This is a genomic window from Pyrococcus sp. ST04, assembly GCF_000263735.1.
GTDB lineage: Archaea > Methanobacteriota_B > Thermococci > Thermococcales > Thermococcaceae > Pyrococcus.
Genome location: NC_017946.1, coordinates 1,641,246 through 1,736,885 on the forward strand (window position 1 = coordinate 1,641,246; position 95,640 = coordinate 1,736,885).

Consider the following 95,640-nt stretch of genomic DNA (forward strand, 5'->3'; position numbering starts at 1 on the left):
ATCAAACCGTCCCTCAGCTAGAGTGTTGGGAAAATATTTAAAACAGTTTTTCCTAACATTCAGTTAGGAAAGGTTAAAATATATGTGAGAGGTGAGAGAGATGGGTGAGGAGTTAGGGAAACTCCTTGACGTTCTTGGAAATGAAACTAGACGTAAGATACTGTTCCTACTAACTAAAAGACCCTATTTTGTTAGTGAGCTAAGCCAAGAATTAGGAGTCGGACAAAAGGCTGTACTTGAACATTTGAGGTTGTTAGAGGAGGCGGGATTAGTTGAGAGTAGGATAGAAAAGATACCAAGAGGGAGGCCAAGAAAGTACTATATGATAAAGAAAGGGCTCAGGCTTGAAATACTATTAACGCCAACTTTGTTTGGTTCAGAGATGTATGAACCCAAGGACATAAGAAAAAGTCCAGAATATGAACAGGCAAGGGAGTTAATCAAGTCTCAGGAACCAATAAATGTGAAAATGAGAGAGCTTGCAGAGTTTTTACATGAGCTCGACGAAAGAATTAAAGAGATAATTGAAGAAAAAAGAGAGCTAGAAGAAGTTAGAATGCTCATTGAGACGTATATAGAAAATGTTATGAAAAGAATATCCGAAGAAAATAGAGCAATGATGGAAGAAATATTCAAAGAAATAGAGAGAATACTACCACCAGCATACGCCAAAAGAATTAGAGAAAAGTTCATGGAAAATCTTTAAATCATGATGAAAATGAATCCCGGATGGGACAGGACATGAAGAGGCTTGGAAAGGTTTCTCACTATGCCAAGCAGGGGCTACTTATTGTTAGAACTAACTGGGTTCCCTCACTAAATGATCCAGTCGTTGACAAAAAGTTAAATTTCATTGGGATAGTTAAGGACGTATTCGGGCCAGTCAAGATGCCCTACGTTGCTATAAAACCTAAAGTCAAAGACCCCGAAAAATACGTTGGAGAGGTTCTCTATGTAGATGAAAGGAGAAAAAGAAAGAAGGAAAGAAATGAAAGAGATAAGAAAAAGAAGGGTGGTAAAAAACAGATGAGGAGAAAGTTTAAAAGCTGAAGGATGATGAAAGGGGACCTCTCCGATGTTAGTTGGGATTCTAAGTGATACCCATTTTCCAAAAGCCTACTTTCCTACTAAAGTTGCCGAATTCTTAAAGGACAGGAACGTTAGCTACATAATTCATGCAGGTGATGTAACTGAAAAGCCTCTTCTTGAAATGTTAGAGGACATAGCTCCAGTAATAGCCGTAAAAGGGAATGCGGACAAGATTGACCTTCCAGAAGAGGAGACCCTTAACATACTTGGCCGAAAAATACTTGTCCTCCATGGGCATCAGTTCATCTCCCTTTCCTCCCAAACCCTTACATATAAGGCGTTAGAGGAAGAGGCAGACATTATTGTGTTTGGCCATGCGCACAGACCATACTACAATGAAGTAAAAACTATGGGAAGAAGGATAATCCTGATTAACCCTGGCTCACCTACCCTTCCAAGAATGAGCGAGCCAACTTTCGCAATTTTACAAGTTACAAAAGATACTATTGATGTAAAATTTTACAACGTTTGGATGCTTTAGATGTAGTTGGTAAGTGAATTTGAGAAGCATATATAATTGTAGGGACAGAATTTACAGTGTGGACCTTTTTTACCTGGAGGAAGCTCGTCTTCTTCAAGGTACAGTTTGATTTCATAGAAGAACTTTATTGTCTCCTTAAAGAGAGAGGGATCATATGGAATCTCGAACATCCTAAATCCCTTTCCGTTTATTATTGGGAAGTTATCAAAATTAAGGCCATTTATAATTCTCTCAGGAGAATCATGGAGCTTCACATAATAGAGATAGCCGTATTCAGATTCACTCCACCGAAGGTATATGTTAAGCTGAGCCAGATGGTACTCAATCGGAAATCTTGGGAGATATGACTTTCCCTTAATTTCTATAGGAAAGTTCTTATAGGCATCCATTCTTCCATGAATCTCCATTCCAAGTCTAGGGAACCTTAGCTTGATCTCTTTTTCAAGCTCAAATCCAAACCTCTCTCGGAGAACTTTACCGAGTACCTCATGAGTTCTAACGCCCTTCTCTAGCCTTGGCTTAGCAATCTCAGGCCATTTCTCAGGAAAGCCCTTTAGTCTGAACCAAACCCTTCTCGGACACATCAAGGCTTCACTGGCATAAAACTCTATCAATACTTCTCCCTCCAGGAAATACTTCGTATTGGGCGTCAGCTAATACCGACTTCATCACTGTTCAGGCTGGGCAAGGCTCGTCATCCGCCAATGCTATTATCGCAAGTGTTTTTAAGAACTTTATTTAATATACCTTCGCCGACAGCGAGGGTACAATCCCTCGCAAGGGCTCGGTCCACCCGCCCCCGCAAGGTGTCGGGTTCGATGAGCGGGGTGTGCTCACGCCGAGCCCACAGGGCCGGTGCATCCGCCCGCGGGATCAATGACCGACGGGTCTCTGTTGCCGGCCCACAGCAAAAATTTAATTACCAATTTCTTAATAAATAACTGGAGGCTCTTCAATGGTGATAATACCAAGGCCAATAGATCCCAGGGATATCAAGAAGATTAGAAAAGAGCTAGGAATAACTCAGGAGGAGCTAGCAAGGAAGGCTGGGGTAACCCAAGCATATATAGCAAAGCTCGAAGCGGGAAAAGTTGATCCAAGGCTTTCAACTTTCAACAGGATCCTAAGAGCCTTAATAGAGTGTCAAAAAACAAGAGTAACAGCAAAAAGCATAATGTCTTCGCCAATAATCTACGTAACACCAAAGGACAAGGTAGAGAAAGTCGTTAAGCTCATGAAAAAGCATAATATATCCCAAGTTCCTGTAATGGAAGGTGATAGAGTAATAGGCTCAATAACTGAGAGACTCTTGGTTAGAAAGAGCTTGGAAGATGAGGACATATATTCTAAAAAAGTCGAAGAGATAATGGAAGGTCCGTTTCCATTTGTCTCGGAAGATGAGGATCTCGAAGTTATCAAGTACTTACTCGAAGAGCATCCCGCCGTAATAGTCCAAGGAAAGAACGGAAAGCCTATTGGGATAATAACCCGGTCTGACATATTTAGGTTAGGCTAACCAAAGGTGCACAACCTTTCTATCAAAAAATTTTCATAAATTTTCTGGAAAATATTTTGTTCAGGTGAAACATAGTGAGAATACGAGATCATCCTATTCTGGAATTTAAACGCGGAAGAGAAGTGACAATATATTACAATGGAAAGCCAATAAAGGCATATGAAGGCGAAACAATAGCAGCAGCACTACATGCTGCAGGAATCAAAGTTCTGAATACTTCGAGAGTTAAGAAAAGACCAAGAGGATTGTTTTGTGCAATTGGAAAGTGTTCCTCATGCCTAATGACTGTAAATGGAATTCCAAACGTGAGAACCTGCATAACACTTGTCGAAGATGGAATGAGAATTGAGGAGAACAAACCAGTTCTACCAAAAAATGAAGGCAGTAATAATGGAAAACACGCCAGAAAAGTTGATGCAGACATCGTGATTATAGGGGGAGGGCCAGCAGGATTAATGGCCGCGATAAGCGCCCATGATGTGGGGGCTAAAGTTGTTCTAATAGACGAGAACCCAATACTGGGAGGACAACTTGTTAAGCAAACACACAAGTTCTTTGGAAAAAGGGAACAATTTGCGGGTGTAAGAGGGATTAAAATCGCAAGAATACTTGAAGAAGAAGTCAAAAAGAGGGGGATAGAAGTTTTTCTCGAAACGTCCGCGGTAGGAATATTTCAAGAGGGAGATAAAAAGCTTGTTGTAGGGGTTAGGAGAGAGAAGGAGCTAATAGAATTCTATGGAAAGGCTGTCATTGTAGCAACAGGAGCCATGGAGAAAGCAATTCCTTTTGAAAACAATGACCTACCTGGAATATACGGAGCAGGTGCTATTCAAACTCTCATGAACACTTACGGTATAAAGCCCGGAGAAAAAGCCCTAATAGTTGGAGCAGGCAATGTTGGATTAATTCTTGCATATCAGCTACTACAAGCAGGTGTTGATGTAAAAGCTATAGTGGAAGCAATGCCAAAAATCGGTGGGTATTTTGTCCATGCTGCAAAGGTGAGGAGATTAGGCGTCCCGATCCTAACCAGACACACTATTCTAAGAGCAGATGGAAAAGACAGAGTAGAGAAAGCTGTAGTTGTACAGATCGACGAAAAATGGCAACCAATTCCTGGAACAGAAAAAGAATACGATGTTGACCTAATTGCAATTGCCGTTGGCCTAAGGCCAAGTATAGAGCTTCTCCAACAGGCAGGATGTCAGATAAGATACATCAGGGAGCTAGGAGGGCACGTTGCTGTTAGAGACGAATGGATGGAAACCACGGTGAGAGGGATCTTTGTAGCAGGGGATACAGCCGGAATAGAAGAGGCAACCACTGCAATGCTAGAGGGAAAAATAGCGGGAATTGCTGCAGCACTAAGATTGGGAATTGGGGAAGATAGATGGGTGAAAGAGATAGAGAAGGCCCAAAGAGACTTAGAAGAGTTCCGTTCCGGACCATTTGGAAGGCATGTAAGTGAGGGTATTAAGAAGCTTCTGGAGGGATTATCATGAGCGAAATTCCAAATTATTTGAGATTCGGTTATATAACACCCGAAGAACTCTTCACAATAATCCCAAAACCCAGCGAGGAAAGATTAAGAAAAAGACCAGTTGCCGTTCCAGAATGCCCCCAACAAATTCCTTGTACTCCATGCAAGGAAATATGCCCAACAAATGCTGTAATTATGGAGCATCCAAATGATATACCCATTGTAGATTATGAAAAGTGCATTGGCTGTTCACTTTGTGTTCAGATATGTCCTGGGCTAGCATTTTTCATGATTCATTACATAGGAAATAAGGCCAGAATAACGATGCCATATGAACTTTTACCATTGCCGAAACCAGGAGAAGAAGTAATTCTCCTTAACAGGATTGGAGAAGAAGTTGGAAGAGGAAAAATTATCTCCGTCGTCCCTCGGGAGAAAGCGAAAGGAGATACACCAATAATTACAGTTGAGGTTCCCATCGAGCTTGCTTGGGATGTAAGAGCCATTAGGGTGGTGAGAGAATGAGAATAGTTTGTAGATGCAATGATGTTACCGTTGAAGATATTGAAAAACTCATTGATGAAGGAGTAACGGATCTAGAAGAGCTCAGAAGACTCCTGAGGATCGGAATGGGGCCTTGTCAGGGAAGAACATGTATTCCAATAGTTATCTCAATCCTGGCAAGAAAAACAGGCAAGAGGCCGGAGGACATTGCCCTACCAAATGCCAGATTCCCAGTAAGACCTGTAAAAATTGAAGCTCTGGTGGGGGGAGAGAAATGATAGGAATCATTGGGGGCGGAATCATTGGAGTAGCAACTGCTTATGAGCTCGCAAAACTTGGAGAGGATGTTATAGTTTTTGAAAAGAGATACCTCGGGTCGGGCTCAACGTTCAGGTGTGCGAGTGGTATCAGGGCCCAGTTCACAGATGAAGCTAACATAAAGCTAATGAAGTACTCAATTGAAAGATGGGGACAACTAAGCGAGGAGCTAAACCACGATATAATGTTCCAGCAAACAGGATACTTATTTTTAGCAACAAGTGAAGAGGAAGTTGAAGCCTTTAAAAGAAATATAAAACTTCAAAACAAATTCGGTGTTCCAACAAAACTAATAACTCCCGAGGAAGCAAAAGAAATAGTACCTCCATTGAACAAAGACGCATTTTTGGCAGCAGCCTGGAACCCAGAGGATGGAAAGGCGAGCCCCTTCCACACCCTTTATGCATATAAAAAGGCAGCAGAAAAGTTAGGGGCTAGGTTCCATGAATATACCAAGGTTACCATGATAGAGAAAGAGGATAAATGGAAAATTAAAACAACGAGGGGAGAATTCAAAGTAGACGTGGTTGTCAATGCAACTAACGCTTGGGCCAGGGAGATAAACTCAATGATCGGAAAGGACATAATCCCAATAAAGCCTTACAAGCACCAACTAGTAAAAACAGAACCTCTCGAGAGGGGACAAATTGAACCCCTTGTTTGCCCTCCAGCATGGAACGATAGTTACGTGATTCAGGATGGCGAAGACGGAGGAGTTATTTGCGGAACGGCGTTGGAATATGAAACTTCTCCAGATGATGTAACTCCAACTTATGACTTTGCTAAAGAAGTCCTTAAGTGGGCAGTAAAGATAATCCCAGCACTGAAACACGTTCATATTGTAAGACAATGGGCCGGACACTATGCAAGAACTCCGGACAACAACCCCGCTATAGGAGAGATAGAAGATAACTTTTATGTCGCTATAGGATTCTCGGGCCATGGATTTATGATGGCCCCAGCAGTTGCCCAAGCGCTTGCGGAAAGAATAGTGAAGGGTAGGACTAAAGTTCCCCTAGACTGGGAATGGTTTGACCCATTTAGATTCGAAAGAGGAGAATTAAGGAGCTCAGCCTTCCAAATAGGCTGAGCTCATGCCATATCCAATATTTTTCTCAACACTGAACCGACAACATAGCTCGTTAGGAAGTACCATCCAAAGTACCCAAGTTCGTCAGGTCTCAAAGCTGAGTGATACATCTTATGGAATATATCGAATAGGAAGAAATTGAACGGATACTTGACTATAGCAACCTCAAAGTACCATCTCCTCAGCCATCCCCAGAAGATTATGATTATTGGCCAGCTTATCAGCATTGGCTTAAAGAATGCATCTTTCATAATCTCATTTTGCATTTTTAAAAGCTCCAATTGCTTCTGCTGAACTTTTCTTAACTTCTTCTCGTCACCACTTTCCCTGGCCTTTTTAAACTCCTCTTGAATTTCCTTTGCCATCTTTTGCAGTCTCTTCATTTTTTCCTGATCAACAAAGATGTAATTAAGGAATACGAAGAATGCACCCAATATTATCCCGGCTACCGTAACTACCCACATTGGATGGGTTCCCCTAAGAAGAGGACCAAACATCTCATCCAAAGCTAGGTATATTCCCTCAAGCATACTCCTTCACCGCCAGATCAAGTATTTTTACGAGCTCGTTTACAGCCTCTTCAAGACCCTTATCCTCATGATTCTCAATTATCTTAATTAGTGCATTTGAGTGCATTGCATACGCTATAGCAGCGGCCCTATTTAAATCTTGATGTCTTTGGATTTGCTCCTCAGTCTCAACGTCCCTATCCCTTTTGAGATCTCTAAGCCTCCTTCCCAAAATCTCAGCTGGAGTAGCCTCGATTATCACTATGAAGTTAGGATTCAGGGTTCTTATAACATCGTAAGGAAGACCGAGAAGGTAGCCATGGGGAGTTTTTATTGTCGCGTGGGTGTCTATGAGAATTGGCTCACTTTTGGCCATTTCAACTATCTTTTCAGCAACTTTCTTTTGCAACTCCCTTTGAACTTCAAGTGGAAGCTTCCTCATCTCGTCCCTATGTTTTACAAGACCGATACGGAGGGCCTCTTCAAACATGAGATCTCCAAAATTTACGAGTTTAAACTTCGCCTTTGTCCTTTGTAAGGCCAATCGAGTGATCGTGCTTTTACCAACTCCAGGAATGCCGGTGATTATGACTACGAATGGCATTCCACACCCCCAACTTAGAAAGAAGAAAAGCGTTTAAAATTATTATGGAAGAGGGAGATGTCAAGAGGCAAAGAACTTCCTTAAGGCTGGGAACATTTCGCTTATCTGTTCTCTGGCTATCTCTTCATAGAATCTGTATATAATACCAACTGTCAACAGTATTCCTGTTCCAGTTCCTAGGGCTCCAAGGAAGTCAGCTAATACTGCAATCAATGCAACTGTTAATGATCCCCAGAACGTCACGTAGGGGATGTACTTCTGAAGTACTCTCTCAAGTGTCCTAGGATCTCTTCTGAATCCTGGAATTTGAAGGCCAGCTCTTTGCAGTTGCCTTGCTATTGACTTTGCATCAAGTCCAGTCAGCTCAACCCATAGGAATCCAAAGAGCAGGCTGAAAGCTATAGTCATTAGGAGGTAAACTATAGCCCTAACTGGATTGTCTATCACTGTAAAGATGTTCCTTGGCGGGATTACATAGAGAACAAAGCCACTTATAGGTGAACCCGTCCTTGGGTCGAATGTTCCGAGCCACGGATGACCGAACCTATCGAGGAGTCTGGCCCATAGCTGAATGTTAGCATAGAGTGCAAAAGTTAGGATTATTGGAATGTTGCTAACGTAAAGGAATCTTATTGGATACCTCCCCCTGATCGTGACACCTCTGTATCCAAGGGGTATCTCAACGCGCATGCTTTCGAAGTAAACGACCACAAGGAATACTATTATTGTTGCAACTACAGCTAGCATATCAGGGGCATTTCCACCCCTGTAAATGGCCCCCCAAAGATCTCCCTTGAGTATGTGCTGAATGAAGTATGGAATCGCACCTACTATTGCAGGTTCGCCGGTTAGGGGATCAACTATATTAGGATCGGTTAGCGGATTTAGGCTCCTAGTTAATATCCTCTGAGAAACTCCAGCAGCTATGAACAGGCTTATACCACTTCCTATGCCCCACTTACTCACAAGCTCATCTAAGATTATCAGGATCACTCCACCCATTGCAAGCTGGAGTATCATGAGGACCGCAATCGCATGGGTGACATCAACACCAACCCTACCAAAAGCCCCACCTAGTACCCAGATTGCAGCTTCAAAGAAGCACATGAATACTGAGAACACCCTCTGTAGTGCTTGATAAAATCTTCTATCTTCAGGATTTGCCAAGTCGAGCTTAATGATCTCAGAACCCACGAGAAGTTGTAGGATAATTCCAGCAGTTACTATAGGCCCTATACCAAGCGTTAAGAGGGAACCGTTTCTACCAGCAAGGACAACTCTCAGAAACTGGAAGTAATCCTGTATCTGCTTTGGTATTCCATAAACAGGAATTTCAGCAAGGACATAATATAGTATCAGAGCAAGACCTGTCCACATAAACTTTTCCTTTAGAGGAACGTGTTTCTTTGGTCTTTCAACTTCTGGAAACCACTTTTCTAAAGCATAAACTATGTCCCTAGCCCCCATAGTTCAACACCACTGTCCTTTTATGTAGGGAAGCAAAAAATAAAGGGTTCAAACAAGAACGGCCTCTCCCCCAGCTGCTTTAATCTTCTCCTCAGCCTTGGGGGAGAAGGCCCTAGCTTTAATGATGAGCGGTCTAGTGAGCTTGCCAGTCCCGAGAACTTTATCAGCAAACTGAGTTGTATCGACGATTATCTTGCCTTCCTCCTCGTATGCAATTCCCATTTGGATAAGCTCATCTAGGTGCTCGTCAATGAACTTGAGATTAACTATCCTGACCTCTCTCTGAACCTCGGGGGGTCTTGAGAATCCCCTCTTTCCTAGATGATCTGGAGCATACTTGATCGTCCATGTCCACTTGCTCTTGTTCCTCTTACCTGTTCCTGCCATACCTCTACCGCCTTTACTTCCTCCTCCCCTGTGCTTCTTCTTGCATCCCCAGCCATGAGTGTGGCTTCCTCTAAGCTTCCTGACCTTCTTCCTTCTCCTAATCATCTCACCCACCTCAGAGCATTCTCTCAATGAGATCGTTTATCTTCTCCCCTCTGTACCCAAGAGCTCCTCCTTCCTTGAAAGATCTCTTTTTGCTCCCTCTAAAGCCTCCCCTTGGAGGGTGAAGCCTGAATACTGGCTTAAGATTTGGTAGGTCTTTAAGGCTCATCTCTCCATTTACAACTTTCTCTGCAAATTCTTCAATTGTTATTCCAAGCTTCTCCTTGACGTACTCATCTGTAACTGGCTTGTTACCAATGAGCCTTCCTCTCTTCCTTATTAACTTCGCAAGGGTCTCTGCGTTTATTTCTCCCCAAGTTATGTAGTCTTTAGCCTTCTGGAGCATTCCAAGATAGCTTGGAGTATCATCCACTATAACACAGTGGTTAACCCTGTGGAGTCTGAGCATTGCGAGGGTGTCTCTTACGGGCCTCTTAACGTTAACCCTACCCCTGATCCTAATTACTGCGAGCTTTGCCATTTCTGCTCACCTCATTCAAGGGTAAAGCTTGCGGGCATTGCCCTTCCAACGACTATTCCGTATCTTTCAATCATCTCAGGTGTCACAACAACTCTGTTCGTATTGTAGAGAGCATTGAACACTGCTTTTGCAAAGTTTACTGTTGTTCTTGTTTCACCTAATGTTTGGGACCATACATCTTGAATTCCTGCCAACCTTAGTATCTTCTTACCAACGTCACCTATGACAAGACCAAGACCTCTTGGCCCTGGAATTAGCTTAACCCTAACGCTACCTTCTTTACCCTCGACTGTGAATGGAACTGAATGAGGCCTCCTGCACCTGCACTCCCAGGAACCACAACCTCTCTTTATCTCTATTATGTTAAGCTTAGCGTAGTTTATGGCCTTCCTTATTGCAATTCCAACTTCCCTTCCATGTCCAATTCCAAGTCCCACATAGCCATCCCTGTTACCAACCGCAGCCAGAACCCTGAACCTAACCCTTCTACCGCTATCCGTCATTCTAACCGTCAGCGTTATGTCCAGTATTTCCTGGTTCTCCCTAGCATTGACCTCTGGTAACAAGACGTCTATTATTTCTGGCTCTTTAATCTGGTAACCCTTTCTAAATATCTCATGAATGTCAGTTATCTGCCCCTCTTTAACTAGCATTCCAAGCTTTGTCCTTGGCTCCCATTCATCTAAAACCCTCTTTGCATACTCTTTCCATTCCTGACTCATTCTCTCGCCCCCTCACCCTCAAATTTCTCAATAATTCTCGCCTTAACCTCTTCAAAGTGTTCGGGAAGCTTTTCAGGATCAAGGCCCTTTTCGAGATATCCGCCAAATTGCCTTCTAAACTTCTCCTCATCTTGCTCCTTAAGCATCTTGGCATACTCAGCAATGTGTTCTCCTCTTATCCTGTAATCCTCGGGGAATATCTCTGGACTGTGGGGAACATTAAGACCTGCATCAACCGCACCCTTAAGTACGGCAAATACTGAACTCCCCCTGACAGGTGGATGTAGCCCTATGTCAAGTATTGCCTCCTCAATGCCAGCCTTCTTCGCCTTGTAACCTATTAGCAGACCGAGGAGATAGGCAGAGGGGGTATTGCCACAATGACCCTTCCATCCAAAGTCCCTTATCAGCTCTCTTGTATGTGCTGAGACCAATGTTCTGTCGCCCTTTGGATCGTAAACTATTATCTGAGCAATGTGATGATTGAGGCTCTTTCTAACTACAAGCCTTGGCTTTCCTGACTTGAGAAGCTTAAGTCTCTTCCTGTAGTTTGTCTTACCTTCTCTCCTCCTTCTGAACGGGACTCTATACCTAGGACCGTGAGCCATTTCTCTCACCTCACTTCCTCAAAAGACCATGTTCTTCGAGGAACAAATACAGCTGGTGCTTGCTCTTGAACTGTCCACCCTTGGCTCTAATGTAGAGCATTCTATAGGTCTTCCTATCGATTTTCTTTTGCTCCTTCAACTTCCTGAGCTCCCTTCTTAAAGCCCTAATTGTTTTAATCCAGAGCTCCTTCTTACCCATCCTTGCAGTCTTCTTACCTTTTCTGCTTCCTGGCCCCCTGTGTCTGCCCTTCTTTTTCTGTTCATGTCTTAGTTTTGCCCTGTACCTACTCTGTCCCTTGATTGGCTTCTTCTTAATGACGCCCTCCTTGATTAATCTCTTTATATCTTCCCTCGTTATTGCATCAGCAACTTCATCAACTCTCTCAGGATCAATCCAAATCCTATTCTCACCACACTTGAGCAGTTCAGCAGCAATTCTCTTCTGCATCTTTAAGGTCTTCATTCTCTCACCTCACAGTCTTGGGTTTAGCACCTTAATTCCTAGCTCTTCAGCCCTCTTGAGTATCTCAATCCTCTTCTTCCTACCAACAGTATGAGCTATTCTAGCAGCCTGCCTCTTTGGATCAAGCGCTTCAAGTTCCTTAACGTTATGAACTAGAACCTCCTCGTATCCGCTTGGATGAAGCCCTCTAACAAGCCTTGGAGAGCTCCAACCAATGCTTGGTGATCTTGGCTTGCCTTTAAGCTTAAGCCTCATCTTGCTGTCTATTCCCTTGGGCCTTCTCCATTTAGGATCGTTCTTGAACTTTGGATACCTCCACCATTCCTGCCTAAGGAACCTTGGCTTTTTCCTCTTGAGTCTCGCCCTCACGCGAAGGAGCCTCTTAAACTCTTTCTCGTCCATATATCCCACCTCAGAACGTTATAGGCTTGCCAGCTTTCTCAACAATGTAGATACCATCCTGGAAAACTCTCCTATCCCACTTGGTTATTCTAGTTGCCTGCTCAATATTTGCAGCGGTTTGCCCAACTGCCTCCTTGTCTATTCCTTCAACAATTATCTCCTGGCCTCTAACTTTTACAGTAACACCTGGGAGAATCTTGGCCTTTCTCGGAGCCTTCTCACCAAGGAAGTTTTCAATTATAACCTCATCACCCTGAACCTTAACGGTAATTGGGAAGTGGCTGTAAACTACCTTAAGCTTGTAAGTGAAACCCTCTGTTACTCCCTTGATCATGTTCTTGATGTGTGCCTTGAATGTTCTTGCTATTGCCACATCCTTCCTTCTTGGGAAATCCTTGTAAATGACAACTTTCCCATCCTCGACGAAAATCTTCACTCCTGGCCAAAAGAGCTCCCTTTCGACCTCTCCCTTTGGACCCTTAACCTTGACCTTATAGCCCTCAACTGCAACTTCAACCCCCTCTGGGATCTCAACTTCCTCACGAACCCATGCATCGACTGGCATTTCTCTCACCTCAGTACACGTAGGCTATCAGTCTTCCACCAATTCCTTTCTCTATTGCCTCTTTGTGACTCATAACGCCTTGAGATGTTGAAACTATCAATATTCCAAACTCGAATGCTGGAAGGAATCTCTTCTCCCACTTTTCAAATTCTGAAACTTTAACTGGGAATCTAGGCTTTATTGCTCCTGCCCTGTTTATCCTGCCAAGTAGCTGAACTCTGTAAACTCCTGCCCTCCCGTCGTCTATGAACTCAAACTCACCGATGTAACCATACTTCTGCATAACCCTGAGGACTTCGCCGATCAGCTTTGATGCCGGCTTTATGTACACTTCTCTCTTTCCGACCCTCTCACTATTGGTTATATGGGAGAGAGCGTTAGCAAGTGGATCAAGTAGCGTCATCTCTTCTCACCTCACTCATATTTCCTAAAGCCAAGCTTTGGAGCTACCTCTCTAAAGCAGTGCCTACATAGCATTAGGCCGTGAATTCTAATTATTGGGCCATATTGCCCACATCTAATACATCTTCTCGCTCCTTTTCCAAACTTTCTTGGCTTCCTCTTATTATAATCAGCCTTCGCCATCCATCATCCCTCCACGATCTCAACTCCAAACTCTTCCATCATATATAGCATTCCTTCCTCCTTTGTTAGCTTGTGTCTTGTGGGTATCTTTGCCCTCTTCCTTTTCCTCCTCGCAACCCTAAACCCTGGCCTCTCTAGGGTGACACACACGTCCATTCCAAATATTCCTATCTCTGGATCATATTCAACTCCTGGTATGTTTATGTGCTCCTCAATACCAAAGCACACATTTCCATGTTCGTCAAAGCTTGATGCCTTAAGCTTGTTATCAACGGCTGCAAGTAGCCTTCTAAGCATTTCATAAGCTTTTGGGCCTCTTAAAGTCACTTTGACTGCTATAGGTTCTCCTCTTCTAATTCCAAAGTCTCTGTTTGTCTTCTTTGCCTTCCTCCTAATGGGTTTTTGACCAACTAGTTGCTCGAGCATCCTTTCAGCCTTGGTAAGTCTCTCACCGCTCTCTCCGACTCCAATGTTTATGGTAACCTTAGCCACTCTTGGCCTTCTCATCGGGTGAGCTTCCCAATCAGCAAGTATTTCCTCCCTGTTCGGTATTGCTACTGCCATTTGAACTCACCTCATGGGAGTGAAATCTTGGGCTTGTCTCTGCCCACAACAAATGCATACTCTTTTAAAGTGTCGAAGAGCTCTCCTTCTTCATCTTCAATGGTGACTACATCTGGCCAACCCATTGGGAACCTCTTTATGTCGACGATTCTACCCTTTCTTGCAACGTTCTTACCCTGGGTAACGAAAACGTATGCTCCTTTCTCGAATGGAAGGACTTCAAGAATTTCCCTATCTGGAACTTTCATGAGAACCGTGTATGAGGTGAAGTAGTTGTCCTTCTCACTTAGTGGTATTAGATGGTTTGTTCCATCGTGGAAGTTCAACTGGATCTTTGCCCCTTTAACCATTCTCTTGTTCCTAATTCTGAGTGGCTTTATATTGGCCTCCTCTTCACTTATTGGGTGGAGGATCAGCTTTCCAATGCTGTTTGGAAGAACTCTATAGTGCTCACCAGTTTCGGGTATCGAAACAACATCCATTATACCAACTGGGAACTTGTAGTCTTTTCTAACCTTACCATCTACAAGGAACTTACCCTCATTGAGAATCTTCCTGGCCTCTCTAGCGGTTTTGGCATAGCCGAGGTAGTCTCTAACTATGTAAAGGAGCGGTATTGAAGTCTTCATGTTGTGTGGTCCAGGCCTTGGCCTAACGGCCCACTTGTATGCCTTCCTCTCAATATACCATGATGGTGGAGCAGCAAGTCTCTTAAGGTGCCTCTTAGGACCTTTTCTCGCCATTATCCAGCCCTCCTCTCAATTATTTTCTTTCTTTTCTCGTCATCGAGATTAAGCTCAATTATCATAACGTTTGAGGGATGAATTGGATAGAATACCTCAGTGCCGTTTGTCTTTCTGATGGTGGCACCTTCGACGAAGATTCTATACCTCTTAAGATCTACCTCAACGACTTTCCCTTCGTGTCCCTTGAAGTCACCCCTCATTATCCTAACCTTATCTCCAACCCTAACCGGGAGGTTTCTAACCTTGTACTTCTCCCTAAGCTCCTTGCTTAGGGGAGCTGACATCATCTTTTGCCTGAGATGAAGGGGAGCATTATAAAGGAACTTTCTCTGCTTTCTTGGTTGTTTTGAGTTTAGCTTCATACCATTCACCTCACACAATTATACTCGCTATACTTCCAATTCTAACCCATCTCTCAGCTGCTTCTCTCGCAACTGGACCTCTAATTTCTGTCCCCCTTGGAACTCCTTCGGGTGTAACTATTACTGCTGCATTGTCTTCAAACTTGACTCTCATGCCATCAAGTCTCCTGTACTCCTTTCTCTGCCTAATTATAACAGCTCTAACAACTTGGTGCCTCATATCAGGTCTTCCCTTCTTTACAGTTGCAACGACCATGTCGCCAACGCCTGCTGACGCGAGCCTCCTTCTCGTTCCGTGGTATTCAACTACACCTATTATCTGAATGACTTTTGCACCACTGTTATCTGCAACAGTTAGGTAAGCCCCTATGGGAAGAGCCCTAGTTGGCCTTACGGGGCTGACACCTCTCGTAGCACCTGCTCCCTTCTTTGCCATTTAGCTCACCTCCTCTCTTCCGCCCTCTCAAGGACAGCAACAACAACAAAGTGCTTGGTCTTGCTCAAGGGTCTTGTTTCTGCAATCAGTACTCTATCTCCAACCTTCGCGTTTATGCATGGTGGGTTGTGAGCATGTATTCTGCTCCTCCTGAGCTCATATCTCTCATATTTCTTGAGATAGTGATAGTACTGCCTCTCGACTGTGACAGTCTTCCTTGGCTTGTCGCTGACTACGATTCCCTCGAACACTCTACCATGGATTTTAAGGTGCCCATGCCAGGGACATTTTGGATCGTCACACTTTTCAGCAGGAGGTTGAACCCTCAAACCTATGTCTCTCATCATTTTCTCCACCTCTTCTTCAATCTCATCTCAGGTCTGCCCACCAATCTTTCACCAGATATTTTAATTTTTGTGCCATCCTCGGTCTCAAACTCAAAGATGCAAACATCCTTAGGAACTCTCCAAACCTTCTCCCCTACTATCACCAAGGTATTTCTGGTCTCATCGACGACATATCCCTCAATTCCTATAAACCCAGGATGCATAGAGCCAACTACCCTAGCCTTCAGTCCAATGAGCTCGTGCCAGATAATGTTTTTCCTGTTTACTCTACCTCTATGAGCTCCTCTGAAAATCCAAGTTCTGCCAACAATTTCTTGATACGGTCTCTGTGATCTCCCTGAAGCTCTATTCTTCCGTTCTTTGCTGTTCCTCCGCATGCTAACTTCGCCTTCAGTTTCTTTGCGATCTCTTCGAGGTCAAACTCCTTTTCATCTATGCCCTCAATTATCGTCTTTATTTTTCCGTACCTTGCCCTTTCTGTGTAAACTCGGATTCTCTGCTGCTCCTTAAGGACCTCCTTAAAGAGCATTTCATCAAGGGGGTTTACTATCCTCGGCACCAAACACCACCTTCACTTTTTGCGCATTTCTCTAAGCTTCTCCTTTTTTATTGTTAAGAGGCGGGCAATATCCCTTCTCAAATTCCTAATAACCATCGGATTCTCTAAGGAAGTTCCCATCGTAAGCATTCCTCTCTCTTTAGCGAGTTGAAGCCTGAGCTCTCTAATTTTAGCATCGATCTCCTCAATACTCATCTCCCTGATTTCACTCGGCCTCATTTGGTGCCACCTCCTCTTCTACTGGCTTTTCAATGATTTCTATTTCATCGGGGAGCCTTGCATCTGGAGGCATTATGGCAACTTTAACTCCAATGACTCCAAGCTTTAGAAGGGCCTGTGCATAGCCCTTGCTTACGAGGGTCTCCGCTGGGTTTCCAACCTTTGCCAAGTATCCCTGGTAGAACCTTATGCTCTTAGCTCTCTCACCAGTCAGCTTACCGCTTAGCCTTATCTCAACACCTCTTGCTCCGTTGTTCATTATTGCCCTCATAGCTGCGTAAGCTGCCCTCCTGAAGTGAATTCCCCTCTCAAGAGCCTGAGCCAATCTTACAGCCTGAACCTTGGCGTTAAGGTAAGGGTTCTTAATTTCTTCAACCTCAATCTGGGGGTTCTCAAGCCCAAATTGGCTCTCTAGGATTCTAGTTAACTGCCTTATCCTCCTACCACCCCTGCCTATGACGTAACCAGGATTTGCGGCAAATATTATAACCTTAGTTCCAAGGGGGGTCTTTTTAATATCAAGGCCCCCATATCCTGCTCTTCTTAGCTCCTTTTCGAGGAATTCATCGATGAGCATCTCCCTAACTGCCTCGCGGATGAAGTACCTCTCAATTGCCATGAACTCACCTCCTAATCTCCTCAACTACTACCTCAATGTGGGTGGTCTGCTCGTTAAAGGGGGTAGCCCTACCAAATGCCCTCGGATACCATCCCCTAAGGACGGGACCTCTGTGGGCAGCGATATGGATTATCTTCAGCTTATCGGGGTCGAGACCTTTTTGCTGGGCATTATTCTTAACGTTAAGGAGGATCTTCTTAATTGCCTTTGCAACCTTAACTGGATACCTTCCTGGGCCAAATCCCTTTCCTGGCTTGTGTCCTTGACTATCGTTATACCTTCTCAGTGGAACAGGCCTCTTAAGAGCAATAACATCGTCAAGATACTTTATTGCATCGTTGAGCATCATTCCCCTAAGTTCTCTGCATACCTCTACTGCGAGCTTTGGTGAAATTCTTAGGTCTCTTCCACTAGCCCTAGCCATTCTCTCTGGATCAAAATTTTGGAAAGAGTAGCCAAAGCGCTTGCCCATCCCAACCACCTCACTTTACTGCAACGAACATTGAAGACCTTGTAGCACCGATACCAGGAGCTCCGTGCTGAACTCTCTTCCTCGTTGGGGCAAACTCTCCAAGGTAGTGCCCAATCATTTCTGGCTTTATCTCAACCGGAACGAACTCCTTTCCGTTGTGAACATAAATTGTAAGACCGACCATTTCTGGAAGTACTATCATATCCCTGCAGTGGGTCCTTATTGGCTTCTTATACTTACCCTTCTTTGCCAGCCTTATTTTCCTGAGGAGCTTTTTCTGCTCTGGAGTTAGACCTCTCTTCAAGCTTCTCCTTTGTCTTGCTGGTAGCAATTTAGCCAATTCCTCAAGGGACATATTTAGGAGCTGCTCAAGCGTATAACCGCGATATCTAAACTCTTTCCTCGCCATTTACACCACCTCACTTCCTTCTACCAGTTCTTCTCGCAGCGATATGACCAACCTTCCTTCCTGGAGGAGCCCTTCTGGATGTTGTAGTTGGCTTACCTGGGTGGTGCTCCTTACCACCGAATGGGTGGTTAACAGCGTTCATCTTAACACCTCTTGGAGTTGGCCAGAACTTGTTCCTTGCCTTGTACTTGTAATAAGCCTTACCAGCTTTAACCAGGGGCTTCTCTAACCTACCTCCACCAGCAACAACTCCAATCGTTGCCCTACAGTTTGGATTGAAGGCCTTAAGCTCACCGCTTGGAAGCTGAACGATAACCTTATCCTTCTCCCTGCTAACAACGAGAGCGTAAGTTCCTCCAGCCCTAACGTACTTCCCACCATCTCCCGGGATGCCTTCAATGTTGTAGACGTAGGTACCTTCCGGAATCTTTGCAAGTGGTAGTGTATTTCCAATTGCTATAGGAGCATCGGGTCCTATATAGATCTCCTGACCAACAAGTAAACCTTCGGGGGCTATTATAAGCTTCTCCATTCCATTTTCAAACTTGACTCTTGCAACGGGAGCAGTTCTACCTGGGTCGTGCATTATCTCTTCAACTACACCCCTAATAGTCTTATCTTGGGTGTAGTTGAGTGGAATATACTTCACAGCACCTCTAAACCTATGGGAGGGTGACTTGAATGTTGGGCTTCCTTTACCTCTCCTTTGTTGAATCAAACTCTTACCCATACCTCACCACCTCAGAATAATCCCAACCTTGCGGCAACTTCACTCGCACTATACTCAGGCTTGAGCTTTACGTATGCCTTCTTCTCCCCTTTCGGGGTAATTAGAGTGTTTACCTTTTCTACCTTAACATTGAAGATCTCTTCAACTGCTCTCTTTATGTCCTGCTTGGTAGCCCTTCTGTCCACTATGAACGTGAGCTTGTTTTCCTTTTCTATTAGTGAGATCGCTTTTTCAGTAACGACAGGTCTAATTATCACCTTATATGGATCCATACTCCATCACCCGTATATCTCCCTAAGCCTCTCTATAGCACTAACGGTCCAGACAGTTAATCTACCTGGGTGGGTACCGGGGGCTAAGTGCTCAACGCCAAGATTATCGACAATTACAACATCAACTCCTGGATGATTCCTTGCCCCAAGTACAATTCCCTCGTTCTTACCTACTACAATCAATGGCCCCTTAGCCTTCTTGTACCTTCTACCTCTCATCTTACCCTTTCCTGCTCTAACTCCAGTCTTCTCCTTGGCCCTTTCGATGTCATCCCAAATGCCAAGCTTCTTGAATATCTCCCTTGTTTCTCTGGTCTTTTGAACTTTCTGAAGGTCATCAACAACTATCAGTGGGAGCTGAGGAACGTTATCAACAACATGGCCTCTGGCTTTAACTATATCGTAATTTGCGGTTGCTGCAATTGCACTCATTATTGCAAGTCTTCTTTCTTTCTTGTTTATGTCTTCCCAGATTATCTTCTCGACCTTTGGTGGATGAGTTCTTCTTCCACCCCTTGCAAATGGAACAAAGGCAGCATACCTTGGTGGTGTTTTAAGTCTCTCTACTCTTGCCATTCCGTGACCCTTTCCGATATTCTCGGTAACTCTTCTCTTACCAGCCATTGGATCCCTACCTTGGGGCTGTATTCTATGTGTCCACGAGGCTATAACTGCTCTTCTTATGAGATCAGGCCTAAATGGAGTGAAAAATACCTTTGGCAACTCGATCTCATCGACAGGTTGACCGTTAAGATCGAAAACCTTAACCTTCATTTATCTCACCTCACTGCTTTGACTCAACACTAACGTAAGTTATTTGTGGCCTCTGAACAGGAGGCTTCTTCTTCGGAGGTCTAATTGCAGGCCTAACTCTAATTATCCTCTTGACCGGCCCAGGAACGCTACCAGCAATCATCATGAAGTCACTTCTTACGATTCCGTAGTGGGGGAACCCGCCCTTTGGAGTTATCTCAATTTCATTTCCGTTAAGCTCGAGTTTTCCGTTGTGGCCTATTGCTATTAACCTCTTGTTAAGCTCAGTCCTGTGGTGGAATCCCATTTGACCCGCCATTGGAACTGTCCACATAACCCTAGCCGGGTGCCATGGGCCTATTGAACCAACCTTCCTCCTACCTTTGCTATCCTTGTGAGCCCTAAGCTTAATTCCCCATCTCTTTACGGGCCCTTGGGTACCCTTACCCTTTGTCACGGCAATTACGTCTAGGAGCTCTCCCTCTTTGAGAACCTCATCAACCCTAAGTTCCTTCCCTAATCTCTCCTTAATGTAGTTGAACTTTTCTTCAACACTTGTTCCTCCAATCGCATACTCCATTACTTCAGGCTTCTTCTTGAGCTTGATTATCCAAGGTTGAGTGGACACTAAAGCTCTTACCTCAACGATCTCGCCCTCTTTTATCATGTCCTCAAGCTGACCAAGCTTCTGTTCAAACTGCTCTTGAGTGTAGTCCTTTGGCAGGGTTGCAATTCTTCTCCTGAGAAGCTTGTAGAAAGTCATTTCGACTTTCTTGTTTGGCTTAACTGGGTAGTTGTCAAGCTTGAAGTCTGGAACTATAACTTCAGTTGCTGTTTCTAGCCCGAGATAACCCTGTCTATATGCTCTGATTCCAAACACTCTAAGGGGTGGTGTCTCTATTATTGTCACAGGAACGAAAATCTCCTTTCCATTAGTCAATCCCGGCTCATCGTCGATCATTAGTATATGAGTCATCCCTGCTTTGTAACCTGCAAAGCCCAGCATTCTAACCTCTGTCTCTTTTGGCCAGCTCCTAATCCTAGGAACTATGCTCTTAGCCCTCTTCCTTGGGCTAAATCCTAGTGAACCTCTTCTTGGCCTGTGAATCTTACCCATTCTCAATCCCTCCTCATGAGATTAAATATAGCAAGTGTAGCCAACACGGCTTCTTCCGTTCTAACGGTCTTCGTTTTTTGACCAGGAATTGTGTTCACGATTAAATCGAACTCAAACTTCTCATTATACTTCTCAAGTATCTCCATTATCCCCATCCTAGGGGAGCCAAACACGATACCAACCTCGCCCTCAAGGGGCACTTCGGCATCTCTCACATCGACACCCCTACGGGATGTCGCGATGACCACGTCAAGTTCAGCCTTTTTAAGTGTTTTTGCTAAAGTTTTTCTACTCCAGTGAACCTTATAGCCCCAATAGTCAGGAGGATCAGACGGGACTACTCTCAAGGGCTTTACTGAAATTATCTTAAACGTCCCTCGACCTTCCTCGGCAATTCCCTTTATCAAAGCTGGCCTATCAAGGCCAATATCTGCAAAGAGCTTCTTGCCCTTTCTGAATGCGTACCCCTCTCGTATTTCTCCAATTCTTGGGGTAGTCTTTGGCTTATGACTCGGTATTTGGAGAGGTGGCATTACTCCCGCATACTTAAGCTCAGGCATTAAGGGAAACAATCTCTTCCTAAGGTACTGGGGAGTCTCTGCATATTCCAGGAGTGTTTTTATTAGCTTTCCATCTTTTCCTCCTGCCCTGTATATCCATATGTGCTCAACGCCGAATATTGCACAGGCCCTTGCAATCTGCCCTACCTTGTATGCCTTGAGCTTTGGATCATTCGTTTCCTCAAGGAGGGAATCTGGGATGAATACATGCCACGCCATTTCTGTCCTCCAAGGGTTTCTCTTATCTTGAAAGCTGTTGTGGTGTTTTAGTATTTAATTTAAAAGGCTTTCGAAGGTTTCCACCCTCAGGCAACAAATTTTTTTGAAAAATTTTTGCAAAAACTTTAAGAAAAGAGAGCTAACACTTTGACTTCACTAAAACCTTTATTAGGTCGAAATCTCTTATCAAACCCACTAATTCTCCTTCTCCTCTGATTACTGGCAACTGTTCAATATGGTACTTGGCCATCTTTTTGGCAACTTCATAGACGGTCATGTGAGGAGTTGCTATGATAACATCTCTTGTCATTATCTCTTCGACCGGCTTGTTGGGCAACTGTAGCTCAAACTTCTCAAACAGAAGTGTAGGATGACTCTCAAGTATCCAATCTTCCTCGCTAGATGCAGCAAGCTCAGTGGACTTCATTATCCTCACAATCTCACTATCCCTTAGAAGGTCTGTTTCGTCGACTATTCCAATAAGCTCACCATTGTCATCAACCACAGGGAGGGCCATTGCATTTGATAAGAGAAGAGCCTTCAACGCTGCTTTTAGAGGAGTTCCCTTCCAGACTATACTAACATGCCTCTGGTAATAAGGTTCTATCTCCACTTCCTTATATTTTTCAGATTTTGCCAAGTACCTCCTAATTATGTCTCCTACGGTCAGAATACCAACGGGTCTTCCTTCGTCATCAACAACAATAACCCTCCTATAATCATACTCAAGCATTTGCTTTGCTGCCTTCTTAAGGTCGTCATTGGCCTTAACTGTTGGGACATCTCTCTTAACAAGCATTGCTAACTGCTCCTCATCTGGATTCGTTAGTACTCTCTTTATGCTAATGATTCCCACTAGCTTTCCATCCTTATTAACAACAGGAAAGCTCCTAACTTTGTGTTTCTTGAATAATTCGATTGCATAGTTCCTTGTTGCAGGCAATGTTATTGTCACTGGATCCTTAGTCATTATTGTTTTCACTTTCACGTAACACCACCAAATACCCCAGCTCTACCAATCATATTTAAATCTTATGAAAAGGGAGAGAGAACTACTCCTTCATTATTTTTATGTCTGGAGGAGTTATCAGAATCTTTGGAGTCTCCCTGCAAAGGCTTGCTATTCCCCATCCGAAGGTATTTGCACTCATTTGCAACTGTTCTGCCACTTTGGCTAGGATTTCTTGCTTTGACTCTAAAGGACTTAAATCAACGACTACTATATTCCCAGCACTCACCTCTTCTGAAACCCTCTTGAGGTCATTATAAGTGGACACAACGATTTTCTTGACATATATAACCTTTGGCTTAATGATCTCCTTAACTATAGTATCCTCTTCAACAGGAACTAAATCAACATCAGCACTCTTCGTTTCAACTACTTTATCCTTTACAGAAACTGGAAGCTTTGGCTTCTTCTTCTGAGATTCAGTTTTTTTAAGCACATCAAAGAGACCCACTTTCATCACCCCTATCCTCGTGATAAATTACCAACACATCTTTTCCTAACATGTTTATTAATGTTTTCTCAAGAGTTTCTCCTCCTCCATAGATTAAAGGGGATCATGCAAATATAACGTCTCTCCACACCTTCCTAATCCTCTCGACATATTCAGATGGAGACGCTATAAGCAATATCCATCTAGGAGTTTGCCTCCTTTTAATTGCAGATGCAAGGGGAGTAACCTTCGCAATTGGTTCTATTTTGCCATTTTCCAATAGAACGTTAACCTCCACTTGTTTTAATCTTGGTTCGCTCAATATTAATTCTGGGATTGAGAGTTCTACAATAACTTCTCCTTCCCTAGCCCCAACCAACTCCGAAAGCTCAGTTTCAATAGCCCTTCTTTTTCTGGCACTCCTATAAAGATATGCTAGAGATCTCCTCTCATCTCCCGATAGCGAGTCGGGACTCAAAATTACCGCCGCCTTAAAAAGCTTTCTCTGCCTTATCCTCTTTACTATCTCATGGGGATAACCTCTAAGATCTTCAAGCTCTACCAATAGTCTGTCATCAGTCATTTTCCAAAAATCTTTTAATTCTCCTTCATCCAAAGCGTATTCAACAGCTCGAACTAACATTCCTTCAGCTATTTTTACTGTCCTGTGAAAATAAACCCTAGAATACATTAAGGATCTCGCAACTAGCATTCCTTCTACGGCTTCAATCCCCTTTTCATCAATAACAAGCTCACCATTGAAAGTTCTCATAACTGTCAAGAGTCTCTCAAGATCTATTATTCCATGAGCAACCCCAGTATAGTGAGCATCTCTCGTTAGATAGTCTAACTGGTCTACGTCTATATCTCCATGAATTACCATTCTAAGATACTTCTTCTCATGAGTTCCAGTAATAAGCTTTCCAACCTCTGCAGGCTTATACCCCAGATCGGATATTATATCAGGAATTTCATTAACATCTTCACAAACTTCAACTTTACCTTCAACTATTTCCCTACTAATCTCCATGTGATCTTGAAGTTTTAACCTCTCCCTATATATCCTTTCGAATGTGTGACTAAAAGGACCATGACCTATATCGTGCAACAAAGCTGCCAGTTGAACTAATAGAGCCTCTTCTTCTGGAAGCTTTAGCTCCATAGAGAGCTTTCTAGCAAGGTACCATGTTCCTAGAGAGTGCTCAAACCTAGTATGGTTCGCTCCAGGGTATACTAAATTAGCCAATCCAAGTTGCTTAACTCCCCTTAACCTCTGGAACTCCGGAGTCTCAACAATCTTCATAATTTCCTCAGGAACTTTCATGCTTCCATGGACGGGGTCGTGAATTATTTTACCATCTTTCAAACCCATCCCCAAGGAAAGGTTATCAACTAGCTAATTAAGCTTTATTCCGGGGAATGCCCAGTGGTAAAATTAGGAGAAATAATTGAGCTAAACACAGGTCTCATAATTATGACCGGAAATCCAAGATGGTTACTTAAAATTCTCGTCGATAAGTGGAGCGAAAAAGAAATTGTAGCAATGGAAAAACCAATAATAGTTCCCAAAAATCCAAATAGCATTATTTTCGGGGATCCCTCAAAGCTAGATTCCAGATACAGAATATTTACCAACATAATCGGAATGCACCGGAGAGATGTTATTCAAAAGATAGGATTCCTTCTAGAGAAAGCTGTCATAGTTGACTACGAGGAGAAATATTTCCTGACCAAAGCAATAAATTCAAAACTTGGAAAAATAGCAGATTATCTCATAGCCTATAAGATGGAAACTCTTGGATTTGAGAAATTAGACATTATCAAGATAGAAAATGGAAAAATAACAGACAAAACATCTTACGTAAGAAAAAAGTAATTAAAGAACATATCAATATTGTAATTAACTCGAGTGGCCATGCAACAAATAAGGCCAATGAGAGAACGCTATTGCACGAGTTCATTAATTATAATATGCTAACTATTGCAACAAATTATGAGAAGGCTCCAAATCCGAAAAGTTTATATATTTCTATTTTCAAAAAACAAAATGCAAATCCCCCACAATTTAAGAAAATAGGAGGTGTGGATGATGGGAGAGTTACCAATTGCCCCAGTTGACAGGCTTATAAGGAAGGCAGGTGCCGAGAGAGTCAGCGAGGAAGCTGCAAAGATCCTCGCCGAGTACCTTGAGGAGTACGCAATTGAGGTTTCAAAGAAGGCCGTTGAGTTTGCAAGGCACGCTGGCAGAAAGACCGTCAAGGCTGAGGACATAAAGCTCGCAATTAAGAGCTGAACTTCTTTTCTGACTTCTTTAATTTTAACCATTATATTTTAAAATAGCCCTTCTTTTCTGGCTCTTGGTGAGGGAAGTTGTATATTGAAACCCAAGAAGAAGAGCCCGAAATAAAGATACCCCTCCCCCGCGTTGGCATAACAAACCTCAAAACAATAGCAAAAATAAACTGGAAAGGAAGAGTGTATACATTCATTCCAACCTTTGAAGTTACAATAGATCTAGCAGAAGAAAAGAAAGGAATTCACATGAGCAGATTAGTAGAAAGCATAACAGAAGCAATGAGTGAAGCAGTCGAAGAAGAGGTAAAGAGAATACACACATCACTAGAAGAGCTTGCCCTCTCAATCATTCAAAGGATCGAAAAGAAACATCCACACAGAAGAGCCGAAGTATGGATAAAGACGACACTAATCTTAGAAAGAGAAACTCCATCAAGTAAAAAGATTAGCTACGAACCTTATGACGTTGAGGTTGGGGTTATAAAGGAAAAAAACTCCATAAAGAAGGTTTTGAAGGTTAGAGTTATAGGGAACACAGCGTGTCCTCACGCAATGGTAAATAACCAAGGAAAAACACATATTCAAAGGGCGATTGCAGAACTTGAAATAATTACAAATTTTGAGGAAGATATTGCACTTGAGGATATGATAGATGTAGTTGAGTCCTCATTTTCCTCTCCAACGTATACCCTCCTCAAAACCTCCGACGAAAATGCAGTAGTGAGAAGAATGTACGAGAACCCCAAATTCGTGGAAGATGTTGCGAGGGAAATTTTCGCTAAAGCAATTGAAAAATTCAGAGGAAAAGTACACGTCAAGGTCATAAGCAATGAGAGCATACACAAACACGATGTTATAGCAGAAGCCTGGAACTAAAATTCAAGCTTGATATTTGCCCTCAGCTTTTTTAGGCATTCATTACAGTACGTGGGTGCCCTCCTGTCCCAATCCTCTATATTTTCCGGAGGATTCATCACACAATCACGTTTGCAGTGTGAGAGTCCATACAAGTGACCAAGCTCATGAAGAACACCCTTAAATACCCTTTCAACGAATATTTCTCGATTTTCAGAGTAAAAAGGCCTTATTGAGAGTGCCAGAACATGATAATTTCCTATAGAGACTTGAAGACCCAAGTATTTCTTGTATATATCGAAGTACTCCTTTCTCGAACCTATGGGATACGTAGTTATTCCAAAAATCTTTGTGACAGTTTCATCATGAATATTATTCCTCATCTCAATTAGCCTTCCATAGAGAGCCTCAACAACAGCTTCAAAAGAATACATATTAACAATTCCACTTTCTGTACTAACCCTGACCAAAGTTCCAGGAGGAAGCCTAATTCTGCCTGCATAAAGTGGGTATATAGGAAGTCCCACATCCCTCAGATACTCCTTCACTCTTTCATACACTTCGAAAAAGAGCCACTCAAATTCATTACCACCCATGTAAACGAATGCAACTAACTCTCTATCTGACATCGAATTTGAAATTCAAAAATTAATATATAAGTATTGTTTTCCACAACCCAAAAGGGAGCACAATGAAGATAGTCAAAAGATTCCTTCCAATATTGACTGCAATTTATTTCATAATTGGCCTCATCATAGTTATCCATAAGAACCCTTGGTTTTCGTTCATGAGAAACGCTCTAAGCGATATGGGCTCTCTGAAAAACCCAAATGGCTGGATGTTCAACAGTTATATAATTGGGCTCGGTTTTCTAGGCCTTATAACAGCTAAAGTACTAAATAGGAAAATTCTCCAGATTGCAATGCTTTTTCTAATCCTTGTAGGGGTATTCCCAGAAGAGAAGCCTCTCCACACCCCTTCGGCAGTTTTAACTTACCTCCTCTCCTTCCTCGACATGGCCCTTTACGGAATTAAATGGATAGCACTGGGGACATTTCTGGTAATGATAGGCCTTATAAAGGTTGGAGTAGGATTAGCCGTGCCAGAGATATTTGGAGCAGTCATCATCTTAGCATACATGATTTACCTAGGGTGGAAACAATGAAGGTTGTCGCGTTGTTAAGTTCAGGAATAGATTCCCCAGTTGCAATCCATCTGATGGCCAGCAGAGGGGCAGAGGTTTATCCCCTCCACTTTAGGCAAGACGAAATTAAAGAGGATAAAGTGAGGAGGATAGTTGATAAGTTGAGGGAAATTCATGGAGACAGAGTTAAGGATCCCTATATCGTTGATGCATATGAAGTCCAGGGGCCGGTATTTGAGAAACTCAAAGAGATAGGAAAGGCAAAATGGACGTGTGTGTTCTGTAAGTATACAATGTATATAGTAGCAACAGAGTATGCAAAAAAGATTGGAGCAAAGGCCATAATTACGGGAGATTCCCTAGGTCAAGTAGCTTCTCAGACTCTTGATAACTTAATGGTGATAAGCACTGCAACTGACCTTCCAGTAATAAGACCGTTGATAGCCCTGGACAAAGAGGAAATTGTGAAGATAGCAAAGGAAATTGGAACGTTTGAGATAAGCATAGAAGAAGAACCCCCCTGCCCCTTCGTACCAAAGTTTCCCGTAGTTAGGGCTGGACTTGGTCAGTTCAAAAATATACTTGAAAAAGTTAAAGACAAGCTCCCAAGGGAGGTAATATGAAGCCCCTAAAGCTAGCTGGATATCTTCTGGCCCTTAATGCCATACTATTGTTGATTTACTCCAAACGCTCAAATTTATATCTTGGCTTTTCAGTATTCAGTCTTCTTTTAGCCATTGGTGTTATGAGAGAAGTAAAAATAGCGATAAAAGTGGCCCTCATATATGCAGGGATTGAATTTCTTTTCGCCCTTCTCTTCCTTATTGTGGGGAATCTCCTTTCGGCGGTAGATGCCGGCATAAGCCTACTTATAATCCATGACATAATCGGTTACATCCAGGAAAAATATAAAGAAGGTTAGGCACACCTTTCCTCTCTGTACTCTCCTTCAGGCTTCTTTTCCTCCCCTGACTTTAGAATTATCCTTGCGTCCACTATAACCGCTCCTTCACCTTTGTTGTACACAAAGACGGGGTTCAAATCCATCTCCTTTATGTAATCCCTGAGATCATCAACGAGCTTGGAAACCTTGAGAAGCATGTCAACGATGGCATCTATATCTGCAGGTTCCTCACCTCTTGCACCGGCCAAGATTGGATATGCTTTAATCTCTGTAATCATCTTCCTTGCATCCTTCTCTGTAATTGGGACAAGTCTAAAGGTTACGTCTTTAAGAATCTCAACAAAGATTCCACCAAGACCAAACATTATTGCATGACCAAACTGTGGGTCCTCTGTAACTCCAATTATGACTTCCCTGCCCGGCTTCAACATTGGGGCTATTAGCACTCCAAGAATTTCTGCGTTGGGGTTGTATTTTTTAGCATTTTCATGAATCTCCTCCCACTTCTTTTTGAGCTCTTCCTCATCCTTTATGTTGAGCATCACAACTCTAGCATCGCTCTTATGGAGTATCTGGGGGGACATAAGTTTCATTGCCACTGGGTAGCCAATTTCCTTAGCATAAACAAGGGCTTCATCCAGTGTTTTCGCAAGCTTCTCCTCGGGAACTGGAAGACCATAAGCCTTTAAAACCTGCTTTGCTTCGTACTCTACCATGGCAGTCCTGCCCTGCTTCAAGACCTCTTCAATAACCTTAACGGCCTCCTCCCTCATTCTCCATTCCCCCTCAAATATTGAGCATATCTAACCAAACCAGCTAAAGCTCTAACTCCCCTCTCAGGGGTTGGATAAACAGGAACTCCCTTTTCTTCAAGCATCCTGGCGTATTTGTCCGTCTTATATCCTCCCATTGCTACGGCAACTATCGGCTTCTCACTCTTCTTTGCGTAGTCTGCTATAATATTTATGACTTCCTCTTCATCTAACAATGGAACCTGGAACAGGACAATTACGAGTATTGCATCAACGTTAGGATCTTTAGTGAACGCTTCAAGTGCAAGTCTGTACCTCTCTGCATCTGTATCACCAACAACATCCGTTGGATTACCAACGACTGCATGGGGTGGAAATCTCTCCCTGAGGAACTTTATCGTGTCCTCGCTCAATTCAGCAAGCTTCAGACCAAACTTTGCCACAGCATCGCTAGCCATTACTCCAGCTCCACCGCCATCGGTAATTATCCCTATCCTATCCCCCTTAGGAAGTTTGCACTTTGCAAATGCCTTAGCTAAATCGAACATATGCTCAAAGTCTTCAGCCCTTATTATTCCCGTCTGCTTAAAGACAGCGTCATAGATTACGTCCTGACCAGCTAGGCTACCCGTGTGAGAGGATGCAGCCCTCGCACCATACTCTGTCCTTCCGCTCTTTAGTGCGATTATCGGTTTTATCTTGGTAACTCTCTTGGCAACTTCCATGAACCTCCTTCCGTCTTTAACACCTTCTATGTAAAAGGTCATGACTTTGATCTCGTCATCTTGGGCAAAGTACTCCATTAGATCTGCATCGTCTACATCAATCTTGTTTCCATAACTGACCATCTTTCCTATTCCAATCCCCGCCATTGTAGCCCAGTCAAGCATTGCGGCAGCAAATGCTCCACTCTGGCTTATGAAAGCAATTGGCCCACTTTTTGGTCTGTCCATTTTTTCCTCAGGAAGGAAAACCGTATCTACTCCAGTATCGGGAGCGTAAACACCGACACAGTTTGGCCCAATAACCCTTATCCCGTGTGCCTTAGCTATCTCAAGAATCTCTCTTTCCATCCTCTTGCCCTCTTCTCCAAGCTCTCCAAAACCGCCAGTAATTATTATGACAGCCTTGATTCCCTTCTCTGCTATTTTTCTCATTGTTTCTGGTACCGCCGGCGCGGGAATTGCAATGACGGCTAGATCCGTATCCTCGGGAAGTTCAGATACGTCATGGTAAACCTTGTACCCATCTATTTCGTCGAGCTTTGGATTAACGGGATATATATTGCCTTTGAATATTCCCTTCTCCTTGTTCCTCTTGAAGTTCTCAAAAATGACATTTCCAACTTTTCCCTTCTTGTTAGTTGCTCCAATTATTGCAACAGCCCTAGGCTCGAAAAAAGGCTTCAACTGCTCCTTAATATTTGCCTCGTTCATCTCTATCACCCGCAAAAAAGCTTTTTCTTTGAATTTCCGCTAGTATTTTGGAAACCCACACTTAAAAGTTTTATGAGAATAAAATTATCGAAAGAACGAAAGGTTTTAAATGAGGCATACTAGCCCTCAACTATGACGAAGTTTATCTTCGTAACTGGAGGAGTTGTTAGCGGGCTTGGTAAAGGGATCACCAGTGCCTCAATTGGACTTCTCATGAAAGCAAGAGGGTATAAAACAACAAATATCAAAATAGATCCATACCTGAACTATGATGCTGGGACAATGAATCCTTACCAGCATGGAGAAGTATTTGTTCTTGAAGATGGAGGGGAAGTTGATCTAGACCTGGGAAACTATGAGAGATTTCTCGACACAAATTTAACCTTCGATCACAACATAACCACGGGCAAAGTGTACTCCACGGTCATAGAGAAAGAGAGAAAGGGAGAATACCTTGGAGCTACAGTTCAAGTGATCCCACACATAACTGACGAGATTAAAAGGAGAATAAGAGAGATCGCAAAGGATTACGATATTGTTGTCGTGGAGATCGGGGGAACCGTAGGGGACATAGAGAGCATGCCCTTCCTTGAGGCAGCAAGGCAGATGCAACTCGAAGAGGGTCGAGAGAACGTTGCGTTTGTCCACGTAACATACGTACCAAAGCTTAGGGTTGTTGGTGAACAGAAAACAAAGCCAACCCAACACAGCGTTAAAGAACTGAGAAGCCTTGGAATACAGCCAGATGCCATAGTGGCAAGAAGCGAAGATCCTCTGGAGGAGGGAGCCAGAAAAAAGATAAGTCTGTTTACAAACGTTCCAGAAGAGGCTGTAATAAGCGCATATGACGTTGAGGATACATACGAAGTCCCACTACTGCTGGAAAGAGAGGGTCTAGGGAGGTACCTCGTCAAGAGACTAGGGCTAGAAGATAGACAGCCAGACCTTAGGGAATGGGAAAAGATGGTTGCCAAGTATAAGGCACTCCAGGAGACCGTTGAAATAGCAATAGTAGGGAAATATGTAAAGTTGACGGATTCATACCTTAGCATTAAAGAAGCATTAAAGCACGCTAGCGTCAGCAATGAAGTAAAGGTAAAGATAAGATGGGTCGAAGCCGAGGACATAGAAGAGCATGGAACAAAGCTCCTGGATGGTGTTGACGGGATAATAGTCCCTGGAGGATTTGGAGCGAGGGGATCTGAAGGCAAGATAATGACAATAAAATATGCAAGGGAAAATGATATACCATTCCTGGGAATATGCTTTGGCTTTCAGTTGACAGTTGTCGAATTCGCTAGGAACGTTCTGGGAATGAAAGGAGCGCACTCAACAGAGATAGATCCTCAGACTCCCTACCCAGTAGTCGATCTAATGCCAGAGCAGAGAAACCTAGATAAGCTAGGAGGAACTATGAGACTTGGAGCATATCCTGTAAAGATAAAGAAGGGAACACTTGCTTACGAACTTTATAAGAAGGAGATTGCATATGAAAGGCACAGACACAGGTGGGAAGTCAACCCAGACTACATAGAAGCACTTGAAAGGGCAGGCTTGGTGTTCAGCGGAATAGCTGGAGACGATGAGAGGAGAATGGAAATCTTGGAGCTTCCAGACAAGAGATACTTCATAGCAACTCAATTCCACCCAGAGTTTAAATCAAGGCCAATGAAGCCAGCCCCTGTCTTCCACGGACTTGTTAAAGCAGCAAAGGAGTACAAGCAGGAGAAAAATGCTACTAACTAAGCACGCAAAGGAGAGAATAATAAAAAGGCTAAGCAAGAAAAGGGATATAAGATCGGTCTATTCTGCCCTATTTTCTTTCCTTTCAAATTGTGTAAGAATAAACGTTGAGGATACAATCCTATTCACGGACGGAAGAAAAACAGCTGTAGCAACAAGGCTTGAATGCAAAAAACTGTCTATTGAAGAAATTAAGAAGATCGTGAAGGAAATAAACGCGGTATATGAGTGCATTTTCCTAGATGAGAAGACCGTCAGAATAACAAGACCAAGCAAGTTTTTAGAGGGGATTCCTCAGGGAGAATACTGTTTCTACATAAACAAAGAAAAGAAGGTTATGTATATAGGGTCAGAAGAGCCCTTACTCATCCTAACCCTTAGACCAGCGAAGAAATGGGAGAGAGCACTCTTCTACTTTAGCTAACTTCAAGAGGGACAACTAGTATCTCTCCAAAGGGTTCCTCCTGAATCATTTCCACCCTTCCCATGTTCTCTAGAAAGAGAAGATAAAGGAATGTCCTTGCTATTATTTTCGGATCCGTGTCAAACACAAGGTCCCAGAACCTTATGGGCCTCTTAGTTTCGCTATACAGCTTTTTGACTATTTCATAAAGCCTATTAACGTGTTTCTCGATATCTACTCTGAAATCATCAACTACAAAGATCTCCTCTTCGATCTCTACCTTCTTTTTCTTTTTTGGCTTTCTCTTCTCGGCCTCCTCTAGGGCATCCATAAGCGCTTCTATCAGGTCATCAAGGGTGTAGTACCTCTCAACCCTACGGAGAGGAGGAACTAGGGGATCAACCTCAACCTTTATTCTCTCCTCCTCCTTTTCCTCGTCTTTCTCTTCATCCTCTTTCAAAAGTGCCTCACTTTTCATCCTTACGAGAATTGCAGCAGCAAGAATAGCCCTCGCGGAGATCCTGAGATCAAGCTCCTGCATTTCCCTCAACATCTTTATGTACTTCTCAGTCAAATCAACGATATCTATATTCCATGGATCAACCTTTCCCATTTTCACCAGCTGAAGGAGAATATCCACGGGAGTAACTTCTGGCTCAAACCTCGACTCCATTCCTTCTCACCTGCACCATTAGTGAGGCAACTCCCCCTGCCTCCTTCTTATATCTTCCAATATCCTCATTGCCTTCTCAAGGCTTAAGGAAACAACCTTACTAACACCATCTCTCATGCTTACTCCTATTATTTTGTCCGCATTGGCCATCATCACGTCCCTAAGTGTTATCACTATGAACTGGCTCTCTTTTGATGACTCCTTTATAAGATCAGCAACCCTTTTAACGTTTGCATCGTCCAGATGGGCATCTATCTCATCAAAGAGGTAGAAGGGAGCAGGTTTGAACTTCTGAATCGCAAATACAAAAGCTAAAGCAGTTAACGCTTTTTCTCCTCCACTCATAGCCTCTATCCTCTTCACATCCTTTCCAGCGGGCTTTGCTTCTATTTCCAAACCTCCAGAGAATGGATCCTCTGGGTTCTCAAGAATTAGCCTTGCACTACCTCCAGGAGAAAGCTTCGCAAACAACTCGGAGAAGTTCTTTGCTATTGCCTCGAATGTCTTCATAAATACATTCTTCTTCTCCCTTTCAATTTCATTTATGAACTCTATTATGCTCTCCTTTTCAGCCTCGAGCTTCTCTCTCTTACTCTTAAGCTCAAGGTATCTCCTTTCTACAATTTCAAAATCCTCGATCGCTTTCATGTTAACGGGCTCTAAGGAACGTATTTCTTCCTCCATTCTTTCTATTTCTTTCTTCAATCCTTCTAGATCTAGTGGGATTTCTTTAATCGATTTTATAAGCTCCTTATCAAAATGCTTCAATCTCGAGCTCTTTTCCTCAAGCATAGCCCTTAACTGTGCGTCCCTAACTCTAAGAGTGTTTGCCTCTATCCTAAGCTCCTGAGCCCTCTTTGAGAGTTCATCCTTTTCTCTTCTTAGGTTTGATATCTCCTCTTCCAAAGCCCTCCTCCTTTCCCTGTATTCCTCAATCCTTGAGTACACATCTTTCTCTTTCTCCCTGAGGTGGTTGAGTTCTTCTTCAAGTTCTTTAAGCTTCGCTTCATTTTCTGAAATGTTTGCCTTCAACGCATTTATCTTATTCACTAGTCCCTCAATTTCCTCCTCTAACGAAGCCTTCCTTGGAAGTAGCTCCTCGTTTAACCTCGAGTCTAGAGATTCTAGCCTACTTTCTATTCTACTCAGCTCTTCTCTGAGCTTTGCAATTTCTCCTTCAACTTCTCTAATTTTCTCGCTTAACTCCCTGGCTTCTGGATTTTCTAAGGCTTTTTTCAGCTTATCTCTCTTCTTTTCAAGTCTTTCTATTCTCCCTCTAAGCTTTGCTAGCTCTCCTTTTTTATCGTGTATTGCCTTTTCGATTTCCTTGATTCTTTCCTCAGAAAGTTTTATTTCTTCATTTATTGCTTTTTCTTCAGCTAGAAGTCTATCCAAGTCTTTTCTTGTAAGCTCTATTTCCTTCTCAACGTCACTAACTTTTATCCTAAGCTCAAATCCTTGACTCTCCAGAGCTCTCAACTCAACTTTTAGGGAGTTTATCTCTGCTTCTAAAGATTCTTTTTTTGCCCTGAGAGAATTAACTCTCTCCCGAAGCTCTCTTGTATCAATAGCTAAGCCTCTAGGTTTATAATGGCCACCGGTTATAGCCCCGCTCCTCTCATAAAGCTCTCCTTCTAAGGTTACCATTCTGACCTTTCCTATATGATCCCTTGCTTCTTCCATGGAGGATACTATTACAGTATCCCCAACGGCAAACCTAACCGCAGCATCTATTCTTGGATCGTATTCTATGACATCCACAACTGGAGTTCCAACAGAATCATTTGGCGTTCTTGGCTTTATCTTGTTGAGAGGTAGAAATGTCAATCTTCCGAGCTTATTTCTTTTTAGAAACTTAATTGCTTCTTCGGCAACCTTCTCATTCTCAACAACAACATTATCCGCCCTATTACCCAAGGCAACTTCAACTGCTATTGAGTAATTTTTGTCCCTAACCTTTATCAACTCCGCTAGAGTCCCATAAATTCCAGATATTCCAGATCTCTTAAGTTCTTCAACTGCCCTGTTCCCCCTGATTTCACTTTGAGCTTCAGCTTTAATTAGCTCTCTTTCAAACTTTTCTAGCTCTGCCTTGAGTTTCTCAAGATCATTAGCTTTTTTCTCGATTGTTTCCTCGACCTTCTTCCTCTTAGATGAAATCGAGGAAAGTTTACCTTCGAGATTGCTAAGCTCTGCTCTTTTTTCCTCAAGCAATGATTTTAGCTCGGTAATTTTCTCTCTTATTCCAGGAAGCTTTGCTTTAAGAACAAGAATATTTGAAGAAAGTTTTTCTTTCTCATTTTTAAGTCTTTTAATATCCGCCTCACCCTCATAAAGCTTTCTCTTTGCTTCTTCCAATTCTCTTACTACAGAATCAAACTCCTCTCTCGCTACTGAAAACGTTCTGTCTATTTCTCCCAATCTTACAACGAGAATATTCCTCTCTTCTTCTTTTTTCTTGATTTCCTCTAGTAGCGATTCTCTCCTTTTACTCCACCTGTTTATTGCCCCTTTCGTCTTTTCAATTTCAGTCATAATCCTCTTAAGCTCCTCCTTTGCCCTTATCAGCCTGGTTTGAGATTCCTCAATTTCTCTCTTAGCAACTTCAATGTTCCTTTTGGCCAGCTCTACTTTTGATGTTATTTCTCCAATTCTCCTTGTAAGTTCCACTGCCTCTTCACTGCTTTCTTTTTCGAGCTCCTCTTCTATTCTTCTTAGCTCTCTTTCTTTTTCTACAATTAATCTAGCTATTTCTTCGAGTTTGGAAGTTATTTCTGATATCTCCTTTTCGATCCTTTTTCTCTTCTCCTCATTTTCATTAAGTTCAGATTCGAGTTTCTTTATTTCTCCCAAAATAAGAGCAACTCTCGCCTTCTCAACTCTCTCCTTTAAGTCCAAATACCTCAAGGCATCATTTCTCTCCTTCTCTAACTTGTCTAATTGCTTCTTAACTTCCCTAATTAGCAGATCAACTCTTGCAAGATTTTCTTCAGCCTGCTTGAGCTCTTGAAGGGCTTTCTCTTTCTTGGCATCGTACTCAGCTATTCCGGAGATGTCATCTATTATTAGCCTCCTCTCGATTGGGGACATTTTAATAAACTTGGTAATATCACCCTGGAGGACTATGTTGTATCCCTCTGGAGATATCATTGCAGCACTCAACAAGTCCAAGATTTCACTTCTGGTTGCCCTCCTACCATTAAGCCAGTATGTACTTCTGCCATCTGGGTACACCCTTCTCTTAATCACGACTTCATCCTCATCTATAGGAAAGCCTCTGTCCTCATTATTGAAGTATATTGCAACTTCTGCATATTTCGCAGGAGGTTCACTTTTTGTGCCAGCAAATATTAGGTCGCTTATTCTGGTAGCTCTCATAGCCTTTGCAGAAAGCCCTCCTAAAACAAATAATATTGCATCCCCAATGTTACTCTTACCAGAACCATTGGCACCAACTATCGCTGTGAAACCCTTTGAGAATGGGATGACAACCTTTTTGTTACCATAAGATTTGAACCCCTTAAGCTCAAGCTTCTCTATGTAGGGCATTATTTAACACCTATCAAAGTGGTGTCGAAAGAGTATATATAACTTCTTTGCCTCAGATGGAAGGGTGGTGAGATGTACAAGGGGCTAGCCATAATCTTTGGATTCTTGTTTCTTGGAGAGATAGTTGAGAACTTGGGAGTCCCAGTACCCGGAAGCGTTCTTGGAATGCTTTTCCTGACTTTCGCACTGATCACAGGAATTGTTAAAGTGAAAGACGTCGAGAAGGAGGGAGAGTTTTTGGTTAGGAATATGAGCGTGATGTTTATTCCCCCCGGAGTTGGAATAATTCTCTACCTAAACCTACTAAGACAGAACCTGATTCCAATAACTGTTGCTTTAGTACTAAGTTTTCTGATAACACTTTTTATAACAGGAAAAACAGTGGAGGTGCTCAGAAAATGAACGTCTTTGGAATATTTCTCACTCTCGCTTTGTATTCTACATTCTCTTGGATATACTCTAAAAGAAGGACTCCCCTTCTCAACCCCGTTCTCCTTTCCATTCTCACAATTTCAATAATTCTTAAGGTAGGAGACATAAGCTATGAGAGATACATGGAGTCCGCTCGATTCTTGAGCTTTCTCTTAGGCCCTGCAGTTGTTAGCTTGGCGATTCCTTTGTACAAGCAAATTAGAATAATAAAAGAATACAGCAAAGAGATAGCTATTGGGATCATTGTTGGTGGAAGTGTCGCAATTCTTTCTGCAGTTTACATTCTCAAAGCGTTTCATGCTCCCGAGATCCTTCAAAGAAGCTTTGCACCAAAAAGCATAACAACTGCAATAGCCATGGGTGTCAGCGAAAAAATAGGAGGAATTCCCGCTCTAACAGCAGTTCTTGTGATACTTACTGGAATTCTCGGGAATGCTTTTGCTCCAGAACTTCTCAACCTGTTTGGAATAAAAGACAGAGTAGCCAGAGGGCTTGCAACTGGAGTTTCTTCGCATGGTCTTGGAACGGCTAGGATAATTCTTGAAGATGAGTTGTCTGGGGCCGTTAGTGGGCTTGCAATGGCTTTAAACGGGGTATATACTGCGTTCGTTCTACCTGCGGTGATAAACTTCCTAGTCTAGAGGTTAGAATAATGAGGAGAGAACTCCTATTTGCATTAATACTACTCCCCCTCTCATTCATTCCAATGTCAACAAGTTTACCCTTCTATCCCTGGGCCAGCTTAGTTTTTCTTGTATACTTTCTTGTTCCGTTAACACTAGTGCTGGCTTTAGGTCTAAACCCAAAAGACGTTGGGATTAAGAAACCTAAAAGTTGGAAAACAACTGCTATTCTTCTCGGAATAGCGGCGATTTTAAGTTTTATTGGCCTATTAGATGAGAGTATGAAAAGCTATTATCCAAGATTCTCATATTCGAACTGGCTTGACTTTATTTGGAAAGAGATCGTTTTTGGAATTGTCATGTTCTCACATGAGGCCTTCTTTAGAGGATTTCTTTTATTCCCTATGGCCAAGAAGAATCCTAGGATTGCAATTCTTTATCAAGATATCCCCTACACACTCATTCATATCGGAAAACCATCAATAGAAATTCCATATGCCTTTCTAGCGGGAATTATATTCGCAAAAATAGATTTAAAGGAAGAAAGCATTCTACCGAGCTTTCTAATTCACTGGCTTGGCTCAGTTTTCTTTGATTTCCTATGCGCAATCACTTAAGCATCCCTTCAAGCTTTTCAACGAAGGCTATGCTTCTCTTTACATCAGCAAAGTATTCCTTGGCTTTCTCGATATGCTCCTTTTCAACTCTCTTTCCGCCCGCAAGTATACTGGCAGGAGCCAAGAGCTGGACAGCGTAACGTAAGCTTGTTTTCTCACCAAGCTCGGCCAAGTATTCTAGAGCCTCTTCACTAAGTTCTATACCCTCCTCTCTTGCCCTTATCTTGACTATCTCCCTTATCTCGTCCTTCTTATATGGCTCAGTGTTTATTATCAGCAATCTGTCAAGCATGTCCAATGGAATTCCATGAGGTGCCTCTATGTCAGTTCCCCTTATTTTTGTCATTCCTCTGTTGGTTGCAAGAATTAGGATCGGCGCTAGCTCATTCTCCATGGCCCTGGCCAGGAAGGAAAAGGCCTCAATGTCTAACATATGACACTCATCTATGAACAGGACTCCAGGAACAAGTGTAGCTTTACCTTCCTCTATCCACTGTTTGACAGTTTGATCTACCCTTTCCCTTATCTCGTCATTTATCTCCATTCCTCCTCCAAATATTAGGCTAAATATTCCTCCAGCCCTAGCATTTACAATGTCAAGATCGTGTAATGTAACTGTGTACGTAAACTCCTTTATCTTCAGCACAGGGCCAGTCGGGAGCTCAACCTTTCTCCTGAAGAATAATCCCTCTTCTTCCTTTGTCGTCCCAACCCTCGAAACTCTACCTGTCTCAGCGTCTATCTGAATAACATCCCCCTCTTCAATTCCGAGCTCCAGCAACTGGTAAGCTATTTCCCTTCCAGCCCTTATTGTCTTCTTATCATCCTTAGTCTTGAGAGTTATTATAACGCTCTCCGGGATCTCTATGTATGGATTGAATGGGTGCCTTGTCTTTCTGACTTCCATTTTCTCTACCATTCCCTCGTACACTTTCCTTTCTTCACTTATTCTAACACCTATAGCCCTTCTCAGGGCTTGCTTTAGAAATTCGGTTTTCTTCATCTCAGCGGAATATATTTCGCTTCCGCTTATTTGAACAAATGGAACATCTTCTCCAAGTTCTTTTGCGATTCCCATAGCTATTGCGGTTTTACCACTTCCTGTCGGCCCAACCAGCAGAATTCCCTTTCCAGCGAGTTTTCCCTGCTTTATAAGTTTAACAGCTATTCCAGCGGCCTCTCTAGCCTTTACCTGCCCAACCATTCCATCTCCTATGAACTTGGCTTTCCCATTCTCATCTAGGCCAAGACCCTTTATGTGGGAGTGCATTCCAACTCTTTCGAACTTAACCGCTGGAAGCTCCTCTATAACAGCCATTTCATCACCTCCAGCGGTTTTTCTACCTATTGGTTATTAAAAGTTGTTGCCTTAAAAACCTTACTTTCCCAGCGGATCTCTCCCGCTCTGAAGGGCGAGGCTTTCAAAAGAAGAAGTAACGAGAGTAAGGAGAGGAAATATAACAAAGAAAGAACTATCTACCTAGCATTTTATGAGCCCTAGCCAAGTGTTTCGCCGCTATTGCAGCTAGTAATGAGAGTTCCCCAGCTAAAACAGCTCCAGCAACTATCTCGGCAAATTTCTTCGCGTTAACCCCGGGGGGATCTCCTCCTCCAGCTACGCCCATTATCTCCAGGGCCTCTCTCTGGGTTGGAACCCTCGTTCCTCCACCAACTGTCCCTATTTCAAGACTTGGCATGGTTATGCTGATGTACAAATCACCTTCGGGAGTAACCTCTGCCAGGGTGATTCCATGAGAACCCTCAGTAATTTGAGCCTCATCCTGACCAGTTGCTAAGAATATTGCTCCAACGATATTTCCAAAGTGGGCGTTGAAGCCATAACTTCCAGCTTGAGCCGAGCCAACGAGATTCTTAAGGTAATTTACTTCCGCTATAAGCTCTGGTGTCGTCTTTAATTTCTTCTCAACGATTTTCCTGGGTACAACGGCCTCTGCTATGACCGTCTTTCCTCTTCCGAGAATAAAGTTTACAGCATTTGGTTTCTTATCCACACAAAGATTACCGGAGAGAGCTAGATATTTAACATCTGGAAACTCTTCCTCTATGACTTTCATTATCTCTTCACTCGCTATCGTCACCATGTTCATTCCCATGGCATCCCCAGTCTCGAACTCAAACCTAAGGAAAAGGTTCCTTCCCACTATAAAGGGTTTGACTCCTCTAAGCTTGCCATGTCGAGTTACCTTACTAACGGCTTTCTCCTGGAGGTAGTCTATGTTTTTCTTAACCCACTCTGCAACTTCTCTAGCCCTTCTAGCATTGGGGCACTTAATTAAAGGAGCCCTAGTCATTTTGTCATCTAAGAGCGTTGTTACAACCCCACCAGCCTCAGTCAGAGCTGAACATCCCCTATTGACTGAGGCAACCAACGCTCCTTCAGTGGTGGCCAAGGGAATATAAAACTCACCCTTCGCATACTCACCATTTATCCTTAGAGGTCCCGCAACCCCCATTGGAATCTGGACAACACCTATCATGTTCTCTATGTTCCTACCAATAAGCTGGTTAGGATCAATGCTGTAATGACCTATATGTTCAAGCTTTATACCAAGCTTTCTTTCTAAGGCTTTTCGCCTTATTTCAGTTGCAAGCCTCTTATCCCCATTAACAAAGTTCTCAACTTGGTGTAACTTAATCTCTCCCCTAGCAACCTTCTCAATGATTTCTTCAACGTTCATCCCAAATCACCTCAAGTTTGAGTAGAAGAGCCAAATATCCATTCCTCCGTTAGTTGGCCAGCCTCCTTAAATGCTATGGCTGCATCGCTGTGAGGTCTATAAACTAAAACTGGAATACCGGCGTTAACTGACTCAGGAACTGCATCATCAAACGGGATCACGCCTAATACAGGAACACCAATCTCCGTTTCAATTATCTCAACTATCTTATCTATGACATCTGAAGCCTCTCTAACTTTGTTTATTACCACCCCAACTTCAAGACCGAACCTATCCCCTAACGCCTTAAGCTTCAAAACCTCATTTTCCACCATCGTCTCGAAGGAATATATGGGAGATCGCTCGATCTCTACAACTATGATCTGGTAGTCAAACACTTCAAAAGCAGGAAGAGTATCAAAGGGAACACCCGTAGGAGAATCAACAAATATTAGGGGGTATTTGTACTTCAGATTCTCAATTATCTCTCTTAGTCTTTGTCCTGATATCCCTAGAACGTCTTCAAGCCTTGAGCTTCCCGGCATTACATAAACTCCTGTCTCTTTATGCTTATATATTGCCCACTCCGGATCCATGTTTGGGTCTTTTACAACTGAGTGAAGAGTGTATTTGACATTATCGAGAGCGAAATGAAGTCCAAGATTTGGCAAATAAAGATCACCATCCACGGCAAGAACTCTATAGTCTGCTTGGGCAAAATATGTACTCAAATTTGCAGTTGTTGTAGTCTTTCCAGCGCCACCCCTCCCAGTAACAACGATCACTGCCATATTAGTTCCGCCCCTGGAACTTTAACAAAAGCTAAACTATCATCGGATTGGAGTAGATATAAGGTTTTTGCTATTTTTTCGGATTTCTTTCAATACATTTCTTTAACTCCCTTGTAAAAGATTCCTTATCCAAACACTTGCCTCCTCTTTTTAGTAAAACTGCCGCAACTTTGTAGTCTCCTTTTCCAATATATCTACATTCCCTCTCTGGTTCATCTACATACCTTGCAACGGCAAACACTAAGTCTCCACACCAAATATAGTCAATAACAGTGTCCCTAAATCCAGTGAACTTAACAACGCACTTCCGATAAGGATTATACATCTCGAGTGTATTATCAATTGGCGGAAGATTCTTAACAATACAAGACTCTGGATAAACTCCACTCTTGATTTTCCTTATAATCTCTGGCAGAGTCCCCATCCTTTCAAATTCGATTATTTCGGAAATCTCTATATTAAGTGGATTAATAGAATAGCACAGAATATTTTCATCATGGTACATTAGGTACACTCCCTCGCGCCTGAACAAAAATGCTATCCTTTCTCTTGGAAGGTCAAAGATATATCCTGCCTGACTTTTCTTAACCTCATACATAGTAATGACCTCTTGACCTTTAATTGTGATAAGGTTTTTAAATTCTACTATATTTGAACCGCTTAGATATACATTTTATAAGCGTGATTTGAATGAGCGAAATCAGAAAAAGGCTTTGGAAACTTGCATGGCCAGCAATAATGGGAAACATAAGCCAAACACTCCTCAACCTAGTGGATACTATGATTGTTGGCCACGTAAGCGCCGTGGCTTTGGGAGCTGTAGGACTTGGAGGGATGGTAAGCTGGTTCATGTTCCCAATAATGATGGCCGTTGCGACGGGGACATTAGCAGTGGTCGCAAGAAGGGTTGGAGAAGGAAACTATGAAGAGGCCTCAAGAGTCGCAGAGCAGAGCATGTATATAGCGTTTCTGCTGGGAATCCCTGTAATGCTCTTCGGGATTTTCTTCGGGGATGAGATATTGAGAATAATGGGAGCGAAGGGAGAAGTATTTGAGATAGCATATTCATATCTCAAAGTTCTGTTTCTATTTTATCCAATAAGGTTTGTCAGCTTTGCGTTCTTTGCCTCTCTGAGAGGGGCCGGAGACACGAAGACACCAATGAAACTTAACATATTGATGAACGTCGTAAACGCAGTCTTAGACTACCTTCTGGTATTTGGAAAACTCGGTTTTCCAAAGCTCGGGCCAGTTGGGGCAGCATGGGCCTCGGGAATAGGAATAACAACGGCGTTTCTCGTCGGAATCTATCTCTTCCTCGCTCATAGGCTGGTCTTAAAGCCAGTGCTAGAGCTAAGGATCAGATGGAATATAGTTGAAAAGATTCTCAGAGTTGGAACGCCAACAATGCTTGAAAGAGGGTTATTCAGCTTCTACAACTTCCTCTACATGAGCATAGTTACTAGATTCGGAAAAATAGCACTATCAGCCCACCAAATAGGGTTAAGAATAGAAAGTATAGCGTACATGCCAGCCTTCGGATTCAGCATAGCTACGTCAGCCCTTGTAGGGCAGAGTTTAGGTGCTAAAAAGCCAGAACAGGCAGAACAGGTAGTCAAAGAGGCAATAAAGATGACAACCCTTTTCATGACAGCAATGGCCTTTGTTCTCGTTGTATTTCCAGGGATTCTCGTCGACCCCTTTCTCTCAAGAAATGATCCAAACTATGAAGTTGTTAAGAGACTGGCCTCGATATACCTAATAATAGTCGGCATTAGCGAGATTCCATTGGGAATAACGTTTGTCCTGAGCGGCGCACTGAGAGGTGCAGGAGATACAAAAAGCCCCTTATATGTGACGGCAATAAGTAAACTACTATTCAGAATCATACCGTCCTACCTCCTTGGCTTTGGGTTCTCCATACCAAGCTTTACAATTCTCGGAATTACATTCCCAGGATTTACGTTTAAAGGTCTAGGAGTGATAGCGGCGTGGATAGGAATGAGCCTGGAAACCTTCATTACGGCAGGGCTATTTTGGATAGTATATAGGAGAGGCAAATGGAAGAAAATCAAACTTTAGTGATGAGACTTTGAGCTCCTTAGCTCTTTAATGATCTCTATAAGCTCATCAACATCTCTAACTTCTTCTAGAACCTTCTTTGGGAGAATTGGGACATGGCTAACTACTTCAGCCTTTGTCTTCTTAAGAACGAACATTCCCTCCGTGCCAACGAACTCCGTTATTTGACCAACTATTCTAGCCCTTCTAACCGTAGTCTCAGTTTTCTTCTCATCTATCCCAGTTAGAACCCTAATCTTCTCCTCTTCCTCCTTACCAACAGCGTTGAATGGGGCCCTCTTTATCTTCACAACATTCATACCTATCCTATGTAGCCTCTCAAAAACCTCCTTCTCAAGCTCATTCTCAGGTTGCGAGGTAAGTTCAACGCCTTCCAGCTTAGCCCTTAAGATATCAACAGGCTTTGCTATGGGTTCATCGAATATCTCCTCAAGCCTTATCGCAACATCCAAGCTTACGAGAGCCTCCCCCTTCTCGTACCTTTGGAGGCTCTTTCTAGAAACGCCCACATAACTGGCAAGCTCAGCTAAGGTATATCCGTATTTCTCCCTGAGCTCCTTAAGTTTTTCCCCATCTATTTTAACGTAAAAGCCTCCCCTCTCCGCAACGATCATCGGAGGTTCCCCTTCAGCAAATAGAGAGTATAACGTTCCCGGAGTTATCGCATAAATGCCGAACCTCTCATAAACGACACCATCTTCAAGCTCTATGTTCTTCGTTCTAAGGCCAACTAGAAGGGGAGAAGCCTGGAACAGTTTAGCTAACTTCTTTAAATCCTCTGCCTGATCCTCAGTAAATTTATCAATGTTTGTCAGGGTTTTTATGAAGAGTAGAAGTAGTTGCCTAGTAGCGACTAAGTCAAAACACCCTCCCCTAAACGTGAACCTAGCGGTTCTAAATCCAATTCTATTAAGTATTTTCTCAACTATGGCCGCTAACTCCATCGATTGATAGTTTGACAAAAAAGTTTATAAAGTTAGCATTTCCCCTCAATGACTTCAGCTATTAATCTCCCCGCAAGTGTTGGAGGCAACAATCTTCTCGGAGCGTGAGTCATCAGCCACTCCTCTATAGCCCTTGCAACCCTCCTTCCTTCAAGTATTGCCGTTCCTATGTTCCTTGGACTGATTACATCACCAGCAAAGAATATACCAGAGTCCCTAAGAATCTCCTCATTTGCACATGTTATCTCCCTAATGGGGTTCGTCGGTATTTGCCCTATTGCAAATATCAGCGAATCTGCAGGGAGAGTTACTCTCTCCTCAGTTTTCACAACGCTACCATTGACTATCTTAGTCCTAGCAAACTCCACTTCCCTGACTCTCTCGTCTCCAATTATTTTCTCGGGTGTCACATACTCTACAAGCTTAGCCCCCTCCTTTATAAGCTTCTTTATTTCAGCCTTTGCATAGCTATGTTCAAGGGAACGTCTGTAGGCTATCACAACTTCCCTGGCACCGAGCATCATCGCTTCCTTAGTCATATCAACCGCAGTATATCCTGCCCCAACAATTATAACTCTCTGGCCCTCAAAGGAAGGCATTTCACTTTTTGGAAGATATCCGATTCTCACAAGCTTTATCCTGAACAAGGTGCTTAGAGCATCTCTAACCCCCTCCAAGTCATACCCAGGGATCTTCAAGATCTTTGGCCTCCATGCGCCCGTTGCAATTAGGATCGCATCAAACTCATTCATCAGCTTCTCAAGGGAAACAAACCTCTCAGCCCATTCATCCCCCAGCTCCTTTGGAGAGTCGTACACCACCTTAGTTCTCATGTGGAATATGACTCCCAGCTCTTCTATCTCCTTTACTCCTTCCCTAACACTCCTTATTGGTATCCTCCACTCTGGAATCCCAAACGCAACCATGCCCCCTGGTTCTGGCATTTTGTCGTAAACATGAACTTCAAACCCCCTACAGGCTAGGTTACACGCTGCCGAAAGGCCAGCGGGCCCTGCCCCAATGATCGCGATCTTAAACGGCTTGGTTTTATCCCTCTCACCACATGTGCAGAACTTCATGTTTATCACCAAGAGTGAATAAATAATTCCACTTATCTTCCTTCCTCAATGCCACTTGTCATATCCACAAAAATTTTAAGGTTGTCATATCTTCAAAGATGAAGAACATTCGAGCAGAGTTTAAGCTTCTAAAATATTTTTAGACAAGAGGACATTTATGGGGAACCAAACTTATACCAGCATGCCAGAACATTTTTAATCAATTAAAACTCCTAAATCTATGTTATGAACATCTTAATAACTGCATCATCAAGGGGGATAGGCTTCAACCTAGCTAGAGAACTTCTAAAAAGGGGACACAGAGTTGTGATATCATCGAGCAACATAGACAATTTAAGAAAGGCTTATCAGGAATTGGAGAGGTTTGGAAAGGTAGACTACTTTAAAGCTGACGTTCTCGTTAAGGATGACCTAGAATTACTGGTCAAAAATGCTTGGGAATCCATGAACGGAATAGATGCTTTAATATGGAATGCTCCGAACATTAAATGTGAGCCTTGCATGGTTCATGAAGCCAGATACATGGACTGGGCCGAAGCAGCACTTCTTCATATAGCTTCTCCGGGATATTTAACAACACTCCTTATCCAGGCATGGCTAGAGAAGAAAATGAAGGGGGTAGTAATTTACCTAAGCTCAGTATCAGTAAGAGAACCAATGCCCCCACTGTTACTAGCGGACACTGCAAGGGCAGGGCTAATACAGCTTGCAAAAGGTATTTCTAGGACATATGGGGGGAAAGGAATTAGGGCATACACCGTTTTGCTCGGAAGCTTTGACACTCCCGGAGCACGAGAAAACCTAACAAAGCTCGCAGAAGAGAAAGGAATAGATCCACAAGAATTCTGGAAGAGAGAGGTACTAGAAAGAACACCACTAAAGAGAACGGGAAAATGGGAAGAGCTAGGTGCACTCATAGACTTTTTACTAAGCGAAAACGCTGAATACATGCTCGGATCCACAATAGTATTCGACGGAGCAATGACAAAGGCCATATAACAAAGGAGTTGATAAAAGTGGGTTTGCTAGAGAAAATATTAAAGCCAGAATTTAAGGGGAAAAGAATCAAAATAAAGGGAGAAAACAGCGAAATTGAGGATATTAAAACATTAAGAAACATGGGCTTTTACATCATAGAACTTGTAGGGGAAGGATACGAACTGGAGAGCCTAATCGATCAGTTTCTATTTTCAAGTTTTGGAGAATACATCTATATATTTGAGAAAAATAACAGAAAATTTCTAGCTAGAGGATTTCAAAAACTTGGGAATCCTGAGTACCTCATAAGAGACAAGAAGGGAATAATAAGACTGATAAAGGCAAACATCAAAAAATCCTGGAAAATTATTGGGATATTGATTGACCTTGCCCTTGCTATAGGACTCGGGACAATCTTTGGAATTATTCATCCCCAGTTCACTCTGATAGGAGCAATGCTTGGAGCGTATTCTGGGACAATTATAACGAAGATAATCCAATATTATCTAGTCGGTTACTGCAAAATTTAAACCTTCTTCACCTTTTCAACAACTCTCACATCCTCTATTCTAGTAAAGGGATATTGGCCCTTCTCGTCCTTTTCCACAGCCTTCACCATATCCCATATCGTCAAGAGAGCCACTGTAACTCCTGTAAGCGCTTCCATTTCAACACCAGTCTTATAGTAAGCTCTTACCTCGCATGTAACCTCTATATAGTCATCCCCAAATTCGAAGCTAATGTCAACACCAGTTAAAGGGATTGGATGGCAAAGAGGTATCAGTTCTGAGGTCTTTTTCACCGCAAGAATCCCAGCTATTTGAGAAGTCGCAAGAACGTTGCCCTTTTCGATCCTACCCTCCCTAATCAACTTAACTGTCTCTGGCCTGAGCCTTATCCTGCCCTTTGCAACGGCTTTTCTGAATACAACGTCCTTGTGTCCTATCTCCACCATCTTTACTCCCTTTTCATCAACATGAGTTAACTTTCCTGCGGACATCAAGCGTATAAAGGGAAGCACGATAAAATAAATCTTTAGGCCACTCTCGAATTTTTTTCGATTTTTGGTGTTTTGGGCTGTTTTTGGTTTTACTCTTCTCTAAGCCCTTCATTTCAGAAGTAATTTCTCAAGAGGGGGATTGGAGGCTTTTAGTAATTGGTTGTTATTATATGACTTTGTGTGATATTTGGGTTGGTTTGTTGTTGCGAAAGTTTTTCGAAATCTGAGAAAGAATGAATACATGATTGAAATATCGTGTGTTGGAGAGTAAAATTGTCCTTTTTCCTGGTTTAATAGTTTTCGAGTTTTTCCATTAGAATACAGGCTTCTGAGAGCATTGGAACCAAATCACATGAACTCAATTTCAACAGTTTTTAAGCATCTTTAGGGGCTCATTCTCCTCCCACAGCTTTTTTATTATCGCTTATCGAAGACTCCAAACCCCTCAAAAACAACCCCCTTGCCAAAAACCTTATAAAAAACAAGACAAAAGAACAACGTAAAAACAAAAAACACCAAAAAAGCCCCCAGTTCCAATAAGACTAAAAAAAGAATTGAAAGTTTGGCTGAAACTCTTCTGAGAGAGCCGCTATTTTTGTTCCAATAAGACTAAAAAAAGAATTGAAAGATGTAGAACTTAGGGCACCAGCTACAGGGTTTTTTGAAGTAGAGTTCCAATAAGACTAAAAAAGAATTGAAAGTGGCTAAATGGTGGTCCGCTTGTGATGATCATTAGTGTTCCAATAAGACTAAAAAAGAATTGAAAGGTATATGGGAGTGTTATTTCTTGCCCACTTTCTATTTGTTCCAATAAGACTAAAAAAGAATTGAAAGCCGATGACGCCTGCCTTCTCAGCCTCGTCCTGCTTGAGTTCCAATAAGACTAAAAAAGAATTGAAAGGAACTTTATCTTGTCAATCAGCCAGCCTATTGCTCCTGTTCCAATAAGACTAAAAAAGAATTGAAAGCTGCATTCAGCGAAGCAATATCTCCTGACTTCCAGTGTTCCAATAAGACTAAAAAAGAATTGAAAGGGGACTTTAAGCGGAAGGTTGATCCCAGGCTCTACATGTTCCAATAAGACTAAAAAAAGAATTGAAAGACGGGGGCAATTCTGGTAATAGCAATAGTAATATGAGGTCCAATAAGACTAAAAAAGAATTGAAAGCCTTTTCCAATGTGAAGTCTCTTGATGAAGTAGTAAAATCTCTAGTTCTGATAAGACTAAACATTGAGAGATAAGACTATAAATTAAGACTGTAAGAGGATTGACGTGCTTGTCCATATAGGGATTGATGATACTGACTCACCAAACGGCATGTGCACAACTTATCTAGGCGCAGTCCTCTTTAAAGAACTTTCTAGGTTAGGAGACCCTTTAGATCTCCCAAAATTAATTCGTCTTAATCCGAATATTCCTTATAAGACGAGAGGAAATGGAGCAGTGGCCTTAACTTTTAACATTGAAGAGGAAGATTTCAAGGAGGTCAAAGAGGTCGTCATTGAGAGGGTTAAGGAATTAGCTGACTTCTCCCACGAGAACACAAATCCCGGTATTGCGTTCCTCATTGGAGATGTACCAGAAAAGCTCAGAGAATTTTCCATCAAGGCCTTAAGGGAGCATGTTAGCATAGAAGAAGCGGAGAGAGTTGCAAAAGATGTGAAGGCTGAGGTTATAAAGTTCAAACTTGGAAGAGGAATAATTGGGGCCCTAGCTGCAATTGGATACCCGCTTAGAAAGTTCACCTATGAGTTGCTGGCATATAGAAAGATTGAAAATAGGGAAAAAGAGAGGAAGATCGTGAAGGAAAGTGTGTTTCTAATGGACAGCAGGTTCTACCCGTTCACATATGATAATGTAGACAGAGACAAGGGAAGTGTCTTAATAACTCCCCACGGAAAGGATCCCGTTCTCGTTGGGATTAGAGGGGTTGATAGGGGCAGGGTTCTTCAGGCATTCGAAGAGGTCTTAATTGAGGAAGATGTTGTGATGGTTCAGCTGTACAAGACAAATCAAAGTACTGACGATCATCTTGTCCCAAAGAAGATTAAGGACGTTAAGCTGTACGATAGTGTTATCATAAGGGGAAAGGTGTCAAGCCCCTACTGGGAGAGGGGAAGGCACGTTTTCTTTGAGGTTGAGGATGAAACGGGGAAAATAAGGGTTGCCGCCTTTGAACCTACAAAGAAGTTCAGAAAATACGTAAGAATGCTAATCCCAGGAGATGAGGTCATCATAGCAGGGGGAGTGAAGGAGCATGAGGGAGTTCTAACAGTCAATTTAGAAAAGTTCTATCCAGTAAAGCTTGCCCCCAATATAGAGTATGTGAAGCCAAGATGTCCTAAATGTGGGGGTACTATGAAGAGCAAAGGTGAGTACCTCAAGTGCAAGAGGTGCGGGTATAAGATGCCAAAGATATTAATGGCCGTGGAAAGGCCCAGGGGGTTGAAGAGGAAAATATACGAAGTTCCTCCAGACGCGAGAAAGCATCTTTCAAGGCCTCTCGTTCTTCCTGGAGGAGAGGACAAGCTACTGGAGTTGCTCTGGAGACTCTGACCTTCTCTCTGCCTTGGAGGGCGAGGGTTCCAGCGATTTAACCCCTCGCCATTGACGGGGAGGTTTGAGGGGCTTCATGATTCTCCCATTCAAGTGGCGTTGGCCACAGAGAGGGCAGGTTTGAGAAGCGAAAGCCTCATCCACTAAGACAACTTGAATACCATACTCCTCAACCACATCAATCAAACGTCTAATAACGTAATTAAACCTCCACACGTGGGAGAGAATGAAGTTTTGTTTCTTACCCTTACCAGAGTTTCTTGCTATGCCCTTAAGATAGCCGACGAAACTGGCTTTAGCACTTCCACAGTTAACTCACCTTTAGCTCCTAAGAGAAGCAAGGCGTGATGAACTGCGATAATATGCTTCCATCACTCCCACGTAATCATTCTTTATCCCCCTCAAACCCTTACTGGCAAAATCCATTTGATTGAGTTTTTACATCTAAATTATTCAAAGCTCTGAGCAGGGGCTCCATAGGGCGTTTCCTTATTCAAAAGCGCTAATTTTAGCGAGCTTAACTTCTCCAGAACTTTCGACAAAGTTCCAATCGTTTTTGACCCCAAATGCTCTCACAGCGTTCAGCGTTGCAAGTGTATCGGTGCAGATTAGCGGATTCTCTATTTTTATTTCTCCTTCCGAAAGTAATCCCAAAACATGATACCCTATGGGTGTAGTTCTTTGAGGAGAAGCTTTAATTTTTTTTCCATCTAAAGTTTTTATCAGCATGATTTCCCCATGTTCAGAATGTTCAGATGTTTAGATTTTTGGTAAATTCATGGTTTTGACTATTGATGGATCTAGCTACTGATTATGGTTTATTCATGAAGGCCAGTCTAACTTCTCTCCCTCTCCGTCTTGAAAGGTTGAACTTTGGGGTAGGTAACTTGTTATCCAACTACAGTCTCCTGCGTTATTATTACTATGCTTTTGGTTGGGTGTATATTTATTCTCGCTAATGTTGTGTTTTTGATTAAAGTTGATCTTATAATCACTTTTGGTTCACATGTTCCATTTGCTGTAAATGATAAGGAACCTTTTTCATCTTCAAAAACATTTACGTAGTATTCGCCACTTGTGTAATAACCAAAAGCTCCTAAATAACCCATCCAGTCCTTTGAATAAATTTCTTCACCTTCCGCTTTTTGTGTTAGACAGTAATCGTTTGGAGGTTCAATGTCCTCATAACCTTCAAACCTTCTCAGAGCTCTCTCAACTTCTTTACCTACAATCAAAATGCCGTATTCACTTTTTATCTCTTCAAAGGTCTCTTTAATTCTGTTCTTGTATTCGTTCACTTTCTTTCCGTACTCCTCACTATACCCGACCTTTTTAGGAATCCAGATTTCTACGGTGCAGTTTTCTTCAGCCATATAGCCCAGTATATACCTTGAATCATCAAGCTTTGTTATCTTTGCACTAACCAATTTGCCAAATGGGTAACTTGGCCATTCCTTAAATACAACACTCATCGGAATTATGATATAACTTTTTGGAGGTATACTAAGGTTAAACTTTAGAGTGTCTCCTTCCAGACAGACTATTTCATTACTCCAATTTACTTCAATAAACGTTGCATTTGGTGCCATAGAAAATGTCCTCAAAACTATAAAGCTGTTATCAATGAAAAATACTTCGGCATTCCCTTTAATTTCCTTTGGAAGGTTTACGGAGAGTATCCAGTTAAGTGTTTCATTGTTTTTGTTAAAAACAATGACATTTAACGTGTAGCTTTTTTCATCTACAATCTCCAGAGTTCTAACATCAGGAAAAGCCAGCGCAGGTCTTAGGTTTTCATAGGGATGTTTGTCCTTGTGGGGTGAAATTATGAACATGAGTGCACTGACTACTAGAAAAATAAAGATAAGAGATGCAAAAATCAGTTGCTTCTTTTTAATCTCCATAAATCTCCCCCACTTATTTATAACTTCCATGACTTGTTCCCATCAAGACCAAACCTTGGACATCCCCACTCCCACCAGTGAGGTTGAATGGCGTCTACAGCTTGCTTAACAGTTTTCCCTCTTGAAAGTTCACTCCAAAATTTTTTACCTTTTGGCTTTATATATTTTAAAGCAATCAAATCCTTTGTGCCAACATAGGTCACAGAGTAGTGTTTTTTGATCCCATACCTTAATTTATATGAATCACATCCAAGGACAAACACTAAAGCATCATTCAAATTTGCTCCCATTGCTTTAAAATTACCTGCATATGTGTCAGGCTTCACACCATACACATCATCTAAAATAAGCCCCCAAATTCCTTTTTTCTTATTCCCTGCAGTGTGACCATAGTAGTAAATAACCCTAATGTTCCTATTTAAACCTTGTTTGAAATAATTGGTACACGCTGAATCGCTACACTTATCTCTACCTGCGTTCCAAGTAATAACAGAATATCCTTTATTCCCTAATATTCCAGACACATAATTTGTGTGATAATAGTTATAGTCATCATCTGGGACATAGTGAATAATTGCGTATTTTCCATAGCTCCTTGCTAGAGGTGTGTATCCCTTGGCTGGAATTGGTACTACTGCTTTTTCTCTCTCTTCCATTGCGAATTTGAGGTCTCTGATTAGTTCTGTTAGGGGTAAAGTCATTTCTTTTGCACTTGCTAAAGCTGGGCTAACCATTAAGCCCAGCATTAACCCTAACAGTACGAGGCTCAAAAGCCTCTTCATAGAACACCCTCAAAATTTATGAACGAAAATTCATATTTGAGTTTTACGCTTTGCTATAGGAAACAAAAACCTTTTTATTGAAGTGGAACCACTTCAAGCCGATGGCTAAACTAAGGAGATTTATAAACATCTCCGAGGATATTTTCGTAATTAGAAATCTTATAGGGGCGATCCTCCAAGGTATAGGGTTAGCCTATCTGGTTCCTGTTCTTCTGGCATGGTTTTATCCAGATGAAATAAACCTTACCATATATTTTGCCGCTCCTGGGGCTGCGAGTATAATACTTGGATGGATTTTGTCAAGGCATATAGAGCAGGTTGAAGATGTAAATTTAAGACAGGCCATGATGGCATCGGCATTTGTATGGCTTTTTGCCTCCTTAGTCAGTGTTGTTCCGTTCATGGCTATAGCGAAAATGAGCTTTATAGATTCATATTTTGAAACTATGAGCGCATGGACCGGAACCGGGCTAACCATGATGAGCAATCTTGAGACTTACCCTAGGATTCTTCTCTTCTGGAGAGCCTGGATGCAGTGGCTCGGTGGCATTGGAATAGTTCTCGTCGCGTTAACGGTGCTCATAAGGCCTGGAGTTGCGGCGGCGAGGCTCTATAGGGCGGAAGCAAGAAGTGAAAGGATCCTCCCCAACTTTGTAAACACTGCAAAGATAATAGTGCAGATATACACCCTCCTAACTTTGCTCGGCATTTACCTATACTATGTGAATGGGATGAACTTGTTTGACGCAGTTGTGCACTCAATGACGGGCTTAGGAACAGGTGGTATGAGTAGTCATGACCTTAGCATAGGTTACTTCCATTCCCTCGCGATAGAAACTATAACGGTTTTCCTGATGATACTCGGTGCAACGAATTTCACCGTCCACTACAAGATGTTCGTTAACAGGTCATTAAAGGAGTTCTTTAGGGACATACAGGTTAAAACAATGCTCATATTCTTGGCAATAATAATCCCCCTGATGACTTATTCCTTGATATTTTACGGCCACTTGGGTCCAATAAGGGCGCTGAGGGAGTCAATATTCCATGCAGTATCCGCGGTCACGTGTACTGGATTTGGCATCTCTGACCTGTCCAAGTATCCAGAGGCTGATAAGGTTCTTCTAACCATTCTGATGGTCGTTGGTGGAAGTGCCGGAAGTACCGCTGGTGGAATTAAGCTTATAAGGGTAGCATTAACTTTTGAGAGCCTTAAGTGGACAATTGAACAAGCTATACTGCCAAAAGGAGCTATAATAAGAAAAAAGGTTGCAAACTATGAGTTCTCGGAGGAGGAAATTCAAGAGGTGCTGGGCTTTACGATGACGTATTTTGCCTTTCTATTGGTTGGGGCAATGTACATAATGCTTAGACTTGGAAGGAGTTTTGTCGACTCTCTGTTTGAAAGCGCATCTGCAATAGGAAATGTCGGACTAAGCGTTGGCATAACGTCTCCTCAACTCCCTCCAGACATAAAGGTAATTCTTATTCTGCTAATGTGGGTGGGCAGGCTTGAAATATTCTCAACCCTCGTGTTCATCGTTGGAGTTGCAATGATGCTACCTAGGAGGGCCGAGAGGTGAATATAATAGAAACGATGAACCTCTCCTTTAGGTATGGGGGAAGCGCAACCTACTCGCTCAAAGATGTGACGCTCTCAATTAAGAGGGGGGAGTTTGTGGGTATAGTTGGGAGTAGTGGAAGCGGAAAATCAACATTCTGCCTGACTTTGAACGGTATAATTCCGCATTCAATCCATGGAGAATTTTCTGGAGACGTTTGGGTGGACGGGATGAACACAAAAGAACATTCAGTTGCCGAGCTTTCAAAGGTTGTAGGCCTTGTGTTTCAAAATCCGGACTCACAGCTTTTTAACATGACGGTTCTGGAGGAGGTAGCATTTGCCCTGGAGAATCTAGGAGTGGAAAGGGAAGAGATGTGGAGGAGAATAAAGTGGGCTTTAAAGCTTGTAGGACTTTGGGAGAAAAGGGAGGAGTTTCCTCCCAACCTGAGCGGAGGTGAAAAGCAGAGGCTTGCGATAGCGAGTGTTCTCGTTATGAAGCCTAAGGTTCTTGTGTTGGACGAACCCACCTCCCAGCTTGACCCTGTTGGTAAGGAGAGTGTTCTCGGCTTGGTCAAGTTGCTTAACAAAGAAGAGAAGATAACGGTGTTACTCGTTGAGCACAACACAGAGTTTCTACTGGAGAATGCGGATAGGATAGTTGTGTTTGACAAAGGGAGGGTTGTGATGGAGGGGAAGCCAGAGGAAGTGTTTGAGGAAGTGGAGAGACTTGAAGAAGTGGGAGTTAGGATTCCAGCAAGGGTTAAACTTGGATATGAGCTTAAAAGGAGAGGGCTTGCGGATAGAGCTGTTCTTAGTAGTGAGGAGATAGTTAAGATTCTTAGGATTGCCGGAAACGTAAGGACTTAATTTTCCCCTCCCCTCTATCCAGTGGTGGTAATATGAACGTGTTCTCAAGTACTAGGGAGATGTTCGAGAAGTACAAGCCAACCCCCCTCGTCAAGCTCAGTCTGAGGGGGGATGTTTTTTGCCAAGCTTGAGTTCTTCAATCCCTTTAGCAGGAGCATAAAGGACAGGGCAGTGTACAATATGATGGTGAGGGCTTTCGAGGAAGGAGTGTTTAACGGAACCAGGGAGCACTATGAGGCAACGTCGGGAAATGTAGGTATTGCAATGGCCGCTCTTTCCGCAGTTTTTGATTTGAAGTTTAGGGCATACATTCCAAGGAATACTCCAAAATCAACTGAGATTATAATCAGATTGTTTGGGGCTGATGTAGTAAGGACAAATTTTGAGACGATAGATTGGAGCTTTATAGATTTTGTAAAGAAGGAAGCAAGGAAGGACAGAGCAGTAAATCTGAACCAGTTTGAAAACGATGCAAACTTTGAAGCCCACTATTATGGGACAGCAAGAGAGCTTGAGAAACAGCTCGAGAGCATTGGGAAGAAAGCTGACGTGATAGTTGCTGGAATTGGAACTTCAGGGCATATAGCGGGACTTGCCAAATATTTTAAAGAGAAGCATAAAACGAAAATAGTTGGTGTTGTTCCTGCCAAAGGGGAAGTAATACCTGGGATAAAGAGGTTAGAGACGAGACCCAAGTGGTTGTCTCAGGTTAAGGTTGATGAGGTCATTGAAGTAACTGCCAAGGAAGCCTTTGATGGCATAGTCAAGGTAGCCAGAAAAGATGGCCTCCTAATAGGAATGAGCTCCGGGGCAGTGGTTGCGGCTTATGAAAAGATAAAATCAGAGGGAACTACAGTCCTGATATTCCCAGATGATGGCTTCAAGTACGTTGAGTTGTTTGAGAGGTTTCTAGGAGGAGTTCCAAGTAGGACTTCCTCTCAAACTTCTCAACTCCAATATCTCTGAGTATTTTCTCTAGCCTCTCAACGGCTTTTGGGATTTCTTCCTTTTCTTTTACGAGGGTCTCTATCTCAACAAACTTTCCAAGTCCTTCAACTTCATCAAGGGTTATCGTAATACCTTTGTCCACGTAGTACTTCTCTCTCGTCTTAACTATTGTCAAAACTTCCCTAAAGCCGAGAGCTTCTAGAAGTTGAGAATACTTGTCCACATCGTCTATCTCTACCTCAATCTCAAACCTTGTCTTTGATTTTTCATCTATCTTTGGCCCTTTATATGTTAGAAAGGCCTCGAAGTGCCCGTTAAACCTTTTTATTCTAATTCTTAGTGCTTCATCTGTTCTTGAGAAGTCTCTGCAGGGATGCTGATAGTAAATATCTTCATGAATTTCCTTTCTCATAAATTCAAATTTCTCCCTAACTTTCTCAAATATCTCATCATCAGCATAACCTTTTAGTTCAACCTCGTACATGGCTCCTCGAGATATTCTTTTCAAGCTTCCTTAAACAGCTTTCGCAGTACATCCACGATTTAATGTCGGTATCTATTATTGAGTTCGAGAAGTGCATCACGCACTTTGGGTTCGGGCAGTGCTCAAGACCAAAGACGTGCCCAAGTTCATGCATTGCCTCCTTCAACGCCCTCTCCTTCAGCAGTTTTCTATCTGGAGGTTCTCCATAGAATTCCGGATAAAGCCTGTGTAGAGAGATCAAGGCAACGCCAAAACCGGGATGAGCTATCCCGAATATAAAGTTCAATCCAGGCTCGTAAAGATCCACATTAACGACTCCGAGAACAGCCAAAGCCCTAAAATCTCTCTTAACTAAGGACAATGCTGGAAGGAAAGCTCTTCCCAAAAACTGCCCTCTATACATATCAAAGGCATGTGAGAATGCTGAGATTGAGAGACCACCGATGACCCTAACCTCTATCCCAAACCTAGCATAGAACGCTGAGAGATTTGAGTGAAGAAAAGAAAGGACATCCCCAGGGATATCCCCTATTGGAACTATGATTATCATATCCCATCACGGTGTGAAGTCCATGGGCTTGAGCTCCTCGAGCAGGGCTTTTGCAAGCTTTATCGTGTTGTCCACGTCCCTGGCATCGGCCAGTTCGACTTGTGAGTGCATATATCTTATTGGAATGCTCAGAACAGCTGTTGCAACACCTTCTCTGTTTATCTGCATTACGTTTGCGTCGGTTCCGGTTGGCCTTGGGCTTGGTTCAACCTGAAGGGGAATTTCATACTTCTTTGCAACTTCATCAGCAAATGCCCTAAGCTTGGGGTTTATGTTGGGTCCAACATCCATGACAGGCCCTTTTCCAAGCTCCGGAACTATCTTACCCTTGTCATGAGGTTGCTTTGCAAAGGTGACATCCATCGCTATACCAACTTCTGGGTCTATTGCATAGCTTGCAACCCTTGCCCCTCTAAGCCCAACCTCCTCCTGCACGGATGCAACTATGTATATGTCCGCCTCATGCTCTCCTAACTGCCTCGCGGCTTCTATCATTGCATAGAGGCATATTCTGTCATCGAGGTATGGGGTTGCAAATCTGTGTTCACTAAGCCTTGTGAAGTATGGAGCAAACTCTCCGACAGTTCCAACCCTAAAGCCCATCTCCTCGGCTTCCTCTTTGCTCGAAGCTCCAACATCAACGACAATTTGATCCCAATCTATTTTGCCCCCCTTGTCTTCTTGGCCTCTTCTTAAGTGGGGAGGAAGGACACCAACGACACCAAATCTCTCGCCTTTCTCAGTAAAGAACCTTATCCTCTGAGCTATTAATGTCTCGGGAAGAACTCCACCAATTGGAACCACGTGGAGGTAACCGTTTTTATCTATGTGATTAACCATAAGGCCAATTTTATCCATGTGTGCAGCGACCATCACCTTTGGAGATGAGCCCTTAAAGTGCGCTATCACGTTTCCAAGCCTGTCCACCTTGACTTCGTCAGCTACCTCTTTGAGCAGATCAACTACTAGGTCTCTTATTCCAAGGTGCTCGTACCCAGAAACGCCAGGTGTTTCTATAATCTGTTGCATGAGTTTCCAGTCAACCATTTTTCCACCCCCTTTAAAATCTGTATCTAAGTGTACTCAGGGATATTTAAACACTTCGGGATGCCGAACAAAAGTATAAAAACTAAGCATTCATAGAATTCTGGGGGGTCGACTATGGATTACTATCGCAGACATCCCTATCATCATAGTATTAAGAAGAAAAGGAATGTTGAGTATGAGGAATACGCTTACGTGCTTGATTACCTCCCGAATGGTTACCCAGATCTAAAGACCGGGCACTACCTCGGGAAGCCCGTTGCCCAGGTTATTGGTGAAAAGGCATTCACGCTACTCGAAGTAACCCCAAAAACAGATCTAATGCTATATGAGAGGATCTTTATTGGAAAGGGGAACAGAGACAAGATCTTGACAATCAATAAGAAACTGTCTTATGAAGAGCTTACTGATACGGCAAAGGCAGAACTCCCCTATGTCATCGAGGAGATCGTCAAAAACAACGAAGATAGATTCATAAAGTTCTTTAACGTTGCCCCTCCAATCACGAACAGGCTTCACAGCCTCGAACTCTTACCCGGGATAGGAAAGAAGCATATGTGGGACATTATAGAGGAAAGAGAGAAAAAACCCTTCGAAAGCTTTGAAGACTTGAAGAAGAGGGTTAGAGGATTACCAGATCCAGTAAAAATGATAGCCAAGAGAATACTCGACGAGCTACAGGGAAAAGACAAGTACAAAATATTCGTGGGACATAACAGGATATTCCGTGAGTAGATTATGAAGGATAAGCTTTTCTTTCTTCTATCTAAATATAATTTGAGAGCCAAGGATTCTCTTGGTCAGAACTTTTTGATAGTGGAGAATATTATCGATAAGGCAGTTGAAGTGGCAGAAGTTGACAAGAATGATATAGTTCTAGAAGTTGGCCCCGGCCTTGGATTTCTTACAAATAAGTTATCAGAGAGGGCAAAGAAAGTATACGCGATAGAAGTTGACAGAAGGATTGTAGAGATCCTAGAGAAGGAGTACAACTGGAACAACGTTGAGATAATAGTGGGGGATGCAGTTAAAGTTCCATGGCCAGAGTTCAACAAGGTTGTCTCGAATCTCCCATACCAGATATCTTCCCCCTTTACGTTCAAGTTGCTCAAGCACGAATTTGAGAAGGCAGTTTTGATGTATCAGCTCGAATTTGCCCTAAGGATGACGGCAAAGCCTGGAAGTAGAAACTATTCAAGGCTATCTTTGATGGTTCAAGCCCTAGCCGACGTTGAGATAATAATGAAAATAGGTAGGGGCGCATTCTATCCCAGACCCAAGGTTGATTCCGCGTTAGTTCTGATAAAACCAAAACCTTCAGAAGAAAGGATAGAACTGAACGAGGATCTTGTGAAGGCCCTCTTCCAGCATAGAAGGAAGCTTGTATCAAAGGCTTTAAGGGAGTCAAGTCACATGATTGGAGTAAGGAAGGATGAAATACGGCAGATAGTTGAAGAACTTCCTCATGCAAACAAGAGGGTTTTTCAATTGACACCTTCAGATGTGAAGGAAATAGAAGAATTTTTAAAGGAAAAGGGTCTTATAGGGGAAACTTCCAAGTGATATTTAATGGGCGTGATATAATGCCCGATACCTTCCAAAGTGTCAAGATGGTTAGCGAATTCGGTATGGTCATAGTCACTTCATTTTGGCTTTACTTCATGCTAAAACATCGTAAAGAGTTGCCATATTCTATAGGAAAGCTCGGAAAAATCCTCATCTTTGGTGTAATTCTCGTATGGACTGGCTTTATTGCAAACTTCCTTAATGAATTCATTCCAAGAATGACAACTTCCGCTGGCATAATAAGGATATCAAAGGTCATTGATGACATTTTCATAATAATTGGAGCCTCTATAATAACATACTATCTATACAAAGTATTCGAAAAGGAAATAATCAAAGTAGAACCAGCCCATATTACAATTAGCAAAGAAAAAGAAACACTTAAACCAGGGGCATATCTAGCCCTTTCTCAATCTCCCAGGGATATAGTCAAGGTTCTGAAGGATAAAAGGGTCCTAGCGATAACGCGTCATCCAGAGGTATATAACAACCTAGGAATTCCGTATATCTGGATAACGAAGATGGAGGGAGACAACACAATATATCCGACGAACCTCCCAAAGCTTCTCCATACCATGGTTACGAAAGCAGATAAGGATACAGCCTTTATCCTGGATGGACTTGAATACCTAATCCTAGAGAATGGTTTTGACAGTGTCATGAAGTTTCTCTCAAGTGCCAAGGATTATATGAGCATGAAAAATTCCACACTCATTGTAACCATTGGAAGGGGAACTCTTGACGAACACCAGCTGGCTATATTAAAAAGAGAATTGGAGGAACTGGAAATAATTTAGAATACGCTGACTTTATCCTCTAGTATCATCTTTTGTATCTTAGTTATGTTTGCGAGCCACTCATCGGCAATTGAGTAGGCATCCTTTTCAAACTCCTTTACTGAGTGACCCTTCTTAGGAATCACCTGAATGCTGGCAACTAGCGGCTGATCAATTGGCTTCCCAATCTGGCTGAGGATCCTCACGTAAACTTCTTCAACGGGGAGCGTCTTAGCGATGTCATTAGCTATGAACATTGCAAGGATGTTGTATATCTTCCCAACGTGGCTGACAGGATTCTTCCCAGCAGCAGCTTCCATACTCATGTGCCTGTTCGGGGTTATTAAACCATTGACCCTATTACCCCTACCCACGGAACCATCGTCACCAGCTTCAGCACTTGTCCCAGTGACTGTTATATAGTAGATGTCCCTCTCCGGATCATCTGCCGTATTAACGTAAATATTGACCTTCCTTGAGGTTATATCCTTGGCGAGTTCTTCAACAGCTTCTTTGATCTTCTCCTTGACCTCTAAATACTCCGCAGGGTTAGCAACCTCACTATCAACTATTGCTGCAGCTATTGTGAGATCTATCTCATCCCCCTTCCTTAGCCCCATAACCTTAATGTCCTCACCAACAGCTGGATACTCCTTCTTAAACTTCTCGCTGTTTAGTAGCTTTTCAGTTTCAAGAACGAGCCTCTCAGTTTCCGTTAGTGGGGCAAAGCCAACTCCAAAAGACGTGTCATTAGCGAGGGGTATTGGGTTCTCCTTTGCCTTGTTAAAGACGCTAACTAGATCAACACTACCCTGCCCGATCCTTGAATCTATGACGACATGATTCTCAACGTCCAAGTGCCTTATGTTCTTCTTCAGGTATTCCTTGGCAGCCTTTATTGCAACCTCATGAACTGGAAATAGTTCTTGGTCAACAAGCTCAACTGCTCTTCCAGAGAGGAGTATGTAAATTGGTTTAATTACCTCTCCTCCTCCAAACTTTGGATATGCTCTCCCTCCAACCACCTCAACTTGGTCGGTATTGTGGTGAAGAATAACGCCATACCTCTTAATGTATTCCCTGCAGAGAGCCCTGCTCACTGCTTCGGCTATTCCGTCAGCTATGCTATCGGGATGACCAATTCCTTTCCTCTCAACAAGTTCAACCTGTTGCATTTCAACGGGGGTTCTTATAATTTCCTCAACAACGATGTTCCTCGCCATGATCGTCACCCCGCTAACCCAACGCCCAACTAAACTTATATAATTTTCGGCATATAAAATACGTTTCGATTATTACCATCAGTTATGATTGAAGTTTGGGAAAACAGAAGAAAACTCAGATCACTAGGTTCTCCGAGCTGAAAAGAAGAATTTTTAGGAGCTTTTTGAATCCGCATTACCTCCTCCCTGTCCTAAAGGGCTAGGCTTGAAGAATAAAAGAACATCAAGGTATACTGTTTCATAAACTTGCCCAATGTTCTGATTAAAATGCTGTAGAAAGATTATTATACTTTGGCTACATCATTTTTTGTGGCGATATGATGTTTGTGAACAGAAAACGGGAGCTTGAGTTTCTCGAAAGAAAGTGGAAAGAAAAGGGTGCACAGCTTATAATCATCTACGGGCGCAGAAGAATTGGTAAAACAATGCTCCTCAAGGAGTTCTTAAAAGGCAAAAAGGGAGTGTACTTCCTCGCCACCGCCGATTCCATGGGTGAGAACGTTAAAGAGCTAGCTGAGAAGTTCAGCGAGCTGGCTGGAAAGGAGTACTTCAGGGAAGTAAGGGACTTTGGGAGGCTCTTCCGCTACCTTGCGGAAGAAATAGGGAATGAAAAGGTTGCCATCGTTCTGGATGAGTTCCAGTATTTGATGAGCCTTGAGCCGGGAATTTTGAGCGCCCTCCAGAAGGTTTGGGACGAGCACCTTAAAGGCACAGAAATTTTCCTCGTGCTCTGCGGCTCCTCAATAGGAATGATGGAACGGATCATGGAGTATAAAAGCCCCCTCTACGGGAGGAGAACCGGGCAGTGGAAGGTTGAGCCCTTCGACATCAAAGCTATAGCCGAAATGTTCCCAGAGAGGAGCATGGAAGAGGTTGTAAAGATCTATGCCGTCTTTGGGGGCGTTCCGTTCTACCTTGACCTCGTGAAAAACCTCAGCGTTGAAAAAGCCATAAGGGAGAAGGTTTTGAGGAAGGGCGAAGTCCTCTACGAGGAGCCGGAATTTCTGCTCAGGGAAGAACTCAGGGAACCGAGAGTCTATAAGCTTATTCTCAAGGGATTAGCTCTAGGCTATGAAACGCTCGGGGAGCTCATGAGCTTTACGGGCCTTGAAAGGGGCAACATCTCAAAGTACCTTGATGTTCTTGAGAGGCTTGACTTGGTCGGTTACGAGCTTCCCTACGGGAAGAGGAAGAGAGGACGCTACTACATAAAAGACAACTTCTTCGCCTTCTGGTTCCGCTTCGTCTACCCAAACCTAGGAGATTTGGAGCTCGGCCTAGTTGATGAGGTTTGGGAGAGGGTTGAGCGCGACCTGAACGCCTACTACGGTAAGATGTTCGAGAAACTGATAAGGGAAATGTTAAGACTTAGAATCCTTGACTTCGGGCAGAAAAAAGTCGCAAGATGGTGGCACAAAGGGGAAGAAATAGATGCCATAGTCGAGCTTAAGGATAGCCTTCTCTTCGTCGAGATCAAATGGAGCGAGCTGAAGAGGAAGGATGCGGAAAGAATACTGGAGAAGCTGAAGGAAAAGGCGGAGCGCTTCGAGGGCAAGAAAAGATTTCTGCTTATAGCCAAGAAAATCAAGAAAAAAGACGAAGATATGATGGATTTGGATGACATTGAAGGACTTGTACGTTAGCATCTTCGGGTGGAAGAGGTCAGCTTCTTCGAACCTTTTTATCCCTCTCTGGTTATCTCCCCCACTACATTCCGATATACCACCCTAAAGTCTCTTGAAAACCTCCTCAGCCTTCTTGAACTCTTTTTTCTTGATATAGACCAAGGCCAGGTGGTAAATCCCGAGCCTGCACACATCCTCAAGCCAGGGAGCATCAAGCCCCTCTATCTCCCTTATCCTTCCCTCCAGCTCCTTTACGGTTTTGTTCATTGCCTCCTCGCTGTAGTCAAGCATCTTCAAGGCCTGAAGCATGGAGAGAACCTCCAGCTTGACCTCTTCGATGGAACCAGAACCCCTCTGAGAGCTTGAGCTCAGGGTCTTCTTGAGCTCCGTCTCCTTCCTTTTAAGGCCCGCATAAGCTTCGAGGTATTTCAGGTATTTCTGGAACTCCGGCAGTCCGAGGAGGAACTTCTCATCGATGTGCGATCCCTTGTTTCTTAAGGATGGGTCCCATTCCTGTTCCAGCCTTTTACTGAGGTCCTTGGCGATCGGGAACACCTGAAGAAGGACCTTTTCCACCTCCCCGCTGTCCACATTCATGCCAATCCTTCGCAGTTCCCGTGAAAGGGCCCGGGCAAACTTCTTCCTCTTTGTTTCATCTCTCATAACCTCGTCGACGGTCGGCACGTAGAATCCGTCGTCAAGGAACTCTGGCTTCTTTACGTCTTCATATCCATATGTGACCTTTGTTTCCCCCACCTTCAGGTCCAGCAGGGCTCTCTTTACTGCTTCACCGAGGTGCTTATCGAACAGAGCTGCGGGTCTGCCCTTTTTATACTTGATAACGATGGGTGTGAGTGAGAGATGCAGCAACTGCCTCCAGAGGTGCGCCTCCTTCACGTCCCGTTCCCTGCTCCCTGTGGTTTTGAGTATGGGTATCGGGGGATAGCCCACTACGGGCATGGTGTGTGTGTCATGGCATCTCCTATCTTCCGTAGTGTGATGTCGTCGAGGTCGAAGACTTCCTTGATCGCATTTATTATGTCTGGGGCGTGCGTTTCTCCTACCCCCAGTTGTTCGAATTTCTTATACTTCAGTCTCTTCTTCTCCTTCCCAAACCACCCCTTCGGCACCTCGTATTCTATGACGCCCTCTCCGATCTCGTAGTTGGGAGCCATTCTTCACCCCTCACAGATAACGTTCCCACATCTTCAGGCTTTTGACAGTCCTAATTCGGGCTTACAAACCCCATATACTGAGGACTACACTACCACTAACAATAAGAACCTCAGAGTATATAAAAATTATACAGAACAAAAACCACTAGACTTTTTCTTTTTCTTTTGAAAGCCTCGCCCTTCAGGGCGGGGAGGAGGTCAGGCTTTTAACTCTCTATGAAACAGCTCATCATCTCACACTAAGCATCAGACATCTTGTTCTTGAATTCCCTCTCTGGAGATGGAGGTTGGGAGTGAACTTCCAGGTCTCCTCAACACGGCATTTCCGGCTTCATCGACGGCTATCTTCATCTTCTTGCTGTCTTGTATTCTATATTTATCTCCTGAGCTACTGGTAGAGGCAATAAAAACATGAGAAAACCATGAGCAACTTCTTCATCCCCACTATCCCAACCTGAAAAGATGCTACCCGAACAGCAGGTATGCAAAGGGGAACCTCGTGTTATGGTTCGCGTTCTTTACACGATACCTCAACTCTGCATATTTGACAGTGGTCTCAACATCGCTGGACTGATCCACGATGGTGAAGGCGCCAAAGGCCTTTTCGTGTTCCTCGTTGGTGATGTAAACACCTCCAACCGCGCTCAAACCTATCATAAAAGCCGGCCACGCCTCGGGCTGGAGGGCAACGGCAACAGCAAGCAACGGAACGTACGAGTTCGAGTAGGTATCGTACTCGTCCAGGAAAATCTCCATGTGGGAGGATCTGCCGGCTTGGTTTTCCCCGTAGAGTGTCGTTAGCGTCTTCATCTCCGCGTTCTCTTTAACGAGCCGTTCAAAGTTGTCCGCAGGATAAACGCTCTTCGGGGGGTTCACGAAGGAGAAAGTTTTGATAAAGTAGACTTTCCTTCCGGGGTCGTAGACCCGTTCAACATCTGAAACCGTTATGAGCACCCTCTCCTGGTCAGTGTCAAAGCAGTGCGTCTTCCTGAATTCATCCACGTAACACCTCTGGAGAACCTGGAGGGCTATGTAGGGCTTCCCCTTGATGGCTATTACTCCAACTTGACCAGGTTTGACGTTTTTAACCTCCCCGTCGATGATTGACCTAATAAACTCGTTGCCCTTTTTCACCTCGATCCGTATCTCCCCGCTCTCCAGACCACGCTCAACGCTCGACTCACTCTTACTGCTCAACCGCGATCCCCTGATCACGGTGGTCGAGAAACCAATGGAAAGCCCCGAGGAGCCCGACGAGCTTTTCTGAACCTCCACTTTGTAGGCCCCAAGAACCGTTGCCCTGCCTTTTCTGTTGTCCAGTATCAGAACCGGGAGATACATACCCCGTGGATAGTCGTCCTCTCTGAGATATTCCTTCTTGGTCCTCCAGCGGTAGCCCGCAAAAAACCCTCTAGTTGGAGTAATGGTGGGAATCCCCTCTGACTCCTCCCTTGAAAAAACACGAAGATCATCTCTGGAAAAGTTTGGAGCGAAGCGCTGAAAGCCCTCAATCGAGTTCTCAGTAAGTCTCGTGCTGAAGGTACCCACCTCGTACGCTTCCCCGGTTTCGGGTTCAACGATCCACACGTCAACGAGAACCGCTGGGTTTACGTCCTTCCAGGCACTCCGGATCTTGGAGAGCTTTGAACTCGGAATAAACACTTTTCCATGAGAGCTACCAAGGTAAATGGTTCTGAAGCCCTCCCGTGTCATCACCTGAACCTGGACGTAGTACTCGTACTTTGGAAGAAGCCAGCTGACGAAAGCGTTCCGGCCCATTACTTTATCTGGATTTGGAAGTTCAATCAACAGACCTCGCTTGGGCTTGCTAAAGAAATGATGTCCCCAAACACTACCCGTCAATAGCACTATCAGGACGATTACAAGCGTTATTCTTCTCTTTTTCATATGCATTATGCTCTGATTAATTTATTTTAAATTTTTCCTTGTTTGAGTAATTCCAACATCATTGCACAACGTTATGAGATGGAGCAACTTTTAATTAACGCACTGCCAAGATTTCCTTGAAGGGAAAACCGGGGTGATTGGAATGACAATTGTTGATGTGAGAATCCTCGTTGAAGGGGCAAGTGACGTTGAAGTTGTTAGCAAAGCACTTCAGGGCTTAGCACTTGGAAGCGAATACAACATAACAATCTCCTCGATAATTCCAACAACGAATATTGAGATTGCAAAAAGCGCCGCTGCTGGCGCAGATTTGCTGATAATAGCCACAGACGCTGACAGAGTTGGAAGGGAGCTAGCAGAAAAACTGTTCAACGAACTCAGCGAGATGGTTGGACATATTGAAAGAATGAAACTACCTCTCGGACACGACCTCGAGCATATAGACGTGGAACTTGTGAGAAAAGAGTTGAAGAACGCCCTAGTCAGGGCTGGGCTAAAAACCTTACAGAGGCTTCCAGAATACATGGAACTCAGAAAAGACTATCTCGACCTAAAAGGAAAATTTGAGGTATTGCAAAAGGAAAATGAAGAGCTAAAAAAGAAAATCGAAGAGCTTGAAAAGAAGTACCAAGAAGCCCAAGAATCTCTAAAAAGTGTAGAAGCTGAGAATTCAAGGTTAATGGAGCTGGTTAAGAAGAGGGCAAAGGTCTACAGCTTAAGGGACAAGTGGAACGAGATGTTCCCAGGAGTAGAAGTTCCGGCCGAGGAGATGTTCAGCAAAGCCGTGCAAACGCTTGGATTCGCAGGGAAGGTAATCGTTGGCCAAGGGTTCATATACGCTGAAGATGAAAAACTACTCGAGGAGCTTCTAAGAACTGTGTATCTAGCCCTGAAGCTAACTGAGAGTAGGGAGGAAGTCATCGAAGAGGAAACCGAAATTCTAGAAGAAGGGGAAAAGATAGAAGAAGCAACAGAAATAATCGAGGAGAGAGGAGGAGAGGAAGGAAGTGGAGAGTGATCTCGAAGAATTCGCAACGTACTTGGAGCTTGAAGGAAAGAGCCAGAACACCATAAGGATGTACACCTATTTCCTTTCAAAATTTTTTGAAGAGGGTTATTCTCCCACTGCCAGGGACGCCCTCAAGTTTCTAGCAAAGCTGAGAAAAAAAGGTTATTCAATGAGGAGCATAAACCTGGCAATTCAGGCCTTGAAAGCATACCTCAGGTTTGAGGGACTTGAAGGAGAAGCAGAAAGGCTGAAAAATCCGAAAGTACCAAGGACACTCCCAAAAAGTCTGACAAGGGATGAGATCAAGAAGCTGATAAGTGTTATCGACAGTTCTAGGGATAAAATAATAGTACTCCTCATGTATACAGCTGGCCTTAGAATTTCAGAGGTATGCAACTTAAGGATAGAGGATGTGGACTTTGAAAATTCCGTAATAAGGGTCAGAGGAGGAAAAGGTGGAAAAGACAGAATAATTCCAATACCCAGGGAGCTACTGGAAGAAATAAAGAACTATCTAAGAGCAAGAAAGGATTCAAGCCCTTATCTCTTCGTCGAAAAAAGAAGAAAAAACAAGGATAAGCTATCTACAAAAGCTGTTTGGAGGTTAATCAAGAAGTATGGAGAGAAAGCGGGAATAAACTTGACACCTCACCAGCTGAGGCATAGCTTTGCAACTCACATGCTCGAGAGGGGGATAGATATTAGGATAATTCAGGAACTTTTGGGACACGCAAACTTGTCAACTACACAGATATATACGAAAGTCACCGCCAAGCATTTGAGAGAGGCGGTTGAAAAGGCTAAACTCATTGAAGATCTTATGGAGGGTAGATAATGCTGATTAGGGCATTTGTTCCAGCCCATGTCACGGCATTTTTTGTTCCAGTAATAAGAGAAGATCCCCAACTATCCGGCTCCCTTGGAGCAGGGATAAATTTGGACAAAGGAACGAATGTGTTTCTAAACATTGAAAACGGATTAGAAAAGCATATCCATGTTGCATTCAATGGAGAGCCTGTAAAGAAGGAAGATGCAAAAATAACGTATCACGTTGCGGAGAAGATAATTCCCAAAAACTTCGTTGGAGATATAGAAATCTGGCAATATTTCGATTTTCCCAATGGTTATGGTTTTGGGAACAGTGCAGGGGGAGCTCTAGGAACTGCCTTGGTACTAGCCTACAGATTTGGGCTAACTCTTCTTGAAGCAGCGAAAATAGCACATGAGGCAGAAGTTACCCACGGTGGAGGCCTAGGAGATGTTGTCTCGCAACTCGTTGGAGGTGTTGAGATTAGAGTCAAAGCGGGAGGGCCAGGGATAGCAGTTGTAGATAACATTCTAACCGAAGGATATAAGGTCTTTGTAATCCCACTTGGAAGATTGAGAACAAAGGAAATCCTTGACAGCGAGGTTATTGCAAATATTAGAAGGGCGGGCGAAGAGGCTCTTAAGAACCTATTAAGAAACCCAACTCCTGAGAACTTAATGAAGACTGCAAAAAACTTTGCGATAGGCACAGGGTTAATGGACGAAGAGCTCTTAGAGATAGCGAGGGAAATCGAAAAGGTAAATTCCCTGCCCGCATCAATGATAATGCTTGGGAAAGGTGTGTTCACTCTCGTAAAGGGTGAAGATGTTGAAAAAGTTAAAGGAGTTGTCCAGGAGTTAAACCTCCCCTACGATGTGGCCAACATATACTGGGGTAAGCCAATAGTTGGGAGGTGGATAGAGAGTGAATAGGGATATATTCTTTTGGCTAGCTTTAGTTTTTGTTTTTATTTCGGGATATTTTGGATATAAAAAGAGAAAAGTTGAGGCAACAATAACTGCTGGAATCGCCGGAGGATCGGCGTTAGCATTTGGACTATATGAAAAAATTCCCTGGATTATAGCGTTTGTATTTGGGCTGATAGCAACAATGGCATTTGAATGGTATAGAAAACGCTAGATCTTTTTCATAACTTCTACAAATACCTCATAGGGAGCATCTGTTTTTATACCCGTTGGAGAAAAGTGGGTTCTACTTGCTCTATAACCCATCTGCCAGAGGGCCTTTATTATCTCCCCCAACTTCTTGGTTTCAGTTTTTATCCTCTTTCCAATGGCATGGGTATCGTAAAATAGGGGGATGTCAAGTTCTTCATGGAGCATGTGAAGTAACTTCAAGGCTGCCCTGGACTTAGCCAACGGAAAGCCCTCCCTTACTAACTCAAACATCTGAGCTACGATTTCCTCGTTCTTAAGAGGACCAAGCCAAACTGGACCATAAGCGTTTGGCTTAGTTGGCAGAAAACCCCTCTCTATTTCAAACTTTCCTGTTTTTTCGTCGAAGTATATGTAGCCGAGATTTTCCAAGCTTTCATCTCCTTTCTTCGCCCCATCTCTAAGCCTGACAAAAGCTCTGAAGTAGTGGTCTTTATAGTATGCGAGAAGAACTTCAATACCTAGGTCATACTTTGCGGCATATCTTGCTATAACGCCAACCAGTATTCTCGTCCCGACTTCATGGCAGAGCTCACCCCTGAGTGGAACCGCCAGGTACTTTCTGAGACATGCCTTAGGATGAGCTCCACAGAGGGGAGCGCCATCCGTCGCTGTCACTCCCAGAATGCCCTTCCTCTTAACGCTTCTCAGAGCCGTATCCAAGAACTCCATTGGGGAACCGAATGGATCCAAGTCTATGAAATGGAAGTACCTGTGCTTTTCAGCCATAAGCCTGTTGGCGTCATCATGGTTTATCACTATCTTTTTTTCGTTTTCGAGGATAGCCCTACCATTCTCTTCCAACAGTCTTCCAGAAAAGTTTAGGAGAACGTTCTTTTTCATTAAGTTATATGCCTCCTCACTTATATCATTAAGCCAGATTTCCTCGGCCGGCGTTTCCAGTGCAAATCTTATTCCTCTAACTCCAGTCGCCGAAAGGGCATCAAGCACGATTTTCGGCTTTAAAACGTTTAAAAGCAATACCACTATATCTCTATTTAGGGCCATCCTTGGATTATAAAATACTGGAGAGTCATATATGCTTTCAGCTTTTGGGACAAGAATCCTTGCCTTTCCTTCAACAACTTCAAAAAGCTCCATCTTCTCACCAAAAATAGATTAAGTTTAAAGAATCTCAACATAATCTCCGAGAGCCTGGCCTGGAAGGCCTTTTTCGAATCTCGCCCTTACGGCTCCCCTAGTTCCGTGAACTCTAACTATCTTCCCCTTGAGTACCTTTCCGCTTGGACTCTTCCATATCACGAGCCTTCCGATTAGTTGAGAAGCTTCTTCTCTGCTGTTAATGTTGAGGGGCTTAATTATCATTACATTAGTGTGCTGGTTCTCTTTGCTTCTTCTATAGCTTAAAACAACTCCCTTTATTCTCATCCCTACTCACCGGCCATACATATTGTTGAGGAGTTTTAAATCTTATTCTTACTTAAACGAAAGACTGTGACCACCTTTTAGATTAACGCTATACGTGAAGCTTTCCTCAATTTTAAAATCAGGGAAGAGCTTAAAATCTCACCGGGAGTGAGTAAATAACACTTAAGAAGACGTGAAAAGAGGAAAAATCGGGTGAGAAAAATGAAAGTCAAGGTGGGGGTTAATGGTTACGGAACCATAGGGAAAAGGGTTGCCTATGCCGTTATGAAACAGGACGATATGGAGCTTATAGGGGTCACAAAAACAAAGCCAGACTTTGAAGCTTATAGAGCTAAAGAACTAGGAATTCCAGTCTATGCAGCTAGTGAGGAATTCCTTCCACGCTTCGAGAAGGCTGGGTTCGAAGTAGAGGGGACACTAAACGACCTCCTTGAAAAAGTTGACGTCATAGTTGATGCAACTCCAGGAGGTATGGGAGCGAAGAACAAACCACTATACGAAAAAGCCGGTGTTAAGGCTGTTTTTCAAGGAGGAGAGAAGGCTGATGTGGCAGAAGTATCCTTCGTTGCCCAAGCCAACTATGAAAAGGCTTTGGGAAAGGACTACGTTAGGGTAGTTTCATGCAATACTACTGGACTTGTGAGAACTCTGAGTGCAATCCAAGAATACATAGACTACGTATACGCTGTTATGATCAGGAGGGCTGCAGATCCAAACGATATAAAGAGAGGCCCAATAAATGCTATAAAGCCCTCGGTAACAGTTCCTTCCCACCACGGACCAGACGTTCAAACTGTTATTCCAATAAACATAGAAACATCTGCATTCGTTGTTCCAACAACTATAATGCATGTGCACTCTATAATGGTTGAACTCAAGAAGCCAATAGAGGCTAAAGACGTTATCAACATTTTCGAAAGCACAACTAGAGTTCTCCTCTTTGAAAAGGAGAAAGGCTTCGAGAGCACGGCTCAGCTTATAGAGTTTGCAAGGGATCTCCACAGGGAATGGAACAACCTGTATGAGATAGCCGTATGGAAAGAAAGCGTAAGCGTTAGGAATGGAAGGTTATTCTACATTCAGGCAGTTCATCAGGAGAGCGATGTTATTCCCGAGAACATAGATGCTATAAGGGCAATGTTCGAGCTCGCGGATAAGTGGGAAAGCATCAGAAAGACCAACAAGAGTCTTGGAATTCTCAAGTGATACCTCCTCTGGGATACATATTTTTTGTATTTTTCATAAATTATTTTAAGGTCTCAATGATAATCTATTTTTGCGAGTGAGGGAGATGGGGAACTTACCAAAAGGTCTCAGCAACCAGCTTATAGATCTCATTACCGCAGCAATAAACGAACTTAAAGAAGATGGACTCGAGCCAGACATAATGCTAGTCGGACCGGAGTTTAAGAATTATATAACGCCGGATATACTGGCAATAATAAACCTCAAAATATACGAGATCAAAGAACTTGGGGCAGATGCTGTTATTGCAGACTCCAAATATCTTGGGCAACTTAAGAAAGCTTCGAAGAGAATTTCAATAGAGCCGCTTCTTCAAGAGGAAGAATGGGAAGAAATAATAAAGCAACTTCCAGAGATCACTGAAGAGTGAGGATATTTTCAAGCCTCCTTCTTAAGATATATCCAAGTCCTCCTCCTATTATTATCCCTGAAACTGCTTGCACAGTATCGTTGTATAATTCTCCAAGGGCTCCAGCAGGTCCATACAGTAGATATGCAACGCTAACGTAGCCAACAACCATAACGAGTCCTCCGAGTGTAGTTGCAAGCAATACTCTGGCATAGCTCGCATTGTCCTTCGTAATGTATCCGACGACGATTCCTTCAGTACCCTTGATTATCAGTGTAAACAAGGCCCAAGAAGGATACCCTATAAGATCAGCCATTGCTGACCCTACTCCGCCTGCGAATCCTCCAACTAGTGGGCCGAAGAGAACTGCTGTCAGCATTATCATTATGTCGCCAAAGTTTAGATAGCCCTGCGAAGCAGGGATTGGTATTCTGATTATCATCGTTGTTACAGTAACCAAAGCCGCCATTATAGCCGATACTGCAAGAGTTTTTACAACTCTGAACTTCTCCCTATTTACGAATATGTAGCCAAAATAAACTATAGCCACCATCACCACTATCGCCTTAAAGTACGGAACATAAGCCTCAAGCGTGGCCTCATCCATCGGGCTCACCTAATGAACTAAAGCCTTGAGCATAAATATAAAGGTTAAGCTTGATAAGGTGACCGAGATGAAAGAGGAAGAGATAATATTGCTATTCAAATCAGAATTCTCTAAAGTTGGAAACATCCTTGGAGATGATGCTGGTTATACAAGAATTGGGGATAAGTGGCTTATCATAACGGCAGACATGCTCGTTTGGAGAACAGACATTCCAGACTTCATGACTCCAAGAGAGGCCGGGAAAAAAGTTGTAACTATGAACATGAGCGACATTGCCGCGATGGGGGCTAGGCCAATAGGATTCTTTTTTTCCCTAGGAATCCCTAAGGACACCGATGATAAAACCCTCAGAGGTATAGCAAGAGGAATAAGAGAAGGTGTGGAGGAGTATGGAGTAGAAATACTTAGTGGGGACACTAATGACTCTCTCGAGATTATAATAGATGGAGGTGCCATAGGTATCGGGGAGAGGTTATTACTAAGGAGCGGAGCAAAGCCAGGAGATCTTGTCTGCGTTACCGGAGATTTAGGAAGACCCCTTCTTGCCCTAGCACTTTGGCTTAAAGGGGAGAAAATCCCAAAGGAAGTCGCCGAGAAAGTTAAGAATCCAAAGGCTAGGGTGAAGGAAGGCCTCAAACTCGCAAAGTATGCTACATCAGCTATTGACATAAGCGATGGCCTATCAAAAGAATTATGGGAGATATCAAGAAAAAGTAACGTAAAGATCATAATAGATCCCGCTAACCTCCCCATTCATCCAAGGGTTCTTGAAATCGCTAAAGATCCCGTAAGAATGGCACTTGCAAGTGGTGAAGAGTTCGAGCTTGTGTTCACAGTACCAAAAGACGAAGTTGAAAGCATAGATCTGGACTTCACTATAATAGGGGAAGTAAAGGAGGGGCAAGGGGTTTATATAAAGGAGAAAGGCAAGATTAAAGAGCTCCCAATTCTTGGGTGGGAGCATTTCACACATCATTCGGAACTCTATATTTAGGAGAGGGTTAAGATGCTCACAATAAGAGAGTTTACAGTAAAAGCGAAAAAGATATACATAGGGACAATATGGGATAAAAGGATACTCGGAATAGCGTTCTCCCTTGATGGTCGAAAATTCTTAGAGGACAGGATTCAAAATCTAGCGGAATTCTTGAGAAAGAGGGGTGTGAGAGTAAAGTTAAACACGAAAGACTCAGAATATCCAGAGTTAGTATACCAAACACTCGTAGGTAGAATTGAAAACCACGAAATGCTAGATAAACTCTCATTTTTGGGAGTGACACCCTTTGAGAGAAGGGTTTACGAGTGGCTTGTGAAAAACGTTAAAAGGGGACAGGTTGTAACGTATGGCGAGCTTGCTAAAGCTCTTGAGACCTCCCCAAGGGCCATAGGAAACGCAATGAAAAGAAACCCATACCCAATTGTAGTTCCCTGCCATAGAGTCATAAGTAGGAAGAACCCTTTCATGTATACCCCAAAGCCAGAATACAAAAAGTTCCTGCTGGAGGTGGAAGGATGGATAAATTAAAACTTTACATTGCACTATTTATTGCGATTATCTTGGGAATAGCGGGATTTATAGTATGGAAGTGGGGATTCTGGATGCTGATAAGAATAATCCTCAGTCTAGGATTTCTAGGATTGACACTGATGCTAGGATTCTTTTTGGCATTGACGATATATGCTGAAAGCTGGAAGTACGCCTTAATGCTGCTACCCTTCACCGCAATATCTGCCTACGGAACATACCTTTCATTCACATGGCAGAAGCTCAAGATAGTCGGAGGAATTATAGCATTCTTCATAATAGCCGTTGCATTTGGAATATGGTACATCAGCGAGCCTGATTTAAGCTTAGCCGACAGATTTAGATCCGCAGAGAAACTTGAAAAGATGGGAAGGTATAAGCAGGCGGCTAGAAAATACGAAAAGGCAGGAAATTACAAAAAGGCAGCAGAAATGTATCTAAAACTTGGATGGATGGAGAGCGCGGCTTGGGCCTATGAAAAAGCTGGAGAATATGCAAAGGCTGCAGAGCTCTATGAGCAACTCTACGAGAAGGAGAAGGACACTTACTATCTCAAAGAAGCCCATGAGTACTGGAAGAAGGCCGGAAACATGGAGAGAGCTGCCAGGGCATTAGAAAGATATGCAGAGGAAGAACCTTGGTTCTGGGAGGATGTGGCAAAGTTATACGAGGAACTCGGCAATGAAGAAAAGGCAAGAGAGGCATGGGAGAAGGCCCTAGAATACTACATGAAAGAGGCACAAGAAGAAGGAGTCTTCTGGGAAGATGTTGGAAATATAGCTAGAAAACTTGGAAAAGAAGATCTAGCAAGGGAAGCTTATCAAAAGTTCCTAGAATACTGCCTTAAGGAGGCTGAAGAAGACCCAATGTGGTGGAAGCACGTTGCTGAGGCTTATGAATATCTTGGCGAAAAGGAGAAGGCAGAAGAAGCAAGAAAGAAGTACGAGGAATACAGGCAGAAAATTATGAAGGCAAATGAAGAAACTTCTCACTTCCCAGAAGATAAGAAGGATTGAATTTTTATATCCTCTTTTACTTAATTTTATATGCCCCCGCAAGCGAGGGCTTGGCCGATTCTTAATGAGGCCAGGTGCGATGCGGGGGCAACAGCCCGGCCTCAGCGAGGTCCCCTCGGGAGGTGCCTTCCGCGTCACGGAGTGCCGTGACCGGGGGTAACCCTGGCCGGGCACAGGCCCGTCTGGGTTAACCCGCCCGAGCGTGGCTCAGGCCTCCGATGAGGGCGGGAGTTACGGGCGGGCCACATACAGCAAAAAAGGTGATGATAATGATACGCTTTGTTCTCGATACGAGCATTTTCGTAAACCCTGACGTGCGAAAAAAGTTTGGGGATAACCCAACTGAAGCAATGAAGGCTTTCCTAGACTATGCAGAGAAGCTCTTCGGGAAAGTTGAATTCTACATGCCACCAGGGATATACAGAGAGGTTATGCACTTCATTGAAGAGGAAGAAGTGTCACCCGAGCTGGAACTTTATATCATAAAAAAGCCGCCAAACGTCCATGATATAAAGATTCCAGCGTTTGTTGTTTACGAGCTGATAGAAGACATAAGAAGGAGGGTTGACAAAGGCCTCAGAGTTGCCGAAAAGGCAGTTAGGGAAAGCGTACTCGACACTGAAAACGTTGACAAAATAATTCAAAAGCTAAGAAGGAATTACAGAAAAGCCTTAAGAGAAGGGATCCTAGACAGCAAGGAGGATTTTGAACTGATTCTCCTAGCAAAAGAATTGGATGGAATAATAGTATCTGCAGACGTTGGGATTTTGACATGGGCAGAGAAGATGGGAATAAAGTGGGTTGACGCATTCAAATTCAAAGAAGTTCTTGATGAGTTGGTAGAAAAGTTTAGTAGCGGAAAAGAAGCCAAACTTAGGAAATAACAGCAGCCATACTCTGTTCTAATTAACAAAAATAAAGTCCACCTTGAAACAGAATTAGCAGAAAAGTCAGAAGTGAAAGTGAAAAGGAAAGGAAGTAAGTTCAGATCTTCCTCTCAAGAACGATCTCAATTGTTGAGGTGTTTGTAGTCCTACCATCTGCGGTTGGGAGCTCCTCAGTGCCGATCTTAATGTCCTTAACATCAACAGTGTCCTTGAGGAACCTGTTCCTGACTATCTCTGCAACATCAACTGCCCTGCTAATAGCCCTACCACGGGCCTTTATAACGACCTCCTTTGCACCCTCGTTGAACTGGGTTATCACAGCAAGGACATAGTTCATAACAGGCTTCTTTCCAATGTAAACAACGTGCTCCTCAGTCATCTCTTGACACCTCCTGCTTTTTTGTCATCATCCGAATGCTTATGTTAAGTTAAATACTTTTCGGTTATTCAGCTCTCTCCTTCAATTTCTATGACCTTAACATTAATTGGCAACTCCCTAAGTTCATTAACCATTCTCTCAGCGGCTTTCTGAGACCTTGTGAGCATAACGAAAGCCACATCTCCCTTGTATCTAGCTTCAGTGAAACTTATCACGTCTCCTCTTGCTATTCCATAACCAATGGCTTTCCTAACTTCATCTTCATACTTCTTAACGAACTTTTCAGGAATGCTAAGAAGTACTCCATAAATCATTTTTTCACCTCCAAAAAAGAAATTGTAAAGACATCAGCCCCTAGCCTGCTTGAACTGTTCTTGGATCCTCCTGTAGTACTCCATTGTCTCCTTGCTTACTGAAGGCCCTATCTTCTTGAGAGCTTCTTCGAAGTCCTTCATTGTAACCTTGGCGATCCTTCTGATTTCTTCAGCCTTCATGCCCTCCTTGAGGACTCCCTGCTCAAGGGCTCTCCTCATTGCTATCATTGCAGCCTCCCTACAGACAGCAGCTATGTCAGCTCCCGTGTAGCCCTCAGTCTTCTTTGCAAGCTCCTCGAGGCTAACGTCTTCTGCCAGTGGCATGTTTCTCGTGTGGACCTTGAATATCTCTAGTCTTGCCTTCTCGTCCGGTGCAGGCACAAGTATCAGCCTGTCAAACCTGCCCGGTCTCAGCAATGCCGGATCTATTATGTCTGGTCTGTTGGTTGCTGCTATAACTACTACACCACTGTTCTCAACTAGACCGTCCATTTCCGTAAGGAGCTGGTTAATTATCCTGTCAGTTACCCTGTTGACGTCTGTTCCTCTTCTTGGGGCTATTGCATCAATCTCGTCTATGAATATCACGGTTGGTGCGGCCTGTCTTGCCTTCCTGAATATCTCTCTGATGTTCTTCTCACTTTCACCAACCCATTTGCTGAGTATCTCCGGCCCTCTGACGGCTATGAAGTTTGCCTCGCTCTCGGTAGCAACGGCCTTAGCCAGTAGTGTTTTTCCTGTTCCTGGTGGACCGTAGAGCAGGATTCCCTTAGGTGGCGTTATTCCATAGGCTCTGAATGCCTCTGGATACTTGAGAGGCCATTCTACTGCTTCTCTTAGTTCTTGTTTTACGTCTTCTAGGCCGCCAATGTCATCCCAGTGGACATTAGGCACCTCAATAAGCACCTCCCTCAAAGCAGAAGGCTCAACCATCTTCAAAGCCTCATAAAAGTCCTTTCTGGTAACCTTGAGCTCCTCAAGTACCTCTCTTGGGATGCTCTCTGCCTCGAAGTCAATCTTACCCTCCCTGATAAGCCTTCTTAGGGCCGCCATTGCTGCCTCTCTTGCAAGAGCGGCGAGATCAGCACCAACGAAACCATGGGTGACCTCGGCAAGCTCTTCTAGGAGCTGGTCAATTAATCTTGCCTTAACCTCGGCATAGAGCTCAGTGCTGATGTCCCTAAGCACTTTCTTGATCTCCTCTTCATCTCTAGCAAGATCCACCTTCTTTATTGCATCATCGATGATATTCTTGTACTTGCCCTCCTTCTTAATGTCATTAAGCACCCTAAGGACATCAACCTTTCTGAAGTCTGGTTCTATTGGCATTCCTCTTGTGTGGATTTGTAGGATTTCTTTTCTTCCTTGCTTGTCTGGAACACCGACCTCAATCTCCCTATCAAACCTACCCGGCCTCCTCAAAGCCGGATCAATAGCATCAGGCCTGTTGGTAGCTCCTATGACAATGACCTTGCCCCTGCTCTTTAGCCCATCCATCAAGGCAAGTAACTGAGCAACGACTCTTTTCTCGACCTCTCCAGTAACTTCGCTTCTCTTTGGAGCTATTGCGTCGATTTCATCGATGAATATTATTGCCGGGGCATTCTCCTCAGCCTCCTTGAATACTTCCCTGAGCCTCTCTTCGCTTTCTCCGTAGTATTTGCTCATTATTTCTGGACCGTTGATTGCTATGAAGTAGGCGTTAGCCTCATTAGCAACGGCCTTGGCCAGTAACGTTTTCCCAGTTCCAGGCGGACCATACAACAAAACACCCTTAGGAGGCTCAATACCTAGCTTTTCAAAGAGCTCTGGGTGTTTAAGGGGTAATTCTATCATCTCTCTGATCTTCTCTATGACATCGTGTAGGCCACCAATGTCCTCATAAGTCACGCCAGTTGTCATTCTCTTCTCGACTTCCTTTACTGGCTTCTCACTTATGTTGAAGTCAGTGAACTCCGTGATCTGCACTACTCCGCTTGGCTGAGTCGCTGTAACTACAAATGTTAGCTCCTGGCCAAGTACTCCCACTCTGATGTAGTCTCCCCTAACTACTGGCCTGCCTATTAGCCTCTCATGTAGCCACTCCACGAAGTCCCTACCGAACCTTACTGGCTCTGTTGGAGCCAAAGTTACTTTCTTAGCTTCTCTAACTTCTGCTTTCCTGACTATTACCTCATCTCCAAGGCCAACTCCAGCATTCTTTCTTATGGTTCCATCCATTCTGATTATACCCAGCCCTTCGTCTTCTGGATAGGCTGGCCATGCAACCGCCGCGGTGTTCTTGGTTCCAATGATCTCTACTACATCGCCGGGTGAGATGCCAAGCTCTCTCATTGTTTTTCTGTCTAACCTAACTATACCTCTACCAACATCCCTTTGATAAGCGGAAGCAACCTTAAGCTTGACCTCCTTTCTCTCGCTCATTTTCCTCACCTCAACTTTTTCTTTACCAATGGTTACTAAAATATGAGGGGTTTATAAAGTTTTCGATAGAGTGGAGGTTTATAACAAAAGAAAATATGAGCTATTTCAGAATAGTGTGGAAAATTTAGAAGGTAGAAATCACTCAATTTTAACTTCGAAGCCCTCTCCTTCCTTCTTCGTTGGGTGCTTCTTTGGAACTCTAATTTCGAGGACACCATTATTGTACTTAGCCTTGGCCTTCTCTGGAATAACCTCTTCTGGGAGCCTAATTACCCTTCTGTAACCAGTGAAGTATCTCTCGATCCTCACGGCCCCTTCCTTCTCAAGCTCCTTCTCCCTTTTCACGACTGCCTCTATGTATACCGCGTCATCAGTGACCCTAACTTTGATGTCCTCCTTCCTAACCCCTGGAAGCTCTGCCGTTATTACGAACTCATCGCCCCTATCGAAGATATCAACAAATGGCTCCCTCCAGACTTCCCCGACTCTCTCTTCATAGAACTCTGGCTCCCCCCATCTTCTGTACGTCCAGAACCTTGGTCTGCTGAAGAATTCATCAAACATTGCATCAATTTCTTCTTGTATTTCCCTTATTAGGTCGAATGGATCCCAAATATCCCACCTTCTTCTCCTCACCATTCCTACCACCCCCTCTCGCTTTTGGTTACCAATAGTTATTAAAATAAGGGGGTTTTTAAAGTTTTCGCCATAACGCGTATAACTAAGTAATACTAAGTAGAATATTAGAGGTGTCAAAATGCCCACATTTGAGGGTATCGTGTCAGCACTTGAAATAATATTGATATTTGGAATGATACTTGTGGTAGGTATATCCGCATATTTTAGATCAAGATTCGTATCAAAATTTCCAGAACTGAAGATGAGTTATGACCTAATACTTTCCGCATTTTTCATATTCTTAATCACAGACATTATTTTCGGATACACTGGATATAGAGTGTACCTCTACCAGGTTGAAAAGGGAACAGTTGGAAGAGTTATACTAGTTGCCCAGACTCTTTACCTCACCAGCACCGTACTATTCCTCCTGGGATGGTTTTCAATATTAAGAGCAACATTGGGCCTAAGTCTACCCTGGAAGAGGGAGAAAATGCTTGATATAAAACCGGGAGTTTACATAGTATTCGACAAAGACGCTATTGGAGAATTTAAGAAGCTAGATATGAGGAGATTAGCACTAACTAGAGATCCCTGGAAACTAGCGGATGAAGAAAATGTATACTGGATAACAAAAACGCAGGAAGACAAAGTTGAAAGAAGAATAAGCCCAACGAACATGGAGTATATGACTCAATTAATGGTGAACTTTATGAAAGCAACCAAAGATGCCAAGGCAATTCTCATAGATGGACTCGAATATTTAATAGTAGAAAATGGGTTCGTTCCAGTCTTTAAAATGCTCACCAAGATACATGATTTTGCAAAAAGGTACGATGCGATAATATTTGTTCCCATAACCAGAGACGTCCTCGAAAAGAGAGAGTTAGCATTATTAAAGAAAGAATTCGAAGAGAAATGAGGGATCTATTATGGCCGGAAGATTAGACGTTATTTGCATGGGAAATTTAAACTATGACATAACATTCCTTATGGAAAAGTTCCCAGAATTCCATGAGAAAGTTAATGCCAAAGCTGTTTACACTGGCCTCGGAGGTTCAGCTGGAAACACGGCAACTTGGCTAGCCCACCTAGGGCTTAAAGTAGGCTTTATAGGTGCTGTTGGAAACGATGACTTCGGCAGGCTTCACTTAGAATTCTTCAGAAAGATAGGGGTAGACACAAAGGGCATAAAGGTAGTTGAAGAACCAACTGGAGTCGCCGTCATGATGGTTAAGGGAGAGGACAAGAGAATAGTGAAATATTCAGGGGCAAACAAGTTCAAGGAAATAAACTTTGAGTATCTAAAGCTAGCTAGGCACCTTCACTTATCCTCGAATCCAATAGACCTAATCAGAGAAGCCGTGAAAGCTGCCAAATCTTTTGGATTAACGGTGTCGTTCGATCCAGGAGAGATGGAGGTTCCCAAAGATATTGAGGAAAAGCTTGACATCCTCATGATGAACGAGGATGAGTTTAAAAGAAAGTATGGAAGTCTGGAGAACATCAAAGAGATAAAGTCGAGGATAGCCATAGCAACCCTCAACGGAGGAGGAGCACTTGTTAGGGATGAGAAAGGTAAGGTTTACGAGGTGAGGGGGCTATCTGCAAAAGCCGTCGACACTACTGGTGGGGGAGATTCATTCAATGCAGGCTTCCTCTACGGATTTCTTAACGGCTGGGACACTATTAGCTCGGCGAAACTTGGAATGCTGCTGGCTTACTTAACGGTTCAGAAAATCGGGGCGAGAAGTGCGGTTGTACCTTTAGAAAGGGTAAGAGAGATTGCAAAAACTTTAAATCTGGACATACCTCTTTAGTAGCTCTTAAGCCCAACTTCCCTAGCTTTTTTCTCAGCCCATTTATACGAATTAAGGCCGATAATTGCATAGAGAAGTGAGAGCAACATTAAGTATGATATCTTTCCTAGACTGGTTCTAAATCCATGAGCAACGATTGTTCTAACGGCCTCTGTCGTTGGAGCATATGGGAGCAACATTGCCATTATCTGCAGAGGCTTTGGAAGAATGTCTATTGGATACATGGCTCCGCTCAGGGCAAAGACTAGCATTTCAAGAATGTTTATGAAGGGCCCAGGATCCTTTAAGTACAGAACGATACCAGCAACTGCCATACCAAGTCCTATCATCCCTACTGATCCCAGTAAAAGTATTGGCAGGGCTCTTAAGAATTGAGATGGAGTTATTGAAAGTCCAAAAACTATCCAAAAGATCGGAATGTATATGGCAATATACAGCAGATTGAGAAGCAATCTAACAATAATATTTCCCAAGAAAAATGTTATTCTTCTCATAGGAGCCGCAAAGGAGTATTCCAAAGTCCCAGCATAAAGCTCGTCAACAACACTCCACACGAATCCGCTCAAAAATGTTATACCAAAGGATAAAACCATAAACCCGAGAATCGCAAATGTTAAGTAATCAGAGTAACCAGTTAGCCTTTCAAGAGCCTCAGAAGTCCTTTTTCCGGTCAATCCAAGTCCAATTAAAAGGGCATTACCCACAAAGAAGAAACCCATCAATATGTCGCTAATGAACCATGCCTTATAACTTAAGAACACCTTCCAGCTCTTTCTAGCAACTCCAAGAAGTGCCCTGAGCTCAGTAGCCTCCATAACCCATCATCCTCGTTATCTTTTCAGCCCATTTAAATATCGCCAGACTAATTCCCCAGTAAATTGGAAGTAGAATAATCATGGCAAATAATTCGCTCCAAACCATGGAGTACCCGAATCCCATGAACACTTTTCTCACAGCATTAGCGGCGTGAGTTAGGGGGATTAGCCAAGACACTTCTCTAACTACCTTTGGAAGAGCCGATAAAGGAAAGAATACACCCGAGAGAAAAAGGATGACAAACTCAAGTATGTTCGCCATTGGGCCTATATTTTTGAGCATCATAACTAAACCTGCGAACATTAGCCCAAATCCTAAGAATATCAAAAAGGAGATTGCCAGAATTGGAAGAGTCTTGAATACTGATGCAAGTGAGATCGGGATCCTAAATAGCAGAACTCCAAAGAGAAAAACAATTGCCATTATAATCGAATCCATAAGCATCCAAGCTATCGCAAGCCCAACTATCATCTTAAGGATGCCAGTTGGAGATACCACGTTGCTTTCGAAGGTTCCCCTTTGAAGTTCCCTCCTAACTCCCCACACCGAGGCCTCCATTGGAGATACCGAAACCCACCAAAGGGTATACCCTATAAGAACATACGTCGGGTAATCACCTATTCCCGCAGAACTCTCAAGCAATGCGGAAAATCTTCCCCCAAGTATCGCCTGCCCAAAATATATAAACTGCAACAAGAAGACAAGGCCTACCAAAATAGAGCTAACTACCCTTAGAGGATACCTAAAAAACATTCTGAATTCTTTGTCAATCACTGCAATTATGCTCAATCTCTCAGCCCCCTCCCGGTAAGCTTTATAAAGACATCCTCCAGGGTGGGTTCTTTGACTTCTACAGACAAAACTTTAGCATTATTCCTGACCAAAAATTCTACAAGCCTTGGAATTTCTTCCTCTCCAAGGCTTCCTCTCAGCACGATAGTTCCATTATTTTCCTCAACTTTCACTAAACCAAAGGGATTATTCCCAGTATAGTTCTTTACCTTGACCTCAACTATCGTGTCTTTCTTTACAAGCTTCTTTAATCCTTCAGGCGTATCTAGGGCTATTATCTTGCCTTGGTCTATGATAGCAATTCTATCACAGAGCTGTTCCGCTTCATGCATGTAGTGTGTTGTTAGTAAAACCGTTTTCCCTTCTTCCTTAACTAGTCTTTTAACAAGATCCCTAACAAAAACGGCACTCTGAACATCAAGACCAAGGGTAGGTTCATCAAGAAATAGAACCTCTGGATCGTTAATCAAGGCCTTTGCTATTGCAAGTCTTTGTTTCATTCCCCTAGAGTAATTCATAACAAGGTCGTTTCTCCTATCCCAGAGACCAACCATTTTTAGCAGTTCCCTTATTCTTTTTTCAGCCTCACTCCTAGGAACATAGTAAATGCTAGCAAAATATCTTAAGTTCTCGTATGCTGTGAGTCTCCAGTAAAGAGTCCTTTCTCCCTCTGCAACTAGGTTAATTCTTCTCCTAACCTCCCTAGCTTCCTTAACAACATCAAACCCAAGGACTTTTGCTTCTCCGGACGTTGGTTCTAGAAGAGTTGTCAAGATCTTTATCGTAGTTGTTTTTCCAGCCCCATTCGGTCCAAGAAGCCCAAATAACTCACCTCTTTTGACCTCAAAGCTTATCCCCTTAAGAGCTTCAAACCACTCAACTTTCCTGAATGGGAGGGGAATCTTCTTGGGATATAGCTTTCTCAGATTTCGAACCTCTATAGCTCTCATGACATGAAAACGTTGTTAGAGAATAATTTAAAAATGTCTCGCAACACTATGCATTCTTTTCAGATTTCCTAAACTTTAATGAGTGCACTCCATCATTTGCCGCTATTCTAAACTCATACGTACTTGGCTCAAAGTCAGGGTTTGGTGACTTAAGGATGCTCATTGTCTCTATCAGCTCGCCGTCTCCAATTTTAGAGTTAAAGACTATGACAACATCAGAAAGTCCAGATACCCATGCAACGAACCTTCTCGAAACAACATCTATGTTCAGTAGGAAGATTGAGATCACATTCCTTTTCCTATATATCCTCGCCAAATGAGCAACTTCCGCATTCAGCAACTTTATTGTAACTTCCTCGCCAAAAAGTGTCACAACCCCGTCAAGGGTGTGAATAAGCTTTACAATTCTTTTATCTCCAACTATCGGGTAAATCCTCTCCACATAGACCCTCTCAATCTTTGGAGTTATTGTTTCTTCAGTGGGATTTGGAATCGTGATAACATAGTCGTCATAAGGTGGAATGTCGTACTTTGATCCAAATATATCGAGGATTTTCAGTTTCTTTTCCTCCTTTGCCATTCTTTGAATGTTCAATCCAACGAAAGATGCCCTTGAAATTAACTTTATTACTGGAAGGCTATAATTGTGGATTACTCCAAAGGAATTCCTGAACACCATGTTCTTAAATATTTCAAACCCAAGAGCCCAACCCAAAGAGAACGCATCGTACATTATGGTTATTGTAGCCCCTCTAACTAATCCACCACCAATTGCCTTATCGATCTCCTCAATATCTAGTGGGATAGGAGAAAAGAATTCAAACCCGTCCATAAATGTCACCCTTCACTTTCAACTTTTATGAATTCAATTGACTTCCTCAGATCCCTAACTATATTTCTCAGCTCAACTATATTCCTCCTAACCTCTTCCAGGGACGAAGCTTGCTCTTGGGCACTCGCACTAACCTCTTGGGCGCTAGCAGTCATCTCTTCAGCGCTAGCAGCTAAGTTCTCCAAGGCCTTCTTTGCATTTTCAACATGCTCTTGGGTGTTTGAGATTTCGCTCTTAACGGCGTTGAGCCTCTCTTCAACATCATCAAGAAGTTCACCTATGTTCATTAGGTAGCTAACGGTTTCCTTGAGGAAGTCTACTGAGTTGTCAACGATTTTAACTCCCCTTTCAGTCTCCTCAACGGCTCTCTCCACTTTGTCTTGGATTTCTCTCAATATACTCCTGATTCTCTCGGCAGCATCCTTGCTTTCTTCAGCGAGGTTCCTAACTTCCTGAGCAACAACAGCAAAACCCCTACCAACTTCTCCGGCCCTAGCAGCTTCAATTGCGGCATTTAATGCTAGTAAGTTCGTTTGCTCAGCTATGTCGGCTATTGTATTTATTATCTCGCTCACATTTTTGCTCATTTCCGCAACTTCCTGGACAGCATCCCTTATCACTTTCATGGCCTCTTGGATATCACCTACTTGAGTTATGGCCCTCTCACCTTTCTCCCGTCCTTCCCTGGCTATTGAGATTACCTCATTTACAACCCCACTGAACTCCTCCATTGCATCAACGGTCTTTTGGGTCACATCAGCGGTTATGTTCATTCCATCCATTATCATACTGATATTCTCCTGCTGCCTCTGAGCTTCAGTACTAACCTGCTGAATAGCCTCTGCAACCTGATTTACCGCCTCAGTAATTTCAGATGCTATTCTAGTTAAGTCTTCGGCTCTCTTTTCCAGCGTAAACGCGAGATCCCTTACAGTTTTCATTAAATCCCTAAGCTTGCCAATGGTCTTTCTCATTGAGTTCAATATGCTTTCAAAGTCTCCCTTAGCATGCAGTGTTAAATCTTCGGAAACGTCTCCTTCTGCAATTTTTTCCATTCTCTCAGTTATGACCTCAAGGGTTCTGAGCACGTCCTGAGATATTGCCTTAAAGCCTTCCAAAAGTTTTCCAATTTCATCTTTCTCCCTGTATCTTACCTCAGAGATCATCCTCCTAGCATTGCTAAGCCTTCCCTGGGCAATACTCTCAGCTATACGGGCCATCTTTGTTATCGGATCGAGTGTTGATCTCATCAGGTTATAGGCCACCAGTCCAGAACCTACCGCCACTATGACCATTGCTCCTATGCTTATCCACAGTGTCCTCTTAAGCTGTGTGAGTGCCAAGCTGATGCTCGATTGTATAGCCTCAACTGAACCCCCTGACTTCACGATCTCCATCGTCTTTGAGAGATTGTCATACAAGTCAGATATTGCAATGTTCTGAACTACTATGGCCGTTATAACTACTAGAAGAAGAGGCAGGAATATCGACATTGTCAATTTCCTTTTGAATTCCATATTAGTCCCTCACCTCCCAAATTGTTCCACTATTCCCCTTTAGATTTGGAAAAACGCTCTTGCTGATCACGAAAGATTTACCATCATTAGTCAGCTTGAGAACTATGGGGAATATCGTTTTGAGCATTGAAACGATTTCCACGGAGATACCTTTTATTGAATCGGTGTTAACGAAGACCATATCTCTAATGTCTCTATCCTTTGTGACAATATATTCTCCCATGTCATGGACTTGTTCAATAAGCTCCTTCCTATCGAAAATATTCATGATGTTCTCGATGCCCACTTGGAGATTTATGAAGAATCCAGTATGATCCCTAACGCTATCAAGGAGCCTCGTCAAGGCTTCTTCGTATAACGTCTTATAAACTGGATATGCCGAGATAGGTATCTTATGGAGAACGTTTCCGACGTTTATCTTTCCGCCAACCTTTATTACCGGAACCCTGTCTATTAGTTCTGTCTTTATTCCCAGAAGTTCTGCCTGATACTTGTATATTGGGAGTGTATCTAAAAAGTCAGTTATTATTACTAAAGCTTCCTTTCCATATCTGTCCATAATTTGGTTCAATATTGTAAATACCGTTGGTCCCAAAACGTCTTCAGAGGTATGTTCGACTAAAACACTGATTTTTTCTTTTCCAATTACATCGGGGATTTCCATATCCCCATCACCCTAGCATATGCCTATCACAAAATATATCATATATTGACGTATTTTAAGGTTTATGCGCCTTAATGTTCAAAAATCTTGTAACTTTATGTTACAAAATCTCAGGAAAATTATAACAGAATTCCCAAGATATCAAAATCTGTGTATTTATAAACATAGACTAAGTATATTAAACAAACATTTAGATAGAATATATCGACAGAGGGTTCAATTTGAAAAAATTTAGTTCGATATTTAAACTTCGTAAGTATTTCAACAAATTTATAGAAATTTTAAGGTACTCCTATTCATTTAGTAATATTTCCAATAAATTTGTGAAGAATTCTTTATTATTGACAACTTTTTTGTACAATCTTAACAGGGTAGAATGATTAAGATCAACGATAACCTTAATAGTGGAGGGAGTTAACTTCAGATACAACGCTAAGTATGCTATTAGCATAACCCTTTTTAGTGAATGAACACCGCTCAAAGGAGTACCATCAAGTTCATTAAATGTTCTTCCACAAGACTTACACTTAAACCTGTGGAGCTTAAATCCACCTTTCCTAGTTATGAATCCTATCCTTACTACCTCTGTAGAACCACAATAGGGACATCTAATCCTTTGTCCCCCATAACGAAATTTCCTCACTGCCTCCACTACTTCCTCATCCCTAAGTGTAAGTAACCTCTGTATGTCAAGTATTACTTCCTCCCTCATTTTTTCAAATTCTTAGAATAGGTTTTTATCTCTGGTATAATTTTTGAGTATATAGTTTATAAATATTTGGTCATTGCTACTGCCAAACATTCAATAGAAACACAATCATAAGGTTACAATTCTAATGAGTCTAATGATGTCTTTAACTTCTAAAATACCGTGCACCTTTCTCTCCCTATCTACCACGGGTAGATGATGTTTTCCCGTTTCAACCATTATTTTAATGGCATGTCCCAAGTTGTCATTTATACTAATCACTATTGGTCTCTTCACCATCACGTCCCTAACCCTCGATGCTCTGTTAAGAGCATATCTTTTTAACATTCCAAAGCCTACTACAGAGTATTTTCTTGGAGGGACAAAGTAGTTCAATAAATCTTTCATTGTAACAAATCCAACAAGTCTATCTTCCTCATCAACGACTACAGCAGAAGTTTCTTCAACTGTAAACATCTCTATGAGCTCAAAGAGTGGAGTTTCAGGATGAACTTTCAAGAAGTCTCTATCCATAACTAAGCTAACCGGAACTTTTGATATGTATTTTAGATTGTGACTAAGTTCTTCCTTTCTAGCTAAGAGAACAAGCTTTCTTTTTCCCATTATTTTTGCAACTTTCCTTTCCATCCACCAACCCCCAGGAAGCTATCCAACGTTCTCTGCCCTAATTGTTTAAGTAACCAGCTCCTAGCTAACCACCTATCCAACGGATGTTGTAATATTTTCTTAACTTCATTTAAAGCTTCCGTAAGGCTTTCAAAGATTTTCGGAGATTTCTCTAAGGCCTTTCTAACTCCAACCCTAATCTGCCAAACTCCAACTGGAGCATAGTATGAAGGGGTTACCTCCCTAAAGACTATTGCACTTGCTTGTCTTTTCATTTTTCTTAATTTTTCAAGAACACTGAGCCTAGCAGCGTAATAAGCCCCTGACGTTTCCTCGGCATACCCCTTAATCCCTCTAAAATCCTCGTAATCGTGTATAACCATTGGCTCATCGCTACCAAAAAGGGAACCCTTTAGCCAAACTTCTAAAAGCTCAAAGGAGTATCTCCTCGGTATTAGTAACACAACGTACCTGTTCCCCAAGAATTCCTCATAATACACCTCGTACCTATCCAGGGTATCATAATTAAGTACCTCTCTTCTTAGATAACTACCTATCGTATCTTGGACGGCAGTTATGCTCCATCTAGTCGGTACGATTTTCTTTCTTATTCCTAACAGTCCAGCGGAGAGTAACCTTATTATGTAGTACTCATCAAAGCCAGCTTCATAAAGTGTAATTATTGCATCTTTTGCTTTTAATTCATCACTAACAACGGCATCAACTTTCCTTGGGACTCTCGGATTTTCAACAACTTCAAATTTTTTCAAAACACCACTTGGGCCAATTGGTGGTGCAAACTCTGTAGGGAGGACTTTTATTTTAGGCTTGTCTTTAAGGAGTATCTCACTATCGACCGGTTTAGAGGACATTGCAAGCTCCTGAATGTTCTCAATTAGTTTCGAGCTTTTCCTAACATCCACATTAACTCTCGTCTGTCCAAGTACTAACAAGGACCGGTACCTAATCACGTCCGATATACTTACATTCTCCCAAGAAGTTGGACTGTCTAGGTAACTTGTGTCTCCCTCAATTGGTGGAACAAGGGGGCCAATTCTAACCTTTGGATAACCATATTCTCCAACGAATATACTCGGGGGAGAAGAACCAAATATATCCTCCCGAGAAACCAAAGGTAACGCTTCTCTAGCTACTTTAAATCTCTCAAGAATCGGACAGACTGGCCTTCCACAGAGGAGCTTCCTTCCCTTACATATTGCGCAAAGTTTCGAATTCACTTTTATCATACTACCTCTACTTCTGTCTTTTCTAAATTTAATCTTTTGGTGGTTGAGGAGAAAACAATATAAGCGAAAACCTCTAAGTTTTAATTGAGAAAATTTCAAAAAGGTGGTGGAAAATGGTTAGGGCCTATGTTTTATTGACTATTGAGATAGGAAAAGTTGAGAAAGTTATTGAAGAGATAAAGAAGATACCTGGCGTCACAAAAGCAGACGCGGTAACAGGACCCTACGATGCAATAGTTCACATTGAAGCCTCTGACCTTGGAGAACTCACTAGGAAAATACTCCACGATATTCACAATATAGATGGAGTTATAGACACAACAACTGCCATAGTTGTCGAGTTAGAAGAAGAGTGATCATCGCCTCCTTTTTCTAAGTTCTCTGATTTTCTGGGCGATCATCCGAAGGGTTTTAGCTTTACCATGAGGACTTTCAACTATAATCATTCCATAAGTTCTCAAATCTTCGTCAATCCCAGAGAGTCTTGGATTCAGTTTTTCCCTTTCTACAGAGATGACCTTAAGCCCCAAACTCTCGACAGCATCAACAATTTCATCAAGAGATGGATTATCAACTGCCAACGTTTTCGAAACAACTCTACCATACTTTTTACTTAATCTCGCATCAAGCTCAGAGGGCCAAATAACAAATTTCCCCATCATAAATCACCCAAACTTTAAAAATTTCCACGGTTTAAAATCTTTGGGGGAGATGTTTATGGAGAGAAACCTCATAGGTAAAATGATTCTTGATGAAATAAAGAATGGGGATGTTGCAATAATCGAATACCCAAGCACCTTTCCAGTTCACGAACTCCTTTGGGATAACCTCATTTTAAATTTCATAGAAGAGTTTGAAGTAGTCATAGATGACTTTTTTGGAATTGGAGACATAATGTTCAGAACCTACATAAGGAGAGTTTCTCCGGAAAAATACAAGATGATTATGGAGAACGTTGTGGGAAATGTGAAAGCGGTGAAAATAGGACCGGGGAAAGTAAGCTACAGTGAAGTAATAGAAGAGATCCCCCTAACTTATGATCTCTCCGAGTTCATAAAGCTGTATTATCCTGGAATAAGAGAAATACTTGCGAAATCCTCAAAAAAGGTGATATTCCTCACAGTAGGCCTTGCAGAGTACCTGTATTTTGGAAGAGAAAAAGCACTAGAAACAATAATCCTCAGTAGGAGCGTTCTACCCATAGAAGACTGGACGTCCGTTTATCTACTTAACATAGACCTCGCCCCAGAAAAGAGCGTTGCTGCATTGGAGGAGATAAGCCCACTAGTTATTTACGTCTCAAATAAGGGAATACTGGTGAAGAAAGGATGATTAGAGAGGGGGAAAAAGTTCTTCTCTTAGACCCTAGAGGGAAAAAATACATAGTAACTGCCCAGAAAAAAGACTTTCACACAGATTTAGGCATAATAAAGCTCGAAGAAATTATCGGAAAGGAGTTTGGAGATTCAATAAGAAGCCACAAAGGCTACGAGTTCAAGATCCTAAGACCGAAGATAATAGACTACCTTGATAAGATGAAGAGAGGACCTCAAATAGTTCACCAAAAAGATGCCGCCTTAATAGTTGCCTATGCAGGAATATCCCCTGGAGATTTTATAGTTGAAGCTGGTGTCGGAAGCGGCGCTCTAACCCTATTCTTGGCCAATATAGTGGGGCCAGAGGGAAAGATAGTGAGTTATGAAATCAGAGAAGATTTTGCAAAACTCGCATGGGAAAACATAAAATGGGCCGGATTTGAAGATAGAGTCACTATAAAGCTAAAGAACATATACGAGGGCATAGATGAGGAAAACGTTGATCACGTAATTCTTGATTTGCCTCAACCAGAAAATGTAGTTGAACACGCAGCAAAGGCTTTAAAGCCGGGAGGGTTCTTTGTCGCCTACACCCCCTGTGCAAATCAGGTTATGAGGTTAAGGGAAAAGCTCAGGGAATTTAAAGATGTTTTCGTGAAGCCTAGAACAATAGACGTGGTGGTATTTGAGCAAGAAGTGAAGAAAGATTGCATGAGGCCAACTACAACGATTCTCGCCCACACAGGTTACATAACATTCGCAAGAAAGAGATAGAGAATCAGACGAGAGGGGGCTCATCATCGGTGAGCCTCCTCAGGGTACCGTGAAGGTCATCACCAATTTTGAATTTCCCGAAAGGTTTATAACTTTCTATCCAAGGTCATCTTGGGAATAAGGGCCCGTGGTCTAGTTGGTTATGACGCCGCCCTTACGAGGCGGAGGTCCGGGGTTCGAATCCCCGCGGGCCCACCAGAAATGTTCTTCTCTCACGTCCATCTCTTTAAGAGGAGCACTACAACTGCAATAACCCCAAAAACCATTAAAACTAAGAGGAATAACCCAGATTTTACATTATTTGCCTCTTTTGCAGTTTTTCTAACATGAGAGATCAATGACGTCGTAGATTTTTTGGATTCCTTTTCAGGTTCAACGTTTGGATGAATAACCGTTAAATAAAGATCTTTTCTAATAGTTTCATTCCCCTTTTTAGCTATTATATACAAATCAACGCTGTCATTGAGTGTTAGTACAACACTTCCCTCCCTTGAATGGGCGATATTAGAATCGACGATCTCCCCACTTGTGTACCAGTATATCTTGACTTTCTCCCCTTTTTCAAATACAAGAGAAGACGAGTTTGTCTTAAGTATCACATATAGGGGCTCCTCAAAACTTTTATTTGCAGCCTTTATTATCCTATAGATTACTCTCATCTTTTCCCAATTAACAGTCCTCCAATCATCAAGAAGAATCCCTCCGGTATCCCCACTATCAGGATTTAGACACCAATAGAAGAAATTGTAGATCCCCTTCTTTATTAACCAGTCTGCAAAAGCATCCTGCCATATCTTATCCTTTCCAGTATACCTACCACCCCATTCACCAATAACCAAAGTATAGTTTAGCTCAGTTAGATATCCAAAATGCGTTTCCCATATCTGCGGCATATTACTTGGAAAGCTTGGATCATCAAAATAAGGCATATTATAGACACTCGGCCCATAGACATGAGGAGAGTACACAATCTTATTCCTCGGAAGCCTTACTGGATAGTCCTTAACACCCATTAAGTTCTCTCCCCAAAATGTCCACCATCCCTTCTCTTTGATAACCTTGTCAATTTCAGGGATATGAGTGTACTGAGTTCCCTCTACAAATATCAACCAATGGGGAGCAACCTTAAGGATCGCCCTACCAACTTTTTCTGCAAATAATCTAAAGTCAGTCTTGTCACCAGTTCCCCAAGAAGCTTCATCATGGGGCTCATTCTTTATGTCAGCCCCAATGACATTAGGATATTTGCCAAATACCTTAGCAAGAAATATCCAATCCTTAATGTATTGCTCTTCAGAATAATTTTCCGTGTACCAAAGTGGTTCTATTTCAGTACATCCAATCCTATGATAATCCAGCAACACATAAATACCTAGTTTATTCGCTTCTTCAACTATCTTCTCCATTATCTGTAAGCTTGTGAGATTTTTTAGATCAGGATTAATAGAGTAGTCGATGAACCTTGGATCTGGCTTTGCTCCATGTATTGTCTCACTACAGAAAGGTAACCTGATAGCATTAAAACCAAGTGCCTTTATCTGTTTTAAAACGTCTTTCCAATTCCTCACAGTTAGACCATGGACGATATGATCTTTGAGTTCAAAACCAAACCAACTCACGCCAAAGAGGTATATCCTTTCTCTCCTACCAGAGGTTAAATTTACTTTATATATTGTGCCATTGCTAACCTCATAATAAACTCCAGGAGAGTTATCAGAGCTAAAGTTATTCCCCACGACATATTCTGGGAATCCCAAAATTATTATAAGAAGCACCAAAATTACCGGAACAATCCTCATATAGATCACCTTTTTACATAGAGCCAGCATGCTACCCAGTGGTTTTTCTCGACTTCAATTAAGGGTGGCCTAACCTTCCAACACTTATCCATCACCCTCTCACACCTAGGCGCATACCTACAACCAGTAATCCCATAAACCCTCCCCTCCTCCCTCTCAGGCTCAACCCCCTTAAACTCCCACTTCACATTAAGATCCGGAACACTCTCAAGCAACATCCGAGTATAAGGACACCTTTTCAGTATCACCCCACTCAACAACCGTCCCCCTATACATTATTATTGTCTTATCACTAATGTAATAGCCGTAGACGAAGAAACATGGGAAGCAATTAAAAAAAAACTAAAGTCAAAATTGGATGCAAAATCATACAGCGAGGTTCTAAAAAAATTAATAGAAGTTTGGCATTTAATAGAGCTAGATATGAAAGCAGAAAAAGTCACGCTTGAAGATGAAGAAGCAGATTTAGTTCTATCGATACTAAAGGACAGGGAAAAACAATATTCCTTAGCAAGAGACAAATAAAAAGCGGAGAATAGAACTTATGAAAAGAATGCCAAGAAAAATAGCCCTCGATCCACCATCCTTTATTCAACTAACAAAAACAGAATAAAGAGTTACTTGAACTTGTTCTTGCAGAATTTGATATATATCTCCCTCTTCCTTCTCTACACGCTTATCTACTTGCGAAAGCATTCAAAGAAACTGAGATTAAAAATGAAATAAAGGAAATCAGAGAAATCTTCCACGTTATAGATATCACGGATGAAATAATTGAACAATTAGCAGAAATAGACGCTGCCCTAATAAAAGAGGGCATATTTATGAAGTTTGAGGACCTCCTTGTAGGAGTGTCAGCTATAGCAACAGACTCCCTCCTTGTAGTTAGTATGGATCCAGCTAAAT

At 42.7% G+C, this 95,640-nt stretch carries 119 protein-coding genes, 1 tRNA gene, 1 other RNA gene, 2 pseudogenes and 1 CRISPR repeat array (1 of these 124 cut by a window edge); of the genes and pseudogenes, 47 read left to right on the top strand and 76 right to left on the bottom strand.

The window, feature by feature from the left end:
- Window positions 1–2 carry a 2-nt sliver of a hypothetical protein gene (locus PY04_RS08740; RefSeq protein ID WP_014734762.1) on the bottom strand. Its footprint begins 262 nt before the window's first position, so just 2 of its 264 coding nucleotides fall inside the window; only part of the start codon is in view: it crosses the left edge, with 2 bases visible at window positions 1–2; the stop codon falls past the left edge of the window.
- A gap of 98 nt (window positions 3–100) precedes the next feature.
- Here PY04_RS08740 and PY04_RS08745 point away from each other — a divergent pair, with 98 nt between their 5' ends.
- The 3 genes from PY04_RS08745 to PY04_RS08755 are packed head-to-tail and all read left to right on the top strand — an operon-like array spanning window position 101 to window position 1,570.
- A complete protein-coding gene (locus PY04_RS08745) occupies window positions 101–706 on the top strand; it encodes an ArsR family transcriptional regulator (RefSeq protein WP_014734763.1) in 606 nt (201 codons plus the stop codon).
- A gap of 35 nt (window positions 707–741) precedes the next feature.
- The gene (locus PY04_RS08750; protein ID WP_014734764.1) at window positions 742–1,050 is read left to right on the top strand and encodes a Gar1/Naf1 family protein; all 309 of its coding nucleotides are present in this window, start codon (window positions 742–744) and stop codon (window positions 1,048–1,050) included.
- A gap of 25 nt (window positions 1,051–1,075) precedes the next feature.
- Window positions 1,076–1,570, top strand: coding sequence for a metallophosphoesterase (locus PY04_RS08755; RefSeq protein WP_014734765.1), 495 nt, complete (start codon window positions 1,076–1,078; stop codon window positions 1,568–1,570).
- On the opposite strand, the gene cas4 is transcribed toward PY04_RS08755, so the two are convergent.
- A complete protein-coding gene (gene cas4 / locus PY04_RS08760; protein WP_048056140.1) occupies window positions 1,567–2,184 on the bottom strand; it encodes a CRISPR-associated protein Cas4 in 618 nt (205 codons plus the stop codon). The genes PY04_RS08755 and cas4 overlap by 4 nt on opposite strands.
- A 32-nt stretch (window positions 2,185–2,216) precedes the next feature.
- Window positions 2,217–2,272, bottom strand: an RNA gene (locus tag PY04_RS09545) — C/D box small nucleolar RNA.
- Window positions 2,273–2,525: 253 nt separating this feature from the next.
- Here PY04_RS09545 and PY04_RS08765 point away from each other — a divergent pair.
- From PY04_RS08765 to PY04_RS08785, 5 genes are all read left to right on the top strand, one after another.
- Complete coding sequence (locus PY04_RS08765) at window positions 2,526–3,086, top strand: CBS domain-containing protein (protein WP_014734767.1); 561 nt, start codon at window positions 2,526–2,528, stop codon at window positions 3,084–3,086.
- A 74-nt stretch (window positions 3,087–3,160) separates the two neighbouring features.
- A complete protein-coding gene (locus tag PY04_RS08770; protein ID WP_014734768.1) occupies window positions 3,161–4,588 on the top strand; it encodes an FAD-dependent oxidoreductase in 1,428 nt (475 codons plus the stop codon).
- Complete coding sequence (locus tag PY04_RS08775) at window positions 4,585–5,091, top strand: 4Fe-4S binding protein (RefSeq protein WP_014734769.1); 507 nt, start codon at window positions 4,585–4,587, stop codon at window positions 5,089–5,091. Before PY04_RS08770 ends, PY04_RS08775 begins: the two co-directional genes overlap by 4 nt.
- Window positions 5,088–5,348: a (2Fe-2S)-binding protein gene (locus PY04_RS08780; RefSeq protein ID WP_014734770.1), complete on the top strand. Its 261-nt coding sequence runs from the start codon at window positions 5,088–5,090 to the stop codon at window positions 5,346–5,348. The genes PY04_RS08775 and PY04_RS08780 overlap by 4 nt, the downstream gene beginning before the upstream one ends.
- Window positions 5,345–6,478: an FAD-binding oxidoreductase gene (locus PY04_RS08785; RefSeq protein ID WP_014734771.1), complete on the top strand. Its 1,134-nt coding sequence runs from the start codon at window positions 5,345–5,347 to the stop codon at window positions 6,476–6,478. Before PY04_RS08780 ends, PY04_RS08785 begins: the two co-directional genes overlap by 4 nt.
- 2 nt (window positions 6,479–6,480) lie before the next feature.
- Here the strand turns inward: PY04_RS08785 and PY04_RS08790 are convergent, their stop codons facing one another.
- The 31 genes from PY04_RS08790 to PY04_RS08940 form a co-directional block, all read right to left on the bottom strand.
- Window positions 6,481–7,008, bottom strand: coding sequence for an EMC3/TMCO1 family protein (locus PY04_RS08790; protein ID WP_048056141.1), 528 nt, complete (start codon window positions 7,006–7,008; stop codon window positions 6,481–6,483).
- Window positions 7,001–7,591 carry an adenylate kinase gene (locus tag PY04_RS08795; protein WP_014734773.1) on the bottom strand — a complete coding sequence of 197 codons (591 nt, stop codon included), beginning with the start codon at window positions 7,589–7,591 and terminating at the stop codon, window positions 7,001–7,003. Before PY04_RS08795 ends, PY04_RS08790 begins: the two co-directional genes overlap by 8 nt.
- A 60-nt stretch (window positions 7,592–7,651) precedes the next feature.
- Window positions 7,652–9,058, bottom strand: coding sequence for a preprotein translocase subunit SecY (gene secY / locus PY04_RS08800; protein WP_014734774.1), 1,407 nt, complete (start codon window positions 9,056–9,058; stop codon window positions 7,652–7,654).
- A gap of 48 nt (window positions 9,059–9,106) precedes the next feature.
- Window positions 9,107–9,550: an uL15m family ribosomal protein gene (locus PY04_RS08805; protein WP_014734775.1), complete on the bottom strand. Its 444-nt coding sequence runs from the start codon at window positions 9,548–9,550 to the stop codon at window positions 9,107–9,109.
- A gap of 10 nt (window positions 9,551–9,560) precedes the next feature.
- A complete protein-coding gene (locus PY04_RS08810; protein ID WP_014734776.1) occupies window positions 9,561–10,028 on the bottom strand; it encodes a 50S ribosomal protein L30 in 468 nt (155 codons plus the stop codon).
- Between the two features lie 11 nt (window positions 10,029–10,039).
- Window positions 10,040–10,750 (bottom strand): 30S ribosomal protein S5, encoded by a 711-nt coding sequence (gene rpsE, locus PY04_RS08815; RefSeq protein ID WP_014734777.1) that lies wholly within the window; start codon window positions 10,748–10,750, stop codon window positions 10,040–10,042.
- Entirely contained in the window at window positions 10,747–11,358 is a 612-nt protein-coding gene (locus tag PY04_RS08820; RefSeq protein WP_014734778.1) for a 50S ribosomal protein L18, read from the bottom strand. Before PY04_RS08820 ends, rpsE begins: the two co-directional genes overlap by 4 nt.
- A gap of 10 nt (window positions 11,359–11,368) precedes the next feature.
- Window positions 11,369–11,821 carry a 50S ribosomal protein L19e gene (locus PY04_RS08825; protein ID WP_014734779.1) on the bottom strand — a complete coding sequence of 151 codons (453 nt, stop codon included), beginning with the start codon at window positions 11,819–11,821 and terminating at the stop codon, window positions 11,369–11,371.
- A gap of 9 nt (window positions 11,822–11,830) precedes the next feature.
- Window positions 11,831–12,223, bottom strand: coding sequence for a 50S ribosomal protein L32e (locus PY04_RS08830; protein ID WP_014734780.1), 393 nt, complete (start codon window positions 12,221–12,223; stop codon window positions 11,831–11,833).
- Window positions 12,224–12,233: 10 nt separating this feature from the next.
- Window positions 12,234–12,788 (bottom strand): 50S ribosomal protein L6, encoded by a 555-nt coding sequence (locus PY04_RS08835; protein WP_014734781.1) that lies wholly within the window; start codon window positions 12,786–12,788, stop codon window positions 12,234–12,236.
- Between the two features lie 10 nt (window positions 12,789–12,798).
- On the bottom strand, window positions 12,799–13,191 hold the full coding sequence (locus PY04_RS08840; protein ID WP_014734782.1) for a 30S ribosomal protein S8: 393 nt from the start codon (window positions 13,189–13,191) through the stop codon (window positions 12,799–12,801).
- A gap of 11 nt (window positions 13,192–13,202) precedes the next feature.
- Window positions 13,203–13,373, bottom strand: coding sequence for a 30S ribosomal protein S14 (locus PY04_RS09705; protein ID WP_010867449.1), 171 nt, complete (start codon window positions 13,371–13,373; stop codon window positions 13,203–13,205).
- Window positions 13,374–13,376: 3 nt separating this feature from the next.
- Window positions 13,377–13,937 carry a 50S ribosomal protein L5 gene (locus PY04_RS08850; RefSeq protein WP_014734783.1) on the bottom strand — a complete coding sequence of 187 codons (561 nt, stop codon included), beginning with the start codon at window positions 13,935–13,937 and terminating at the stop codon, window positions 13,377–13,379.
- Window positions 13,938–13,948: 11 nt separating this feature from the next.
- Entirely contained in the window at window positions 13,949–14,680 is a 732-nt protein-coding gene (locus PY04_RS08855) for a 30S ribosomal protein S4e (protein WP_014734784.1), read from the bottom strand.
- Window positions 14,680–15,045, bottom strand: coding sequence for a 50S ribosomal protein L24 (gene rplX / locus PY04_RS08860; RefSeq protein ID WP_014734785.1), 366 nt, complete (start codon window positions 15,043–15,045; stop codon window positions 14,680–14,682). The genes PY04_RS08855 and rplX overlap by 1 nt, the downstream gene beginning before the upstream one ends.
- A gap of 10 nt (window positions 15,046–15,055) precedes the next feature.
- On the bottom strand, window positions 15,056–15,481 hold the full coding sequence (locus PY04_RS08865) for a 50S ribosomal protein L14 (RefSeq protein ID WP_014734786.1): 426 nt from the start codon (window positions 15,479–15,481) through the stop codon (window positions 15,056–15,058).
- Between the two features lie 5 nt (window positions 15,482–15,486).
- On the bottom strand, window positions 15,487–15,828 hold the full coding sequence (locus PY04_RS08870) for a 30S ribosomal protein S17 (RefSeq protein WP_014734787.1): 342 nt from the start codon (window positions 15,826–15,828) through the stop codon (window positions 15,487–15,489).
- Window positions 15,825–16,205 (bottom strand): ribonuclease P protein component 1, encoded by a 381-nt coding sequence (locus PY04_RS08875; protein ID WP_081482825.1) that lies wholly within the window; start codon window positions 16,203–16,205, stop codon window positions 15,825–15,827. The genes PY04_RS08870 and PY04_RS08875 overlap by 4 nt, the downstream gene beginning before the upstream one ends.
- Complete coding sequence (yciH, locus tag PY04_RS08880; protein WP_193384567.1) at window positions 16,091–16,390, bottom strand: stress response translation initiation inhibitor YciH; 300 nt, start codon at window positions 16,388–16,390, stop codon at window positions 16,091–16,093. Before yciH ends, PY04_RS08875 begins: the two co-directional genes overlap by 115 nt.
- Before the next feature lie 9 nt (window positions 16,391–16,399).
- On the bottom strand, window positions 16,400–16,606 hold the full coding sequence (rpmC, locus tag PY04_RS08885; RefSeq protein WP_014734789.1) for a 50S ribosomal protein L29: 207 nt from the start codon (window positions 16,604–16,606) through the stop codon (window positions 16,400–16,402).
- Complete coding sequence (rpsC, locus tag PY04_RS08890) at window positions 16,593–17,225, bottom strand: 30S ribosomal protein S3 (protein WP_014734790.1); 633 nt, start codon at window positions 17,223–17,225, stop codon at window positions 16,593–16,595. Before rpsC ends, rpmC begins: the two co-directional genes overlap by 14 nt.
- A gap of 4 nt (window positions 17,226–17,229) precedes the next feature.
- Window positions 17,230–17,697 carry a 50S ribosomal protein L22 gene (gene rplV, locus PY04_RS08895; RefSeq protein WP_014734791.1) on the bottom strand — a complete coding sequence of 156 codons (468 nt, stop codon included), beginning with the start codon at window positions 17,695–17,697 and terminating at the stop codon, window positions 17,230–17,232.
- 10 nt (window positions 17,698–17,707) lie between these two features.
- On the bottom strand, window positions 17,708–18,052 hold the full coding sequence (gene rpsS / locus PY04_RS08900; RefSeq protein ID WP_371136989.1) for a 30S ribosomal protein S19: 345 nt from the start codon (window positions 18,050–18,052) through the stop codon (window positions 17,708–17,710).
- Between the two features lie 64 nt (window positions 18,053–18,116).
- Window positions 18,117–18,836 carry a 50S ribosomal protein L2 gene (locus PY04_RS08905; protein ID WP_014734793.1) on the bottom strand — a complete coding sequence of 240 codons (720 nt, stop codon included), beginning with the start codon at window positions 18,834–18,836 and terminating at the stop codon, window positions 18,117–18,119.
- Between the two features lie 11 nt (window positions 18,837–18,847).
- The gene (locus PY04_RS08910; protein WP_014734794.1) at window positions 18,848–19,108 is read right to left on the bottom strand and encodes a 50S ribosomal protein L23; all 261 of its coding nucleotides are present in this window, start codon (window positions 19,106–19,108) and stop codon (window positions 18,848–18,850) included.
- 6 nt (window positions 19,109–19,114) lie between these two features.
- Window positions 19,115–19,882 carry a 50S ribosomal protein L4 gene (gene rpl4p, locus PY04_RS08915; protein WP_014734795.1) on the bottom strand — a complete coding sequence of 256 codons (768 nt, stop codon included), beginning with the start codon at window positions 19,880–19,882 and terminating at the stop codon, window positions 19,115–19,117.
- A 10-nt stretch (window positions 19,883–19,892) separates the two neighbouring features.
- Entirely contained in the window at window positions 19,893–20,978 is a 1,086-nt protein-coding gene (locus PY04_RS08920; protein WP_014734796.1) for a 50S ribosomal protein L3, read from the bottom strand.
- A 2-nt stretch (window positions 20,979–20,980) separates the two neighbouring features.
- Window positions 20,981–21,757 carry a putative RNA uridine N3 methyltransferase gene (locus PY04_RS08925; protein WP_014734797.1) on the bottom strand — a complete coding sequence of 259 codons (777 nt, stop codon included), beginning with the start codon at window positions 21,755–21,757 and terminating at the stop codon, window positions 20,981–20,983.
- Between the two features lie 139 nt (window positions 21,758–21,896).
- Window positions 21,897–22,745: a CBS domain-containing protein gene (locus tag PY04_RS08930; protein ID WP_048056142.1), complete on the bottom strand. Its 849-nt coding sequence runs from the start codon at window positions 22,743–22,745 to the stop codon at window positions 21,897–21,899.
- A gap of 64 nt (window positions 22,746–22,809) precedes the next feature.
- On the bottom strand, window positions 22,810–23,217 hold the full coding sequence (sepF, locus tag PY04_RS08935; RefSeq protein ID WP_014734799.1) for a cell division protein SepF: 408 nt from the start codon (window positions 23,215–23,217) through the stop codon (window positions 22,810–22,812).
- Between the two features lie 103 nt (window positions 23,218–23,320).
- Window positions 23,321–24,568, bottom strand: a complete 1,248-nt coding sequence (locus tag PY04_RS08940) for an HD domain-containing protein (protein WP_014734800.1) — start codon at window positions 24,566–24,568, stop codon at window positions 23,321–23,323.
- A 54-nt stretch (window positions 24,569–24,622) separates the two neighbouring features.
- On the opposite strand from PY04_RS08940, the gene PY04_RS08945 reads away from it, so the two are divergent.
- The 3 genes from PY04_RS08945 to PY04_RS08955 all read left to right on the top strand — a co-directional run bounded on the left by PY04_RS08945 (window position 24,623) and on the right by PY04_RS08955 (window position 26,367).
- Window positions 24,623–25,072, top strand: coding sequence for a hypothetical protein (locus PY04_RS08945; RefSeq protein ID WP_048056144.1), 450 nt, complete (start codon window positions 24,623–24,625; stop codon window positions 25,070–25,072).
- A 213-nt stretch (window positions 25,073–25,285) separates the two neighbouring features.
- Complete coding sequence (gene hpkA / locus PY04_RS08950; protein ID WP_048056246.1) at window positions 25,286–25,489, top strand: archaeal histone HpkA; 204 nt, start codon at window positions 25,286–25,288, stop codon at window positions 25,487–25,489.
- A gap of 77 nt (window positions 25,490–25,566) precedes the next feature.
- Window positions 25,567–26,367 (top strand): GTP cyclohydrolase IV, encoded by an 801-nt coding sequence (locus PY04_RS08955; protein ID WP_014734803.1) that lies wholly within the window; start codon window positions 25,567–25,569, stop codon window positions 26,365–26,367.
- Here PY04_RS08955 and PY04_RS08960 read toward each other — a convergent pair.
- Window positions 26,364–26,975: a peptidase gene (locus tag PY04_RS08960; RefSeq protein WP_048056145.1), complete on the bottom strand. Its 612-nt coding sequence runs from the start codon at window positions 26,973–26,975 to the stop codon at window positions 26,364–26,366. The two genes, PY04_RS08955 and PY04_RS08960, sit on opposite strands and share 4 nt — an antisense overlap.
- A 62-nt stretch (window positions 26,976–27,037) precedes the next feature.
- Here PY04_RS08960 and PY04_RS08965 point away from each other — a divergent pair, with 62 nt between their 5' ends.
- Genes PY04_RS08965 through PY04_RS08975 form a run of 3 tightly spaced genes read left to right on the top strand, consistent with a single transcriptional unit; the run spans window position 27,038 to window position 28,412 of the window.
- Window positions 27,038–27,511, top strand: a complete 474-nt coding sequence (locus PY04_RS08965) for a DUF998 domain-containing protein (RefSeq protein ID WP_014734805.1) — start codon at window positions 27,038–27,040, stop codon at window positions 27,509–27,511.
- Window positions 27,508–28,113, top strand: coding sequence for a 7-cyano-7-deazaguanine synthase (locus PY04_RS08970; protein ID WP_014734806.1), 606 nt, complete (start codon window positions 27,508–27,510; stop codon window positions 28,111–28,113). The genes PY04_RS08965 and PY04_RS08970 overlap by 4 nt, the downstream gene beginning before the upstream one ends.
- The gene (locus tag PY04_RS08975; RefSeq protein ID WP_014734807.1) at window positions 28,110–28,412 is read left to right on the top strand and encodes a hypothetical protein; all 303 of its coding nucleotides are present in this window, start codon (window positions 28,110–28,112) and stop codon (window positions 28,410–28,412) included. The genes PY04_RS08970 and PY04_RS08975 overlap by 4 nt, the downstream gene beginning before the upstream one ends.
- On the opposite strand, the gene PY04_RS08980 is transcribed toward PY04_RS08975, so the two are convergent.
- Window positions 28,409–29,167 (bottom strand): acetate--CoA ligase family protein, encoded by a 759-nt coding sequence (locus PY04_RS08980; protein WP_014734808.1) that lies wholly within the window; start codon window positions 29,165–29,167, stop codon window positions 28,409–28,411. The genes PY04_RS08975 and PY04_RS08980 overlap by 4 nt on opposite strands.
- Window positions 29,164–30,582, bottom strand: a complete 1,419-nt coding sequence (locus PY04_RS08985) for an acetate--CoA ligase family protein (protein ID WP_014734809.1) — start codon at window positions 30,580–30,582, stop codon at window positions 29,164–29,166. The genes PY04_RS08980 and PY04_RS08985 overlap by 4 nt, the downstream gene beginning before the upstream one ends.
- A 132-nt stretch (window positions 30,583–30,714) precedes the next feature.
- Here PY04_RS08985 and PY04_RS08990 point away from each other — a divergent pair, with 132 nt between their 5' ends.
- Window positions 30,715–32,328, top strand: coding sequence for a CTP synthase (locus PY04_RS08990; protein WP_014734810.1), 1,614 nt, complete (start codon window positions 30,715–30,717; stop codon window positions 32,326–32,328).
- Window positions 32,315–32,749 (top strand): hypothetical protein, encoded by a 435-nt coding sequence (locus tag PY04_RS08995; protein ID WP_014734811.1) that lies wholly within the window; start codon window positions 32,315–32,317, stop codon window positions 32,747–32,749. The genes PY04_RS08990 and PY04_RS08995 overlap by 14 nt, the downstream gene beginning before the upstream one ends.
- Here PY04_RS08995 and PY04_RS09000 read toward each other — a convergent pair.
- Both PY04_RS09000 and smc read right to left on the bottom strand, forming a co-directional pair.
- Window positions 32,742–33,401: a ScpA family protein gene (locus PY04_RS09000; protein ID WP_014734812.1), complete on the bottom strand. Its 660-nt coding sequence runs from the start codon at window positions 33,399–33,401 to the stop codon at window positions 32,742–32,744. The two genes, PY04_RS08995 and PY04_RS09000, sit on opposite strands and share 8 nt — an antisense overlap.
- A gap of 18 nt (window positions 33,402–33,419) precedes the next feature.
- The gene (gene smc, locus PY04_RS09005) at window positions 33,420–36,950 is read right to left on the bottom strand and encodes a chromosome segregation protein SMC (RefSeq protein WP_014734813.1); all 3,531 of its coding nucleotides are present in this window, start codon (window positions 36,948–36,950) and stop codon (window positions 33,420–33,422) included.
- A 72-nt stretch (window positions 36,951–37,022) separates the two neighbouring features.
- Here smc and PY04_RS09010 point away from each other — a divergent pair, with 72 nt between their 5' ends.
- From PY04_RS09010 to mrtA, 3 genes are read left to right on the top strand one after another with little or no spacing between them, the layout of a single operon-like run.
- A complete protein-coding gene (locus tag PY04_RS09010; RefSeq protein WP_014734814.1) occupies window positions 37,023–37,352 on the top strand; it encodes a CidA/LrgA family protein in 330 nt (109 codons plus the stop codon).
- On the top strand, window positions 37,349–38,023 hold the full coding sequence (locus PY04_RS09015) for a CidB/LrgB family autolysis modulator (RefSeq protein WP_014734815.1): 675 nt from the start codon (window positions 37,349–37,351) through the stop codon (window positions 38,021–38,023). The genes PY04_RS09010 and PY04_RS09015 overlap by 4 nt, the downstream gene beginning before the upstream one ends.
- 11 nt (window positions 38,024–38,034) lie before the next feature.
- Entirely contained in the window at window positions 38,035–38,622 is a 588-nt protein-coding gene (gene mrtA, locus PY04_RS09020) for a CPBP family archaeomyxosortase MrtA (RefSeq protein ID WP_014734816.1), read from the top strand.
- Here the strand turns inward: mrtA and PY04_RS09025 are convergent.
- The 4 genes from PY04_RS09025 to PY04_RS09040 form a co-directional block, all read right to left on the bottom strand.
- Window positions 38,615–39,940 (bottom strand): RuvB-like helicase, encoded by a 1,326-nt coding sequence (locus PY04_RS09025; protein ID WP_048056146.1) that lies wholly within the window; start codon window positions 39,938–39,940, stop codon window positions 38,615–38,617. The two genes, mrtA and PY04_RS09025, sit on opposite strands and share 8 nt — an antisense overlap.
- Window positions 39,941–40,094: 154 nt before the next feature.
- Window positions 40,095–41,321: a hydroxymethylglutaryl-CoA reductase (NADPH) gene (hmgA, locus tag PY04_RS09030; protein WP_014734818.1), complete on the bottom strand. Its 1,227-nt coding sequence runs from the start codon at window positions 41,319–41,321 to the stop codon at window positions 40,095–40,097.
- An 11-nt stretch (window positions 41,322–41,332) separates the two neighbouring features.
- On the bottom strand, window positions 41,333–42,091 hold the full coding sequence (locus tag PY04_RS09035; RefSeq protein ID WP_048056147.1) for a MinD/ParA family protein: 759 nt from the start codon (window positions 42,089–42,091) through the stop codon (window positions 41,333–41,335).
- A gap of 70 nt (window positions 42,092–42,161) precedes the next feature.
- The gene (locus PY04_RS09040) at window positions 42,162–42,689 is read right to left on the bottom strand and encodes a hypothetical protein (protein ID WP_048056148.1); all 528 of its coding nucleotides are present in this window, start codon (window positions 42,687–42,689) and stop codon (window positions 42,162–42,164) included.
- Between the two features lie 92 nt (window positions 42,690–42,781).
- Here PY04_RS09040 and PY04_RS09045 point away from each other — a divergent pair, with 92 nt between their 5' ends.
- Window positions 42,782–44,173: an MATE family efflux transporter gene (locus tag PY04_RS09045; RefSeq protein ID WP_048056149.1), complete on the top strand. Its 1,392-nt coding sequence runs from the start codon at window positions 42,782–42,784 to the stop codon at window positions 44,171–44,173.
- Here PY04_RS09045 and PY04_RS09050 read toward each other — a convergent pair.
- Both PY04_RS09050 and PY04_RS09055 read right to left on the bottom strand, forming a co-directional pair.
- Window positions 44,170–45,117, bottom strand: coding sequence for a transcriptional regulator (locus PY04_RS09050; protein ID WP_014734822.1), 948 nt, complete (start codon window positions 45,115–45,117; stop codon window positions 44,170–44,172). The two genes, PY04_RS09045 and PY04_RS09050, sit on opposite strands and share 4 nt — an antisense overlap.
- A 32-nt stretch (window positions 45,118–45,149) precedes the next feature.
- Window positions 45,150–46,196, bottom strand: a complete 1,047-nt coding sequence (locus tag PY04_RS09055; protein WP_014734823.1) for an FAD-dependent oxidoreductase — start codon at window positions 46,194–46,196, stop codon at window positions 45,150–45,152.
- Between the two features lie 225 nt (window positions 46,197–46,421).
- Between PY04_RS09055 and PY04_RS09060 the strand changes: the two genes are divergently transcribed.
- Together PY04_RS09060 and PY04_RS09065 are read left to right on the top strand one after the other, a co-directional pair.
- Entirely contained in the window at window positions 46,422–47,195 is a 774-nt protein-coding gene (locus tag PY04_RS09060; protein WP_048056150.1) for an SDR family oxidoreductase, read from the top strand.
- Window positions 47,196–47,218: 23 nt separating this feature from the next.
- On the top strand, window positions 47,219–47,704 hold the full coding sequence (locus tag PY04_RS09065; RefSeq protein WP_148266030.1) for a hypothetical protein: 486 nt from the start codon (window positions 47,219–47,221) through the stop codon (window positions 47,702–47,704).
- Here the strand turns inward: PY04_RS09065 and moaC are convergent.
- A complete protein-coding gene (moaC, locus tag PY04_RS09070) occupies window positions 47,701–48,174 on the bottom strand; it encodes a cyclic pyranopterin monophosphate synthase MoaC (protein WP_048056151.1) in 474 nt (157 codons plus the stop codon). The two genes, PY04_RS09065 and moaC, sit on opposite strands and share 4 nt — an antisense overlap.
- 530 nt (window positions 48,175–48,704) lie before the next feature.
- A CRISPR array of direct repeats spans window positions 48,705–49,341; the repeat unit is 30 nt; unit sequence GTTCCAATAAGACTAAAAAAGAATTGAAAG.
- Between the two features lie 106 nt (window positions 49,342–49,447).
- Between moaC and tiaS the strand changes: the two genes are divergently transcribed.
- Window positions 49,448–50,731, top strand: coding sequence for a tRNA(Ile2) 2-agmatinylcytidine synthetase TiaS (tiaS, locus tag PY04_RS09075; protein WP_014734827.1), 1,284 nt, complete (start codon window positions 49,448–49,450; stop codon window positions 50,729–50,731).
- Here the strand turns inward: tiaS and PY04_RS09550 are convergent.
- The 4 genes and pseudogenes from PY04_RS09550 to PY04_RS09090 form a co-directional block, all read right to left on the bottom strand.
- Window positions 50,705–51,016, bottom strand: a pseudogene (locus PY04_RS09550) (zinc ribbon domain-containing protein); the annotation flags it as partial. The gene tiaS and the pseudogene PY04_RS09550 overlap by 27 nt on opposite strands.
- Before the next feature lie 204 nt (window positions 51,017–51,220).
- The gene (locus PY04_RS09080) at window positions 51,221–51,460 is read right to left on the bottom strand and encodes a hypothetical protein (RefSeq protein WP_048056152.1); all 240 of its coding nucleotides are present in this window, start codon (window positions 51,458–51,460) and stop codon (window positions 51,221–51,223) included.
- 161 nt (window positions 51,461–51,621) lie between these two features.
- Window positions 51,622–52,635, bottom strand: a complete 1,014-nt coding sequence (locus tag PY04_RS09085; protein ID WP_014734828.1) for a hypothetical protein — start codon at window positions 52,633–52,635, stop codon at window positions 51,622–51,624.
- A gap of 17 nt (window positions 52,636–52,652) precedes the next feature.
- Window positions 52,653–53,417: a hypothetical protein gene (locus PY04_RS09090; protein ID WP_014734829.1), complete on the bottom strand. Its 765-nt coding sequence runs from the start codon at window positions 53,415–53,417 to the stop codon at window positions 52,653–52,655.
- 101 nt (window positions 53,418–53,518) lie between these two features.
- On the opposite strand from PY04_RS09090, the gene PY04_RS09095 reads away from it, so the two are divergent.
- The 3 genes from PY04_RS09095 (at window position 53,519) to PY04_RS09105 (ending at window position 56,814) form a co-directional block, all read left to right on the top strand.
- Entirely contained in the window at window positions 53,519–55,000 is a 1,482-nt protein-coding gene (locus PY04_RS09095) for a TrkH family potassium uptake protein (protein ID WP_014734830.1), read from the top strand.
- Window positions 54,997–55,848 (top strand): energy-coupling factor ABC transporter ATP-binding protein, encoded by an 852-nt coding sequence (locus tag PY04_RS09100; RefSeq protein ID WP_048056153.1) that lies wholly within the window; start codon window positions 54,997–54,999, stop codon window positions 55,846–55,848. The genes PY04_RS09095 and PY04_RS09100 overlap by 4 nt, the downstream gene beginning before the upstream one ends.
- Window positions 55,849–55,959: 111 nt before the next feature.
- Window positions 55,960–56,814 carry a cysteine synthase family protein gene (locus PY04_RS09105; RefSeq protein WP_048056154.1) on the top strand — a complete coding sequence of 285 codons (855 nt, stop codon included), beginning with the start codon at window positions 55,960–55,962 and terminating at the stop codon, window positions 56,812–56,814.
- Here PY04_RS09105 and cyaB read toward each other — a convergent pair.
- Genes cyaB through PY04_RS09120 form a run of 3 tightly spaced genes read right to left on the bottom strand, consistent with a single transcriptional unit; the run spans window position 56,729 to window position 58,877 of the window.
- Entirely contained in the window at window positions 56,729–57,280 is a 552-nt protein-coding gene (gene cyaB / locus PY04_RS09110) for a class IV adenylate cyclase (RefSeq protein ID WP_014734833.1), read from the bottom strand. The two genes, PY04_RS09105 and cyaB, sit on opposite strands and share 86 nt — an antisense overlap.
- A complete protein-coding gene (locus tag PY04_RS09115; RefSeq protein ID WP_014734834.1) occupies window positions 57,267–57,830 on the bottom strand; it encodes an archaemetzincin family Zn-dependent metalloprotease in 564 nt (187 codons plus the stop codon). Before PY04_RS09115 ends, cyaB begins: the two co-directional genes overlap by 14 nt.
- A 6-nt stretch (window positions 57,831–57,836) precedes the next feature.
- Window positions 57,837–58,877 (bottom strand): lysyl aminopeptidase, encoded by a 1,041-nt coding sequence (locus PY04_RS09120; protein ID WP_014734835.1) that lies wholly within the window; start codon window positions 58,875–58,877, stop codon window positions 57,837–57,839.
- A 114-nt stretch (window positions 58,878–58,991) separates the two neighbouring features.
- Here PY04_RS09120 and PY04_RS09125 point away from each other — a divergent pair, with 114 nt between their 5' ends.
- Genes PY04_RS09125 through PY04_RS09135 form a run of 3 tightly spaced genes read left to right on the top strand, consistent with a single transcriptional unit; the run spans window position 58,992 to window position 61,237 of the window.
- On the top strand, window positions 58,992–59,609 hold the full coding sequence (locus tag PY04_RS09125; protein ID WP_014734836.1) for a DUF655 domain-containing protein: 618 nt from the start codon (window positions 58,992–58,994) through the stop codon (window positions 59,607–59,609).
- A 3-nt stretch (window positions 59,610–59,612) separates the two neighbouring features.
- On the top strand, window positions 59,613–60,437 hold the full coding sequence (rsmA, locus tag PY04_RS09130) for a 16S rRNA (adenine(1518)-N(6)/adenine(1519)-N(6))-dimethyltransferase RsmA (RefSeq protein ID WP_014734837.1): 825 nt from the start codon (window positions 59,613–59,615) through the stop codon (window positions 60,435–60,437).
- A gap of 47 nt (window positions 60,438–60,484) precedes the next feature.
- Complete coding sequence (locus PY04_RS09135; RefSeq protein WP_167884986.1) at window positions 60,485–61,237, top strand: DUF835 domain-containing protein; 753 nt, start codon at window positions 60,485–60,487, stop codon at window positions 61,235–61,237.
- On the opposite strand, the gene PY04_RS09140 is transcribed toward PY04_RS09135, so the two are convergent.
- A complete protein-coding gene (locus PY04_RS09140) occupies window positions 61,234–62,439 on the bottom strand; it encodes a methionine adenosyltransferase (protein WP_014734839.1) in 1,206 nt (401 codons plus the stop codon). The two genes, PY04_RS09135 and PY04_RS09140, sit on opposite strands and share 4 nt — an antisense overlap.
- A 320-nt stretch (window positions 62,440–62,759) precedes the next feature.
- Here PY04_RS09140 and PY04_RS09145 point away from each other — a divergent pair, with 320 nt between their 5' ends.
- A complete protein-coding gene (locus tag PY04_RS09145) occupies window positions 62,760–64,082 on the top strand; it encodes an ATP-binding protein (protein WP_048056155.1) in 1,323 nt (440 codons plus the stop codon).
- 84 nt (window positions 64,083–64,166) lie between these two features.
- Here the strand turns inward: PY04_RS09145 and PY04_RS09150 are convergent, their stop codons facing one another.
- From PY04_RS09150 to PY04_RS09160, 3 genes are all read right to left on the bottom strand, one after another.
- The gene (locus PY04_RS09150; RefSeq protein WP_148266031.1) at window positions 64,167–64,961 is read right to left on the bottom strand and encodes a hypothetical protein; all 795 of its coding nucleotides are present in this window, start codon (window positions 64,959–64,961) and stop codon (window positions 64,167–64,169) included.
- A gap of 53 nt (window positions 64,962–65,014) precedes the next feature.
- Entirely contained in the window at window positions 65,015–65,239 is a 225-nt protein-coding gene (locus tag PY04_RS09155; RefSeq protein ID WP_048056156.1) for a hypothetical protein, read from the bottom strand.
- Between the two features lie 465 nt (window positions 65,240–65,704).
- Complete coding sequence (locus PY04_RS09160) at window positions 65,705–67,147, bottom strand: hypothetical protein (protein ID WP_014734842.1); 1,443 nt, start codon at window positions 67,145–67,147, stop codon at window positions 65,705–65,707.
- Window positions 67,148–67,289: 142 nt separating this feature from the next.
- On the opposite strand from PY04_RS09160, the gene PY04_RS09165 reads away from it, so the two are divergent.
- From PY04_RS09165 to PY04_RS09180, 4 genes are read left to right on the top strand one after another with little or no spacing between them, the layout of a single operon-like run.
- Window positions 67,290–68,165, top strand: coding sequence for a toprim domain-containing protein (locus PY04_RS09165; RefSeq protein WP_014734843.1), 876 nt, complete (start codon window positions 67,290–67,292; stop codon window positions 68,163–68,165).
- A 58-nt stretch (window positions 68,166–68,223) separates the two neighbouring features.
- Window positions 68,224–68,991, top strand: coding sequence for a site-specific tyrosine recombinase/integron integrase (gene xerA, locus PY04_RS09170; protein WP_014734844.1), 768 nt, complete (start codon window positions 68,224–68,226; stop codon window positions 68,989–68,991).
- On the top strand, window positions 68,991–69,896 hold the full coding sequence (locus PY04_RS09175) for a pantoate kinase (protein WP_014734845.1): 906 nt from the start codon (window positions 68,991–68,993) through the stop codon (window positions 69,894–69,896). Before xerA ends, PY04_RS09175 begins: the two co-directional genes overlap by 1 nt.
- Window positions 69,889–70,104, top strand: coding sequence for a hypothetical protein (locus PY04_RS09180; protein ID WP_014734846.1), 216 nt, complete (start codon window positions 69,889–69,891; stop codon window positions 70,102–70,104). Before PY04_RS09175 ends, PY04_RS09180 begins: the two co-directional genes overlap by 8 nt.
- Here the strand turns inward: PY04_RS09180 and PY04_RS09185 are convergent.
- Window positions 70,101–71,240, bottom strand: a complete 1,140-nt coding sequence (locus tag PY04_RS09185) for a tRNA (guanine(10)-N(2))-dimethyltransferase (protein WP_014734847.1) — start codon at window positions 71,238–71,240, stop codon at window positions 70,101–70,103. The two genes, PY04_RS09180 and PY04_RS09185, sit on opposite strands and share 4 nt — an antisense overlap.
- Window positions 71,241–71,264: 24 nt before the next feature.
- Complete coding sequence (locus PY04_RS09190) at window positions 71,265–71,528, bottom strand: 50S ribosomal protein L35ae (protein WP_014734848.1); 264 nt, start codon at window positions 71,526–71,528, stop codon at window positions 71,265–71,267.
- A 201-nt stretch (window positions 71,529–71,729) separates the two neighbouring features.
- Here PY04_RS09190 and PY04_RS09195 point away from each other — a divergent pair, with 201 nt between their 5' ends.
- The gene (locus PY04_RS09195; protein ID WP_014734849.1) at window positions 71,730–72,734 is read left to right on the top strand and encodes a phosphorylating glyceraldehyde-3-phosphate dehydrogenase; all 1,005 of its coding nucleotides are present in this window, start codon (window positions 71,730–71,732) and stop codon (window positions 72,732–72,734) included.
- Between the two features lie 85 nt (window positions 72,735–72,819).
- A complete protein-coding gene (locus PY04_RS09200; RefSeq protein WP_014734850.1) occupies window positions 72,820–73,143 on the top strand; it encodes a family 4B encapsulin nanocompartment shell protein in 324 nt (107 codons plus the stop codon).
- Here PY04_RS09200 and PY04_RS09205 read toward each other — a convergent pair.
- A complete protein-coding gene (locus tag PY04_RS09205) occupies window positions 73,130–73,729 on the bottom strand; it encodes an ECF transporter S component (protein WP_014734851.1) in 600 nt (199 codons plus the stop codon). The two genes, PY04_RS09200 and PY04_RS09205, sit on opposite strands and share 14 nt — an antisense overlap.
- Before the next feature lie 67 nt (window positions 73,730–73,796).
- Between PY04_RS09205 and PY04_RS09210 the strand changes: the two genes are divergently transcribed.
- The 4 genes from PY04_RS09210 to PY04_RS09225 all read left to right on the top strand — a co-directional run bounded on the left by PY04_RS09210 (window position 73,797) and on the right by PY04_RS09225 (window position 77,154).
- Window positions 73,797–74,723 carry a thiamine-phosphate kinase gene (locus tag PY04_RS09210; protein WP_014734852.1) on the top strand — a complete coding sequence of 309 codons (927 nt, stop codon included), beginning with the start codon at window positions 73,797–73,799 and terminating at the stop codon, window positions 74,721–74,723.
- Between the two features lie 12 nt (window positions 74,724–74,735).
- Window positions 74,736–75,254 carry a methylated-DNA--protein-cysteine methyltransferase gene (otg, locus tag PY04_RS09215; RefSeq protein ID WP_014734853.1) on the top strand — a complete coding sequence of 173 codons (519 nt, stop codon included), beginning with the start codon at window positions 74,736–74,738 and terminating at the stop codon, window positions 75,252–75,254.
- A complete protein-coding gene (locus PY04_RS09220) occupies window positions 75,242–76,270 on the top strand; it encodes a tetratricopeptide repeat protein (protein WP_014734854.1) in 1,029 nt (342 codons plus the stop codon). The genes otg and PY04_RS09220 overlap by 13 nt, the downstream gene beginning before the upstream one ends.
- 269 nt (window positions 76,271–76,539) lie before the next feature.
- Window positions 76,540–77,154 (top strand): RNA ligase partner protein, encoded by a 615-nt coding sequence (locus PY04_RS09225; protein WP_014734855.1) that lies wholly within the window; start codon window positions 76,540–76,542, stop codon window positions 77,152–77,154.
- A 100-nt stretch (window positions 77,155–77,254) separates the two neighbouring features.
- On the opposite strand, the gene albA is transcribed toward PY04_RS09225, so the two are convergent.
- From albA to PY04_RS09245, 4 genes are all read right to left on the bottom strand, one after another.
- Window positions 77,255–77,536, bottom strand: a complete 282-nt coding sequence (albA, locus tag PY04_RS09230) for a DNA-binding protein Alba (RefSeq protein WP_014734856.1) — start codon at window positions 77,534–77,536, stop codon at window positions 77,255–77,257.
- Between the two features lie 68 nt (window positions 77,537–77,604).
- Window positions 77,605–77,850 carry a hypothetical protein gene (locus PY04_RS09235; RefSeq protein WP_014734857.1) on the bottom strand — a complete coding sequence of 82 codons (246 nt, stop codon included), beginning with the start codon at window positions 77,848–77,850 and terminating at the stop codon, window positions 77,605–77,607.
- A gap of 33 nt (window positions 77,851–77,883) precedes the next feature.
- Entirely contained in the window at window positions 77,884–80,274 is a 2,391-nt protein-coding gene (locus PY04_RS09240) for a CDC48 family AAA ATPase (RefSeq protein WP_014734858.1), read from the bottom strand.
- Window positions 80,275–80,412: 138 nt separating this feature from the next.
- Entirely contained in the window at window positions 80,413–80,913 is a 501-nt protein-coding gene (locus PY04_RS09245) for an Hsp20/alpha crystallin family protein (RefSeq protein WP_014734859.1), read from the bottom strand.
- A gap of 118 nt (window positions 80,914–81,031) precedes the next feature.
- Here PY04_RS09245 and PY04_RS09250 point away from each other — a divergent pair, with 118 nt between their 5' ends.
- Window positions 81,032–81,814: a DUF835 domain-containing protein gene (locus tag PY04_RS09250; protein WP_014734860.1), complete on the top strand. Its 783-nt coding sequence runs from the start codon at window positions 81,032–81,034 to the stop codon at window positions 81,812–81,814.
- A gap of 10 nt (window positions 81,815–81,824) precedes the next feature.
- Window positions 81,825–82,712 carry an ADP-dependent ribose-1-phosphate kinase gene (locus PY04_RS09255; RefSeq protein ID WP_014734861.1) on the top strand — a complete coding sequence of 296 codons (888 nt, stop codon included), beginning with the start codon at window positions 81,825–81,827 and terminating at the stop codon, window positions 82,710–82,712.
- Here the strand turns inward: PY04_RS09255 and PY04_RS09260 are convergent.
- The 9 genes from PY04_RS09260 to PY04_RS09300 form a co-directional block, all read right to left on the bottom strand.
- Window positions 82,709–83,527: an ABC transporter permease gene (locus tag PY04_RS09260; RefSeq protein WP_048056158.1), complete on the bottom strand. Its 819-nt coding sequence runs from the start codon at window positions 83,525–83,527 to the stop codon at window positions 82,709–82,711. The genes PY04_RS09255 and PY04_RS09260 overlap by 4 nt on opposite strands.
- A complete protein-coding gene (locus tag PY04_RS09265; protein ID WP_014734863.1) occupies window positions 83,514–84,281 on the bottom strand; it encodes an ABC transporter permease in 768 nt (255 codons plus the stop codon). Before PY04_RS09265 ends, PY04_RS09260 begins: the two co-directional genes overlap by 14 nt.
- Before the next feature lie 32 nt (window positions 84,282–84,313).
- Window positions 84,314–85,270, bottom strand: coding sequence for a daunorubicin resistance protein DrrA family ABC transporter ATP-binding protein (locus tag PY04_RS09270; RefSeq protein ID WP_014734864.1), 957 nt, complete (start codon window positions 85,268–85,270; stop codon window positions 84,314–84,316).
- 46 nt (window positions 85,271–85,316) lie between these two features.
- On the bottom strand, window positions 85,317–86,102 hold the full coding sequence (locus PY04_RS09275; protein WP_014734865.1) for a hypothetical protein: 786 nt from the start codon (window positions 86,100–86,102) through the stop codon (window positions 85,317–85,319).
- Window positions 86,103–86,107: 5 nt separating this feature from the next.
- Entirely contained in the window at window positions 86,108–87,619 is a 1,512-nt protein-coding gene (locus PY04_RS09280) for a methyl-accepting chemotaxis protein (RefSeq protein WP_014734866.1), read from the bottom strand.
- Window position 87,620: 1 nt separating this feature from the next.
- Window positions 87,621–88,283: a DUF257 family protein gene (locus tag PY04_RS09285; RefSeq protein ID WP_014734867.1), complete on the bottom strand. Its 663-nt coding sequence runs from the start codon at window positions 88,281–88,283 to the stop codon at window positions 87,621–87,623.
- Window positions 88,284–88,575: 292 nt separating this feature from the next.
- Window positions 88,576–88,995, bottom strand: coding sequence for a transposase (locus PY04_RS09290; RefSeq protein ID WP_048056159.1), 420 nt, complete (start codon window positions 88,993–88,995; stop codon window positions 88,576–88,578).
- 105 nt (window positions 88,996–89,100) lie between these two features.
- Complete coding sequence (locus PY04_RS09295) at window positions 89,101–89,619, bottom strand: HPP family protein (RefSeq protein ID WP_014734869.1); 519 nt, start codon at window positions 89,617–89,619, stop codon at window positions 89,101–89,103.
- Window positions 89,595–90,845: an Nre family DNA repair protein gene (locus PY04_RS09300; protein ID WP_014734870.1), complete on the bottom strand. Its 1,251-nt coding sequence runs from the start codon at window positions 90,843–90,845 to the stop codon at window positions 89,595–89,597. The genes PY04_RS09295 and PY04_RS09300 overlap by 25 nt, the downstream gene beginning before the upstream one ends.
- A 113-nt stretch (window positions 90,846–90,958) precedes the next feature.
- Between PY04_RS09300 and PY04_RS09305 the strand changes: the two genes are divergently transcribed.
- Window positions 90,959–91,201: an Lrp/AsnC family transcriptional regulator gene (locus tag PY04_RS09305; protein WP_014734871.1), complete on the top strand. Its 243-nt coding sequence runs from the start codon at window positions 90,959–90,961 to the stop codon at window positions 91,199–91,201.
- Here the strand turns inward: PY04_RS09305 and PY04_RS09310 are convergent, their stop codons facing one another.
- Window positions 91,202–91,504, bottom strand: coding sequence for a signal recognition particle protein Srp19 (locus tag PY04_RS09310; RefSeq protein WP_014734872.1), 303 nt, complete (start codon window positions 91,502–91,504; stop codon window positions 91,202–91,204).
- A 58-nt stretch (window positions 91,505–91,562) separates the two neighbouring features.
- Between PY04_RS09310 and PY04_RS09315 the strand changes: the two genes are divergently transcribed.
- From PY04_RS09315 to PY04_RS09325, 3 genes are all read left to right on the top strand, one after another.
- On the top strand, window positions 91,563–92,177 hold the full coding sequence (locus PY04_RS09315) for a DUF257 family protein (protein ID WP_014734873.1): 615 nt from the start codon (window positions 91,563–91,565) through the stop codon (window positions 92,175–92,177).
- Window positions 92,174–92,935: a tRNA (adenine-N1)-methyltransferase gene (locus tag PY04_RS09320; RefSeq protein ID WP_014734874.1), complete on the top strand. Its 762-nt coding sequence runs from the start codon at window positions 92,174–92,176 to the stop codon at window positions 92,933–92,935. Before PY04_RS09315 ends, PY04_RS09320 begins: the two co-directional genes overlap by 4 nt.
- Before the next feature lie 121 nt (window positions 92,936–93,056).
- Window positions 93,057–93,133, top strand: a tRNA-Val gene (locus PY04_RS09325).
- A gap of 14 nt (window positions 93,134–93,147) precedes the next feature.
- Here PY04_RS09325 and PY04_RS09330 read toward each other — a convergent pair.
- Window positions 93,148–94,734: a glycoside hydrolase family 5 protein gene (locus tag PY04_RS09330; protein ID WP_014734875.1), complete on the bottom strand. Its 1,587-nt coding sequence runs from the start codon at window positions 94,732–94,734 to the stop codon at window positions 93,148–93,150.
- Window positions 94,735–94,739: 5 nt separating this feature from the next.
- Window positions 94,740–95,040 (bottom strand): annotated as a pseudogene (locus PY04_RS09335) (oligopeptide/dipeptide ABC transporter ATP-binding protein); the annotation flags it as partial.
- 48 nt (window positions 95,041–95,088) lie between these two features.
- Between PY04_RS09335 and PY04_RS09340 the strand changes: the two are divergent.
- Window positions 95,089–95,259, top strand: coding sequence for a hypothetical protein (locus PY04_RS09340; RefSeq protein ID WP_014734876.1), 171 nt, complete (start codon window positions 95,089–95,091; stop codon window positions 95,257–95,259).
- Window positions 95,260–95,640: the final 381 nt, after the last annotated feature.

Coding starts and splice junctions, on each gene's coding strand:
- PY04_RS08745 (WP_014734763.1), top strand. CDS start 101: ATGGGTGAGGAGTTAGGGAAACTCCTTGACGTTCTTGGAAATGAAACT.
- PY04_RS08750 (WP_014734764.1), top strand. CDS start 742: ATGAAGAGGCTTGGAAAGGTTTCTCACTATGCCAAGCAGGGGCTACTT.
- PY04_RS08755 (WP_014734765.1), top strand. CDS start 1,076: ATGTTAGTTGGGATTCTAAGTGATACCCATTTTCCAAAAGCCTACTTT.
- PY04_RS08765 (WP_014734767.1), top strand. CDS start 2,526: ATGGTGATAATACCAAGGCCAATAGATCCCAGGGATATCAAGAAGATT.
- PY04_RS08775 (WP_014734769.1), top strand. CDS start 4,585: ATGAGCGAAATTCCAAATTATTTGAGATTCGGTTATATAACACCCGAA.
- PY04_RS08780 (WP_014734770.1), top strand. CDS start 5,088: ATGAGAATAGTTTGTAGATGCAATGATGTTACCGTTGAAGATATTGAA.
- PY04_RS08785 (WP_014734771.1), top strand. CDS start 5,345: ATGATAGGAATCATTGGGGGCGGAATCATTGGAGTAGCAACTGCTTAT.
- PY04_RS08790 (WP_048056141.1), bottom strand. CDS start 7,008: ATGCTTGAGGGAATATACCTAGCTTTGGATGAGATGTTTGGTCCTCTT.
- PY04_RS08795 (WP_014734773.1), bottom strand. CDS start 7,591: ATGCCATTCGTAGTCATAATCACCGGCATTCCTGGAGTTGGTAAAAGC.
- secY (WP_014734774.1), bottom strand. CDS start 9,058: ATGGGGGCTAGGGACATAGTTTATGCTTTAGAAAAGTGGTTTCCAGAA.
- PY04_RS08805 (WP_014734775.1), bottom strand. CDS start 9,550: ATGATTAGGAGAAGGAAGAAGGTCAGGAAGCTTAGAGGAAGCCACACT.
- PY04_RS08810 (WP_014734776.1), bottom strand. CDS start 10,028: ATGGCAAAGCTCGCAGTAATTAGGATCAGGGGTAGGGTTAACGTTAAG.
- rpsE (WP_014734777.1), bottom strand. CDS start 10,750: ATGAGTCAGGAATGGAAAGAGTATGCAAAGAGGGTTTTAGATGAATGG.
- PY04_RS08820 (WP_014734778.1), bottom strand. CDS start 11,358: ATGGCTCACGGTCCTAGGTATAGAGTCCCGTTCAGAAGGAGGAGAGAA.
- PY04_RS08825 (WP_014734779.1), bottom strand. CDS start 11,821: ATGAAGACCTTAAAGATGCAGAAGAGAATTGCTGCTGAACTGCTCAAG.
- PY04_RS08830 (WP_014734780.1), bottom strand. CDS start 12,223: ATGGACGAGAAAGAGTTTAAGAGGCTCCTTCGCGTGAGGGCGAGACTC.
- PY04_RS08835 (WP_014734781.1), bottom strand. CDS start 12,788: ATGCCAGTCGATGCATGGGTTCGTGAGGAAGTTGAGATCCCAGAGGGG.
- PY04_RS08840 (WP_014734782.1), bottom strand. CDS start 13,191: ATGACGCTACTTGATCCACTTGCTAACGCTCTCTCCCATATAACCAAT.
- PY04_RS09705 (WP_010867449.1), bottom strand. CDS start 13,373: ATGGCGAAGGCTGATTATAATAAGAGGAAGCCAAGAAAGTTTGGAAAA.
- PY04_RS08850 (WP_014734783.1), bottom strand. CDS start 13,937: ATGGCAGTAGCAATACCGAACAGGGAGGAAATACTTGCTGATTGGGAA.
- PY04_RS08855 (WP_014734784.1), bottom strand. CDS start 14,680: ATGGCGAGAAAAGGTCCTAAGAGGCACCTTAAGAGACTTGCTGCTCCA.
- rplX (WP_014734785.1), bottom strand. CDS start 15,045: ATGAAGCTAAACTCAAAACAACCAAGAAAGCAGAGAAAGTTCCTTTAT.
- PY04_RS08865 (WP_014734786.1), bottom strand. CDS start 15,481: ATGGCAAAGAAGGGAGCAGGTGCTACGAGAGGTGTCAGCCCCGTAAGG.
- PY04_RS08870 (WP_014734787.1), bottom strand. CDS start 15,828: ATGATGAGAGACATAGGTTTGAGGGTTCAACCTCCTGCTGAAAAGTGT.
- PY04_RS08875 (WP_081482825.1), bottom strand. CDS start 16,205: ATGCGGAGGAACAGCAAAGAACGGAAGAATAGAGCTTCAGGGAGATCA.
- rpmC (WP_014734789.1), bottom strand. CDS start 16,606: ATGAGGCCGAGTGAAATCAGGGAGATGAGTATTGAGGAGATCGATGCT.
- rpsC (WP_014734790.1), bottom strand. CDS start 17,225: ATGGCAATTGAGAGGTACTTCATCCGCGAGGCAGTTAGGGAGATGCTC.
- rplV (WP_014734791.1), bottom strand. CDS start 17,697: ATGGGCAAGCGCTTTGGCTACTCTTTCCAAAATTTTGATCCAGAGAGA.
- rpsS (WP_371136989.1), bottom strand. CDS start 18,052: ATGTCCCTTGAGGAATTGGCTAAATTGCTACCAGCAAGACAAAGGAGA.
- PY04_RS08905 (WP_014734793.1), bottom strand. CDS start 18,836: ATGGGTAAGAGTTTGATTCAACAAAGGAGAGGTAAAGGAAGCCCAACA.
- PY04_RS08910 (WP_014734794.1), bottom strand. CDS start 19,108: ATGGATCCATATAAGGTGATAATTAGACCTGTCGTTACTGAAAAAGCG.
- rpl4p (WP_014734795.1), bottom strand. CDS start 19,882: ATGAAGGTTAAGGTTTTCGATCTTAACGGTCAACCTGTCGATGAGATC.
- PY04_RS08920 (WP_014734796.1), bottom strand. CDS start 20,978: ATGGGTAAGATTCACAGGCCAAGAAGAGGTTCACTAGGATTTAGCCCA.
- PY04_RS08925 (WP_014734797.1), bottom strand. CDS start 21,757: ATGGCGTGGCATGTATTCATCCCAGATTCCCTCCTTGAGGAAACGAAT.
- PY04_RS08940 (WP_014734800.1), bottom strand. CDS start 24,568: ATGGGTTTGAAAGATGGTAAAATAATTCACGACCCCGTCCATGGAAGC.
- hpkA (WP_048056246.1), top strand. CDS start 25,286: ATGGGAGAGTTACCAATTGCCCCAGTTGACAGGCTTATAAGGAAGGCA.
- PY04_RS08960 (WP_048056145.1), bottom strand. CDS start 26,975: ATGTCAGATAGAGAGTTAGTTGCATTCGTTTACATGGGTGGTAATGAA.
- PY04_RS08965 (WP_014734805.1), top strand. CDS start 27,038: ATGAAGATAGTCAAAAGATTCCTTCCAATATTGACTGCAATTTATTTC.
- PY04_RS08970 (WP_014734806.1), top strand. CDS start 27,508: ATGAAGGTTGTCGCGTTGTTAAGTTCAGGAATAGATTCCCCAGTTGCA.
- PY04_RS08975 (WP_014734807.1), top strand. CDS start 28,110: ATGAAGCCCCTAAAGCTAGCTGGATATCTTCTGGCCCTTAATGCCATA.
- PY04_RS08980 (WP_014734808.1), bottom strand. CDS start 29,167: ATGAGGGAGGAGGCCGTTAAGGTTATTGAAGAGGTCTTGAAGCAGGGC.
- PY04_RS08985 (WP_014734809.1), bottom strand. CDS start 30,582: ATGAACGAGGCAAATATTAAGGAGCAGTTGAAGCCTTTTTTCGAGCCT.
- PY04_RS08990 (WP_014734810.1), top strand. CDS start 30,715: ATGACGAAGTTTATCTTCGTAACTGGAGGAGTTGTTAGCGGGCTTGGT.
- PY04_RS08995 (WP_014734811.1), top strand. CDS start 32,315: ATGCTACTAACTAAGCACGCAAAGGAGAGAATAATAAAAAGGCTAAGC.
- PY04_RS09000 (WP_014734812.1), bottom strand. CDS start 33,401: ATGGAGTCGAGGTTTGAGCCAGAAGTTACTCCCGTGGATATTCTCCTT.
- smc (WP_014734813.1), bottom strand. CDS start 36,950: ATGCCCTACATAGAGAAGCTTGAGCTTAAGGGGTTCAAATCTTATGGT.
- PY04_RS09010 (WP_014734814.1), top strand. CDS start 37,023: ATGTACAAGGGGCTAGCCATAATCTTTGGATTCTTGTTTCTTGGAGAG.
- PY04_RS09015 (WP_014734815.1), top strand. CDS start 37,349: ATGAACGTCTTTGGAATATTTCTCACTCTCGCTTTGTATTCTACATTC.
- mrtA (WP_014734816.1), top strand. CDS start 38,035: ATGAGGAGAGAACTCCTATTTGCATTAATACTACTCCCCCTCTCATTC.
- PY04_RS09025 (WP_048056146.1), bottom strand. CDS start 39,940: ATGGCTGTTATAGAGGAGCTTCCAGCGGTTAAGTTCGAAAGAGTTGGA.
- hmgA (WP_014734818.1), bottom strand. CDS start 41,321: ATGAACGTTGAAGAAATCATTGAGAAGGTTGCTAGGGGAGAGATTAAG.
- PY04_RS09035 (WP_048056147.1), bottom strand. CDS start 42,091: ATGGCAGTGATCGTTGTTACTGGGAGGGGTGGCGCTGGAAAGACTACA.
- PY04_RS09040 (WP_048056148.1), bottom strand. CDS start 42,689: ATGTATGAGGTTAAGAAAAGTCAGGCAGGATATATCTTTGACCTTCCA.
- PY04_RS09045 (WP_048056149.1), top strand. CDS start 42,782: ATGAGCGAAATCAGAAAAAGGCTTTGGAAACTTGCATGGCCAGCAATA.
- PY04_RS09050 (WP_014734822.1), bottom strand. CDS start 45,117: ATGGAGTTAGCGGCCATAGTTGAGAAAATACTTAATAGAATTGGATTT.
- PY04_RS09055 (WP_014734823.1), bottom strand. CDS start 46,196: ATGAAGTTCTGCACATGTGGTGAGAGGGATAAAACCAAGCCGTTTAAG.
- PY04_RS09060 (WP_048056150.1), top strand. CDS start 46,422: ATGAACATCTTAATAACTGCATCATCAAGGGGGATAGGCTTCAACCTA.
- moaC (WP_048056151.1), bottom strand. CDS start 48,174: ATGTCCGCAGGAAAGTTAACTCATGTTGATGAAAAGGGAGTAAAGATG.
- PY04_RS09080 (WP_048056152.1), bottom strand. CDS start 51,460: ATGCTGATAAAAACTTTAGATGGAAAAAAAATTAAAGCTTCTCCTCAA.
- PY04_RS09085 (WP_014734828.1), bottom strand. CDS start 52,635: ATGGAGATTAAAAAGAAGCAACTGATTTTTGCATCTCTTATCTTTATT.
- PY04_RS09090 (WP_014734829.1), bottom strand. CDS start 53,417: ATGAAGAGGCTTTTGAGCCTCGTACTGTTAGGGTTAATGCTGGGCTTA.
- PY04_RS09095 (WP_014734830.1), top strand. CDS start 53,519: ATGGCTAAACTAAGGAGATTTATAAACATCTCCGAGGATATTTTCGTA.
- PY04_RS09105 (WP_048056154.1), top strand. CDS start 55,960: ATGTTTTTTGCCAAGCTTGAGTTCTTCAATCCCTTTAGCAGGAGCATA.
- cyaB (WP_014734833.1), bottom strand. CDS start 57,280: ATGTACGAGGTTGAACTAAAAGGTTATGCTGATGATGAGATATTTGAG.
- PY04_RS09115 (WP_014734834.1), bottom strand. CDS start 57,830: ATGATAATCATAGTTCCAATAGGGGATATCCCTGGGGATGTCCTTTCT.
- PY04_RS09120 (WP_014734835.1), bottom strand. CDS start 58,877: ATGGTTGACTGGAAACTCATGCAACAGATTATAGAAACACCTGGCGTT.
- PY04_RS09125 (WP_014734836.1), top strand. CDS start 58,992: ATGGATTACTATCGCAGACATCCCTATCATCATAGTATTAAGAAGAAA.
- rsmA (WP_014734837.1), top strand. CDS start 59,613: ATGAAGGATAAGCTTTTCTTTCTTCTATCTAAATATAATTTGAGAGCC.
- PY04_RS09135 (WP_167884986.1), top strand. CDS start 60,485: ATGGTTAGCGAATTCGGTATGGTCATAGTCACTTCATTTTGGCTTTAC.
- PY04_RS09140 (WP_014734839.1), bottom strand. CDS start 62,439: ATGGCGAGGAACATCGTTGTTGAGGAAATTATAAGAACCCCCGTTGAA.
- PY04_RS09145 (WP_048056155.1), top strand. CDS start 62,760: ATGTTTGTGAACAGAAAACGGGAGCTTGAGTTTCTCGAAAGAAAGTGG.
- PY04_RS09155 (WP_048056156.1), bottom strand. CDS start 65,239: ATGGCTCCCAACTACGAGATCGGAGAGGGCGTCATAGAATACGAGGTG.
- PY04_RS09160 (WP_014734842.1), bottom strand. CDS start 67,147: ATGAAAAAGAGAAGAATAACGCTTGTAATCGTCCTGATAGTGCTATTG.
- PY04_RS09165 (WP_014734843.1), top strand. CDS start 67,290: ATGACAATTGTTGATGTGAGAATCCTCGTTGAAGGGGCAAGTGACGTT.
- xerA (WP_014734844.1), top strand. CDS start 68,224: ATGTACACCTATTTCCTTTCAAAATTTTTTGAAGAGGGTTATTCTCCC.
- PY04_RS09175 (WP_014734845.1), top strand. CDS start 68,991: ATGCTGATTAGGGCATTTGTTCCAGCCCATGTCACGGCATTTTTTGTT.
- PY04_RS09185 (WP_014734847.1), bottom strand. CDS start 71,240: ATGGAGCTTTTTGAAGTTGTTGAAGGAAAGGCAAGGATTCTTGTCCCA.
- PY04_RS09190 (WP_014734848.1), bottom strand. CDS start 71,528: ATGAGAATAAAGGGAGTTGTTTTAAGCTATAGAAGAAGCAAAGAGAAC.
- PY04_RS09195 (WP_014734849.1), top strand. CDS start 71,730: ATGAAAGTCAAGGTGGGGGTTAATGGTTACGGAACCATAGGGAAAAGG.
- PY04_RS09200 (WP_014734850.1), top strand. CDS start 72,820: ATGGGGAACTTACCAAAAGGTCTCAGCAACCAGCTTATAGATCTCATT.
- PY04_RS09205 (WP_014734851.1), bottom strand. CDS start 73,729: ATGGATGAGGCCACGCTTGAGGCTTATGTTCCGTACTTTAAGGCGATA.
- PY04_RS09210 (WP_014734852.1), top strand. CDS start 73,797: ATGAAAGAGGAAGAGATAATATTGCTATTCAAATCAGAATTCTCTAAA.
- otg (WP_014734853.1), top strand. CDS start 74,736: ATGCTCACAATAAGAGAGTTTACAGTAAAAGCGAAAAAGATATACATA.
- PY04_RS09220 (WP_014734854.1), top strand. CDS start 75,242: ATGGATAAATTAAAACTTTACATTGCACTATTTATTGCGATTATCTTG.
- PY04_RS09225 (WP_014734855.1), top strand. CDS start 76,540: ATGATACGCTTTGTTCTCGATACGAGCATTTTCGTAAACCCTGACGTG.
- albA (WP_014734856.1), bottom strand. CDS start 77,536: ATGACTGAGGAGCACGTTGTTTACATTGGAAAGAAGCCTGTTATGAAC.
- PY04_RS09235 (WP_014734857.1), bottom strand. CDS start 77,850: ATGATTTATGGAGTACTTCTTAGCATTCCTGAAAAGTTCGTTAAGAAG.
- PY04_RS09240 (WP_014734858.1), bottom strand. CDS start 80,274: ATGAGCGAGAGAAAGGAGGTCAAGCTTAAGGTTGCTTCCGCTTATCAA.
- PY04_RS09245 (WP_014734859.1), bottom strand. CDS start 80,913: ATGGTGAGGAGAAGAAGGTGGGATATTTGGGATCCATTCGACCTAATA.
- PY04_RS09250 (WP_014734860.1), top strand. CDS start 81,032: ATGCCCACATTTGAGGGTATCGTGTCAGCACTTGAAATAATATTGATA.
- PY04_RS09255 (WP_014734861.1), top strand. CDS start 81,825: ATGGCCGGAAGATTAGACGTTATTTGCATGGGAAATTTAAACTATGAC.
- PY04_RS09260 (WP_048056158.1), bottom strand. CDS start 83,527: ATGGAGGCTACTGAGCTCAGGGCACTTCTTGGAGTTGCTAGAAAGAGC.
- PY04_RS09265 (WP_014734863.1), bottom strand. CDS start 84,281: ATGTTTTTTAGGTATCCTCTAAGGGTAGTTAGCTCTATTTTGGTAGGC.
- PY04_RS09270 (WP_014734864.1), bottom strand. CDS start 85,270: ATGAGAGCTATAGAGGTTCGAAATCTGAGAAAGCTATATCCCAAGAAG.
- PY04_RS09275 (WP_014734865.1), bottom strand. CDS start 86,102: ATGGACGGGTTTGAATTCTTTTCTCCTATCCCACTAGATATTGAGGAG.
- PY04_RS09280 (WP_014734866.1), bottom strand. CDS start 87,619: ATGGAATTCAAAAGGAAATTGACAATGTCGATATTCCTGCCTCTTCTT.
- PY04_RS09285 (WP_014734867.1), bottom strand. CDS start 88,283: ATGGAAATCCCCGATGTAATTGGAAAAGAAAAAATCAGTGTTTTAGTC.
- PY04_RS09290 (WP_048056159.1), bottom strand. CDS start 88,995: ATGAGGGAGGAAGTAATACTTGACATACAGAGGTTACTTACACTTAGG.
- PY04_RS09295 (WP_014734869.1), bottom strand. CDS start 89,619: ATGGAAAGGAAAGTTGCAAAAATAATGGGAAAAAGAAAGCTTGTTCTC.
- PY04_RS09300 (WP_014734870.1), bottom strand. CDS start 90,845: ATGATAAAAGTGAATTCGAAACTTTGCGCAATATGTAAGGGAAGGAAG.
- PY04_RS09305 (WP_014734871.1), top strand. CDS start 90,959: ATGGTTAGGGCCTATGTTTTATTGACTATTGAGATAGGAAAAGTTGAG.
- PY04_RS09310 (WP_014734872.1), bottom strand. CDS start 91,504: ATGGGGAAATTTGTTATTTGGCCCTCTGAGCTTGATGCGAGATTAAGT.
- PY04_RS09315 (WP_014734873.1), top strand. CDS start 91,563: ATGGAGAGAAACCTCATAGGTAAAATGATTCTTGATGAAATAAAGAAT.
- PY04_RS09320 (WP_014734874.1), top strand. CDS start 92,174: ATGATTAGAGAGGGGGAAAAAGTTCTTCTCTTAGACCCTAGAGGGAAA.
- PY04_RS09330 (WP_014734875.1), bottom strand. CDS start 94,734: ATGAGGATTGTTCCGGTAATTTTGGTGCTTCTTATAATAATTTTGGGA.